Below are 115343 nucleotides of genomic sequence, written 5' to 3'. Positions count from 1 at the left end.
CTGGAACGCTTCGAAGATGAGTTTCTGCTTGCCGGCAGAGACTCCAATGCCGGTGTCGGTGACCACGAAGGCGACCACCGCTTCGGCGTGATTCAGTTCGCTGTGATCCACGCTCCACCCGGACACAGCGGGTGCGATGCTGATCTTGACGCTGCCTTGCTCAGTGAACTTGAAGGCGTTGGACAGCAGGTTCTTGACCACCTGCAGCAGGCGCTTTTCGTCGGTCCAGATGACGGGGGGCAGGGTAGGCGCCAGTTCAATCGTGAAGGTGAGGCCCCGGCTTTCGGCGACCGGCCGGAAGGTGCGCTCGATCTGGTCGTGCAGATCGGCGAACAGCGCTTCATTCAGATCCAGTGTGACCGTACCCGACTCGATCTTCGACAGATAGAGAATCTCGTCGATCAGCTCCAGCAGGTCTTTGCCGGCGCTACGGATGGTCCTGGCATATTCGACCTGCCTGGGGGTGAGATTGTGTTCGGCGTTGTCGCTGAGCTGCTGGGCCAGGATCAGCAAGCTGTTCAATGGCGTCCTGAGCTCATGGGACATGCTGGAGAGGAATTCGGACTTGTACTTCGAAGTCAGCGTCAACTGCTCCGCCTTCTCCTCCAGCGACAGCTTGGTGATTTCGACTTCGCGGTTCTTGCGCTCGACTTCGGCTTTCTGCTCCGCCAGCATTCCAGCCTTGTCCTCCAGTTCCTCGTTGGTCTGGCGCAATTCTTCCTGTTGCCTTTGCAACTCCTGCGCCAGCGATTGCGACTGCTTGAGCAGTTCTTCGGTACGCATATTGGCTTCGATTGTGTTGAGCACGATGCCAATCGATTCAGCAAGCTGATCAAGGAAGGTTTGATGAATGACGCTGTAGCGCGTGAATGAAGCCATTTCGACGACGGCCTTGACCTTGTTCTCGAACAGGATCGGCAACACGATGATATTCAGCGGGGCGGCCGCACCCAGTCCCGATGAAATCGCGACGTAATTGCCGGGGACATCGGTCAAAAGGATGCGCCGCTTCTCGTAAGCGCATTGCCCGACCAGGCCCTCGCCGAGCCGCCACTCATCGTTGACATTGATGTTGCCCTTGTACGCATACGCCGACAGCAGTTTGAGTTTCGCAGGATCGGGCGGGCTCTCGTTCATCATGTAGAACACACCGTGCTGGGCGTTGATCAGCGGAGCCAGTTCCGACAGCACCATCTTGGAGACAGCCGCCAGATCGCGCTGGCCCTGCAGCAGGCGGGTAAATTTCGCGAGATTGGTCTTGAGCCAGTCCTGTTCCGCGTTCTGCCGCGTGGTTTCCCGCAGGTTGCGGATCATCTCGTTGACGTTGTCCTTCAATTCCGCCACTTCACCCTTTGCTTCCACCTCCACGTAACGGGTCAGATCGCCCTTGGTCACGGCCGTCGCCACGTCGGCAATTGCACGCACCTGATTGGTCAGGTTGGCCGCCAGGCCGTTCACGTTGTCGGTCAGGTCGCGCCAGGTGCCGGCAGCGCCCGGCACGTTGGCCTGGCCGCCCAGCTTGCCCTCGACGCCCACTTCACGCGCCACCGAGGTCACCTGGTCGGAGAACAGCGCCAGCGTATCGGTCATGCCGTTAATGGTGTCGGCCAGTTCGGCGATCTCGCCCTTGGCTTGCAGTGTCAGTTTCTTCTTCATGTCGCCGTTGGCTACCGCGGTCACCACTTTTGCGATGCCTCGCACCTGGCTGGTCAGGTTGGCCGCCATGAAGTTCACGTTTTCGGTCAAATCCTTCCAGGTGCCGGACACGCCTTGCACCTGTGCCTGTCCGCCGAGCTTTCCTTCGGTGCCGACTTCGCGTGCTACCCGCGTCACTTCGGCGGCAAAGCTGTTGAGCTGGTCCACCATTGTGTTGATGGTGTTCTTCAACTCCATGATTTCGCCTTTGGCTTCCACGGTAATCGTGCGCCCCAGGTCGCCCTTTGCCACCGCCGTCGTCACGTCGGCGATGTTGCGCACCTGATTGGTCAGGTTGGCCGCCATGCTGTTGACCGAGTCGGTCAAGTCTTTCCAGGTTCCGCCAACGCCCGCCACCTTGGCCTGTCCACCAAGCTTGCCGTCAGTCCCCACTTCGCGGGCCATGCGCGTCACTTCGTCGGCAAAGGTCGAGAGCTGGTCCACCATGGTGTTGATGGTTTCCTTGAGCTGGAGAATTTCACCTTTCGCTTCGGCTGTGATCTTGCGCGACAGGTCGCCGTTGGCCACCGCCGTCGTCACGTCGGCAATGTTGCGCACCTGGGTGGTCAGGTTGGCCGCCATGCCATTGACCGAATTGGTCAGGTCCTTCCAGGTACCGGATACGCCGGTCACTTCGGCTTGTCCGCCCAACTTGCCTTCGGTGCCGACTTCCAGCGCCACGCGGGTCACCTCTGCGGCGAAGCTGGAGAGCTGGTCGACCATCGTGTTGATGGTGTTTTTCAGTTCGAGAATCTCGCCCTTGGCTTCAACGGTAATTTTCTTGCCGAGGTCGCCACGCGCCACCGCCGTCGTCACCTGGGCGAGGTTGCGCACCTGGGTGGTCAGGTTGGCCGCCATGCCGTTGACCGATTCGGTCAGGTCGCGCCAGGTGCCTGATACGTCGCGCACTTCCGCCTGACCGCCCAACTTGCCTTCGGTACCGACTTCCAGCGCCACGCGGGTCACCTCCGCAGCGAAGCTCGAGAGCTGGCCGACCATGGTGTTGATGGTGTTTTTCAGCTCGAGAATCTCACCCTTGGCTTCGACGGTAATCGTCTTGCCCAGATCGCCTTTGGCCACCGCGGTCGTCACGTAAGCGATGTTGCGCATCTGGGTGGTCAGGTTGGCGGCCATGTCGTTGACGGAATCGGTCAGATCCCTCCAGGTGCCGGACACTCCTTTGACATTGGCCTGCCCACCGAGAATCCCTTCGGTGCCGACTTCGCGGGCTACGCGGGTCACTTCGGAAGCGAAGGAGCCCAGTCGCGTCACCATGGTGTTCACGATCCCGGCGGACTTGAGGAACTGGCCCCGCAGTTTCAGGCCGTTGAGTACCGGTGGTACCTGTTGGCTCAGATTACCCTCGGCCACCGAACCGACAACGCGAATGATCTCGTTCATCGGGCTGATGAGGTCGCTGGTAAGCGCATTGCTCGAGTTGACGATCTTTTGCCATGAGCCTTTCATCATCGGCAATTCGATGCGCTCATCGACCTTGCCCTGCTTGCCGATCAGTCGCGCCACGCGTTCGAATTCGGTGGTGGTGTCGGCTGCCATGTCGATGATTTCGTTGAGCGTGTCGGCGATCTTGCCCGGCATGCCGGTCCAGTCTTCCGGCATGCGCGTAGTGAAGTCACCTTTGCGCAACGCCTGCAGCGCTGCCAGCAACGTCTTCATGTCGAAAACTTCGATCGGTGTCGTTACTGTGGCCATGTCTGTGTCCAGTCAAAGTTGATGCCACGCAGTGTTTCCCATGGTGAAAACCGAGCGTCAGCTTAGGGAATACTAGCAAGGTTGGCGCAATGCCCCGGATCCAGGGGAAATTGTCATCTTGCAATGCAATCGCGGCCTGCTAACGTCAAGCTCTGCAGCCGATTCCGTGGCTTGCCGGTCACTGGCCGCAGGGTTAGTGCGGGTACGAATGGAAAATACAGATGCCTGAGCAAAAAATCAGAGTCTTGCTGGTGGATGATCACAGCATCGTGCGCAACGGCGTGCGACGCATGCTGGAGACTGCCGGCGAGATCGAAGTAACAGGTGAAGCAGAGACGGCACAGGACGCAATGCTGCTGATCCGGGAGCAGGATTTCGACGTGGCGCTGGTCGATATCCAGCTGCCCGACAAAACCGGTCTCCAACTCCTCAAACTCATGCGTGCGGAGAAGCCCAGGCTCGCCGTTCTGATGTTGAGCATGCATTCGGTCGAGGCCTATGCATTACGCGCCATGAAGCACGGCGCTGCGGGATACCTCACCAAGGATATTTCCGCAGCCACCCTGGTTGCGGCAGTTCGCAAGGTGGCCTCAGGCGGCAAGCACGTCAGTCCTGAGCTGGCGGAAAAACTGGTCAACGCTATCGGCAGAGGCGACGCGGCACCCCACGAAGCACTATCCGACCGGGAACTTGAAGTACTCAAGCTGCTCGCAGCAGGCGAGAGAATTGTCCGCATCGCCCAGATACTGCACTTGAGCCCGAGTACCGTCACGACGTACCGGGCACGCATCCTGGAAAAAACCGGGATGGACAGCAATGCCAAACTGGCCCGCTATGCACTGGAAAACGGCCTGTTGACCTAGAACGCCTTGCCATCCGACGCAGCCGATCCAGCCTGCCTGTAGTGGAACCACTACAAACGCTTGGCCGATATCTCCACAAGGATGTCCAGCTAACGTCGATAGTGGGATCCGTTCAACTCAAGCATATTGACCTCTCTGCAAAATTTGTAGGTTGAGCGCGGAATACGCGCTGCATTCATGTTGAATCAAAGTTCCAACTGGAGGACTACATGATGATTGGCTACTGGTTGTGCGCGTTGCTGTGGGGTGTGGTGGTGCTGGAGGAAATCCAGTGCATGCCCCGGCAAGAGTGGAAAGACGAGGGTCTGAAAAAGGTTCTGTTGCTGCGCCGGACGAGAACCCGGACCAACTACTTTATGGCGTTGATCGCTGGCGTCTTGTGCCTTTACAGCGAAATCCGGGTGGCGCCGGTCGATCAGAACATTTTCAATCCGGAGCTGATACTTGCCGTGTGTGGTCTGCTTTGGGGTGCTTATCTTTGCGTAGTCTCCTTGAAGGGGAAACGATAATTGCCTGGCTGCCTGACGACTGATGGTAATTGTTATTTCGCTATCGTCGGCCGGCAGGGAAATCCCCCCGGTCAGGCGCTCATCTGAGCATTTGAAGAGCCGCGGCCTCCCTGGTTGCGGCTTGTGCTGTGCGGGTTGTTTCCAGGGCTTGATGGCCCTGCCTGAGAGACCGCTTCTGGCCGGTTTCTGCCGGCCACCACCGGCAGCTATGGAATGAAAGCCAGCTCTTACGACTCGACTGCGTCAACCAAGACCCATTGCTTGCGGCACGGAACCTCCCATCTTTGGCATGACGCACACGTCTACATTTTCAAATGTTTAGCTTCGAGGCAGGAAAGGCGTCGCCCTCGCTGATCGACACGGCGAGACGTGTGAACTGCTGCAAGCGGCGTTCCAGCAGGCCATTCGTCTCTCCAGGGTCTGTTGACGTTTCGCTCCGAACCGCCGCGATCAGGGAAACATGACCGCCGCCGCGAGATACAGCAGCAACGCCAGCAGCAACACCACGGTGAAACCCAGGTGGATCGCCAGCAGGGTCGCCAGCACGGCCGCCACCACCGATACGCTGGCGTTGACGCCCCAGGCGATCGGCACCAGTGCTTCGGCGCACGCGGAGACGCGCCCGAGTCCAAGCGGGAACGGCATGCCCATGGCGAACGCCAGCGGCGCTACCAGCGTGGCGCAGATGCCGAACCTGGCGAGGGTCTGCACCGGCGCCAGCAACTGGAACAACGGGGGCAGGGCGATCAGGTAGAGCAGGGCGATCGCGCAGATCGCCAGGACTGGCCGCGCGAGCGGATGACGGGGCCCCACACCCGTTCCAATGCCCCCCCGTCGCCGGCCGGAGTAATGGCTGCCGAGGCCAGCGAAGATCAGGAACGCGCTGAGCGTTACCGCCACCGAATACAACGGGTGGCTGAGGAACAGGGTGAACTTCTGGATGAAGGCGATTTCCACGAACATGAAGGCGAAGCCGATGGCTGCGAAGTAGGACACGACTCGAAGTTCGAACCTGGCCAAAGCCGCATCTCGAGAGCGCCGCTGGCGCCGCCGCGCCACCCATAGCGGCGCCAGGATCAGCAGCACGGCGGCCACGCCGGACTGCAGCAGCGTGGCGATCAGCACCGGATAGCCCCACTCCAGCATTGACAGGCCGCCCTGCGCCTTCAGCGCCAGCAGTTCCGGCAGCGAGCGCCACTTGAAGAAGTGGAAGAAATACGGCCGATCATCCGTGGTCGGACGCACGTCGAACTTGTAGCGCGCCAGGAACTCCGCGCGCTCGCCGGACAGCAAGGCCTGCGCCGCGTCGAAGAACCAGGGCCGGTCGAGCAGGTTGTAGCGGTTCGCCTCGGTCACGTTCATCCCGGGGTAGTAGGCCAGGTCGAAGGAGCGCGCCCGGCAAAACTCCCGCAGCACGGCGATGCCGGCGTCGTCGAAATCCCTGTTGCTGACCAGCAGCGTCGCGGTCTTCCAGCCGCGGATCATGACGATGCGACGCGCCGCGCTGGTCTGCCCGTCGCGCTCGATGGCCGCGGCCGCGGTGGCCAGCAGCCTGGGAACATCGCGGGGCGGCAGGGTGACCCAGCGGGTGATGGCCAACAGGCCGCCAGGCGCGAGATGGCGCAGGTACTCGGCGAAGGCATCCACCGTGTACAGGTAGTTTTCGGACAGCGCATGCAGGCCGCCCGAGGCGGTGCCGAAGGAGTCCAGCAGGGCGATCTGGACCAGGTCGTAAGGCTCGCTGCGCGAAGCCACCAGGCCGCGCGCCTCGCCGATCAGCACACGGACGTTGGGCGCGCTGTACGGTTTGCCGGAGAAGTCGGCGAAGCGGCGCTGGACCAGATCGATCACCTGCGGGTTCAGTTCGATGGCATCCACCGCGCTGGCGCCGTGGTAGATCGCCTGCAGCACATCGGCGCCGGCGCCGCTGCCCAGCACCAGCACGCGGGGTTGCCGCAGCAGGTGATAGGGCAGAGCCGAGGTCAGGTAGTCCAGGTAGGCGAGCGGCTCGCGGCGCCCGTCATAGCGGTTCAGCACGGAAAGGCCGTCGCCGTCGGTGAAGATGGCCAGTTGTGCGGGCGGTTCCTGTGTCGCATTGAGGCTTAGGCCCGGCGCGTAGCGTAGGGGAATGGTCGGGCTGTCGACGACCGTGAGCAGGCCCAGCGGACTCCAGGTCTGGGCGATTGCGCGCGCATCCTTGATACGCAGCGTCTGGCTCAGTTCCTTGTACTCGGAGGGCGACAGGGCGATCCAGCGCCCGGGGACGCCGGCCGGCACCGCGACTGCCGCCGCCAGCAGTAACGGCGCGAGCCAGTGCCTATACCCCGTGCAAGCCATGCCGGCCAGCGCCCCGGCGGCGATGCCGGTGCCGCCCAGCAGCCGCAGCGCATCGACGGGCGTCAGGGCGAACAGTGCGACGACGATCAACAGGCTGCCCATGCCGGCGCCGAGTATGTCGAAGGCGTAGATCCGATGAATCTGTTCCTGAAAGCAGGTGACTGTCAGGCAGATGCACACCGCCGCGCAGAAGAACGGCACGAACAGCAGCAGGTAAATCAGCAGCAGGCGCGCCGACTGCCGCGCGTCCCAGAGAATCTCGAGGGGATTGAACGGAACCTGCTGGGCCAGGCTGAAGCAGGCGATGGCGCTCAGCCCGAACAGCACCGCGCCGCCGATGAACACGCCGTGGAAGCGCGGCGCCAGCACAGGCCGCGCCAGCGCCACGGCGGTGCCGGCGGCGCCGTAGCCGAGCAGCGCGACGCTGATCATCATGTAGGCGAAATGGTGCCACTGGATGATCGAAAGCAGTCGCAGCAGCAGCACCTCATAGCCGAGCGCGGACGCAGACAACAGCGCCAGGGCGAGCAATGGCGGCGAGTGCATGCTCAACCGCTTCCGACCAGCGGCACGAAACGCACAGGCAGCACCTGCCGGGTGGACACACTGCCATCGCCGGCCTTCTCGATCAACAGCAGGTACTGGATCATGAACGGCGCGCCGACCGGGATTACCATCCGTCCGCCGGCCTTGAGCTGGGCGATCAGTGGCGGCGGCACATGGCTGGCGGCGGCGGTGACGAGGATGGCGTCGTAAGGCCCGTGTTCGGGCCAGCCGTGGTAGCCATCGCCCAACCGGGCCTGCACCTTCGCATATCCCAGACGGCCCAAGCGCTCCCCGGCCTGCACTGCCAGCGGCTCAATGATCTCCATCGTGTAGACCGCCTGCGCCAGTTCGGCGAGGATCGCCGCCTGGTAGCCCGAGCCAGTGCCGATCTCGAGTACCACGTCGCCGGGCCCGACCTGCGTCAGGTCGGTCATCAGGGCGACGATGTAGGGTTGGGAGATGGTCTGGCCGTAGCCGATCGGCAGCGGGCGATTCTCGTAGGCGTAGGGCACCTCGTCGGGCGGGACGAACTTATGGCGTGGCACCTTGGCCATCGCGGCCATCACCGGCGCGGCAAACTCGACCCTGCCGGTTTCCTCGCGGGTGACGGACGACATGTCGGCGATCTCCCGCACCATGGCGTCGCGCAACGACGCGAACGGGTCATCGGCATGCAGGCCGGCAGATGCCAGCGCCAGAGCGATGGCAGGCGCCAGGATGCGCGTCAGGAGCATCACCGGCTTCACAATGACTTCTCCGCCTGGGCAATAGTCGAATCGTATGGCCGGCGGGCTGACTCGGCAAGCCGGGGGGCCGCGACCAAACCAGGTTGCGGCGACTGCCCGAGAAAAAATCGCGACCCGTAACTGCACTGATAGCACCCAGCCAGTTCAAGCGCTGATACAAAAGTGAATGCGATATTTTTGGTGAGTGCGGCATTGAGTTGAGAAGTGGCAGCGCAGATTTGTTTCAACTAGCCAGGATTGGATATCTATTGGTTACCCAGTACAAAGAAAATGACGAAGCTACATGGATTCCAGTGGCGAAAGGGAAAAGTAATGGGTCTGCCAGAGCCTTTCTTCCTTTTAACGGACTCCATGGGAGATATCGTTTTGGATACAAAGCAACCTCATCCAATGGCCCCTATACTGGCGTTCTCCGTGCCTCCTTGCCAATTTCGCCGGCGGGCATCTAGTCGGCTTCGCCGCGGCGGATATCGCCCTGCACGAATTCGATCAACTGCTCATCCGTTGCCTGCTACACATGAAGAACGAGGCATTCCTCATCAACGGCGAAGGCCGGATCGTCGCGGCCAATTCGGCGATAGCGCTGGCGACCTCGCTCGCTTCGCCCATACGCCCCAGCGGTTGGAGGGCAGCCAGCATTCGTAGTATTCCTCGGTATGCAAAGGCGTCCTGGTGACGCCCGGTGCAATGGCATTGACGCGAATGCCTTGCTTCGCGCACTCAATCGCCAGCGACCTGGTCACGGCGCTCAAGCCACCTTTGGTCAGCGCCGCCAATGCCGCATATGCGCCGCTGATGCCGTTTTCTATGCTGCCGGTAACGGTAACCACATGGCCGCTCCCATGCTTTTCCATTTCGGCGATGGCCAGTTGGGTGATGTGAAAAAAACCAGACATGTTTACGTTCATGACGGCGTTGTAGTCTTCGATAGTGTGCTCGGTGAAAGGTTTGCCGATGTAGATGCCGGCGTTATTCACCAACGTGTCGATTCGACCAAATCGCGCGACAGCTTCGCTAATAACACGCTGCGCAGTCGCCGTCTCCCGCTACCGTCAGGATGTTCGGGTCGTCCGACGGCTTGATCTTGCGGGACGTCGCGACTATCCGATAGTTGAACCCCCGGAATGCCTTGACTACTTCAGCACCAATGCCTTGTGACGCGCCGGTAACGATGACAACCTTTTGTGGTGTACTCATGGTTTTTGCTCCAGAAATGTACTTGTTTGGCTTTGATGCCGATCAGGCCGACAACTCTGTGCTATCGATCGCGCGGGCAACTGTGAGCGATACAGAACCAGTGACAAAGTGCGCCATGGCGCAAGTTTAAAGATCTGGTCGTTGGTGTCTGTCATGCACTGGTATTGGCTGTAGATACGTGTGTATGAGCGATTGGTACCCAAGTGCGTGCGGTGCTGTTCAAGCAGGCGTTCGAGCACGAATTGATTGGCCGTGGCGTCAGTTGCTGCACGCGTCGATGCAGGTGGAAGACATCATCATTTTTAATGGCGGGGAATCAGACGGGGCGTCATTTATCGTGGCTCCACAGGAACGATGTTTCGTTTGAATTGACAGTCCGCTCGTTCTGAGTTGCTCCAGCTTTCGAGTACGGTTCGAATGACCTCTCTGGCCGTTATTTCCCCGTCACGACCGCAGGCGACTGCTGTTGGATGCGCAAGGGCCGCACGAGTTTGCATTAATCCGAGATTGTTTATTAGCAATGTGCCCGTGAGAGGTCGACTGGCTCACCGGCATTGTCCCTCAAGTCCTCAAATCCTCAAGCCTGAAATGGCTTTGAGATTTCTGTGCCTGGCTCTCATTTCAAAAGTCATCGATTTTTTGAAATCGCACCACCCATGTACTGATTTATATCGCGCAGATCTTCAATCCTCCATGAGTACGGCGATAGCTTTACACCATTCTCTCGCAAAGTTTTTGGAATCAAGTTTCCATTTGGACGAAGTATTATTGAAGATACAATCACGCCCGGATATTCATTTAATCGTTTTTTGAAGGCGGATGTTGTCAGGTCAGGTGTAGGAGGATTGCTTTTATTAGCCAATGGTCCTGTTGCTTTGAGATCCATTCCGTGGCACATGGCGCATCGCTGTAAATAGAGATTTTTTCCATTAACACTATCCGCGAAGGATATTGATGTTTGAATTAGCGATAAAATTCCTAGCGAAGCGACGAATAATACTTTCATTGTTGTTATCTTCCTTGATGGGATCAGCGTCGATTGGTCGAGATTTTGGTGTGCGGGAAAGATTCTACTCATCATCCCTGCGTATGTTAATCAGGCATCCTTTTAGGCGGTAGCAGCTCGGCAATGCCAGTTGCCTGGCGACGTTTGTTTTTGCTCGAAAGCAGCTTTGGATCGGACTTGCGCTTCGGGTTGTGAATTCAACCGGTGGACGCAACAGATTGGCTGAATCGTTCAGCGGACGTTCCTCGGCAGTCTTGTGGATGCACGCCAATGAAAAACTGCAAACAGGCTCAACAACCACTTGCGCTGCTTCGGATTTCCCCAAGAATCCGGGCCGCATCTCTCGAAGGCGGCAATCCAAACACGCGTGCGTAGTCGCGGCTGAATTGGGTCGCGCTTTCATAACCGACTTCGAACGCCGCGCCAGTGACGCTTCTGGCATTGGCCACCATCAGTGTCCGGGCCTGTAGCAGGCGAACGCGCTTTTGATACTGCAATGGACTCAGCGCCGTGACGGCTTTGAAGTGTCGGTGGAAGGCTGAGACGCTCATTGACGCGAGCTGTGCCAATGCGTCCACCCGGATGGGTTCGGCAAAGTCGCGGCGAATGTGCGCAATGGCCAGGTTGACGCGCGCCATGGCGCTGTCGGGTGCCACGATATCGCGCAGCATCCAGCCATGGGGGCCTTGCAGGACACGGTACAGAATCTCTCGCTCGTAGACCGGCGCAAGGGCGGCGATTTCTTCGGGCTTGTTCATCAAGCGCAGCAGGCGCACCCAGGCATCCATCAGTTCGGGCGTGACGGCGGCCACCGAAAAACCGGTTTCCTGTTCATGCTGTCCGAGCGGTTTGGGCAAGTCGGCGAGTAGCGTCGTCAAGACAATCGGATCGAGCGTCAGGCTGACCGCCAGATAAGGTTCGCCGCCTGCAGAGGGGTGAACCTGACCGACCGCTGGCAGGTCGATGGACATGACGAAGTAAGTCGCCGGGTCATATCGAAGCGTATGGTCGGCGATGGTCATGGATTTACTGCCTTGCAGAATCAGGTTGATCATCGGTTCGTAGACAGCGGCCAGCAGGTGCTCAGGGATTTCACCCTGAATCATGGCGACACGCGGGATACCCGTTTCCGTGCGGCGGTTTTCGGCTCGGCACGCCAGGGCGCGAAGTTCTGTCAGTTGGGTTTTCATGGCATTCATCTGAACGCACGCGGATACGGGCACGCAAGCAAAAAGCAGAAACAGGCAGGTTTCGAGCAGGAACGGCTGCGCTCGCCGCGAGGCGGATGGCTACTGTGGTGACTCTGGATCAACGCCCAATCCATCGAAGTGGCGGGCGGCTGTTTCATTTGAATCAGTATCTGAGTGCGAGGCTTCCCCATGCTTGATCACATTTTTCTGTCGGTCAGTGACATCGATCGTTCCGTTCGTTTCTACACAGTGGCATTGACCCCGCTGGGCATCACCGCAAGGCTTGATTACGACGGCAAGGACGGACCGCCAGGGCATCCTGACCTGAAAGGTTTCGGTGCCAATGGACGCATGTTTTTCTGGTTGCGCGAAGGCGTGGTGGAGGGGCGAGCGGTGCATGTCGGCTTTGTGGCGGGCAGCAAGAGCGAGGTAGACGCGGCTTATGCGGCTGCCCTGCGAAGTGGCGCTGTCGACAACGGCGCCCCGGGCGCTCGTCTGCATTATGACCCCGATTATTACGCCGCCAATGTTCTCGACCCGGACGGTTACAGTCTCGAATTCGTCTACAAGAACTGGCAGCACATCCCATGAGCACATTAATGATCTACGGGGCGACGGGGTACACCGGTCGCATGGCGGCAGAGCATGCCAAGGGGCGGGGAATGGACGTTGTAATCGCCGGGCGCAATGGCGAAAAACTGCAGTCGCTCGCCGCGCAGCTGGATGTTCCTTATCGAGAGTTCAACCCCGATGCCCAGGCAGCGAAGTCCCTGGAGGGCATCGCGGTGCTGCTGAACTTCGCAGGGCCGTTCGCGCAGACGGCGGCCGCTTTGATGCAGGCTTGTATCAAGGCTGGGGTCGACTATCTGGACATCACGGCGGAGATCAACGTCTATCGGCAGGCTGAGCAACTTGGCGCTCAGGCCAGCAGCGCGGGCGTCATGCTACTGCCCGGTGTCGGTTGGGATGTGGTGCCGACAGATTGCCTGGCGATGCATGTCGCCCGCCGTGTGCAGGAGCCGCATTCACTGAGGATCGCACTGCAGGTTGCAGGTTCCATGTCACGGGGATCGGCCCTGAGTGTCCGCGAGATCATTGGCGCAGGCCTGCTGGCGCGGGTCGATGGACTGCTGGTTGCAACACCCGAAGCGCAACCGCGGCACTTCGATTTTGGTGACGGCCCGGTGTTGTGCGCGCCGCTGTCGTTTGGTGACCTGGTGACCGGCTGGCACTCCACCGGCATTCCCGACATTGCCATGTTCGTGCACGTCAGTGGCGATGCGTTTCCGCAGGGCGATCTGTCGAAGCTGCCTGAGGGCCCAAGCGTTGTACAGCGCGAAGCTCATCGTGCCCGAGCGGTGGTAGAAGTCACGGGCGCCAACAGCAGCGTGGCACGCTCGATGATTGAAACCGTCAACGGCTACTCCTACACACCGTTGGTGGCGGTTGAAGCCGCGCGGCGAGTGTTGGACGGCGATCGGCGGCCGGGGTTTGAAACGCCTGCCCGGGTATTCGGAAGCGGATTCGCCGAGACCATCGACGGAACAACCATCACCGATTTCTAAAGCGCTACAGCGCTTCGGTTTCGCCTGCATCGAATGCTCATCCAGGGGTCCGGGCAGCGCTGCGCCCCCGTCCAGGCCCAGGCAGGTCACGCATTTGGGCTGGTGGCAGAGGGGCGGGGGACGCGCGATGTGATTGCTGTCGAGATCAAGTCTCCAGCACCGGGGACCTCATTTGTTGAACGGGCTGTACACCGGCTGTTGCCGAAGGCTGCAGCAACGAGAACAGGTTCTTGGGATCTTGCAGCTCTGGCACCAGCTGGATGTCGCTGCCAATGTCGAGCGTTGTTGCTACATCCAGCACATAGCGCAGGGCGGAGTAGTCCTCGAGGGCAAAGCCGACCGAGTCGAACAGGGTGACTTCCCCGGCATGCTGGCGACCTTGAGTCTGGCCATTGATGACTTTCCAGAACTCGATAATCGGTGAGTCGGCCGGCATCTGCTGTATTTCGCCTTCAATGCGGCTTTGCGGTTCGTACTCGACCATGACCCGCGCACGCTCCACGATGTCCCGGTGCAATTCGGTCTTGCCGGGACAGTCGCCGCCCACGGCGTTGAGGTGCATCCCGGGCTCGATCATCTCAGGCGTCAGAATGGTTGCGTAGGCCTTGTCGGCCGTGACCGTGGTCACGATATCGGCACCCCGTACCGCTTCGGCGACGGTTTTGGCAGCGGTCACCTGGATGGCGGGATAGGCCCGCAGGTTGGCTACCAGCTTCGCGGTCGCGGCAGGGTCGATGTCGTAGAGGCTGATTTGAGTAATACCCAGTAAGGTATGAAACGCCAGGGCCTGGAATTCGCTCTGTGAGCCATTACCGATGAGTGCCATTCGGCGGCTGTCCGGTCGGGCGAGGTAGCGGGCCGCGAGCGCAGAAGTGGCAGCGGTGCGAATGGCGGTAGTCAGGGTCATTTCACTCAGAAGCACAGGTTTGCCGGTATCGACATCTCCCAGTGCACCAAACGCCATGACCGTCAGCATGCCATTGTGCGTGTTCTTCGGATGTCCATTGACATATTTGAAGGCGTAGAGCGTTGCATCAGACACGGGCATCAGCTCGATCACGCCCTCGGGTGAGTGGTTCGCCAGGCGCGCGCATTTTTCGAATTCCGGCCAGCGTACGTAATCCTGACGGATGTACTCGGCCATTTCGGTCAGGCATCGAGGCAAGCCTTTTTCCTGGACGAGACGGCTCAGATCATTGACGTCGATGTAACGGGTCATATCGGGTTCCTTTTGGCGCTTTTTTCTGGGGGGGATGCCGGCCTGGTCTGCCGTTCGCTTGGGCAGCTGAGACTCAGGAGGTGGTCCATGTATTTGCGACGGACCCATTGTCGAGGCAATGGCGAGAAGATTTCGGCCAATACTGACCCCGGATACAGCGAGAGAAGTCGAAAAACAGAGGGTGCACAGCGGAATCGGCTTGGTGCTTCACGATGCATCGTCATGCAGATAAAGAAGGCCGCAAAGAGCCTCACATGTTCTGTGCCGCTCCCGCCAAGTGGAGAAACAGTGATTTACAGCAGACAACAGAATCGGCTGTGAAAGCCCTTCGTTCAGCACAGGCACGCTGTTTTAACGAGGGCTTACGACACCAGCTCCTTCCCCGCAATTGGCATTCTGGCGGTCCGTTTCAAGCGCTTGTCGATCGCCGCTTGAGATGGAATGCGACTCCGACGACCGGCTGCTTGCGGTCGAAAACAACAACAAAAACGGCTGCGGTGAACACCGCATCGATTCTCTGCCCCTGTCAGAAAAGTGTGGTCCGACGCAGGCGCCGGATCGCGATAAATCCAAATAATCCGGGACTCAAGAAGATGAACATCAAATGGCTGACTTTGCCGGCACTCGCGTTGTTGTGCTGCACCACGGGCGCCAGCGCCAAGGAATGGAAGGAGCTGCGATTTGGCGTCAACCCAAGCTACCCACCCTTTGAATCCACCACGGCCGATGGCGGGGTCCAGGGCTTCGGCGTGGATCTGGGCAATGCGATATGTGCCGAGCTGAAGCTGACTTGCGTGTGGGTCAGCAATGACTTCGACGGACTGATTCCGGGGCTCAAGGCCGGCAAGTTCGATGCCATCGAATCTTCGATGACCGTGACCGACACGCGCAAAAAACAGATCGACTTTACCGATCGCCTTTATGCCGGACCGACCGCCATCGTCACCCGCAAAGACTCCGGACTGCTGCCCACCGCCGAGTCGCTGCGCGGTAAAACCATCGGCTACATGCAAGGCACGATTCAGGAAACCTACGCCAAGGCCAAGCTGGGGCCGGGCGGGGTGAAGCTGCGGGCTTATCAGAATCAGGATCAGGTCTATGCCGACCTGGTGTATGGCCGTCTCGATGCGTCGATCCAGGACAAGCTGCAAGCGCAGATGAGTTTCCTGACCTCGCCGCAAGGCGCGGACTTCCAGAACAGCGAAGGCATCAGCGACCCGTTGGTGCCTTCGGAAATCGCCATCGGGGTGCGCAAGGACAACGAAGAGCTCAAAGGCATGCTCAATGCCGCCATCAAGGCCCTGCACGACAAGGGCATCTACGCGCAGATCCAGCAGAAGCACTTCGGCGATCTGGACCTCTACAACAACTGATCCTCGTGTCCCGGCCGCTGTGTCGCAGCGACCGGGGCGCATCAAGACAGGTGACTGGCGTGAATTCCTTCCTGAATATCCCTGGGCTCGACCTTTCGGCCCTGCAAGGCTATGGCCCTTTGTTGCTGCACGGTACCTGGGTCACCCTCAAACTGTCGGCGCTCGCGCTTGTGGTGAGCATGGCGCTGGGGCTGCTCGGCGCGGCGGCAAAGCTGTCGCCGCTGAAGCTGTTCAATCTGCCGGCGACCTTTTACACGACACTGATCCGTGGCGTGCCTGACCTGGTGTTGATGCTGCTGATTTTCTACAGCCTGCAAGGCTGGCTCAGCGCCCTGACCGAGGCCATGGGTTGGGCGTACATGGAAATCGATCCGTTTGTGGCCGGCATCGTCACCCTTGGCTTCATATACGGTGCGTATTTCACCGAGACCTTTCGCGGGGCGATTCTGAGTGTGCCACGCGGGCAACAGGAGGCCGCGGCGTGCTTTGGCCTGAACCGTTGGCAGCGCTTTCGTTTCGTGGTGTTCCCGCAAATGATGCGTTTCGCCTTGCCGAGCCTTGGCAACAACTGGCTGGTGCTGCTCAAGGCCACGGCGCTGGTATCGATCATCGGTTTGTCGGACCTGGTCAAGGTCGCGCAAGAGGCGGGTAAAAGTACGTTCAACATGCTCGATTTTCTGCTGCTGGCCGCAGCGCTTTACCTGCTGATCACCAGCGCTTCGAACTACGTATTGCGCGTGCTGGAACGGCGCTACAACCAGGGTGTGCGGGGGATGGCACGATGATCGAATTGATTGCCGAATACTGGAGACCCTTCCTGTTCAGCGACGGCGAAAGCTTCACCGGACTGGCGATGACCCTGTGGTTACTGGTGGCGAGCATTGCCATGGGCTTCGTGCTGTCGCTGCCCCTGGCGATCTTGCGCGTGTCGCGCTGGGGTGTTTTGCGTTGGCCGGTCCAGCTGTTTACCTATGTGTTTCGCGGCACGCCGCTGTATATCCAGTTGCTGATTTGCTACAGCGGGATCTACGGCATTGCCGTGGTCCGTTCGCAGCCATTGCTCGAAGCGTTTTTCCGCGACGCAATGAATTGCACCTTGCTGGCGTTCACCCTCAACACCTGCGCTTACACCGTGGAGATTTTCGCCGGGGCGATCCGCAGTATTCCCTACGGCGAAATCGAAGCGGCCCATGCCTATGGCCTGAGTGGCTGGCGCCTGTATCTGCAACTGATCCTGCCTTCGGCGCTGCGCCGCGCGCTGCCGTACTACAGCAACGAAGTGATCCTGATGCTGCACGCAACTTCGGTGGCATTTACCGCAACGATTCCGGACATCCTGAAAATCGCCCGGGACGCCAATGCGGCGACCTTCATGACGTTCCAGGCATTCGGCATCGCCGGTCTGCTGTACCTCGCGCTGTCGTTCGGGCTGGTCGGGGCATTCAGGCTGGCGGAGAAACGCTGGCTGAGCTTTCTCGGCCCGACTCACTGACTTCCATTTTTAATCCAGAGCGGCGCCGATCAACGTGCCGTTCCAGGAGTATTCGCATGTACAAACTCACGGTTGAAAATCTGTATAAACGTTTTGGTGACAACGAAGTGCTCAAGGGCGTCTCGTTGAACGCACGGGCAGGGGACGTGGTGAGCATGATCGGCGCCAGCGGTTCGGGTAAGAGCACCATGTTGCGCTGCATCAACTTCCTGGAACGGGCGGACGAAGGTGCCATTGCCCTGGATGGCGAGCGAGTCCTCACCCGTCAGGGCGTCGGTGGCATGCGCGTGGCCAACCCGAAACAGTTGCAGCGTTTGCGCACGCGACTGGCGATGGTGTTCCAGCATTTCAACCTGTGGAGTCACCTGACCGTGCTGGAGAACATCGTGCTGGCGCCGTGTCGAGTCCTGGGCATGAGCCGCAAGGCCGCTGAAGACAGCGCACGAGCGTATCTGGACAAGGTCGGGCTGCCGCAACGGGTGGCCGATCAGTACCCGGCGTTTCTGTCGGGCGGGCAGCAACAGCGGGTGGCGATTGCCCGTGCCCTGGCGGTGGAACCGGAAATCCTGTTGTTCGACGAGCCCACCTCGGCGCTTGACCCGGAACTGGTGGGTGAAGTCTTGAAGGTGATCCAGGCACTGGCCGAAGAAGGCCGGACCATGCTGATGGTGACCCACGAAATGGGCTTTGCCCGGCAGGTTTCCAGCCAGGTGTTGTTCCTGCATCAGGGGCGGGTCGAGGAGCAGGGTGATGCTACGATACTCGACCGGCCAAACAGTGAACGTTTGCAGCAATTTCTATCGGGTCGTTTGAAGTGAGGCAACGCGTACATGGCGGATATCCGCGATCTGTCGATTGTGCTTGATCGTATCGATCAGGCAATCATTGAAGTGTTGCGCCACGAAGGGCGCATCACTTATCAAAAGCTTTCCGAGCGCGTGCACCTGACGCCCAGGCCTTGTCTGGAGCGGGTACGCAAGCTGGAGCAGCTCGGGGTCATTCGCGGCTATGGCGCGATTCTCGACGAGAAGAAACTGACGCCGGGTTTGTCGTTGCTGGTGCTGGTGGCGTTGTCGAACCAGAGTGGACGCGCGGCGCAAAAGGCCTTCGAGGCCAAGGTCCGCGCCTGCCCGCAGGTGCTGGAATGTCGCCTGATCAGTGGCGCGTTCGACTACAGCCTGCGCATGCGCTGCCGAGACATGGAGCATTACCGGGTGTTGACCGAAGTCTGGTTTGACGACCCGGATCTGCACATCGACAAACTGGTCAGCCACCCGGAGCTGGCGATGGTCAAGACCACGATGGAGTAAGATCAGAAATCGCTGCCTGCGACACGCCGCCATCGCAAGCAGGCTTGCTCGCGAAGGCGGCCTGATGGCCAGCCTGTCTTTTGTTGTCGGTGTACATATCCGATTTTTCGGTAACGGCGGCTTATGGTTCCGCCCTTACGGCGGGTCCCTTTTGGCAAACGCCCCAAAAGGAACCAAAAGGTCTCGCCCCTTACGTACGGCCCCTCGCCAGGGCTCGGGGTTCCTTCGCTCCGGCATTCATCCGGGGGCATTGCTCTACGGTTTGCTTCGCTGCACCTCCCTGCAATGTGTGCGGCTTCGCCGCACGGCGCTGCGCGCCTATCCCCGGATGAACACCTCCGCTCAGCCTGCCGAGGGGGCGGGTGGATCAAAAGCTGCAGGCGAGCTAACGCTCGGCCTGTTGAGTGGTGAGGAGCAGAGCCGGTGTTCGCCGATCTGCTTTTGCTCTGCTCTTCTGTGGGAGCGGGCTTGCTCGCGAATGCGGTGGTTCAGAGAAGAAGATGTCGATTGTCACACCGCTTTCGCGAGCAAGCCCGCTCCCACAGTTGATTGGTGGCGGGTGCAAAGTCTGTGTACACCCCTGAACCACGGTGGGCGCGAGCCTGCTCGCGATCAGGCCGGCGAGCAGGCCGCCTTGCTTTTGCTTTTGCTTTTGATCTGCTTGCCCCCTCGAGAGGCCGAGCGCAGGTTCTGCGCAGTGGGCAACCCGGCATGGATGCCGGGTTAGCCGCGTACGGCCAGGGATGGCCGATCGCGGCGGGCCCACGGAGCAGGACCGGAGCGAGGGAATGCCGAGCCTTGGCGAGGCACCGAACGTCAGGGGCAAGAGCCCTTTGGTTACTTTGGGGCTTTTCCAAAGTGACCCGCCGTAAGGGCGGAACCGTTAACGGCCGTTACCGCAGCAATGGATATGTACACCTGAAAGGGCTGCCTCCGCAGCCTCACCGAATCGGCTGGACAGCCCGAAATCTTCAGCCGTTTTCATCACCCCGACAGCCATTATCAACCGGGATTTTCCCGCCTCGAAACAGACAATGAGCCCCTCTCGACCCTCATGAGTCTGTGCCCATGCAAACCACCAACACGGTATTAATGATTCGCCCGACACGTTTCTCCTTCAATCAGGACACGGCGGCGAACAACCGTTTCCAGCGTCCGGCAGCCATAGCCGAAGACGTACAACTCAAGGCCCTTGCCGAGTTCGATGGCTATGTCGCCACGTTGCGTCGGCACGGCGTCGAGGTCCTGGTGCATAACGATCGCGAAGCGCCGCATACCCCGGACTCGATCTTCCCCAACAACTGGTGGAGCACCCACCCGGACGGCACCTTGGTGTTGTACCCGATGCAGGGCCACAACCGGCGCCTGGAGCGGGACAAAGGTGTACTCGACGGGTTGCTGGGCGAATACCGGGTCGAGCAGGTGCTGGACCTGTCCAGCCTCGAAGAGCAGGAGATTTTCCTCGAGGGCACCGGCAGCATGGTGCTGGATCGGCAACAACGGATTTGCTACGCCGGGTATTCCACGCGCACCCACGCCCAGGCCCTGGATCAGTTGGTCAGCCATTTGGGCTATGAGCTGTGTGCGTTCAACGCGGTGGACCGCCAGGGCGTGGCGATTTATCACACCAATGTGATGATGAGTGTCGGCACCCGCCTGGCGGTGGCGTGCCTGGCATCCGTGCCTCAACCAGGTGAACGTGCGGCGCTGCGTGAACGGCTCGAATCCAGTGGCAAACAGGTCGTGGCCCTGAACTGGGCACAGCTGGAGTCCTTTGCCGGCAACATGCTGCAAGTGCACAACGCAGCGGGCGAGCCGCTGCTGGTGATGTCGCGCACCGCCTGGCAATCGCTGGACGCCGGTCAGCGTCGCTTGATCGAAACTCACACCACGCCGTTGCCGGTGAACATCGACACCATCGAGCGCATTGGCGGCGGCAGTGCACGCTGCATGCTGGCCGAGGTATTCCTGCCCAAACGATCTCCGGCTAGGAGCGGGTGTGATGACGCAGTTGCGCCGGACTCACGCCAAGGCGTTGCCTGAAGGTGGTCGCCATGTGCGCCTGGGAGTTGAAACCGCAGGCGTAGGCGATTTCCGTCAGCGTAGCCGTTGAGTCGAGCATCAGGGCTCGGGCCTTGGCCAGGCGTCGGTCGATCAGGTAAGCGTGCGGGCTTTTGCCTGTGGCGTTTTTGAATGCCCGCATGAAATAGCCTTCGGACAATCCAAGCAGGCCCGCCATTGTCGATACGCTCAACGGGCCATCGAGGCCGGCATCGATGAACTCATCGAGCAAGCGCATCCGCTGGCCGGTTATCGAGCCATGGGGCGCTGTCGACAGGGCTTCGCTACCCGTCGCCCGCTCGGACAAGGCGAGTGCCCAGGCCTCCCAATCGTCGTCCACGGAGGCCTGCAACAGCGCGGCGCGCATTCGCCGCGCGAGGACAGTGGCTTGCGGATCGATGCGATTGTTGAAGGCTCGATCCCCCACCAACGCAATGCCGTCGGTGCGTATCACCCGCAGATATTCACCGCCCTTGGCTGATTCGGACAGCACGTCGCATCCGGCGGGGATGAACGCCAGGCCGTTGGGCATGGCAGCGAAGGGTTGTACCCGGTCGCTGCCGATAGCGTGCAGGCCGCGCTGGCTGTCGAAGGCAAAACCGATGCCCGCCTGGGTCGCTACATACCGGGTGGCGTAGGCGCGCCCAGGCAGCAATTCGATCGCCCAGGGGCCTGCCTCGATACGGCGGATCGGTTCGGACGGGAGCGGTGACGGCAGACGGTTTCGATGACTCATGAACACCATAGTAGTGAAGGTGAGGCGTAAAAGTCAGGTCAGTTTTCTGAAAGCCGCAAGACGGTGCCCATGTGCAGACTGGGCAAAATCTCAGGGGGACAACTCATGCACAAATTGACTCGCGACGATATCGAACAGGCTGCCCGCAACGTCTACCAGGTAATGCCTGCCACCGCCCAGTACCCTTGGCCCTTGCTGGCCCGACGGTTGGGTTGCACGGTGTGGGTCAAGCACGAAAATCATACGCCTACCGGCGCTTTCAAAGTGCGCGGCGGCATCACCTTCATGCACTGGCTCAAGCGCGAACACCCGGAAGCGAAGGGGATTGTCAGCGCTACCCGCGGCAACCATGGCCAGAGCCTGGCGCTGGCGGCGGGCGCACTGGGCTTGCAGGCATTGATCGTGGTGCCGGAAGGTAACTCGGTAGAAAAGAACAACGCCATGCGCGGCTTTGGCGCTGAAGTGGTCGAGTATGGCCGCGACTTCGATGAAGCCCGTGAGGAAGCTGCACGCCTTGCGCGCGCGCATGGCCTGTTCCTGGTTCCGCCGTTTCACCCGGAGTTGGTCAAAGGCGTCGCCACTTATGCGCTGGAGTTGTTCAATGCTGCGCCTGACCTGGATACCGTGTATGTACCGATTGGCTGTGGATCGGGGATCAGTGGGGTGATCGCCGCCCGCGATGCGCTGGGCCTGCAAACCCGGGTGGTGGGCGTGGTGTCCACAGAAGCGGCGGCCGCACAGTTATCGTTTAATAGCGGAGTCATATGCGAAACCGCCTCGGCAACCACCTTTGCCGACGGTCTGGCCGTACGCAAGCCAGTGCCAGAAGCTTTTGCCGTGTATGCGGCAGGTGCGGCGCGGATTGTAGCGGTCAGTGATGCGCAGATTGCCGAGGCCATGCGCGTGTATTACACCGATACCCACAACCTGGCCGAAGGGGCCGGTGCGGCGGCGCTGGCAGCGCTCATTGCCGAGCGTGAAGACATGGCGGGGAAAAGGGTGGGGGTGATCCTGTCCGGCGGAAACGTCGACAGATCGGTGTATGCGCGAGTGATTGCGTGACAGAATCGCGCCCCGATCCGGCCAGAGGCGCCGGACGTTGCTGGTGAAGAGGGGTCGCAGTTGAACGAACAGACATTGTCCATGCGCCTGGAACGCGTGGCGGCACATGTGCCAGCCGGTGCGCGTCTGGCCGATATCGGCTCGGATCATGGCTACCTGCCGGTGGCGTTGATGCGCCGTGGCGCTATCACCTCGGCGGTGGCCGGCGAGGTGGCGTTGACGCCATTCCGTTCGGCCGAACGCACCGTGCGCGAGAATGACCTGGACCTGCAGATCACCGTGCGCCTGGCCAACGGCCTGGCGGCTATCGAGCCGGGAGACGGGATTACGGCGATCAGCATCTGCGGTATGGGCGGCGAAACGATCCGCGACATCCTCGACAGCGGCAAGGTTTGCCTGAGCGGTCAGGAGCGCCTGATCCTGCAACCCAACGGCGGCGAGCAGCCACTGCGCCAATGGCTGATGGAAAATGGCTATCGCATCCTCTGCGAAGAAGTGCTGCGGGAAAATCGTTTCGACTACGAAATCATCGTCGCCGAGCGCGCCGCGCCAGTGATGTATACCGCCGAGGAGCTGTACTTCGGCCCGTTGCAGATGCAGGCCCGCAGTCCCGCGTTCCTGATCAAGTGGCAACGCAAGCTGCGCCAGAAGCAGAAGACCCTGGCCCACTTTGCCCGGGCGCGTCAGGCCGTGCCCGAGGACAAGGTGCAGGACATCGCGCGCCAGGCCCGGTGGATCTCCCGATTGCTGGCTTGAGCCCGTTCCGGGATTGCTACGAGTCTTCGCTTGCACGGAAGCCGAATCCCGCTTTTTCCGGGCGACGACCTGTCGACAATTTTCACCATCGGTCGGGTCAGGCGATATAAATGTGACTCGATGGCGGTTTTTTTCAGGAGTGGTTTCGGAAACGATTCAGCCGCATAGCTACGCGGGTTTCAGCGAAGGTGAGAGGTACTTCCGGGCGCTGGATTCAGTACCGTTTGTCGAGCGTTTTGCTCGAAAAATGAACGATCGGGAAATGCAACGCTCCTATGCTCCAGCAGGCGGATCCTTCGAGATTTCGCGTTGCACTCACTAGAAAAATAATGGACGAATACCTCATCTGCATCGAATGGAATGCACATGGGGATTTTTTTTACCTGAGACCTGGAGTGATATTATGCCGTCATCACTGACTCGCTGGGCGAGTCGCTCTCTCTTGTAATCCCAAATTATTCAGTTGCTTTAATCATTGCAAACTTGATCCTGTCGGCGCGATTAATTAATTAACTCGCGAGCCTGGAACATGGTCAATTTGCACTGCCGCAATAAGTGGAGATGTAATCGTGGATATTAATACAATTATCGGCCTGTTCGGCCAGAAAGAATCCATGGAGTTTTTACGTTTAGGAGTTGTTTACGTTCACCTGTTGGCTTGCTGCGTAGCCATTGGTCTGGTGTTTGCCAGCGATGCCGCAATGGTCAAGGACTTATTGAACGGTCGCGTGTCGTCGGGGCACGACAATGATCATATGGCCAGTCTTCAGAAGTCTGTTTCCAATGCGCTGATATTCTTGTGGGTGACCGGCGCTGCGATTATTGGCATTGATTATCTTGATAAAGGAATGACCTATTTCGCCAATCCGAAACTTCAAGCCAAAGTCATTATAGTTTTGCTGCTGACATTCAACGGCATGTTGTTGCACCGCTATGTATTGCCGGCAATGCTGAAGGCCGGATCGTTGCTTGATCTGCAGATCAATGTACGAATGTTTGCCTTGTTCTCTGGTGCACTGTCGGGCGTGTCCTGGCTGTATGCCGCCATGCTCGGTGTCGGACGACCGCTGGCCTGGAAATATTCGCTCACCGAACTGCTGATGGCTTATCCGGTGTTGATCGTGCTCGGCTTTGCGATGATGGTGGCGTTGACTCAGTGGGCCCGTAAACGCAATGCGGCAGCGCCTGTTGAAGAGACCATCTGGATGTTCGCTGGAATTCCTGCGCGGTGAGCTGATCGGGTAAAACCCTTTGCACCTTACGAACATCAGACCCCCCTCCTGTGGGAGCGAGCTTGCTCGCGATGGACTAAAGAGCGCTGTGTTTAGCCAGTAAACACGCGGCATCGTTAACGACCATCGCGAGCAAGCTCGCTCCTACAGCATTACCCCCTTGCGAGGGGGTTTTTTGTGCGTGTGGGTATTGGGAGGTCAAAGAAAACCGGCTCGATTGGCCGGTTTTTTTATGTCTGTCAGCGTGCTCTGGGACGAGCTCAGTTCCTGTGCCGCCGAACGAAAGCTGGCAATCAACCGTTCGGCGAGGGGAGGGTAGCAAGGTCGGCCTTGAACCTACCGCTCATCGCCAAGCAAAAAAATAAGCTTTGACATCATTGGGACTTTGGTTGAGTATTCATCCATCGCATGCGATCTAGTCGAATGCGATTACAATCAACGACAGTCCTTGCCGTTTGGAGATTCAGCCATGAACACCGGAAGCAGCCGCAAAATGATCAGCTCCACCGCTCAAGCTTCCCATGGCCACAACGGCAACAACTGGATCATTGCACACGCGAATTGATGGACGTTGTGTTTTTTAATATCACATACATCGCACACGATAAAATCGTACGAAACATTAAGCCCTGAGGAAATCCCCATGAGCAAAATCGAAAAAGTACTGGCTACCGGCAAAACCCACACCACTCACAGCCGTGTCGGTGGTCACAACGGCAACCTGGATATCGAGCTGTCGTCGCCCGGTTCCGCCCAGCCGGCCCACGTCTTTACCGCCGTCCAGCCACACCCGAAAGCCGAGCAACTGTTTGCCGGGGCCTGGTCGGCCTGCTACACCGCGGCAGTGGGGCTGGTGGCCCAGGAACGCAATATCGTGTTGCCGTCGGACATGGCCGTCGACATTGAAGTGGACCTGGGCCAGACTGGTCCGGCGTATTTCCTTCAGGCCCGACTGACACTGCGCGTGCCAGGTCTGGCACACGAGGTCGCGACCGAACTGGCGCATATCGCCGACTCCATCTGCCCTTACTCCAAAGCCACACGCGGCAATATCGACGTTGCCCTGAACGTTATTACGGAGTGATGCTTGGGTGCATCGCTAATATCGCATACGATACAAGCGTATACGAATATAACTGACTGTAATTCTGAGGAAACCATCATGAGCAAGATCGAAAAAGTACTGGCCAGCGGCAAAACCCACACCACTCACAACAGCGCAGGCAACACGTCGCGCGGCCATAACGGCAACCTCGACATCGTACTGTCGTCCCCAGGCAGCGACACACCGGCACACGTGCTTACCGCCGTCCAGCCGCACCCGAAAGCCGAGCAACTGTTCGCCGGAGCGTGGTCGGCCTGCTACATCGCAGCGGTGGGGTTGGCTGCCCAGCAATTGAAGGTGGCACTGCCGGCCGACACGGCCGTCGACATTGAGGTCGATCTGGGCCAGACCGGCGCGGCGTACTTTCTCCAGGCGCGGCTGACGTTGCGCGTACCGGGGCTGGATCACGGGGTGGCGACTGAACTGGCCCACAAAGCCGATGCAATCTGCCCGTACTCCAAGGCCACACGCGGCAACATTGATGTCGACATCAATGTCCTGACGGCATGACCCACGCGAAGGCTGGCTCACCGGGGATTTCCCCGGTGAACCGGCCTTCGGTGTTTATACGCATTTCCGATACCATCGCGTACGATGTATAGTCTCGGTCTCGCAAGATTGACCCAAGGGAACCCCCCATGAAAAACACCGGCAAGCTATCCGCCCTGGATCTCAAACTCTCCGACTTCCTGTGTTTTGCGGTCTATTCCACCAACCTGGCGTTCGGCAAGGCCTACAAGCCGATGCTTGAGCGGCTCGGCCTGACCTATACGCAATACATCACCCTGGTTGCATTGTGGGAGGAAGATAACCAGACCGTTGGCAGTCTCGGCGAAAAGCTGTTTCTTGAATCCAATACCCTCACGCCGATTCTGAAGAAGCTGGAAGCGATGGGTTATCTGCTACGCCAGCGCGACCCGGAAGATGAACGCCAAGTGCGGATCAATCTCACAAAAGAGGGGCGAAAACTGCGTGAAGACCTCTCCGAAGACGGCTTCCCGCAAACCGGTCTTGATCCCGACGATTTCGTGCAAATGCAGAAGGCAATTGTGAAGTTGCGGGGTAATCTCATCCGGACGACGAAAGACAGAGAGTAAGTTGTATCAAGTAAAGCGAGTGGTCCCCCCGATTTCGGAGTGAACTCCCCCCACTAATGGGTGCTATTGCTCAGCAGTATTCGCGCCTTCATTCGCACAATATTTCAATATCCGGCCAATGTTTGCTGGGTACTCAGGTCATCGCACATATATTGCTGCAAGGGTGGCAGAGTAATTGCTGAGTGAGCCTATCCCATTCATGAAAGGTGCAAAGTCGGGAAGCTGTGGAGCTGTCAGTACTCCATTGAGTGATCGCATGTAACCATCGGTTTGCATCACGAAATACCCCTGGCTACTCAATAGAAGTGCTGCAGTCATCCTCTGCGACCGTCCAGGGGAAATGCCAATGAGCCACTCCAGATATACGTGTGCGCAGGTAGCGCTGCACGGGTTTTCGGTACTGATCATTCTATGGACGATCTGCGCCGGCGCTTACACGGCGCTGTTCAATGTACCGACAGCCGTCAAGCTGGCCATTGTCGATTTGAATATTTCCCTGGCGACATTGTTCATACCGTTTTTCCTGCTGTTCGGACCTTTCGCTCGCCGACTTTTGTGTTTTCTGGTTTGCCTGCTGATGGTAACGCTGGTGGCAGCCGACGAACCTCAGGGCAATGACAATCAAGCTAATGAGAAGTGGCTGGAGCCGGCACGCTCCAGGCTCATGCATGTGACTGGCGGGATGCCGTTCTTTCCGCATCGGGCCAACACCCCCGGCAACCTGGTCTTGAATGTGAAGGACTTCGACAATGCCCAGGTCTGTGGCGCTTGCCATACGGAGATCTACAGGCAGTGGCGCTCGTCGATGATGTCCCAGGCCTGGGATGAGCCTGTTTATCGGGCCTTGCTCAAGCGCGCGAGTTCGGCCACCGAGGGCAAGGTCGACAACTTCTGCACCGGCTGCCATACCCCGATCGGTCTCACGACCGGGCAGATCAATTCGGAAGTCAATCGCTCCTCGATTGAAGACAGCGCGAAGAATCACCCGATGCCCGGGGTCGATTGCGAGACCTGCCACAACATCAGCGCCCGTACGGGCCTCGATAACGGCGCCTATGTGCTGAGCCCTCGAGCGCACGGTAAACCGACCAAGTTCGGCCCGCGTAAAGATGCCGTTTCGCCTTATCACGACACCGTGTATTCCGCTCTGCACACGCGCTCGGATTTTTGCGGCACTTGCCACAACGTTACGCACCCGTTCAGCAGTGTGGCGGTCGAGCGCACCTATGACGAGTGGCAGGAGAGCGCCTACAGCCTTAACGATGTCACCTGCCAGAGCTGCCACATGCCGGTTTTTGCGGGCAAGGCCGCGATCATGGGGCCAGACCGCGAGGAGGTTTCCTCGCATTGGTTCAGCGGAGCCAACGCGATGATGCTCAAGCATCTCGGTCAGGAAGAGGGCGCGCAACGCGCACGCAACATGCTCGGGCGCGCGGCGGAAATAAAGTTCGAGCAACTGCCGGCAACCATCATTCCCGGGCAATACACCTCGGTCGCAGTCAAGGTTTCCAATGTCGGCGCCGGACACAAGCTGCCGACTGGCTTTCCGGAGGGACGGGAGATGTGGATCGATTTCCGGGTGCAGGATGCCGGTGGTCGCGAGCTCTATCGACTGGGTTCGATCAAGGATGGCAAGACCGAGAACGACACACGAAATTTCAAAGTGCACATAGGCGACAAGGACGGCAATCCGTTGGACGTCGAGGTCTGGAATGCCACGCAAATTCTATCGGACAACCGCATTCTGCCCAAAGGCTACGATATCCGGGAATTCTCCTTCCTGGTGCCGGCCGACGCCGTCGGGCCGCTGACCCTGACTGCCAACCTGAACTACTGGCCGTTTTCGCAGAAGCTGGCCGACTACCTGCTCGGCAAGGATAAGTTGAAGGTGGAAATCACCGAGATGGCCAAAGTCACGCAGAGCGTCCCCTTGTCCCCGATCACTGCGTCCCGCCGATAGCGGCATATCCGTGTGATCTGTAGCCGGGCCCTTGGCTGGATTATCCTGCCTGAATTCGCAAAAGCGGAAAAGCGGAGGGATTTACTTTTTGGCGCTGTGCCAGGTGCAGTTGGTAGTGCCTAAAAGCTTGCTCCAGAAACATCAGTACCACGACGGCGGACGAGTTCCTGCGACAGGAGCGAGTCGGGGTTCAGGCCTGTGCCGCGCTGGCGAGGGCCAGAACCCATTCGACGAGCGGATCAGGCCACAGTCGTGTGACTGGCCGGGCTACCACCCCATTCGAGGAAACGGATCTTGTGAACCTCACCCTCGCTGTCTTCGTAGACCAGGGTCACCGGTACCATGCCGGTCTTGTCGGATGTGTCGGTGCGCTGCAGAACCCGCTTCACATCGATTTCCATTCCGTAGTGGTATTCGACGGCCGAAACATGCGCGCCGGGTTCTTGCAGGCCGTTCTGGTCAAAGACACTTGGGGCGAGACTGGAAATCACGGCACTGACAATTGTGGCCATATTCATAACGCTGTACCTCTGTTTTTGTTCGCTTGACAAGGACTTCATGTGACACGCCTTGAAAGTGAAGTTCACTAAACCGCGACGAACGCACCGGCCCGGCTCGCCTGTAGTGGCTTCAGGCTCCCGGCTATTCCTCGGGCTTGACGCCTTGCGACCGTTCGTCCTTTAAACGCCGTATTTGTTGGGCCAAACGCCTTTTTGGGATGAGGTCATAACATGTCATGATGGATTTTTGCGCAAGGTTTCACGCGGCGGCTGTGACGTTTCATGGTGCGAAAACGGCGGAGAAATGTTCAGTGCTCTGGCTGTATGTACCCGGGCGCGGGAGAGCGGCTGTTGGTCGGATGAATGATGGATCCGGGTTTTATGGACCCCTCCGTTCAATGGCGTTTTCAAAGGTCTTTCAAAACAATGGGTTGGGGTGTGAATCTCAGAGCCTTGTCATGATGAATGCTTGTTGAAGCTCGAATTTTCATCCGACCTAAGTCTTATTTCCCAACGCCTGGAGCCTGGGACATACAACGGGTGACCGGCGTTATCCCGGCTTCCCTGCTATTAATCAATGAGTACTCCAGTGCTGATCCTTTTGGGAGCGCGTCATGAATCCAGTCATCCGCATCTGCATTGCCGACGATCATCCGATGTTGCGTGAGGGTGTTGCCAATACATTGAGGAAACGGGCGGATCTTCAGGTCGTGGAGCAGGGCGCCAATGCAGACGATGCCAGGGATATTGCCCAGAGGGTGCGGCCGGATGTGATGCTGATGGACGTCAATATGCCGGGCGATGTTTTCGCCACGGTGCGCTTCATTTCCACCCGGCTGTCAAATGTGAAGGTGCTGATGCTGACGGTTTCGGAATCCGAAGATGACGCCTTCATGGCACTGGAGGCCGGCGCTAGCGGGTATGTGTTGAAAGGTGTCAGCGGACCGGAACTGGTCCTGGCGATCAGATCGGTTGCCAAGGGTGAGACGTATATCACCCCCGAGTTTGCCAACAAACTGCGCAGTAACAGCAAGCAACACGAAGCGGAAATTCACAAGGGTGATCTGACCCATCGCGAGGAGCAGGTCATTCGTGAAGTATCAAAAGGCCTGACCAACAGGGAAGTTGCGTCAAAGCTGTTGATCAGCGAAAAAACCGTCAAGCACCACATGGGCTGCGTGATGCAGAAACTGCACGCCCGAAATCGTGTCGAAGCGGTCGCGGCCCTGCGGCGTTATACCGAACACGAAGCCGTCGGGCGCCTGCACATCGGCGCAGGGGAAACACCAATGGATTCCCGGAGCGGCTCCTGACTAGAGTTTGAACTGTGCATTGACCGACGTACCCGTGGCGCCGGAGTCGATGCTGAACAACCCGCCCAGAGACTCGACGCGATAACGCAAACCGGCGAGCCCCAATCGGGTTCTGCCGGATGTCTCTTGCAGCATGGCGTCCGCCGCCATGCCTGGACCACTGTCCCTGACGCTGATGTTCAATACTTCATCAAGATATTGTGCCTGGATGACCTGCCCCTCGCCGTCGGCATGACGGTAAGCGTTGTTGAGAGCTTCTTGTACAAAACGGTACAAACAGAGTTTGAGTGGCAGTGGCGCGGCCTTCGGTAGCGGCCCCAGGGTTAATGTGACTTTGGTGCCGGTACGTTGCTCGTGCCGTTGCGCCACCAGTTGCAACTCTTCCACCAGGCTCACGTCATTGATTTCCGGAAGTGCCAGGCCCCGTGATAAATCGCGGACCTCCCGCAACGCGTCGGTGGCGGCGCCACGAATGGTTTCCATCGACTCCTGATCGACTGCGGAGCAGTTTTCGGCCAGGTCGTCGAGCCGGATCAGAATCAAGGTCAATAACTGCGCCGGCCCATCGTGCAGGTCTGCACCAATGCGCCGCAAGGTGAGTTCGTTGACCCGGGAAAATTCCTGGGTAGCCGTCGCTATCTTGCGTTGGAGTTCGGCATTGCTGATGTGCAAACGGGTTTGCTCCTGCAGCCGCAAGTGCAGTGCCACTTGTTGTTGCTGGATAATCCTGTCACCGCGTCGCACGATGAAGAAAAGCAGCGACAGCATGGCCAATGTCGCGGCGCCAACGACCTCCCATACCTCCTGTCGGACCCGATTGACCTCGCGCTTGAGGCTATCGGCCTTTTCATAAAACTCGCCCACCGCAATGATATTCCCGGAGCTGGAATCCCGCAGGGGTGCGTAGATCTCATAGAGCGGCACGTTGAGTTCGCGCTCGAACTCGTTCTCATCCTCGTCCAGGTCTTTAAGGTCGGTGACTACTTTGCCCTTGAGTGCCTCGGCGATCTCATCCAATGGAAACTTGCGGTTGGTGATGGCTTTATTCGTGCCGTAGATGACCGTGCCATCCGCACGCCAGATCTTGACCGAGACAATGTGATGTTTAAGCGAACGGCTTTCGGTGAGGCGGTCAAGGGACTGGGCACTTGCAGCCGAAAGGCCGTTGTCCCGGCTCATCTCCTGCACATAGGGCTCCAGAAAGGTATCCATGTACTGGGCGCCTGCTTCTGCTGCACTTTGTACCGCGGCATTTTCTATTCGTTCGGTAACCAGATTGCCGACGAAGAACATGGTCAGTCCCAGGATCACCGCAGCGGCAATCACAAACTGGGTCGAGTGACTCAGCTTGCGCGCCCGGCCCCAGATCCGTGTGTGCCAGACGCCATTGCGAACCACGCCGGAAACAGGGGGCGGTTCGACCAACACCTCAGTCTCCTGTGCGATCAGAGTCTCGTTTTCCGATTCGGCTTTCGCATTTTTTGCCATCGCCCTGGTTCCCTGATCATCGTGACAAGTCGGCTGGAAACCCTGCAGCCCGACGGATATCCGGAGATTGGCTGTCGGCGCCATGCCCATGACTGACAGTAGTTCACTGCATAGCGATCCGACAGCTTCACTGATGGACTACACACCACGGATGATAGTCAGGTTGATTGTCCTGGCGAAGTTCAAGCTTGCGCTGTGCTGACCTTGCCAGTGGCCGTGGAGTTTTTCCGGACGGCCTGATACAGCAGGCTGGATACCATGAACCCGAGAATGGCCAGCAGACTCATCAACGAGAAGACGTAGTTGTAGCCCTGTTGACCCGGGAAGTGGTCGAGTATTGCGCCATAGATGACGTAGGCAAACATGCCGGGCGCATAGCCGATCAGGCAACCTATGCCAAAGGCCGAGCCAGTGATGTGCGGGGCAATGCCGACTTCACCCATGGGTGCCCAGAACACGCCGCGCATGGAAAAAACGATCAGCGCGAAGGAGAGGGTGGCGGCCATGCCGGCGTAGATGAAATCCGGGCTTTTCGGGATGAGCATGATGGCGCCCATCAGCGGCAGTAACGCCAGGAATGCCCATTTCAGATAGCGGCTGGAACTTTTGAACTGCTTGTCGGCAATGAAACCGCCGGCGGGGCCACCGAGGATCTTGAGGAAGTACTGGTTGATGATGCCATAGGCGCCCACCAGGGCCACGGGCAGTTCGTACATGTCCTTGAGGTAGGGAATGAAATAGGTCAGGCCGCAGTACACGATGTAGACCATGAATACGTTGAGGCTGACCAGCCAGATACCCGGCACCTTGATGGCCTCGAACAGGTTCGCCAAACCGTTCTTCGGCTTGGAGGTCGACTGGGCACTGCCGCCCTTGAGCAGCAGCCAGGTCAGGGCGCCGGCAAGAATGTCGATGACCGAGTAGAAGAGGATTGCCGATTTCAGGCCGTTTTCACCGGATCCCATGGCGACGAAGACGCCCAGCGCGGCGAACGCGATCAAGGTATCGATGACGCCACGTCCGCCTTCGAGAAGGCCGAACAGACGCCCCTGTTCCTGATCGTCACCCAGATTGCGGATGGCCTTGAGCAGCGAAGGCCAGAAAATGCAGTCGGCACATACGGCCAGCAGGCAGAACACGATCAGCAGATTATTGAAGGGCGGAAAGGTCGCCAGGTAGAGCCCGAGGCTGCCAGTACCGATCAGGCCGATGGGGATCAGCCTGCGCGTGTCGTACCGGTCGGCGAGCATGCCGCCCACTACAAACAGCGCGGTGGCGATGATGGCGTTGGCGCTCAGCAGCAGGCCGATTTCAGTGTGGGTCAAGCCCATGAATTCCTGCATGGGGATATAGAAGGCGTCTTTGAGATTCGCCAGCTTGTAGATGGTGCCGCCACCGAGGATGAGAATCAGGAATCTGAGCCATTTGGCCTTGTCGTGGGATGTCATTATTGTTCTCCAGGCGTAATTGGATAGGCAGTGCCGGTCGGCACAGCAGGTTCAGGCGTCAGGGCAATGGGCCAGGGTCAACTCGGCCAGTGTCCGGAACTCGGCCAACAGGTTTCGTACGTAGGCGACCTGGTTGTTTGCCCACCGGTGTTCATCGGCCAGCATTCGCTCCAGCGAGTAGCCTTGCGGCAACGCTGTTTCACTCATTTCCCGGTACGCGATGAACGGGTCGGCGGCTTCGTCAAGCTGGCGGAACGCCGGGGCGACGTAGTGGTTTTCCTGCTCGAGAATGAAGGCGATCACTTGCGGGGTTGATTCGCCGAGCATCAGCAGTTCGAACAACATGCGAGCGTTGGGCAGGTCGTCTTCGGCACAGCCCTGCAGCACGCCGTAATGCCCGAAGCCGTTTTGCTCGGGGACGATGCGCACACCCTTGAGGTGGGTCTGGCGTATGTGCGGCGCCAGGGTGCGCAGTGCCGCCATTGGCTGTTCGCAGGCATTGATCATGTTGCCGAAATCGAACAGGGCATGCAGCCGTGGGTGGTTCAGCCGGTTCAGCAGTTGCGCGATTTCAGCGCTCTTGAGTTCCTCGTGCTGCTCGAAGTCGAAGAACAGGTCGTGCTCTTCTGCCTGTTGCGCGAGGTAGCCGAGGTCTGTCTCGATCAGGTCCATGACCCCGGACAGTGCCCCTTCGTAGCGTGAGTAGACACGGATGTTGCGGGTGCCCAGCGCCTTGGCGATGGCGATCACCTGATCGACATCTTTTTTCAAGGTGCTGCTGATTTCCAGATGCACATCCAGCCCGAGTGCACTGGCCTTGGCCGCGAATGCCTGAAGCTGTGCGGGCGTCATTTGACTCAGGCTGTTTACCTCACCGTCGAGCAAGTGCAGGCTCAGCCCCTGCAGTTCGTGGCGATAGGCAAAGTCCAGCAGGTCGCCAGGGGTGACACGGCCGTGGGTCAGGTTGGTCAGCAAGGGGTAGGCGTGTGCAAACAGGCGCAGTTGCCCGAGTCGGTCGAGCAACCGGCGGGCCAGTGCCTCGGTCAGTACGGGTGGAGCACCGGCCTCGACAGCCTTGTGGCTGAGCAAGGCGTTGAATCGTTCCTGGATCTTATTGTTCATTCGAGTCGTTCCTGGTTCAGACGCCGGGTCTGCCGGCGCAGCCTTTATCGCGCCAGTCAGGAACTCTCGATAGATCCATTATCAGTTAAATCATAAGACCACTTGCCTTGGGTCAAGTGGCCTGCTGCAGGTAGCCCAACTTGCTCAAGGCCTCGGCAAACGCCTCGACGCGCGCTTGGGCCTGGTCCTCAGGGGTGCTGGCAAATCCGATCAGTAGCGCCGGCGGCAAGACATGCCCGACGCAGTAGTCACTCAGGGCATAGGTATGAATGTCATGCTGGCCGAGTTCCTTGGCCAGGGTGTCGTCATTGAGATGCGCCGGTAACCAGGCGATCAGGTGCATGCCGGCTTCCACAGGCGTGATCCTGAAGAAAGTGCCCAACCGTTGCTGCAGTTGTTCGACCAGTGCCTGTTGGCGAGTCTGGTACAACGCCCGCATTCGCCGAATATGACCGAGAAAGTGGCCTTCGCGCATGAAGTCTGCCGTGACGGCCTGCAGCAGTGTGGGCGGGCTGCGATCCATGACCGCGCGCAGGGTGCAGAAGGGTTCGATCAAGGCGTTCGGCAGTATCACGTAACCCAGTCGCAGCGAGGGGAAGAGCACTTTGCTGAACGTTCCGGCGTAGATGACCCGGGCCCATTGGTCCATGGCATAGAGTGCCGGCAGGGGACGGCCGTTGTAGCGAAACTCACTGTCACAGTCGTCCTCGATGATCCAGCTTTGATTGCGCGCGGCCCAGTCGATGAGTTCCTGGCGCCGGGCGTAACTCATGGTGATGCCCAAGGGGTGCTGACGTGAAGGGGTGGTAAACACCAGGCGGGCGTCAGGACACTGAGCCAGGCCTTGCTGGATATCGATCCCCTGTTCGTCGATACGCAACGGCACGACCACCCCCCCTTGGGCCTGGAGCGCAATTCGCGCCGCGATATGCCCGGGATCCTCCATCCAGAAGCTGTCCTGCGGATTGAGCAAAAGCATGCCCAGCAGGTTGAAGGCTTGCTGGGCGCCGGAAACGATGACCACCTGTTCGGCACTGCAGTCGATGCCCCGGGCATCGAAGACGTATTCGGCAATCGCCTCGCGCAGGGCCAGCAATCCTTGCAGTTCGCCATAGCCGAGCATGGCCTTGGTCGGTTTGTGCAGGTGGCGGTTCAACAGCCGCTTCCAGACGGTTTGCGGGAACGCATCGTAAGCAGTGTGACTGGGCAGGAACGAGGTCGGGCTCCCGGTCGCCCAGTCAGCATAGGAAACGCCGCGGAAATGATCGCTGCGCAACGACAGCATGGACTGGCTCAGATCGGACAGGCGAGGAGGCTGGCGCTGGTGCTTGTCGTCATCGATATCGCGGCCTTCCCATTCATGGCCGACATAGGTCCCGGCCCCGGTCCGCGACGTCAGAAAACCTTCGGCAATCAGTTGATCGAACGCATTGAGAATGCTGATTCGCGAAAGCTGCAGTTCTTTGCTCAAGGTCCGGGTGGACGGCAGGCGTACGCCGCCCTGAATTCTGCCACTGAGAATCTGTTTGCGAATCTGCAAGTAGAGCTGGCGGTACAAGGGGATGGAACTGGCACGGTCCAGCTCGATACCTGACAACAGCAAACCGACGGAGGATTTCATTATTTGTTCGTCTGGATGGAATGTGGTCTGGCCTGAATGCCGTCAGGCAACTGGATGCGAAAGGGTATCGAGCGGTGCTGGATAAGTCATCCACCACAGGCATCGATGCGGCGCCCGGGGACGGCATTTTCCATGGCAATGAAAGGCCAGTACCATGACGGCCACCTCTTTACCGACACCGACAATCAAGCCGGCAAATAACCCGGTGAAGCGTTTTTCAATGGAGCGACACATGACATCAGGACAATGTCTTTGCGGGGCTGTACGTTTTTCCCTGGCGGTTGAACCACGATTTTTTTATCGCTGCCATTGCACCCTGTGCCGCAAGCAAACCGGGGTTGGCCATAATCTCGCCACGCTGGTCAAGGCTGGCGACTTTCGCTGGGACGAAGGCCAAGGTGCGATCACCAGTTGGCGCAAACCCAGCGGCTACAGGAATGACTTTTGCTCGCAATGTGGCTCGACCGTGCCCAATCCTCTTCGCGAGACGCCTTACTACTGGATTCCGCTTGGACTTCTCGATGTCGGGTTGAACATGGAGTGTGTTGGCGATTTCTGTACCGATGACGCGATGCCCTGGGATGAACAGCGCTCGGAAAAAAGTCATTGCGCAGCCCCGGATTCACTTGGGTTTATTCTGCGTGAGCTCCAGGTCGACACTGACGAATAGAATTCCGGGCACTGCCCAGCACTAACCTGTGCTGGCATGGTCAATAAACCGCGTTCGACCCTCGGCGGACGAACTGCCCGGAACCGACCGGCCCCGCATCGGCAATTTGATCAAGGACAGTGAAAGCATGCTCGCCGCCACATAACCAGCAACAGCCTCTACCTGGTTCCGTGAATCGGGACTCGCCATACGGTTACCCCTCAACTCCATTCGAAGATTTAACCCATGTACCTACGCAAAATTGCAGTTGGGCTGTCGGCCCTTGTTTTGCTCTCTTCCGGGGCAGAAGCCCGCAGTCTGCTGGATCTGCTCAAGCCGCCCGCTGCGCATCATGAACAAACGTCCCGCTCGGGCTCGATCAGCCAGAGCGCGGCCCTGGACCTCTACTCGAACAAACAGAGACAGGCGTCGTTTGACGGCTGCGCAGATCTGTTCCCGGCAGCGAAACCGATCAACACCGCGACTGTGCCGGCAACCATGAAACCCATGGCTTTGTGTTCCGACAATTTCGCAGTGCTGTACTCGCAGACCAGCAAGACCCCGCTGGTCGTGGTCGAACGCCTGAATGCAGCCCAGTTGCAGGACGCCAAAGGGGAGGAGCGCACCAACCAGTTCTACCCGGACCCACGCATCCCCAAGAGTGGGCGCGCTGAGTTGAGCGACTACCGCAGCCAGCATCCAGCCGTGGACCGTGGCCATCAATCCCCGGCCGCCGATGCACCGAACCCCAATGCCATGGCCCAGTCCTTTGCGCTGTCGAACATGGTGCCGCAAGACCCGACCAACAACCGCAAGATCTGGAGCAAGATCGAATCGGATGTCAGGAAATTTGCCAAGCGAGCCGATGGCAACGTGTTTGTCTTTACCGGTCCGCTGTTTGACCCTGGCCATTCCACCATCGGCGACAACCAGGTCTGGGTGCCGACGCGCCTGTTCAAGCTGGTGTACGACGCATCGTCGCAACGTGCCTGGGCCTACGTGCTGCCTAATGGTGAAGCCCGTATCGAGAGGCCGATGGACTATCAGACTTTCGTGAAGAGCACCGGCCTCAAGCTGCTGGGGAATCTACCGGTCACGGGTTCCGCAGGGCGCACCTGACGGCGGGATGAGCAGCACCCCAGAGGTTGGAGGCAACCGATGGGGTGTTTCATCGCCATGAACCAAGCAAAAAGGTCCGGAAAATAATCCGGCAAGAAGTAACAGTTTGTAAATTTGAACTATACCCAATAGGGCAATCGCTCCTGACCCCGGGACATGATGCCTCCTCAGATACACGTCCCAGGAACTTCAACGTCAAGCAGACCGAGAGATTCTGGTTATGAACGCTTTGAAAACCGCGGCCAGCGATAGGGTCCGGGATTCCTTTCGTGATACCCGTGCAATTTTCCTGTCTGGCGCAGCGCTTCTTCGTCCTGATCGTGACCATGATTCGGGAACACGACGACAGCTGCATTCTGCGCAGCACCCGACCCGCAAGGTTTACGTAATCAAGCAGTGAGCATTAGCCCCTGTCCGGCTGCGTGCTGCACGTCGCCAGGCCAGGTTCAAGACTCTGAACAAGGCAAGGAGTTTGCGATGGCTGATTCAAGCAAGAAAATGAGCCTGATGGGGCTCACGACGCTGGTCACGGTTAACATGATGGGCTCGGGTATCATCATGTTGCCCACCAATATGGCGCAATTGGGGGCCGTCTCGCTGCTGTCATGGATCTTCACCGCGATCGGCTCGATGGCCATCGCCTACTGCTTTGCCCAATGCGGGGTGTTCTGTCCGCGCTCCGGCGGCTTGTCCGCCTACACCGAAGAAGCCCATTCAAAGTCGGGCTTTTTCCTCTGCTCGTACCTGTACTTCCTGTCACTGGCCATCGCCAACGTGGCCGTGGCCATTTCGGCGGTGGGCTACATGACTGCCTTCGTGCCGTGGCTGGGCACGGGCGCCATTCCGCTGTGCGTCGGCACGATCGCGCTGATCTGGCTGACCACCTTCGCCAACTTCGGTGGCCCGGGCATCACCGGCAAGATCGGCGCATTCACCGTGTGGGGCGTGATCATCCCGGTAGCGGGCCTGAGCATCATCGGCTGGTTCTGGTTCAAGCCCGATGTGTTGGCCGCCGCCTGGAACCCGAACAGCCTGCCGACTTCCGAAGCCATCGCCAAAGCCATTCCCTTGACCCTGTGGGCCTTCCTGGGCATGGAGTCGGCGGCCCAGGCCACCGATGCCGTGGAAAACCCCAAGCGCAATGTGCCGTTGGCCTGCCTGTTCGGTACCCTGGGTGCCGCCGTAGTCTATGTGCTGTCGACCACCGTCATCCAGGGCATCATTCCCAACGCCGAGCTGGCCAAGTCCTCGGCGCCGTTTGCGCTGGTCTACGCCACGATATTCAGTCCGATGGTCGGCCATATCGTCATGGCCCTGGCGGTCATGGCTTGTGTCGGTTCGCTGCTGGGCTGGCAATTCACCCTGGCGCAAACCGCGAAGATGACGGCTGACCAGAACCTGTTCCTCAAGCTGTTCAGCAAGGTCAATTCGATGAATGCGCCCGTCGTCGGCATGATCGTCTGCGGCGTGCTGCAGACCCTCATGGCCCTGTCGACCATCTCGCCCGACGCCGCCGCCCAGTTCAGCAAGCTGGTCAGCCTGGCAGCGGTCACCAACCTGATCCCCTATATCACTGCGCTCACGGGCCTGCTGGTGATCATGCACAAGGCCGGGGTCTCGCAAGCGATCTACTCGCGCAACGTGGTGGTACTGATCATTGCGATAACGTACTCCTTGTACGCCCTGTATGCCTGCGGCAAGGACGCAGTGATGGGCGGCACCCTGGTGCTCGCTGTCGGCTACCTGCTTTATGGATTCCTCGCCAAGCGCTTTACCGAAGCGACACCGGCCAATCAGGCCAGGGCCGGCAATCCTTAGGCGTGGCCATCAGGACTGCACAGACATCTGCATACGGGGAAACCGGACATGAACGTACCATTTGCCACAACCACCAGACTGTTGCTGGCCTTCGCACTCTTGACGCTGCCGCTAGTGGCCGGCGCCAACACCCTTGAACGCGTGCGCAGCAGCCACACTTTTACCCTGGGTTACTTGCCTGACCTGGCCCCCTTCAGCAAGCAGGAAGGCGATAAAGCCAGCGGTTATGCCATCGACCTGTGCCTGAAAGTCGCTGACAAGCTCAAGAGCGAACTGGGCCTGCCCGACCTGCAAGTGCACTACCAGCCTGTAAAGATTTCGGACGAGGTCAGTGCCGTGAGCCAGGGCAAGGTCGATATCCTATGCACACCGACTCCGCCGACCCTGGAGCGGCGCAAGATGATCAGCTACTCCATACCGATCTACACCGCCGGCCTTTCGGTGGTGGTGCGCAACGATGCTGCCGAACCCTTGCTCAATGTGCTCAATGGCAAGGTCGCCAATACCGGCCCGACCTGGCGTGCCAGCATCAACAATGGGCTGGCCAACCACACCTACGCGACCCTTGAAGGGGGCGTGACCGAAGACTGGATTCGCGAGCAGATGCGCCTGCTCAACGTGATCGCCTCGCTGGTGACCGTGGCCAACATCGACGAGGGCATCAAGCTGGTTGCGCAGGGCAAGGCCGATGCCTTCTTCTCCGAACGCATGCTGCTGCGAAACGAAATCGCGAAGGAAGGCGCGGCCAGCAACCTGATGATCCTGGACCGCATCTTCGAGTATTCGCCGGTGGCGATGATCGTGGATCGCAACGACGAAGACTTCCGCTTGCTGGTCGATACGGCCCTGAGTGAAGCCTATTACTCGGGCTTCGTGGAAAAGGCCTACGACCAGTATCTGGGCGGGACCAACGCGACCGTGAAGAAACTGTTCAGGGTGTATGCATTGCCTTGATGGATTCTGTAGGAGCGAGCTCGCTCGCGATGGACGTTAACGAAAACGCGTGTTCATTGAATGAACGCAGCGTTCTTGAGTCCATCGCGAGCGGGCTCGCTCCTACAGGTGAGCAGCGTCAATTGGCGGGGACCATGGTGAAAGAAGGCGCGCCAGCAACCGACCGTGAAGAAACTGTTCAGGGTGTATGCGTTGCCCTGATGGGTTCTGTGTAGGAGCGAGCCTGCTCGCGATGGACGTTAACGAAAACGCGTGTTCATTGAATGAACGCAGCGTTCTTGAGTCCATCGCGAGCGAGCTCGCTCCTACAGGTGAGCAGCGTCAATTGGCGGGGACCATGGTGAAAGAAGGCGCGCCAGCAACCGACCGTGAAGAAACTGCTCAGGGTGTATGCGTTGCCCTGATGGGTTCTGTGTAGGAGCGAGCCTGCTCGCGATGGACGTTAACGAAAACGCGTGTTCATTGAATGAACGCAGCGTTCTTGAGTCCATCGCGAGCGGGCTCGCTCCTACAGGTGAGCAGCGTCAATTGGCGGGGACCATGGTGAAAGAAGGCGCGCCAGCAACCGACCGTGAAGAAACTGCTCAGGGTGTATGCGTTGCCCTGATGGGTTCTGTGTAGGAGCGAGCCTGCTCGCGATGGACGTTAACGAAAACGCGTGTTCATTGAATGAACGCAGCGCTCTTGAGTCCATCGCGAGCGAGCTCGCTCCTACAGGTGAGCAGCTTCAATTCGCGAAGACCATGGTGAAAGAAGGCGCGCCAGCAACCGACCGTGAAGAAACTGCTCAGGGTGTATGCGTTGCCCTGATGGGTTCTGTGTAGGAGCGAGCCTGCTCGCGATGGACGTTAACGAAAACGCGTGTTCATTGAATGAACGCAGCGTTCTTGAGTCCATCGCGAGCGGGCTCGCTCCTACAGGTGAGCAGCGTCAATTGGCGGGGACCATGGTGAAAGAAGGCGCGCCAGCAACCGACCGTGAAGAAACTGTTCAGGGTGTATGCGTTGCCCTGATGGGTTCTGTGTAGGAGCGAGCCTGCTCGCGATGGACGTTAACGAAAACGCGTGTTCATTGAATGAACGCAGCGCTCTTGAGTCCATCGCGAGCGAGCTCGCTCCTACAGGTGAGCAGCTTCAATTCGCGAAGACCATGGTGAAAGAAGGCGCGCCAGCAACCGACCGTAAAGAAACTGTTCAGGGTGTATGCATTGCCCTGATGGATTCAGTGTAGGAGCGAGCTTGCTCGCGATGGTCGTGAACGAAAACGCGTGTTCATTGGATGGACGCAGCGCTCTTGAGTCCATCGCGAGCTGGCTCCTACAGGTGAGCTGCGTCAATTGGCGAAGACCATGGCGAAGTAGCCGAGGACCGTAAGCAGGATTCCCGAGACTGCAAACGCCACGGGAAAACCGACCCACGGCACGTTGCTGCCGATCTCTGTCGCGGCCTCTTGGCACGGGCCGGAATGACTGCGGGCGCCGGCCATACCGCCCATCAGTACCGCCGGATTGATTTTCATCAAGTGAAAGCCAACCACCCAGACGGCGAACGGCGGCAGCATGCAGGCGACGAAGCCCACGAGGAATATCTGCACGGCAAGCGTTCCCGTCAGTTGAGCGAGCAGGGTGGCGCCGGCATTGATCCCGACAATGGCAACGAACACCAGCAGGCCCATGTCCTCAAGGATGTTACGCGCTGCGTTTGGCGTATTGCCGAAGAAGCGCAGGCGCGAGGACAGTGACGAGACGATGATTCCCGATACCATCAGGCCACCGGCGCTACCCAGGCCGACCGAAGCGCCAAAGGCGGGGAACTGGATCAAACCGATCAGCAGCCCCAGGGTCATTCCGGCAAACAGCGTCAACAAATCAGTCAGGCTGCTGGGCCGGGCGATGACGCCGAACAACTCGCCCGCGCGTTGCACCGCGCCGGACAGGCCGGTGACGAAAAGCACGTCGCGGCGTTCCAACGTGGTCTCCGGCCCGGCGGGCAGTGGTACACCGCCGCGCTGGATGCGAGTCAGCTGAACCTGTCCGGCCAGGTCCAGTCCGCGAAACTCCTTGAGCTTCTTGCCGATGACGGCTTTCTCGGTCACCAGGATCTCCGCATGATCCAGTGTTACCGCGAGCGCCCTGGCGTCATCGACTTCCGGGCCGATCAGGCCGATGTTGGCGGTGAGTCCCGTACGCGTGCCTCCAAGGGTAATCACATCCCCCAACTGCAACCGGATATCAGCATCTGCCCCGATCGACTCATTGCCGCGATGCACATTGACGACACGATATTCAGGGAATCGAGCGAGCAGCTGGCGGATGGTGAAGCCGGCAGTCGTGCGGTTATCCAGGCGATAGGCACGCAATCCGAAGGCCTTGTCAGCGGTGAGGCCGTCGTCCTCGAGATCATGCATCCCATGCTGTTCCTCATAACGACGGGCTGCCGCCTTGGCATCGACACCCCACCAGCGCGGCATGTATTTGCACATCAGTACGATGCCGACGGTGCCCCAGATGTAAGTAATGCCATAGGACAGGGTAATCATCGCGGACACCCCCTCGACCGTGTCACCCGGTGCGAGGTGGACGGCACCTGAGGCCACCGCCTGTTCGGCCGAGCCGATGGCGGAGGACATGGTCGTGGCCCCGGCGAGTATTCCGCCGGCCGCGCCTGTCGGCAAGTTCAAGAGACGAGTGCCCACAACCACCACGGCCAGGCTGAACACACTGCAAATGACCGCCAGGAGGGTGAACTTCAGCCCGTCATCCTTCAGGCTATTGAAGAAGGAGGGACCGACGCGCAAGCCGACTCCATACATGAACAGGTAGTAGAAGAGGTTCATGGTGAACGTGTCGAGCTTGAACGTGATGCCATAGAGGGATGCGGCAATGGCGATGCCACAGCCAACCACGATGGCGCCGCCGACTGTACCCAACCCATAACCCTTGATGGTGAAGCGGCCAATCAACACCGCCAGGCTCACCACCAGGAACAGCAGCATGTAGGGGTTGGCATTGAGAAACGCAAAGAGTGCCTGCACGGGCTGATTCCCCCTTTTTCGCTACGTTAATGCCTGATGTCCGGAAACCTCAGGCAGTAGCGTAGCGTGTGAATCCGGGGCGGTTGACCCGCAACGCCATTTTCAGGCCGCAGCGCACACGCTTGCGCCTTTCTCCTGCGACGCAACGTCATGCAGGGAAATCCTTGAAGTCTCCGGTAATGCCAGCCCGCCCGCCAGCGCGAGCAATGCGACCGCGATCAGGTAGAACGCCGGCGACAGGTTGCTGCCGGTGGTGCTGATCAGCCATGTCGCCACCAGCGGAGCGGTGCCGCCGAAAATGGTATAGGCCATGTTGTAGGTAATCGCCGAGGCGGTGTAGCGGGTACGGGTAGGGAAGGTTTCCGAGAGCAGGGCCGCAGTCACCACGCCACACAACACCGCGCCGATCGCCAGCAGCATGACGCCGACGATGGAGGCTGCGAACGAGCCCGAACTGGCCATCAGGAACGATGGATACACGACCACGATCAACAGTGCGCAAGCCGTCACCACTGTCATTCGACGTCCGACCCGGTCCGAATACAGCCCGGCCAACGGGCAGATCGCCGCAGCGAACAGCAATGCAATCAGTGACACCAGCAACGCCGTGGCGCGACTCAGGCCACCGGCGACTTGCAGGTAGGTCGCGAAATAGGTGGTGAACATATAAAACGACAGGGCCGTCAGTGACACAAAGGCGCCCAGGCAGCAGATGGCCGCACCATGGTTGCGCAAGGTTTCCTTGAGAGGGGAGTGTGCGACCGCATGTTCCTGGGTCACCGCCTGGAATGCCGGCGTCTCATCGAGCTTCCAGCGCAAGTAAAGACCTACCAGGCCAAGGGGCGCGGCAATCAGGAACGGCAGACGCCACCCCCAACTGCCCATCGCCTCGGCCGACAACGACGCCTCGAGCGCGTAGGCCACCACGGCTGCCGCGGCAAAGGCGGAAAATGTCGACACCGGGATGAAGCTGCCGTACCAGGCGCGTTTGTCACTCGGTGCGTGCTCCATCAGGTAGGCGCAGGCACCGGCGTACTCGCCACCGGCGGAAAAGCCCTGGGCGCAACGGATCAGGGACAGAAGAATCGGCGCCATGACTCCGATCGCCGCATAAGTGGGCAGCAGACCGATCAAGGTCGTCGCCCCGGCCATCAGCAGTATGGTCATCGCCAGGGTTCGTTTGCGGCCGATCCGGTCGCCGAGCATGCCGAAGAAAATCCCGCCCAGGGGCCGAAACGCAAAGGCCACGGCGAATACCGCAAAGGTCTTGAGCAGCGCGGCACTGGCATCGCCGCTGGGGAAAAATTGCTGGGCAATGGTCGTGGCCAGAAAGCCATAGACGGCGAAGTCGAACCACTCGACGAAATTGCCGATGCCGGCGGCCACAATCACTCTTCTCAGCGTTTGCGGGCTGACTTGTTCCATCGTTGCGTTCGTCATGCTTGACCTCGACAATTCGTCAGTAAGCTATCGATTATCGGGGCAGACACTGAGGTGGCTCACTTCAAAAGTGTCATCCACATAGTCAGCACCGACTTCATGCCACTGAATGACGCATGATTCGCGCCAGATTGGCCGAAGGAGAGCAAAGGGCAATGTCTTCTCGAATTTGAAAAGCACCGAGGGTATTGTCGGTCGCCGGGACCCGTTCGATTTTTAAGGAATGAAAATGACATTGACTGTCGAAAGCCTCGTCAGGATCGCAATGACCAACCCGGTAAACGCAGAAATTTCCGCTCGCTTGCCTGAGCTCGGTTTGAGCCAATGCATGCTCACTGCCGGTTGCCTGTTCCAGGCCGTGTGGAATCATCAGTCTCAGCGACCGCCAGAGTGGGGCGTGAAAGACTACGATGTCTTTTACTTCGATGACGACCTGTCGTGGGAAGCCGAAAATGAGGTCATCCAGTCAGGTCAGCATCTGTTCCGGGACCTCGACGTGAACATTGAGATCAAGAATCAGTCTCGCGTTCACCTGTGGTATGGCCAGCGGTTTGGTGGGGATTATCCAAAGCTTGAGTCGGCCAGGGACGGGATTGATCGCTACCTGATTGCCGGCACCTGCATCGGTCTGGATGTTGAAACGGGCGAGGTCTATGCGCCCAACGGCCTGGCCGACACAGAGCACGGGCTGCTGCGTATCAATCCAGGGAACCCCAAGCCAGTCCTGTTCGATCAGAAGGCGAAAAGTTATCAGGCTCGCTGGCCCTGGCTCAGGATCATCGAGCCGCAAAGTTGAATCGGTTGAATGTCTCAAGCTGATATCATTCAAGAATTACAGGCTGAGTAGAACAACATGAACCGTCAAAAGAAACTGAAGCAGCTGTTCAAGGAGAAGGCCAAAAAGGCCAGTGCCAAACTGGCACCGAAGAACAAGCCTAAATACATTTGTAAAGCCGACCGATTGAAACTGGCGGCTGAAGCCAGTCACGAGCCAGTCAATTCCTCTGAGAGCTGATCCTTGTAGCTCGCGCACCACTCGAACACTCAAGCCCCTGGTTCTCGCGAGCCGGGGGCTTTTTTATGCATCATCGATGCGTTGCATCACCGCAGACCTAGCGAATACCGGTACCCGCCATCGACTCTGGCACCCACTGCGCCGTCGATAGCGGCTCGATGTAGCGGATGCCACCATGGGGACCGACCACGCCGTTGATGTTATAGGTGCCACGCGACAGGTCGTAGGTCATGAACGGGGTGGCATCCGGGACTTGCTGGTCATAGCTCTGGCTGAAGAACGCGAAGGAACCACGGTATAGCTGGCCACTGGTGTCGTACTGATCGGAGGCCAACGCGGCCCAGGTATCTTCATCCAGGTAAAAGCGGCGCTTCTGGTAGATGTGCGTCGCACCGGGCTTGAGGTTGCCCTCCACGACGTAGACCCGGTGTTTTTCCCAGCGTACGAAATCCGGGGAAACGAAATTGGGGGTGGTCAGCGATTTGGCGCTGCGCGCGTAAGTGAGTTTGTAGGTGTTGTAAGGCACGATCATTTCCTGCTTGCCGACCAGCGTCCAGTCATACAGTTCGAGCGCACGGGCGGTGCCGGGGTTGGGCGTGTCGTAGGCCAGGATCGAAATCTGTTTGACCCGGCGCTGGGCAGGCATGTACTGCCAGGCGCGGCCAGGAAACTCTGTGGCATTGGTGGCGTTCTTGAGCATGATCGACTCGCCGGCTCGGCGCGCAGGCCCGGTGTAGGACAGTTTCAACTGATAATAAATGTCCGAGCTGCTGAACGGCTTCGACAGGTTCTCGTAAATCGGGAAGGACACGTATGCCTCGCCGGTGACAGCCAGGCTCGGCACACCCGCCGTGTCGACGCTCCAGGAGTCGTACTTGGAGTGGATGTTGACGCCCTGGTAGCGCAGCAGGAAATTCCACATCGCTTCGGCGCCGGATTGCGGGATCGGGAAGGGCACTCCCGGCATCACATTGTCGATGGCGATCCCGCCGTTCAGGGACCTGGCGTTGGTGGCATTTGTGCGGCTGTTGTCCAGGATCGCCTGTGGTAGCGATGCGGTGCGGTGGGTCGGGTACACGTCGATGCGAAAGCCGGGGTAGCGCCTGGCCAACGCTACGGTGGTGGCGGTCAGCAGGCCTTTGTACGAATCGACGTTCCTGCCGTTGATCACCAGCAGTGGTTTTTCGTCCGCAAAGGGGTCCGGGCGCATGCTGTCGCCGGTCTTGAAACTGGATGGGGCCGTGGTCAGGCCACCGTTGTAGGGCGGGATGGAGCCATCGGCATTGCCGGCCTTTTCGGCACCCACCCAGGTCAGGCTGGTGCCCAGTCGCTCGGCTTCATGACCTGATACGTAGGCATGAGCATCGATGGCCAGCGCCATCAGGGGGAGGCCAGCCAGAAGACTTTTCACGAATTTCATATTGTTATTCTCCTGCCTGGCGTACCAGGCAACTCGTGACTCAGGCGCCGCGGATAAATCCGTCGGCTCAATCGCCAGAGGCTTTTTTCAGAACCTCCATTAAAGAGCCCACGATTAGGGGGCGCTTTTCATTTGACGACAGTCCCTTGGCTATTCATGACAGCCCCGGACGTTTGTCGAGGGGGGCGAGCAGAAACGGTTGTACCGGGCAGCCGGTAGCGAATAACTTGTGGTCCGTCTCAAAGTTGGCTTTAAAGTGAACAAAATCATTAAAAAACCCTTTATAAGTTATTGACGGGAGGCTCATGGCACATTGCTATCTATCAGCAAGTGAGTTTCGGCAGTTTTGGCTCAGGGAGCGCTGATGAGTTTTCGTACATTGACCGATTACCCGCAGCAAACGAGCCATTGCAACGTTGCCGCACTGCAGCCACCAGGGAACCCGGATACTGTCGGCATGGCTTACGCCGGCAACGACGACACGATCGAACACTTGCTGGATTCAGCACGCAATTGGGCCCATACCACCGCCTGGGCGTTTTATCGCGCCGGTGAACAAATGCATTGGGTCGGGCAGGGCGACCCGCGGGCGCAATGGCCTTCAAGCGTTGCGAATGAAGAGTTTGAAGCCTTTTGCCTGACCTCGAACCTGCACCGTTGGCCGACCGGCAGAGGCGAAAGTGTGCTGGGTTGGCTGCTCGCGCCAGTCAAAGATGCTGCGGAGCCTGCGTTCGCCGAGTTTGCCCAGCGCCTGGGCATTGAGCTGCAGACCAATACCCTTGCCCGCGCGCAGATCACTCAGCGAGTGCTGTATGAAATTACCTATCTGGCCAGTTCGACCCGTGACCGGTCGGTGTTTCTGGTGGGGGTTCACCGGCTGCTGGCCAGCCTGATCGACGCCGAAAACTTCTATCTGGCGCTGTATAACCCGCACACGGGCAAGATCGACTACCCGTATTACGTGGACATCATCGACGTTGATGCCCTGGAATCCGAAAACTACGAATACCTTGACCGTTCGCGCCTGTCGCTGACCGGGCAGGTGTTGACCACTGGCCAGCCGTTGTTGATCGACGCTGCCGGCATTCTCGCGGCCCAGGCCGAAAAGCGATTCTACTGCGTGGGCGATCGTCCCGAGTTCTGGATGGGCGCACCGCTGAAAAATGCCTCGGATGAGGTGTTTGGCATGCTGGCGATGCAGGTCTATGACGTTTCCCGTATCTACAGCGCTGAAGACCGCGCGCTGTTTCTGGTGGTAGCCCGCCACGTGGCCATGGCGCTGGACCGGATTCTGCACCGAGAGGACCTGGAAGAAACGGTGATGCGTCGTACCCTGGAACTTTCGGCACTCAACGACGCATTGCGCCAGGAAGTGGCAGACCGGGAGCGTGCCGAACATCTGCAGGGCGCGTTGTTCCAGATTGCAGAACTGTCCAGCCAGCCTGGCGATATGGCTGAGTTGTTTCAAACCTTGCATGGCATCGTCGGTGATCTGCTGTTCGCGCAGAACTTCTACATTGCACTGTTCGACGACGCGACCGGTGAAGTGACCTTTCCCTATTACGTGGATGAACGGCAGACGACCATCCCGGCGGCACGGCGTGGGCGCAGGGGCTTGACTGAATATGTGATTCGTCAGCGTCGACCTTGCCTGATTGATGCCGGCGAGGCCGAGCGGCTGTCCGCGCAGGGTGAAATCGAAATTGCCCACGAGTCTGTACGCTCCTACTCCTGGCTGGGCATCCCGTTGTTCGAAGACGACGTGGTGCGTGGCGTGCTGGCGGTGCAAAGCTATACCTCGCAGGTGCGCTATACCCTGCGTGACCAGGAACTGCTGACTTTCGTATCGCGGCACATTGACACTGCGTTGTCCCGACGCACCGCGGCCGAAGCGATCCATGCCGCCAACCTCCAGCTGGAAGCCCGGGTGCAGAGCCGCACCCGCGAGCTCGATCACGCCAATGCCAAGTTGCAGCACGAAAACGCTCACGATGCGCTGACCGGGTTGCCGAATCGCACCTATCTGCAACAGCGCCTCAATCTGGCCTGGTCACGGTTCGGCAGCGAAGGCGGGCACCTGGCGGTGATGTTCATCGATCTCGACCGCTTCAAGATGGTCAACGACAGCCTCGGCCACCATTTTGGCGACCTGCTGTTGATGCAGGCGGCCCAGCGTCTGCGCGGTTGCCTGCGTGACACCGACATGCTGGCGCGCCTGGGGGGCGACGAGTTTTCGGTGCTGGCCCCGAGGCCCCGCTGGAGGTGATGATCGAAATCGCCGAGCGGATCCTGGTGGCGTTCGACCTGCCGTTTTTCATCAACGGCCATGAAGTTTTCTCCTCGTGCAGCATCGGTATTGTCAGCGCCGACAGTCAGTTCCACCACGAGCCCGCCGACTTGTTGCGCGATGCCGATGCAGCGATGTACCGGGTCAAGAGTGCGGGGCGCGACAGCTACGCGGTGTTCAACCAGGAAGTGCGCCGTGAAGTCTCGGACCAGGTCGAGCGTGAAGGCGCCTTGCGCAACGCGCTCAAGCGTACTGACGAACTGCTGCCGTATTTCCAGCCGATAGTCAGCGTCGAAACGGGTGAGCTGTTGGCCCTTGAAGCGCTGATCCGCTGGCATCAGCCGGGTGGCCGGGTGATCGCGCCGGGCGAGTTCTTGCCGGATGTCGAGGGTTTGCGCCTGATCGGTCGACTGGACCTGTACATGCTGGGCAGCATTGCAGCGATTCTCGCACAGCCCGAACATGCCAATTGGCCTGCGGTGCACGTCAATTGCTCCAGCTACAGCATGACGCGTCCCGACTTTGCCAGTGAGGTGCTGGCACTGTTGGCGCAGCACCAGGTCTCGCCATCGCGAATCTGCCTGGAATTGACCGAAGGGGCACTGGTCGCCGAGCCGGCGATTGCCCGCCAGACCATGCAGCAACTGGCTGACAATGGCATGTCGGTGGTGCTCGATGACTTCGGTGCAGGGTTTTCCTCCCTGAGCTATGTGCATCAATACCGTTTCAGCGGCTTGAAAATCGACAAGTCGTTCATCCTCGAACTGACCACCAGTTCCCGCAGTCGCGCGATCGTCCGGGCGATTGTGCGGATGGCCGAATCGCTGGACCTGAGTGTGGTGGCCGAAGGTGTCGAGGATGAAGCGACGCTGGATCTGCTGCGTGAGATCGGGGCAGGGCAGGCCCAGGGTTATCATTTCGCCAGGCCGATGGCGTTGAAGGCACTGTTGGCGAGTTCACTGCTCGATCGCCAGGATTGTTGATGTTTCGAGGCACAGGCATTGACGCCATGCCATGGTATGAACAACGCTCGGAAAAATCTGGAGCGCCCAATGCCGCCCATCACCACGCGCCTGTTGGCATTGTCTGTTCTTTGCCTGGCACTTGAAGTCCCGGCCCAGAGCAACGGCTGCCCGGCTGGCGAGAAACAAGTGTGCCTGGACGGCTGCATCTGCCTGCCGGACCTGGTGCCTGATGACGTCTACCAGATCGCGGCACCTGCCCTGGCCCTGTGGCTGACCCAGGCCCGCGCCGAAGCCGCCAGCGCCGACCTCCAACCCATACCTGCGCACATCCGCGAGCAGCTACTGCACTGGTACGACCCCGGCGTCCTCGATACCGCGCGCTATAAAATCAGCGACAACGGCCAACTCACCGCCGCCAATGCCATGCTGCAAAACCCCGATGTCGGTGCCGTGACGCTGATCGATATCATCCTCTTCCGGGACGCTCAATCCGCCGAACAGGACATCGCACTCTGGGCTCACGAACTGAAACATGTGCAGCAGTATCAGGAGTGGGGAGTGCAGGGATTTGCCCAACGCTATACCCAGGATTTCAATGCCGTGGAGGCGCCGGCTTATGCCATACAGGCTGAGGTCAGGCGCTCGCTGCGCAAAGAAACTTACTGAAGGGCAGCGTATTTCCCCGTCATTTCCGTGTACTACCCCTTTGGGAGTACTCACTCCGCGTGATAGGAAGTTTTTCCACGATACGCATACTTGTCGGGCCTTTGACAAAGTCATCCGCTTCCTGGCCAGGACGCTTTTTACCCGAAAGGTCTGACAATGAAACTTGAACTCTTACAGTTGGCGGGTCGCGATGGCGATGTCGCTTACAACCTGGAACGCATTCTACGGGCGATTGCCGAAAGTGTGCCTGGCACCGATATCCTGATGTTCCCCGAGTCGTTTATCACCGGCTTTCTCGACCACGGTAATATTGCCCGGCTCGCCGAACCCGTTTCCGGTCCCAGCGTCCAGGCAATCTGCGCTGCTGCCCGGCAGAGAGATGTCGCGGTAGTTGTGGGTTTGATCGAGCGCGATGGCGAGCGCTTTTACAACACCACGTTGTTCATTACCCCGGAAGGCGTGGCGCTCAGTTATCGCAAGACTCATCTGTGGGTCGGTGAACCTGGCCTCGTGCTGCCTGGCGACCGTTTTTCCACCGTGCAATGGCGCGGGGTGCGTATCGGTTTGTTGGTCTGCTACGACATTGAGTTCCCGGAAGGCGCGTGCGCATTGGCGGCACTCGGCGCGGAGCTGATTCTGATCACTGACGGCAACATGGAACCTTACGGCCACGTTCACCATACCGCCGTTGCCGCCAGAGCCCAGGAAAATCAGGTCTTCGCCGCCATGGTGAACCGCGTCGGCGAGGGTGCAGGCGAAGTCTTCGCAGGGGGCAGCAGCGTAGTCGATCCGTTCGGCAAGCGACTGTTTGAAGCCGGATCCCAGGAGTGCCGGCATGTCGTCGAACTGGACATGACGCAGATCGCACCGGCACGCGCGCTCTATGACTATCGCGCGCAGAAGCGCTTGCAATTGCACGGTGCGCTCAATGAGCAGGCGGACGGTCGCCGTGAGTTATTGATCCCCTGAGCGACGAACCCTGTTTCGCTTCCCAACAAGAACAATATCGCGGCGGACCGCCAATCGATGGCCGATTCGCCAGGAGCACCCCATGAAAGCAATGCGATTGCTGCACCTTGGCTTGTTCACTTTTTGCGGGCTGGGCACAGCCGCCAGTTGGGCGCAGGCCCCCAGCGTGAACTTGTACAACTGGTATGACTTCATTGCCCCGCAGGCGCCGAAGGAATTCGAGCAGGAGACCGGCACACCTATGGTGCTGGATACTTTTGATAGCTCTGAAGTCATGCAGAGCAAGTTGATGGTCGGACGTAGCGGATACGACGTAGTGGTGGTGACCAACAGTGCGCTGCCCAACCTGATCAAGGCCGGCGTACTCCAGGAGCTCGATGGCAGCCAATTGAGCAACCGCTCGAACCTTGATCCCGAGATTCTCGCCAAGGTCGCGCAGAACGATCCCGGTAATCGCTATGCAATCCCCTACATGTGGGGCACCACGGGTATCGGCTATGACGTGGATCAGGTGACCAAGGTACTGGGGGCGGCTGCCCCGGTGGACTCCTGGGATCTGATCTTCAAGGAAGAAAATATCGCCAGGCTCAGCCAATGCGGCGTCGCGATGCTCGACTCCCCCAGCGAGATCATTCCGATCGCCTTGCACTATCTCGGCTTGCCGCCCGACAGTAAAAATCCCGATGACTATGCAAAAGCCGAAGCGTTACTGCTGAAAATTCGTCCCTACATCACCTATTTTGATTCGTCACGGTTCATCACTGACCTGGCCAACGGCAATATTTGCGCTGTAGTGGCCTGGTCAGGTGGGGTGTACGACGCAAAGATCAACGCCGAACGCGCCAATAACGGTCGCCACCTGGCCTATCGGATTCCGCGCGAGGGCTCGTCGGTCTGGATGGAAACGCTGGTGTTGCTCAAGGATGCCCCTCATCCGCAGCAAGGCTTGAGCTTTATCAACTACATGATGCGCCCCGACATCATCGCTAAAAGCTCCAACTACCTGGGTTATCCCAACGGCAACAAGAGCGCCATGGCGTATGTCGATGAAGGGTTGAAGAACAATCCTGACGTCTATCCCCCGGCGGCAACACTGGCCACGCTGTTTCCCGACCAGCCACTGCCGCTCAAAATCGAACGCATTCGGACCCGGGTCTGGAGCAAGGTTAAAAGCGGGACCTGAATCCGTACATCAAGGGTGAACCGCAGCCGCGGTCCGGAAAAGAAACCGCGGCGACGGATCAATCAGGCGGCAGGGAGCAGGCCTTTCTGTCTGGCGACATGAGTCGCCATTGCGTCCATCAAATCCGGGGACAGGCAGTCATAGGGTTCCAGGCCGATCGAGCGCAGGCGCTCGCGAATAGCCTTCATTTGCGCTGGCGGTGTGCCGGTTTCGATGATGGAGGACACGAACGCCGCGAATCCCGGCGCAGCCCATCCGCTCTGTGGCGAAAGCTCGGTGTGGACGAAGTCCAGACCATAGAACGCATGGTTCTTGTTCTCGATGCGCCCAAAGAGATGGGCGTGACACTGCTTGCAGGCGTGGCGCTGGATGGTGGCGGTTTCGTCGACAATCGCCAGTTTTTCGCCGTGGGCAATGACGCTGACCTTATCCCGAGGCACTACGGCGATGACGGCGAATATCGCGTTTTTCGGTTTCCAGCATTTGCTGCAACCGCAGGCGTGGTTATACAGGGTTTGCGCGTCGATCCTGACCTCGACCTTGTCGGTCGCACACAGGCATTGCAGGGTGCCACCGGTGAAATTCGCGGCGGCGGGCTGGATGCCATTGTCCAGTACAGGGTGAAGTTGCAAGGTGCTCATGCTGGCTTCTCCGTTTCAGGGTGTCAGACAAAAGTGCCCGGGGCCGTGCCCCAGACTGGTAGTTCATCGGATTTCGAAAAGGACACAGTGCATAAACGGGTGACCTCCTTCGGTGCGACCGGTCGGTTCTCAATGCTCATGGGCATGTGAATGGATGGTAAGGGCCCCCGGTACCTTGGTGCGTTCGAGCCCTCCGCGTTCCAGCCACCGCAGGGTCTGCGCATAGGCGCGCTGCAGCAAGGACTCGGTCTGGTCAAAGTTGAACACCGAGACATCCACGGGGCACAAGGGCGGGACGATGTGCAGGCTGGTGAGCGTGCGGAAGTGTTCGATGTCGTTCACCAGTTGGCGCATGCTCATCAGATTGACGGTGTGCAGGGCCAAGGCGACCAGGCCTCGGGGCGGTTGTGTCAGGGCGCAACTTATGCCGGTGGGGATGACCACGACGTTGGTGGCTCCCAAGGCGACGGCAGTCGAAATGGGTGTATTGCTTGCCACACCGCCGTCAACCAGGAACCGGTCGGCGATTTGTACGCAGGGGAACACCAGCGGGATGGCTGCGCTGGCCAGTAACGCCTGCTCGAGTTCGCCACTGGACAGAACGGTCTCGGCACCACTGAGCAGGTCGGTGGTGACGATGTGCAGGGGCAGCGCCGCCTCCTCAATGCGATGAATCGGCAGTGCCTGACCCAGCAATCGGTTCAAGGCCGCCGGTTGCAACAGAAAGCCGCGCCGCTTGATCAGTCCTCGACAGGTATCGAGCCAGGAGAGGGGAAAGATGTCGGTTTTACTCAGCCCCCGCCAGAATCCGGCGAGCGCCTCAACGCCATCGGAATCGGGCCTTGCGGCAAAGTAGGCACCGTTGATGGCGCCTACCGAAGCGCCAACCACCATGTCGAATCGAACATTGGCCTCGACCAGGGCCCGCAACATGCCGACCTGCACCGCACCCAGGCTGCCGCCACCAGCGAATACGATTGCGGTTTTGGTCGCCATGGCCGAAGTCTCGGTGCAGAAATGTATCGAGTCAGTGTAGCTGAGGGATAACTGTTACTTGCAGTGCTCGCCGTTGAGGCGGTTTTCAGCGCTTGCTTATGGCCAACCGAGCTGCGAACAGCACAAAGACCAGGCCTGTTGTGCGATCCATCCAGGTGATGACCTTCTCACGCCGCAGAACGCCGGCGAGTTGTTGAGTTGCGCCAATCAACGTCGACGACCACAACAAGCCGAGCACTACGTGAATGCTCACCAAACCGAATGTCCAGGCAATCAGGTTGTGCCCTTGGGGAATGAACTGAGGGAGAAAGGAAACGTAGAAAATCCCGATCTTGGGATTGAGGACGTTGCCCATCATGCCCTTCAGGAACCAGTTTGCATTCGGCCTTGCGTCCGCTTCGACGGGCGATAATGAGTTGCGCGGGCGCAGCAACATGTTCAGTCCGAGCCACGCCAGGTAAGCGGCGCCGCAGTACTTCAACAGGCTGTACGCCAGCCCCGATACTGCAATCAGAGCACCCAGGCCAAAGGCGACGGCAGCGCCCCACAACAAGCAGCCGGCATTGATACCCAGGGCTGCGCGAAACGCCTGCTGTTTGCCTTCCACCGTTGCGGTTCGCAAGACCAGGGCGGTATCGAGGCCCGGTGTCAGCGTCAGCAGGGTGGCGGCAAAGGTAAAGGCAAGGAGGTTGTCGGCAATGGACATCGGCGTATGACTTTAAAGTGATGAAGCCCGAACGTTAGCACATGGCTGGCAGGCTTCAGATTTCGTTGAGTGCTCTAAACGCCGCTCTTGCGTCCAGAGTCAAGAGCGTGCTGACGCGGCCAGACCTGTCCCGCTGGCTCAACCGGGTGGTGGGATCGATCTTCATCTGCTTCGGCGCCGCCATCCTGACCATGCGTCGACAGGCTGTATAAGAGGAGGGCGGCTACCAGCACAGTGCAGCCGATCAGCAGAAACTGAACCGGGTGCACTCCAATGTGTTTTTCCGCTTGTCAGCCGACGTGGCCGGTCACCTGAGCGCATAGCCTTGTCAACTGTTCGGCCAGATCGATCACTCGGCGTGGTGCGTCGGGGCGCAGGTGGAGCGCGATTTCCAGTGGCGCCAGTTCGGCGAAGGACTCGGCCACGCCCAACCGTCGGTGGCCGGGCAGTGCAAGTCGCGAGGGGAGCACGCTGACGCCGAGACCATCGGCGACTGCCGAGCGGACGCTCGCGAGGCTCGCACTGCTGTAGCCAATGCGCCAGCGTCGGCCGGCGCTCTCCAGTGCGTGGATCATTTCATCGCGATACAAGCCGCCGACCGGAAACACCACCAGTGGCAGCGGGTCGCGCTCGTATGTTGGTTCCTTGAGGCTGTCGAACCAGGCGAGCGGTTCGGGCCAGGCGGCATGTCCCACAACCTGTCCAGGGCGCTGCTTGATCAGCACCAGGTCGTAGTCGCCGGCACAAAACTGTTGCCATAGCGTGTTGCTCAGCCCACTGCTGATCTCAAGCCTTATCGACGGGTGCGCGCGTGCGAAGGCGCCAAGCGTTGGCGTCAGCAAGTCCGAGGCGAAGTCTTCTGGCACGCCGATGTGCACCTCGCCCTGTGCGTGGCCCTTGCGTAACTCCTCCACTACCTCTTCCATCAGCCCCAGAACCCGGCGCGCATAGCCGAGCAAGCGCTCGCCGTCCTCGGTGGTGACGACGTAGCGCCCGCTGCGGTTGAGCAACTCACAGCCGAGTTGCTCCTCGAGGCGCTTCAACTGTTGGCTGATGGTCGACTGGCTCAAGTGCACGCGTTCACCGGCGCGCGTGAAACTGCCGCTCTCTACCACCGCGACGAAACTCTTGAGCAGCAACGGATCGATCAGCGTCGAAGTCATTACATTCCCCACTAATTGCCATTCGAACATTTAATTTCCGAATGATAGCACCTGCTCTTAATCTTGCAGCACAGCCTCTGACGCGGCCTGTTGACCAGAATCTCCAAGGTAAATGTGATGACAAGTGACGTGACGCTGATGCAAGGGATGCTGCCGAACCGGCATTCGCACCGGCCGCAAAGAAGTGCCCGCCATGACTGACCATGAATCGGCTTGCATCGCTACGAGCGTGTCGCGCGCAGGTGAAGTATCACTGACGGCACTGGTGCTCATGGTGCTGCTGGGCTTGAATTTGCGGCCATTCCTGACTTCGGTGGGCCCGGTGCTCGATCTGGTGCGCGCTGATATTGGCCTCGATTTTCGCGCCGCCGCGATGTTGACCACCTTGCCGTTCGTGCTGATGGGCCTGATTGCCTTCATTGGCATCGGTGTCGCACGCCGCTTCGGCGAAAGGCGGGCGCTGGCCGGCGCATTGGTGCTCTTGATGCTCGGGTGCGCGTCACGTGCCGTGGTCAAGGACGGCGCGCAGTTGATTATCGGCGCCGGTATCGCCGGCACCGGTGTGGCGGTGATCCAGGCCTTGATACCGGGTGTCGTCAAACGCTGGTTTCCTGAACGGATAGCGATGGCGATGGGGCTCTACTCGGCGGCATTGGTCGGTGGCGGGGCGCTGGGCTCGCTGGCCAGCACGTGGCTGAATACGTATGGCGGCTGGAGGCTGGGGCTTTCCATGTGGGCGTTGCCAGCGCTTGCCGTGCTCTTGCTTTGGCTGGTGTGCGCGCCACGCACGCCGCCGATAGAAGCTCGCGGACCTGTACCGGCCTTGACCGGCAGCTTTTTCAAGAATCGGCGTGCCTGGCAGTTGGCCGCCTACTTTGGGCTTACCAACAGCGGTTACTCGAGTCTGGTGGCATGGCTGCCTTCCTTCTACCAGCAGCAGAGCATGGGCCTGCAGGCCTCGGGCAACTTGCTCGCGTGGCTGGCGATGTTCCAGGCGACGGCGGCGTTCGCCATGCCGATGCTCGCCCGTCGCAGCGCTGACCGGCGCGGAGCCTTATGGCTGACGATCGCGCTGCAGGCCGTAGGCTTCGCCGGTTTCGCGCTTGCCCCCAACGCAGCGCCGTGGTTGTGGGTTGCACTGGCCGGTTTCGGCCTTGGAGGGTTCTTCTCGCTCAGTCTGATTGTCAGCCTCGACCACTTGCCCAATGCACAAGCGGCCGGGACCTTGGCGGCCTTCGTTCAGGGCATCGGTTTCCTGCTCGCATCGAGTGCTCCCTGGTTGATCGGCTGGCTACGCGACTCCGGCGGCAGCTTCATCACCGGTTGGTGGTTGCACATTGGGGTGCTCGCGGCGATGGCGGTGCTGACGATCAAGTTCTCTCCGGCGAGCTACCGACGCAGCATGCAAGCGGTGTGATGAATACTTGTAGGAGCGAGCTCTGCTCGCGATGGTCGTTAACGATTACGCGTGTTTACTGATTAAACGCGGCGCTCTCAAGTACATCGTGAGCGAGCTCGCTCCTACAGGGAGCGGTATTACATACAGGATCAGCCATTTTTTATAACCGCAATACCCATGTGCTTACGGAGAATAATATGAAGAAGTTCGCAGTTTCAGTTGTTCTGGCCTTGGCCGCCAGCGGCGTCTACGCGAAAGACTTGCAAGTCATTCGCTTCGGTGTTGACCCCACTTACGCCCCGTTCGAGTCGAAGGCGCCCGATGGCAGCCTTGTGGGCTTCGATATCGATCTTGGCAACGCGATCTGCGAACAGCTGAAGGTCAAGTGCGTATGGGTCGAGAACTCCTTCGACGGCATCATCCCGGCGCTCAAAGCCAAGAAGTTCGATGGCATTCTTTCCTCCATGAGCGTGACCGAGAAACGTCAGGCGCAGATAGCCTTCTCCGACAAGATCAGTAATGTCCTGCCTCGTCTCATCGCAAAAAAAGGCTCCGTTCTGCTGCCAACGGCCGAATCCCTCCAAGGCAAGCGTGTCGGAATCGAGCAGGGCTCCACGCAGGAAACCTATGCCAGGACTTACTGGGCGCCGAAAGGCGTCACCGTAACGACCTACCAGAACCAGGATCTTGTTTACCAGGACTTGATCGCCGGCCGCCTGGATGCAGCGCTGCAGTCTTCAGTCCAGGCCGACCTGGGTTTTTTGAAAACCGAGAGCGGACGTGATTTCGCTTTTGCCGGCCCGGAATTGCGCGACCCGAAAACGCTCGGTGTGGGAGCGGGAATCGGCTTGCGCAAGGAAGACAATGAACTACGCGAACAGATCAATGGGGCGCTTGCCGAGATTATCAAGGACGGCACTTACCAGAAAATCTCCGATAAATATTTCTCCTTTGATATCTACAACTAATCGATTGCAACGTCAGCCCGCGATGGAGTCATTCGGCCTGAATGTATTCGAATCAATTACGAATCCATATTTTTTGCGGCATTCAAAAACAAGAAAAACACGATTGAACAAGACAGGCAGCATCGGCTGACCTTTCGAGTTCAAGGAGAATGTAATGTCCTTGGCAGACTATGGGCCGCTGATCGCGAGTGGCACCTGGATGACACTGAAGCTGGCCACATTATCGCTGCTGGCCTCGGTACTGATTGGATTGGCGGGCGCCAGTTCCAAGTTGTCGGGTAATCGGTGGCTGCGCAATATCGCCACCCTCTATACCACGATGATACGCAGTGTCCCCGACCTGGTGACCATGCTGTTGCTGTTCTACAGCATTCAGATCCTCCTCAACCAGATCACCGAAGGGCTTGGAATGGATCAGATTGATATTGATCCTTTTCTCGCGGGAGTAGCGACGCTTGCGTTTATCTACGGTGCTTATTTTACCGAGACGTTCCGCGGTGCTTTCCAGGCAGTCCCACGCGGTCAGACAGAGGCGGCCATGGCCTATGGCCTCAGTCGATGGCAGGCGTTCTATCGGGTCCTGTTCCCGCAAATGATGCGTTTTGCCTTGCCCGGTATTGCCAACAACTGGCAGGTCATGATCAAGGCAACCGCACTGGTGTCCATCATTGGCCTGTCCGATATCGTCAGGGCCACCCAGGACGCCGGCAAGAGTTCCATGCAGCTGTTTTACTTTACCGTGATCGGTGCACTGATTTATCTCGTCATTACCACGGTCTCAAACGGCGTCTTGATATGGCTCAAGCATCATTACTCCGTCGGTGTTCGGGAGGCTGAACTGTGATCGCGATTATCCAGGAATATTGGCAAGCGTATTTGTGGTCGGACGGCGCCAACTTTTCCGGCCTGGCAATCACCTTGTGGCTGCTGGTGCTGTCGATCGCGATCGGATTCGTGCTGTCGGTGCCGCTGGCCGTGGCTCGGGTTTCAAAAAACAAGTTCGTCCGACTTCCCGTCTGGTTCTACACCTATGTGTTTCGTGGCACGCCGCTCTATATACAACTGTTGATCATCTACACCGGTGTCTACAGCCTGAGCGTGGTGCGCGAGCATGAATTCCTCGACATGTTCTTTCGCGAAGGCTTCAACTGCACGGTGCTGGCGTTCGCGCTCAATACCTGCGCTTACACCACGGAAGTCTTCGCTGGCGCGATCAAGTCGGTGCCGTACGGCGAGGTAGAAGCGGCCCGGGCCTTCGGCATGTCGAAGTTCAACCTGTACCGCCGCATCATCCTGCCCTCGGCGCTGCGTCGCGCACTGCCGTACTACAGCAACGAGGTGATCATGATGCTGCATTCGACCTCGGTGGCGTTCACCGCCACGGTGCCCGACATCCTGAAGGTCGCCCGCGACGTCAACTCGGCCACCTATGCAGCGTTCGAGGCTTTCTTCATCGCCGCACTGTTGTACGCAGTGATTGCGCTGTCACTTGTCTGGCTATTTCGTCGCGGTGAAACCCGCTGGCTGGCCTTCCTGAAACCCCAGGCCGCCTGAAGGCCGCATACGCAGGGTCAACACCATGTACAAACTGACCGTAGACGATCTGTACAAGAAATATGGCAATCACGAGGTGCTCAAGGGCGTGTCGATCAAGGCCAAGGCAGGCGACGTGATCAGCATCATCGGCTCCTCAGGTTCAGGCAAGAGTACCTTCTTGCGCTGCATCAACTTCCTCGAACAACCGTGCGCCGGCCGAATCACGGTGAACGCCGAGGAAATCCGCACCGAGAAGGACCGGAACGGCGGGCTGCGCGTGGCCAGCCAGAAGCAGCTGCAAAGCATGCGCACCAAGCTGTCCATGGTGTTTCAGCACTTCAACCTGTGGGCGCACATGTCTGTGCTGGAAAACGTGATCGAGGCGCCGATGCATGCGCTTGGCCTCAGCCGCGATGAGGCGGTGGCCCGCGCACGCAAGTACCTGGCCAAGGTCGGCCTGCCGGCCAGCATGGAGGCAAAGTACCCGTCGCATTTGTCCGGCGGTCAGCAGCAGCGAGTGGCGATCGCCCGGGCCCTGGCGATGGAGCCGCAAGTGATGCTGTTCGACGAGCCGACCTCGGCGCTCGACCCCGAGCTGGTCGGTGAGGTGCTGAAGGTGATGCAGGCCCTGGCCGAAGAGGGCAGGACCATGGTGGTGGTCACGCACGAGATGGCCTTTGCCCGCGAGGTGTCCAACCACGTGATCTTCCTGCACCAGGGCAAAATCGAGGAAGAAGGCAGCCCGGAGCAACTGTTCAGGCACACCAGGAGTGAGCGACTCAAGCAGTTCCTTGCCGGCAACTTGAAGTAGCCCTTTGGGTAACCCCTTAAAGAGTGCCCCGTTGGCCATCTGGCGGCGGGGGCACGCTCAAACCGTGATGAGGTTCAAATGACGTTCTGGTTGCGTAATGTCCGCCCCTATGGCGGCGAAATCGAAGATGTACAGATTGTCGAGGGGCGTATCGGCGATCGTCGGCCAGCCAGTGGCAATCCAGTCGCCGGCCCTGACCTTGACGGACAGGGTCAACTACTCGTTCCGTCACTGGTAGAAAGCCATATCCATCTGGACAAGACCCTGTGGGGACAGCCATGGCGGCCACACAGTGCAGGCCCAAACCTCAAGGCGCGCATAGCGAACGAACGGCAAATCCTGCGCGAGCTCACATCACCCATTGCCGAGCGCGCGGGTGCCCTGCTGGAACAATGCATCGCTCGCGGCTCGCTGTTGTTGCGCTGTCATGTCGACGCCGATCCGGAGTTGGGTATCGAGCATGTGGAGGCCATGCTGGAGCTGCGCGAACGCTACGCCGACCTGGTGGATATCGAGTTCGTCACCTTTCCTCAGGTTGGCCTGGTCAACCGCCCCGGGGTTGAAGCATTGATGCGAGAAGCCCTGGGTCTGGGGGTTGAGGTAGTAGGGGGGCTGGACCCCTGCGGCATAGACAATGATCCGATCGCGCACCTGTCGATCCTGTTCGAGCTCGCAGACAGGTTTGATCGCGGTATCGATATCCACCTGCATGACGGTGGGGAGCTGGGGCTTTGGCAGATTGCTCGCATCATTGATTTCACAGAGCGTTATCAACGGCAGGGGCGAGTCATGATCAGCCATGCCTTTTGCCTGGGCATGAAAGACTGGGCTCAAGTGCTGCCGTTGGCTGAACGCTTGGCTGCCAACAAAATTTCCCTGATGACCACGGCGCCATCTGATATTGCCATCCCGCCCTTTGCCGAGCTGCGCTCAGTGGGGGTAAACGTCTGCCTCGGTTCAGATGGCATTCGCGACGCATGGACTCCAATGGGCAATGGCGACATGCTCGAACGCGCGATGCTGCTCGCGTTGCGCTGCGGCATGCGAACGGACCCTGAAATCTGCGCAGCGTTCGAAGCCGCTGCCGGCAATGGGGCCCAGGCACTGGGGCGAAGTGATCATGGATTGGCGACAGGGCAAACAGCCAACTTGTTACTGTTGCCCGCAGAGACACTGAGTGAAGCCGTTGTCGCTCGGCCGCTGGCGCGGACGGTGATCAGCCGCGGCATCGTCGTGGCGAAAAATGGCAGCCTGCTGCAGAGCCGCCTGTGACCCAAAACACTTTGCCCCCAGCCTCAACCGGATGCCCTGTATGACACATCGTGACGCCCCCCTCAACAAAGCAGACCTGCTGATCGAGCATGGCGTGGTCATCACCGTGGACGACCAACGGCGCGTCATTGAGGACGGCGCAGTGGCCGTGCTCGGCAACCGCATCGTAGCGGTGGGGCGCACGGATGAACTGCGGGCTCGCTTCACTGCTGAAAAAGTCATCGATGCACGCAACAAGGCGGTGCTCCCGGGCTTGATCGACAGCCACGCCCATGCCGGCCACGCGATGCTGAAAACCATCGGCGGCGGGGAGGGCGATGCCTGGATGAAGGCTTGCGAGACCATTTACACCTCGGCCTCCGGAGTCGGGTTCTGGGAGGTCGACGCCAGGTTGTCAGCGCTGGAACGGCTGAAATGCGGCACCACCACCGGCGTGTCGCTACTGGGCGGAGGCGATTCGATCATGCGGGTCGACGACCCGGTCTACGCGCAACGCCACGCCCAGGCCATTGCCGAAATCGGTACCCGCTCGGTGGTAGCCGTCGGGCCGTCGCGGCCGCCAGCGCCGCGCACCTACCTGGACTGGTCGACCGAATCGCCCACTCGGCGCGAAGTCAATTTCGAGACCATGTTCGAGGTCTGCGAAGAAATCGCCAGGAGCTGCGACGGTATGGGTGATGGCCGGGTACGCATTGCCATTACGCTGCCGGTGTACGCGCCACAATACGAGCCCGGCCATCGGGAGTTGGCACCTCTGTTCCGCCAGCAAGCACAGGATTACCTGGCCCTGGCCCACCGCCATGGTCTTACGTTCACCCAGGATGGCCACCGCGCCGGTACGCTGGCGCTGGCCCACCGCGAACTGGGCCTGCTCGGCCCGACATCCTTCATGTCGCACTGCATTGACCTGACAGAGGAAGACATCGCCCTGTGCCGCGAGACACAGACCAGAATCGTGCACAACCCGAGCGCCATCATGTCGATCCTGGGCCGCTGCCCGGTGCCGGAACTGATCGAGGCCAATGTAACCGTCGCCCTCGGCTCCGACGGCGCCGCCCCGGACCGTGGTTACGACATGTTCCGCCACATGTTCCAGTGCATGCACTACCACCGCCGCCATTTCCGCGACCCGGACATCCTGCCCCAGGGCAAGGTGCTGGAAATGGTCACTATCGATGCCGCCAAAGCACTGTCGATGGAACATGAGATCGGCTCGCTGGAAGTCGGCAAGAAAGCCGACATCATTCTGATCGACCTGTTCAAACCGCACCTGATGCCGATGAACATGCCGGTCCACCGTGTCACTTGCTTCGCCAACGGCGCTGACGTGTGTACCACTATCGTCGATGGCAGGATCCTGATGGAAGACTACGTCGTACGCGCCGTCGACGAGGCTGCTGTGCTGGTCGCGGTGCAAGAGGAGTCGGAACGCATGCTGGATCGTAGTGGCTTGCGCCATCTGACAGACGAATCGAATAACCTCTGGCGGATGGCTCGGTATCATGCGGCAGGTTGAGTAACGCGGCTGCAAATGCCGGCACAGCCTCAGGGCAATCAACCCCTGCCAAAAGCGGTCAATGAAACAGGGGCGCTTCTACCTCCAAAAATGGGGCATTTCACCCACCCAACCGGGCGTTTACCACCTGATTTGAGGAATATTCCCCGCCTCACCCATTCTCTCGCTCGAAACACCCGGAAACATCCTGTTAATTGATTTGAGCTTTTTCTTCGCTCGATTGAAATGGCTCATTAGTTGCAGCCCCCAGTTACCCGCAACAACTTTCGTCCCGCACATCATGGAGACAACGGGGCTTGCCAGGTTCGGCATGACGCGAGGGGTGAAAAATGAAAAACGCGACACCACCAAGCAGCTCCGTCGCTTCAAATGAGGAGCTTCTTATGAGTTCCATGATCAGGATTGGCATCGTTGATGATCACCCGCTGTTAAGGGATGGGGTCACGATGGCGCTGAAGAAAATAGCTGATTTTCAGGTAGTCGAGCAGGGTGGGTCTGCCGACGATGCCCTGGAAATTGCCGCCCGTTTTGCTCCGAATGTGTTGCTGATGGATGTAAATATGCCGGGCGACAGCTTTGCTGCCGTGCGAGCGATCTCGGCTTCTTCGCCGGCAGTCAAGGTTTTGATGCTGACGGTATCCGAGTCCATCGAGGACGCCTATTCCGCCCTCGAAGCGGGCGCGCAGGGATATGCGTTGAAAGGCATAAGCGGTCGTGAGCTTGTACAGATCATCAGAAACGTTGCCGCTGGTGAAACCTTCATTACACCCAGGCTTGCCAGCAAGCTGTTGAGCAATTTCAGAAAGCACGCGGATGACAAGCAAAAGGTCGAGCTGACCCATCGCGAAGAACAGGTTATCCGGGAAGTATCGAAGGGCCTGACCAACCGCGAGGTTGCCATCAAGCTCGAGCTCTGCGAGAAGACCATCAAGCACTACATGACGAATGTCATGTACAAGCTGCGCGTTCGCAACCGGACGCAGGCAGTCGCAGCAGTGAGACGGCATTGGGAGAGTGACCATATACCTGGCTTGTGTGGGGCTCTTCAACGCCGCGACTTGAATGACAATGGTTAGCCGGATAACGAGTCATAAGCGCTTGCGGTGACTTGAATGCAACGATCATGTTGGCACGGGTGATCAGATTCTGAACTGCGCCCTGACTTTGGTTCCGGCATGGGGCGCCGATTCAATGGTGAATATTCCGCCGAGGGATTCGACGCGATAGCGCATGCCGACAAGGCCCAGATGAGTTCTGCCTCGCCCCGGCACACTCGGTTTCTCGGTTGGAATACCCACTCCCGCATCCTCGACTTGCACTTGCAGCAGGCCTTCAGAGTGCGAGGCGCTGAGCTTTTGGCCTTTTCCTCCGGCGTGGATATAGGCATTGTTCAATGCTTCCTGGGCGAACCGGTAAATACAGATTTTATGCGCTATCGGTACATCGTCCGGAAGCGTATCAAGCTGCAGATCGACTCGTGTCTCGGTTCGCTCTTCGTGCCGCTGAACAAGCAATACCAGCGCATCGTGCAGGGGCAGGTCATTGACTTCGGGAACCGCCAGGCCAAGTGATATTTCCCGCACTTCGTTTAAAGCATCCTCGCCGGCACGTCTGATCATTTCGAGGGCTTCCCCATCCGAGGTGCCTGCCGAATCTTCGAGCTCTTCAAGGCGAAGGAGAATAAGTGACAACAGCTGGGCAGGACCGTCATGAAGATCGGCCCCGATCCGGCGAAGGGTGAGTTCATTGATTCTGGAGAATTCGCGATTGGCTGTAGTGACCTTGTGCTGAAGGGCGGCATTATTGGAGTGCAACCTGGCTTGCTCTTCCATTCGCCATTCAAGTGCTGTTTCCTGCAGCTTTATTATCTTGTCGCCACGCCGAACGATAAAAAACAAAAGCAAAATCATCGCCATCGTTGCTGTACCAACAACCGCCCATACTTTTTTGCGAACGTTATTGATTTCGCGCTGTAACGCTTGCGCGGTTTCGTAGAACTCACCAACCGCAATAATCTTTCCAGTACCCGCTTCGCGCAGTGGAGCAAAAATTTCATAGAACGGAATATTCAGGCTTCGCTCAAAAGCGTCCTCGGTATCATCATCAAGATCATCGTTCAGTTCTGTATAGATCTTGCCCGCCAGCGCCTGTGAGATCTCCTCTGTCGGAAAATTTTTATTGAACGTGGATTTGTCGGTGCTGTAGACAATCGTGCCGTCCGGGAGCCAGATCTTCACCGAGACAACATGTGTACTGAACGAGGTGCTGGACAGCAGGTTATCAATGGTCTGGATAGTTCCATCGGGGAGTTCCCTGGCAGTGGTCAGACCCTGGACGAAAGGTTCGAGAAAGTTCTCCATATACCGCGCCCCGGTCTCTGCCGCAGTTTGAACCGTTGCATCTTCGATACTCTGGCTTACGAGGTTTCCAACGAACGTCATGGTCAAACCCAGAATTACTGTGGCGCAGATCACGAACTGGGTTGAGCGGCTTAAATGGCGCAGTTTCGCAAGGGGGCCCTGTCTCCCGGGCACTCCACCACTGGACGTTTGGCCGACGTCTGATTCGACCAAGGTCTGATCCGATTCACTGACCAAGGTCTCAGAATTTGATTGGCCTTTCGTCTCTGTACACATCCGGGTAGCACCTCAATACTCATTTTCAATGGAGTGTAAAGCTGGCGGTAGAGGATGAAGGCGGGAGGCGCGATGAATAGTTTAAAAAGATTCTCGACCACTCTGGATAATCGCTATTTCCGGCAACAACAGCCGGGGGTCATTACCAATAGCGTGGTCGTCCATTCGCGCCTTGTACTGTCACCTTATGGCCATACAGACCAGGATGGAAACGTCAGCACGCTTGGTACTCAAGTCAAACCCGGTTCACCACCAGGCGTGTGGGAGCAGTCTCCAATACATACTAGTCAATTCGTGGTCGATGCCAGTTTTCTCCTGGATAAAAGGCTTGTTGACGAAGCCGCATGGACGCAGAACCGTGCCATCACCCCTCAGGAAGTCCCGGACTATGGCGATCTTCGCCAGCATTTTCCGGCCAATGACTCCGGTCGCTGGATGTGTGGCATCTGTGACAAGCCCACTATGCCTGAGAGAGCTCCATGGACAAATGCATAGAGCCCCGATACGTGACGGGGCGTTTAGCAAGTTGCACCTTCTATTCAACCTGCGTTCACGGGCCGTCGCCTCCTTGAGGCGCAATACCAGCCTGTAGGTACGGTTACCACGGGGAATTGACCCTTAGTTGAGCACTGCTGATTGCACGCCATTCAGCAAGGGCTCGGTGCGCCCGTACGACCAGGTCCCGTCGTTCAATTTTCGATTTTCATTTATGGGGTCCAACACTAAACCATGCGCTTGCAGCCGTGTTTCATGCGTGTGGTTTCCTGATTAGTCGAGCATCGAGGAATCAACCATGGCCAGCTTCATCAAGTCCGATCTCGAGTTCATTCTCGAACAAATTTTCATCGCCGAACGGCATGCGGCAGGCGTGAGTCTGGCTGACATGCTGCCGAACGTAGAAGTACCTTTCGGCCTGCGCACCGTCTCCGGCATCTACAACAATCTGGCCAATCCCCAGTTCGGTGCCGCCGACAACATCTTCCCGCGCATGACGCCGCCGGTGTTCAATACCGCGCAGGTACAGCCGGCCGGCTTCTTCGGCCCCACCGATCCTGGCGGAACCACGCCGACTTCCTACCAGCAGACCAGCGGTTTCGTCTTTGACTCGCAGCCGCGCACCATCAGCAACCTGATCGTCGACCAGACCGCCAACAACCCGGCGGCGGTCGCGGCCGCAGCGTTCAATCCGGATTCACAGACTGTCACCAGCCCCGGTCTGGACGGGCTGTTCGGCACCGCCGACGACGTTTCCGTCTTCAAGATCCCCAATATCACGCCGGACGCGGGCCTGACCGTGCCCTTCAACGCCTGGATGACCTTCTTCGGCCAGTTCTTCGACCATGGCCTGGACCTGGTCACCAAGGGTGGCAGCGGCACAGTGTTCATTCCGCTGCAGCCCGACGATCCACTGTTCGTGCCTGGTAGCCCGACCAACTTCATGGTGTTGACCCGGGCCACCAATCTGCCCGGTCCCGATGGCATCCTCGGCACGGCCGACGACATCCACGAACAGCAAAACACCACCTCGCCGTTTGTCGACCAGAACCAGACCTACAGCTCGCATCCCTCGCACCAGGTATTCCTGCGCGCCTATGAGATCAACGCCGCCGGCGATCCGGTCGCCACCGGCAAGCTGATCACCAATCGTGACCTGGGTGCCGATGGTGTGTTCGGCACGGCCGACGATGTCGAAACCGGTGGCATGGCCACCTGGAAGGTGGTCAAGGCCCAGGCCCATGATCTGCTCGGCATCAACCTGACCGATGCCGATGTGTTCAATCTGCCGCTGCTGGCGACCGACGCCTATGGCAACTTCATCAAGGGGCCCAACGGTCTTCCGCAAGTGGTGATGTTGGGCGCGGATGGCATTGCCGGCACCGCCGACGACATACTCGTCGAGGGTAACCGCGCCGCTCCCATCGACCTGACGAACGCCGTGCGCACCGGCCACCAGTTCCTCATCGACATTGCGCACAGCGCCGATCCGACTGGCGGCCTGACGCCCGACGCGGACAACGTCATTGGCGGCCCGCAAGCGCCCGGCACCTATGACAACGAGTTGCTGGATGCGCACTACATCGCCGGCGATGGCCGCGTCAACGAGAACATCGGCCTGACCACCGTTCACTCCGTTTTCCACCACGAACACAACCGGCTGGTTGATCAGACCAAGCAGACAGTGCTGGCTTCCGCCGACCTCGATTTCCTGAACAAGTGGCTGATGCCCGATGCCCAACTGACAGCGTTGCCAGTGACGCCGGCCGACATCGCGGCCCTGCACTGGAACGGCGAGCGGTTGTTCCAGGCCGCCAAGTTCGGCACCGAGATGCAATACCAGCACCTGGTGTTCGAGGAGTTCGCGCGCACCATCCAGCCGCAAGTGGACGTCTTCCTGGCACCCATGGGTAACGACACCACGATCGACCCGTCGATCGTCGCCGAGTTCGCGCACACGGTCTTTCGCTTCGGTCACTCGATGCTGGTGGAGACGGTCGATCGTTTCGATGCCAACTTCAACGTCGTCGGCGACGGCAATCCGACTGACCCGGGCAATCAACAGACCGGCCTGATCGCGGCCTTCCTCAACCCGCTGGCATTTGCTGCGAGCGGCCCGACCGCTGAGCAGGCGACAGGCGCCATCGTACGCGGCCTGACCCGCCAGGTCGGCAACGAGATCGACGAGTTCGTGACCGACGCGGTGCGCAACAACCTGGTCGGTCTGCCCCTGGACCTGGCCGCCCTCAACCTGGCGCGCGGCCGCGACACCGGCATCCCGTCGCTGAACGCGGCGCGGCGCGAGTTCTACCACATGACCGGCGACAGCCAGTTGACCCCCTACACCAGCTGGGCCGATTTCGTGCAGCACATGAAACACCCGGAATCGCTGATCAATTTCATCGCCGCCTACGGTACGCATTCAACCATCACTGGCGCTACGACGCTGGCGGCCAAGCGCGCCGCGGCTGCGGATCTCGTGCTCGGTAGCGCCACGGCACCGGCTGATCGCCTGGACTTCCTGCACAGTACCGGCGCCTGGGCCAGCACCGCCGGTGCGGACGGCATTCTGCACACTGCAGACGACGTGACCACCACCGGCCTGGACAACGTCGACTACTGGATCGGCGGCCTGGCTGAGGAGAAGATGCCCTTTGGCGGCCTGCTGGGTTCGTCCTTCAACTTCGTCTTCGAAACCCAGTTGGAAAACCTGCAGAACGGTGACCGCTTCTACTATCTGGCCCGCACCGCGGGACTCAACTTCGGCACTGAGCTTGAGAACAATTCGTTCGCCAACCTGGTGATGCTCAACAGCGACGCAACACACCTGCCGGCCAACATATTCCAGACGCCGGCCTTCATCCTCGAGACCGACCCGTTGCACCAGTTCAACCAGAGCGTGGTGGCCGGGCCGGACGGCATCGTCGGCACGGCCGACGATCTGCCAGCCAACGCCGATCCGTTCGGCCCGTCGGACCACCCGATAGGCTCACCTCGGATTGACCATTTCACGCCACTGGTGATCCGCGACAATCCCGACACAGTGGGCCCGGATACCAACTACCTGCACTACACCGGCGGTGATACGGTCGTGCTCGGCGGCACAGCCGGCAACGACATCCTCATTGCCGGCGACTCGGACGACGACACCGTCTATGGCGACGCCGGCAACGACCGGCTCGACGGCGGTTACGGCAACGACAACCTCTTTGGCGGCGCCGGTGACGACATCATCACTGACATCGGCGGCGCCGACGTCATCCACGGCGACGACGGCAACGACGTCATCCAGGCCGGCAACTCGATCCTCGCCGGCAACAATCTGGTCCTCGGCGGTGCGGGTAAAGACTTCATCATCACCACCGAAGACATCACGATGACCTTCGGCGGCGCGGGCGACGATTTCATCCTCGGCGCCAAGGTCAACCTGGCGCCCACCGGCAACGAAGGCGATGACTGGATCGAGGGCGGCACCCAGGACGGTGCACCCGGCGATAACATGAGCCCGACATTGACCGACGATGTGCCCGGCAACGACATCTTCATCGGAAAGGGTGGATTCGATGAAATGATCGGCGAGGGCGGCGATGACGTCTTTGTCGCCAGCGACGCGCAAGACAAGATGGACGGCATGTCCGGGTACGACTGGACCACCTACAAGAATGACCTGTACGGCGTGACCGTCGACATGGTCGTTCCCTTCTTCAGTCCCTATCACCCGGTGCCCGATGCCGCGGGCAATATCGTGGGTGCATTCGCGCAATCGCCCGATGCGGTCTATGACCGGTTCGCGGAAGTGGAGGGCCTGTCGGGGTCGGCCTTCTCCGACTTCCTGCGCGGCGACGAACAGAACGCAGCCATCATCGCCAACATCACGGCCAGGGGCAGCATCCTCACCAACTTCGATCTCGTCAGTGGCCTGCGGGCCTTCGTCGGCAGCGCCGGTTTCGGTGCCGACGGTATCGGCGGGACGGCTGATGATCAGTTCGGCGCGGGCAACATCATCCTCGGCGGCGATGGCAGCGACATCATCGAAGGCCGTGGCGGCAGTGACCTCATCGACGGCGACAGTTGGCTCAACGTGCGCATCAGCGTGCGGCAGAACATCGATGGCACCGGGCCGGAAATCGCCAGCTTCGACAGCATGACGCAGATGATCCCGCTTATGCTGAACGGCACCTTCAATCCTGGCCAGCTCGTCGCCGTGCGTGAGATCCTGCCCGGTACATCCACAGGCGGGGCTGCGTTCGACACGGTTAACTTCCTGGGCCCTCTGGCGAACTACACGATCGCCGTCAACGGCATCGTCGTTGATCCCGCCGCTCCCCTCAATATCGTCGGCACCGACGTCGTCACCGTGACCGACAATGTCGGCAAGGAAGAAACCGACCGTCTCACCAACATCGAGCGGCTGCAGTTCTCCGATCAGGCAGTGGTCCTCGTGCAGGGGGTCAACGCCGAGCCTGTGGGGGCGCTGACGGTGAGCAACACCGCGCCGACCGTAGGCCAGACGCTGACCGTGTCGGCGGCAGGCATCACCGATGGCGACAACGCGGGCGGGGCGATCAACAATGCCATCAGTTACATCTGGCAGTTTGAAGCGGCGCCGGGCTCGGGCGTCTTCGAGGACATCATCCTCGGTCCAGGCCGCATCGGTATCGGATTTACCAGAGCGGACCAGCCCACTTTCACGGTGACGCCGGATCTTGCCGGCCTGGCAATCCGCGTCAAAGCCTTCTATGCGGACGATCATGGTGTGACCGAGCAGGTATTCTCGGCACCCACTACCGCAGTAGTGGCTGCGGCGCCGGCCCCGGTAGTGGCGCCTTCGCTGATCGATCCGCAGACCACTGCCCCCAGCAACGGTGTGCGTTACACGCAATCGGACCTGGCGTTCATCCTTGACCAGATCAAGATAGCGGAACACAACGCGGCCGGTGAGAACCTCAGCTCGCTGCTCGACAACGTACGGATGCCGTTCGGTTTACGCACGGTCGAAGGGACGGACAACAACCTGCTCCATCCCGAGTTCGGTGCCGCCGATAATGCATTCCCGCGCCTGACCACGCCGAACTTCCGCCCGGCCGATGCCGGCACGAGTTACACCCAGACCAGCGGTCTGGTGATCGACTCGCAGCCGCGCACCATCAGCAACCTGATCGTCGACCAGACCGCGCACAACCCGGCGGCGGTCGCGGCCACCTTTGATCCCGGTGTGGATGGCATCCTCGGCACGCCTGACGATGTCCTCAAGGCCGGTGCTCAGGTGGTTACCGGAACCCGTACGGACGGCACGACGTTCCAGACCTTCTTCGACCCGAACGTGAGCCCCGACGCGGGCCTGACCGCGCCCTTCAACCAATGGATGACCTTCTTCGGCCAGTTTTTCGACCATGGCCTGGACCTCGTCACCAAGGGCGGCTCGGGCACCGTGTTCATTCCGCTGCAGCCGGATGACCCGCTGTTCGTGCCAGGTAGCCCGACCAACTTCATGGTGCTGACGCGCGCCACCAATCTGCCCGGCCCCGATGGCGTTCTGGGCACGGCCGACGACATCCACGAGAACACCAACACCACCTCGCCGTTTGTCGACCAGAACCAGACCTACAGCTCGCATCCCTCGCACCAGGTGTTCCTGCGTGCCTACGAGCTCAACGCAGCTGGTGATCCGGTGGCCACCGGCAAGTTGATCGAAAATCGTGATCTGGGCGCCGATGGCGTGTTCGGTACGGCCGATGACGTCGGGATCGGTGGCATGGCCACCTGGAAGGTGGTCAAGGCGCAAGCCCATGATCTGCTCGGCATCAATCTCACGGATGCCGATTTCAACAACGTGCCATTGCTGGCGACCGACGCCTACGGCAATTTCATCAAGGGTCCGAACGGTTTTCCACAGGTAGTGATGTTGGGCCCGGACGGCATCGCCGGTACGGCCGACGATGTGCTCGTTGAAGGCAATCCGGCGGCGCCCATCAGCCTGGTCAATGCCGCGCGCACCGGCCATGCCTTCCTCAACGACATCGCGCACACCGCCGTTCCGGTGGACGACCAGACCGGCGCAGCACTGCTGCCCGATGCGGACAATATCGTTGGCGGTACACCTGCGCCTGGCTTCTACGACAACGAACTGCTGGACGCGCACTACATTGCCGGCGATGGCCGGGTCAACGAGAACATCGGCCTGACCACCGTCCATTCCATCTTCCACCATGAACACAACCGCTTGGTCGATCACACCAAGGACGTGGTCCTGGCGACAGCCGCAAGCGGCGATGTATCGTTCCTGAACGAATGGCTGCTGACGCCTGTCACTGCCGTTCCCGCCGACACCTCGACCCTCGACTGGAACGGCGAGCGCCTGTTCCAGACCGCGAAGTTCGGCACCGAGATGCAGTACCAGCACCTGGTGTTCGAGGAGTTCGCGCGTACGATCCAGCCGATGGTCGATCCGTTCTTCGCCCCGGGGCAGGTGTACGACACGGCGATCGATCCAAGCATCGTTGCCGAGTTCGCGCACACCGTCTATCGCTTCGGGCACTCGATGCTGCTGGAGCAGGTCGACAGGCTTGATCCGAACTTCGCCTCGAGCGACATCGGGCTGATTCAGGCCTTCCTCAACCCACTGGAGTTCGCAGGCAGCGGTCCCACTCCGGAACAGGCGGCCGGTGCCATCGTGCGCGGCGTGACCCGTCAGGTGGGCAACGAGATCGACGAGTTCGTCACCGAAGCCCTGCGCAACAACCTGCTGGGTCTGCCGCTCGATCTGCCCGCCATCAACCTGGCGCGCGGTCGCGATACCGGCATTCCGTCCCTGAACGCGGCGCGGCGGGAGTTCTATCTGCCCACTGGCGACGCAGAGCTCAAGCCCTACACGAGCTGGGCCGATTTCGTGCAGCACATGAAGCATCCGGAATCGCTGATCAACTTCATCGCCGCCTACGGCACGCACCCGACCATCACCGCCGCCACCACGCTGGCGGACAAGCGTGCCGCGGCTGCGGACCTGGTGTTGGGCGGCGCGACCGCACCGGCCGATCGTGTCGACTTCCTCAACAGCACCGGCGCCTGGACCAGCACCGCTGGTGCGGACGGTGTTTTGCACACGGCAGACGATGTGACCATCACCGGCCTGGATAACGTCGATTTCTGGGTTGGCGGGCTGGCCGAGGAGAAGATGCCCTTTGGCGGCATGCTCGGCTCGACCTTCAACTTCGTCTTCGAGAACCAGATGGAGAAACTCCAGGACGGTGACCGCTTCTACTATCTGGAGCGCACCGCCTCGATGGACTTTGGCGCCGAGCTTGAGAACAACACGTTCTCCGCGCTGGTCATGGCCAATACCGACGCAACACACCTCCCGGGCAGGGTTTTCCTGACGCCGGCCTACACTCTGGAGGTCAACCAGGCGAACCAGTACAACCCGAGTGTGATTGCCGGGCCGGATGGCATACTGGTCGACAATCCATTGACGCCAGTCAATGAGGCCGCCGACAACCTGCCGGCCAATGCCGATCCGTTTGGCCCGTCGAACCACCCGATTGGCTCACCACGCAGTGACTTCCTCACGCCACTGGTGATCCGCGACAATCCTGCCACACCTGGCCCGGATACCAACTACCTGCACTACACCGGCGCCGATACGGTCGTGCTGGGCGGTACGCCCGGCAATGACATCCTCATTGCAGGCGACTCGGACGACGACACGGTCTATGGCGATGCCGGTAACGACCGGATCGATGGCGGCTACGGCAACGACCAACTCTTCGGCGGTACCGGTGACGACATCATCACCGACATCGGCGGCGACGACGTCATCCACGGCGAGGACGGCAACGACGTCATCCAGGGCGGCAACGGCCTCAACCTGATCCTCGGCCAGGCCGGTCAGGACTTCATCGTCACCGGCGAGGACGCGGCCGATACCAGCGGCGGCCTGGGCAACGACTTCATCCTCGGCAGCAAGGCGAACGAATTCGCGCGCGGCGGCGAAGGTGACGACTGGATCCAGGGCGGATCCGCCGATGGTGTTGCCGGCGACAACTTCGACGCATTCGGCAACGATCCGATCAATGGCAACGATGTGTTCATGGGCGATGGCGGACCGGACAACTTCGACGGGGAGGGCGGTGATGACATCATGATCGGCAGCCCCAGCGAGGCGGACCGTTTCATCGGCTTCTCCGGTTACGACTGGGCGACCTACAAGGACGACCCGGCCGGCGTGACCATCGGCCTCAACTCCAGGCTGCGCTTCTTCGATCAACCGGCGGTACCCGGTTCCACCGCGTCGATCCTTGCCCGGCTGGACCTGGTGGAAGGGCTGTCGGGATCGTCACACGCCGATTTCCTCAGCGGCGACGATTCCACCGCGGCATTGCTCGCTGTGGCAGGCGCCAAGGGCAGCGTGCTCACCAACTTCGACCTCATCAGCGGTCTGCGGGCGTTCGTCGGCGCTGCCGGCAACGGGGTGGATGGCATCGCCGGTACGGCCGACGATAAGTTCGACGCGGGCAACATCGTCCTGGGCGGCGCTGGCAGCGATGTCATCGAAGGCCGTGGCGGCGATGACCTCATCGACGGCGACAAGTGGCTCAACGTACGCATCAGCGTGCGGCAGAACATCGATGGCACCGGCCCGGAAATCGCCACCTTCGACAGCATGACGCCGCTGGTCCCGCTGATGTTGAACGGCACCTATAACCCCGGCCAGCTCCAGATCGTCCGCGAAATCCTGACGGCGACCGGTCCCGACTTCGACACGGCGTTGTTCTCCGGCAATCTGGCGGATTACACCGTGGTCAATAACGCCAACGGCACCTTTACGGTCACCGACAGCGTCGCTGGCAGGGACGGGACTGACACCCTCAGCAATATCGAGCGGTTGCAGTTCGCCGATCAGTCGGTTGTTCTCGGCGGTGTGAACTCGGAGCCAGTCGGTTCGCTGAGGATCGATGATCCCACGCCCTCCGTCGGCCAGACGCTGACCGTCTCGGCGGCCGATATCACCGATGCCGACAACACCGCGACTGGCGGCGCGATCACCAGCCCCATCAGTTACTTCTGGCAGTTCGAAGCACGCCCGGGCTCGGGAGTCTTCGAAGACATCACCTTCTTTGCCGCCGGTGAGGTCGCGCGTGCGGAGGGTACGACTGTCACAGTGGGCACGGAACTCAGAGTCGCACCACCGGCGACCCTTATTGGCGCCGTCCCGGCTGTTCCGCAACTTGTCGTGGCAACCGGACTGGCTCTGCGCGTCAGGGCGGTCTACCAGGACGCCAATGGCGTGCTGGAGGAGGTATTCTCGGCGCCGACCGCACCGATCGCGCCGGCCGGTACCGGCACCGTCAATGTCCTGCCGGTCGGAACGGTGCTGATCAGCGATACGACTCCGACGCCAGGCTCGGCCTTGACCGCCACGGATGCGTTCACCGACGCCAACGGAACCACGACCTCGGTGATTAACCATCAGTGGCAGGCGGGGAGCGGTGCGATCTTTACCGACATCGCCGGTGCTACGGGCACGACCTTCACGCCCGACACGACGCTGTCCGGTCAACAACTGCGGGTCGTCGCGAGTTATACCGATGACCTCGGCACACTTGAGCGAGTCACCTCTGCGGCAACGACAGTGGTCGGTGATGTGTTTGTCGGTACCGCCGGTGCCGACATATGGACCGGCACCGCAGGCGACGATGTGGCCAGCGGAGGTGTTGGCAACGACCTCCTGAACGGCTTGGGCGGCAACGACATCCTCAATGGTGACGCGGGCAATGATGTGCTCATCGGGGGTACAGGTGCCGATACCATGGCTGGCGGTCTTGGCGACGACATCTACGAAGTCACCGACACTGGGGATGTGGTGACCGAGCTCGCCGGTGCTGGCAATGACTCGGTCTGGACCTCGCTCGCGAGCTACACCCTGGGGGCCAACGTCGAGAATCTGTATTTCGGCGGCAGCGGCCACTTTGCGGGCACCGGCAACGCGCTCGACAACACGCTCGTGGGTGGTGCGGGTAACGATGTCCTCATCGGTGGCGCAGGTGCCGACACGATGGCCGGCGGTGTCGGCAGCGACATCTACGAAGTCACCGACCTTGGGGACGTGGTGAACGAGCTCGCCGATGCCGGCAACGACTCGGTGTGGACCTCGCTGGCGAGCTACACCCTGGGTGCCAACGTCGAAAATCTGTATTTCGGCGGCAGCGGCAACTTTGCGGGCACCGGCAACGCGCTCAACAACACGATCGTGGGCGGTGCGGGTAACGACGTCCTCATCGGCAGTGGAGGTAACGACGTCATCATCGGTGGCGCAGGTGCCGACACGATGGCCGGCGGTGTCGACAACGATGTCTACGAAGTCACCGACCTTGGGGACGTGGTGACGGAGCTCGCCGATGGCGGCAGCGACGCGGTCTGGACCTCGCTCGCCAGCTACACCCTGGGTGCCAGCGTCGAGAATCTGTATTTCGGCGGCAGCGGCAACTTTGCGGGCAGCGGCAACGAGCTCAACAACACGATCATGGGCGGTACGGGTAACGACGTCCTCAGTGGTGACGCAGGTAACGATGTCATCATCGGTCACGCAGGTGCCGATACGATGGCCGGCGGTGTTGGCAGCGATATCTACGAAGTCACCGACCCTGGGGACGTGGTGAACGAGCTTGCCGGTGCCGGCAACGACTCGGTGTGGACCTCGCTCGCGAGCTACACCCTGGGTGCCGATGTCGAGAATCTGTTTTTCGGCGGCAGCGGCAATTTCGTGGGCTCCGGCAACGCGTTCTCCAACATGCTCGTGGGTGGTGCGGGTAACGACATTCTCATCGGCGGTGGCGGTAACGACCTGATGAGTGGCGGCGTCGCCGGCAACGATATTTTCGAGTTTGCTGCCGCGGGTTTCGGCAACGATACGATCCTGAACTTCGGCGCCAATGCGGCCGCAGGGCAGGACTTGCTCAATATCGCGGCACTGGGGATCACCAGCGCGACGTTCGCTGCCAACGTGACCATAACGGCTAACGGGGCGGACACGGTGGTCGGGATCGGGGCGGACACGATTCATCTTGTTGGTGTCAGCAGTACGACCGTTGATCAGACGGACTTCATTCTGGCCACTTGAGGTCCTGGTCAGTACCGTCGCAGGAGGGCGGAACAGTAGAGGGGAGGGCAATGGATGCCCTCCCTTTTTCCTTCCATTCAATTGCCCATCAGTTTCGCTTTCAAGAACAGGGGTAGTGATATTTCAGCAGTGCGCTGGTTGATCAAAGACCGCCGAGCGAGGAGGTATCGAGTGTCAGCCGGGGAACTGATCTCCAAACATGGGGTACCCGCCGGCGGAACCCGAGCGCGTTGCCTCGTCCTGAATCACATCCCAGTGTTCGACCATCACGCCATCCTCCAGCCGCAGGATGTCGACCACGACCCAATTCGCAGGCTGACCGATTCCAGTGAAGCGACCGTGCAACATGACGAAGTCGCCTTCAGCTACTGCCAACTGGCATTCGTAACGCATTTCGGGCGATCCTGCGGCGACCAGTTCGAACAGACCCTCGCGACCTGCGGGCACGTGTGCACTGTGCTGGATATAAGAGGGTGACCAGAAGCGCTCGGCTGCAGCCAGATCCTTGCGATTGAACAGGGTTGCGAAGCCTTCGAGGACAATGGCCTTGTTCTCGGCGGGGGTACGTGAAGTCATAGTCTGATCCTGCTTGCAATGTAAAAGATGCGGTCGCAATCAACCGAAAGCCGGTCCTTTTGCAATCATGTCGTTGAACCCATTGACCCAGGCATGCTCGTTCGGGCCAGGATTGGCGCGCATGGCTTCGGCCGGAGCGACGAGGATTTCGTCGGCACCGCTCTCGAACTGTTTCATCGCTTCTGTAATGAACTGGTCGAGGGGAATGGCACGCTCTTCCTCGCTGCTGTCGAGCAACTCGGTGCGTACCCACGGTGGTGCGATCTCGACCAGCCGGACGCCGTGTTCACGCAGCAGGTAGCGCTGTGACAGGGTGTAGGAGTGCAGCGCCGCCTTGGTCGCCGAATACACCGCCGTCACGGCCATTGGCACGAAGCCGAGCACCGAGGAGACGTTGACGATGACCGCATCCGGCCTGGCCTTCAGATGCTCGACCAGCGCCGAGGTCATGCGGATCGGCCCCAGCAGGTTTGTGGTGACGGTCGACAGGGCAAGCTCATCGTCCACCGGACCTTCTGCATGATCGAGCAGCATGATGCCGGCATTGTTGATCAGCACGTTGAGCTCAGGGTAATGGGCGATGAGGTGCTGCGCTGCAGCCTTGATGCTGGCCGTGTCGTTGATGTCGAGCTCGATGGCCGCCATGCCGGGGTTGGCGTCGAGCGTCTGCTGCAGTCGCTCCTTGCGCCGTCCGGAGATGATCACTTGATTGCCGAGCTTGTGGAAAGCTTCGGCCAGCCCTTGGCCGATGCCGGAGCCGCCGCCAGTGATGAAAATGGTATTGCCGGTCATACGCATCACGCTTCTCCTGGGGAGATGAAGTAAGGAAATGCCGCCACGAACGAACCAGTCGAGCGATGTGTCGTGCAGGCAGTGACGCTAAGTTGGCAGCTTCGGCGTGAACGGAGTAGCCACTCTTTTTCGCTATCATTTATGTAAGGTATGCATAGACATTGCTGTGCTGTGCTGTGCTGTGCTGTGCCGACCTGATGCTAGCTTGAAACGCCGCTTCCCTCGCCAACCAGGCTGGCTACGAGATGCTCGATGAGGGCGCGGCCGGCACTGCGGGTTCGCGAGCCGTGGGGGAAGTAGGCATGAACAGGCACGGACTCGGTCTCCCAATCGGTGAGCAGCGCGACCAGTTCACCGCTTTCCAGTTCGCGCCGACACGCCCATGCCGTTGTCGAGGTGATACCCAATCCGGCCGTGGCCGCCGCGACCGCCCCTTCGTTTTCGTCGGTCGAGAAGTGTGCCTCAAGCTGAATCGTCCTGGTCTCGCCATCGCGTTTGAACATCCACCCGCTCGGTACCGTCGAGGCTGGACCTGCGATGATTCGGTGGCATTGCAGGTCCTCAGGTGTAGTCGGCTCCCCAGCGGCGCGCAGGTAGGACGGTGAGGCAAGAATGAACCGGGAGATCGTCATGATTTGACGGCTCGTTGCACGGGAATCCACCAGCCGTCCCAGCCTTATCGCTACATCGATATTTTCCCGCACCAGATCCTGCCAATGGTCGGCGAGCAGGACCTGGATATGCAGGTTGGGATGTATCGCCGCGAACGGCGCCATGCGCGGAATGATTTCCCTTACACCGATGCTCGTAGGCATGCTGATCCGCACGACGCCACGCAGCTCCGCGCCGCCGCGAACGCTTTGCTCTGCTTCTTCCACCGCGGCGAGAATCGGCTCCATTCTCGAGAGAAAATCCGCCCCTGCCTCAGTCGGTACGACGGCACGTGTCGATCTCGCCAGCAACAGGGTGCCGAGATCGGTTTCGAGTTCGGCCACAATCCTGGAAACCTGGGATTGAGAAAGGCCCACTTCGCGTGCCGCCGCCGAAAAGCTGCCCAGTCGTGCCACCCTTGTGAAAAGCCTGTAGGAGAAAAGGTCCTTCATGCGTCAGCTCCATCCGACAGCCAGCATGTACCTTGAGTCCGTTGGCAGAAGCTACGGTGAAACGGGCAGCAGGCTGGCGGATCGCTACTTGGGTGAGTGTTTTTTTGGAGGAGGGGTAGGTAACCGGGGCACTATGACCCCGGTTACCCGTGGTGCAAATCATCATGCAACTTCAGTATGGAAAGGATAGTCCGTGTAACCCGCTTGCGTGCCGCCGAAGAACGACTCGCGGTCGTATGGGTTCAGTGGCCAGCCGTTGCGCAGGCGCTCCGGCAGGTCAGGGTTGGCGATGAAATGGCGGCCGAAAGCGACCAGGTCTGCATCGCCGGCCTCGAGGATCGCGTTGGCCGATTCACCGGAGAAACCGCCTGCCGCGATAAGGGTGCCCTTGTAATGCTGACGGATGAGTTGGGACGCCACCGGATTCTGGTCGCGGCGCTCGTCTTCGATGAGACCCAGGATGCGCGGCTCGATCAGGTGCAGATAGGCAAGGTCCAGCTTGTTCAGTTCGCGTGCGACATAGGTGAACAGGCCAACGGGGTCGCTGTCGGACATATCGCCGAAATTGCCGCTCGGGCCCAGGCGCACCGCCACCCGATTGCTGCCCCAGACGGAAATCACCGCCGCTACCGCTTCCAGCAGGAACCGGCTGCGGTTCTCGAACGAACCGCCGTAGATATCCGTACGTTTGTTGCTGCCGTCCTGGAGGAATTGGTCGAACAGGTAGCCGTTGGCCGAGTGCAGCTCCACGCCGTCGAATCCGGCGGCGATACCGCGTTCGGCCGCGGCGCGGAAGCTTTCCACCAGCCCGTGGATTTCCGCGATGGTCAATTCGCGCGGCGGGCTGCCGGGGGTCCAGCCGGTCTCGGTGAAGGCGAGGCCACCGTGTTCGACGACGGAAGGTGCCACCGGCTGGGCGCCGTTCGGCTGCAAGAGGCTATTGGACTGGCGCCCCGCATGATAGAGCTGCAGAAAGATTTTGCCGCCCTTGGCATGCACAGCGTCGGTCACGAGTTTCCAACCGGCGATCTGGCTGTCGTCATACAAACCGGGAGCGCCGAGGTAGCCATTACCATTGGCTGCGGCGATAGTCGCTTCGCCGATGAGCAGGCCACCGGCGCTGGTACGCTGGGCATAGTACTCGGCCATCAATGGGCCAGGGATGGCACCCGGCTCGGCACGCATACGGGTCAGTGGCGCCAGAACGACGCGATGGGAAATCCGGTATGGGCCGATCTGGATGCTGGTGTGCAGTTTGGACATGACAACGATACCTATCAATGTTGGGATGGGTGCAATCTAGGCGTAAAGTCCGTGGAGAAAAACATCCCGCGATGCCGAACATTTCGGATGGTTTTTCCGTAATCCCGCCCTGTCGGTGGGGCTCTGCCGGAGCAAGCAGAAAAGTGATGGAAAATCTGAGTGGCATCTCGATGTTCGTGCAGGTTGCCGAAACGCGCAGCTTTAGCGAGTCCGCCCGCCAGTTGGGGGTGTCGTCCTCGACCGTGGGCAAAACCATCGCCCGGATGGAGGAGCGCTTGCATGTAAGGCTGTTTCATCGCAGCACACGCAGTATCACGCTGACGGCCGAGGGGACCCTGTTCCTTGAGCGATGCCGCCGTATCCTCAGTGAGGTCACCGCTGCCGAGACCGAGCTGTCAGGCCTGGCTGGCAGTCCACGTGGGCGGCTTCGGGTGGGCTCGCCGCTACTGGGCGACCTGATGATGCCGGCCTTTGAAGGGTTCATGGAGCGGTATCCGGAAGTCGAACTGGATATCGATTTTTGCGACCGCATGGTCGATGTGATCGAGGAGGGGTTCGACGCGGTGATTCGGACCGGCGAGCAAACCGATTCTCGCTTGACTGCGCGCCGTCTCGGTTCCTGCGCACATGTGCTGGTGGCGTCGCCGACTTACCTCAAGCGGCATGGTGTACCCGCTTATCCGCGTGAACTGGAGCGCCATGCATGCCTGCAGCACAAATTCCCCGCAACGGGAAAGCTGGAGCGTTGGCCTCTGCGGCTCGAAGCCTCCGAGGCGGAATTGGTGCTGCCCGCCACGATGACTTCGAACACGATCGAACCTCTTGCCTATGCCGCAGTCCGTGGCAGGGGCATCGCCTTTCTACCAACCTTCCTGGTGCGCGACGCGCTGGAAAGCGGCCAGCTGGTCACCGTGCTGGACGATTACATTGACCGCCAGGTCGTCTTCTGGATGCTGTGGCCAGCCAGCCGATATGCCTCGCCCAAGTTGCGAGTTTTCATTGACTACATGAGTGCGCACTTGCGCATCTGATTGCTCACGCCGGCAGCGACCGGCGCACGCCGTCGCGGATTGAGCCTGATATCGCTTACGCCCTTTCGAGCAAGTGCTCCAGGAACAATCCCGCCGCGACCGACAACGCCTCTCGCGACCTTACGCACACGCTGAGTTCGCGGGAGGCCCACGGCTCATCCAGCCTGATTGCCTTCGCACCGTCCATTTTGTAAATCGCCGCGCTCCCCTCGGGCATGATGCCAATGCCCAGGCCGGCCTGAACCATCAGGCATAGCGCGTCGTAGCTGGAGACTTCCATGCGGATTTTCAGCGAACGCCCCAGGTCGTTGGCTGCCTTGATCAACTGAAAGTTGAGATGAGTGCCACTGCGCAATGCAATGTATTCGTGATCCAGGGTTTCGCTGAATTTGACCGAGCGGCGTGTCGCCAGCGGATGCCCAAGGGGCACAAGCAACACCAGGCGATCGGTACGAAACGGGAAAACCTCGATATCGGCACCGTGCGGAAGACGGGTGAAGATGCCAATGTCGGTGCGATTTTCCGACACCGCCTTGGTGATGGCCAGGCTTTGCCTTTCTTCGAGGCTGATGTTGATCAGTGGGTACAGTTCCATGAACGACTTGATCAGGCCCGGGAGGAATTGGGTGATGGCGGAAATATTGGCCAGGACATGCACCGAGCCACGGCGGCCATGGGAGTAGTCACGCATCTGCACGACGATTTCATTGAGGTTGTTCAATGCACTGCGAGCCATGAACAGCAGCGACAGACCGGCGTCGGTCGGGGTGATGCCTTTGTTGGTGCGGTTGAGCAGTTTCGAGTCGAGCAGTTCTTCCAGCTCGCTGAGCCGTTTGCTGACCGCCGCCGCGGCGATGTGTTCGCGTTTGGCGGCGGCAGCAATGGTGCCTTCTTCAACGACGCTGACAAAGAGTCGCAACGAGACCGGATCGAGTTTCATGGGAGGTACCGGTTAGGCCTGAATGGCCAGCATAGTACCTCCTTGGGCATCGGCTCAAAACGCCCCGGACAACAGATGGCCGGCGTTGGGTACTTGCGCCTTGAGGCCAAGGGTTTTCAACATCTGGTAAACGGTGGCGACCGATGCCGACAGCACCGGTTTGTCGAGGCGATCCTGGACAAGCTGGATCGCAGGTAGCGACGGCATTTGCACGCAGCAGGACAACACCACGCCATCGGCCTGGCCGATGCTCAGCCGGTTGGCGTGGGCCAGCAGATTCATCGGGTCCAGACGCCCGACTTCGAGGTTGTCGCAAACCTCCAGGCTGATGGAGTCGACCACTTCGATGCCGGCCGCTTCGATGTAGTCGATGACCTGTTGGGTCAGCGGCTTCATGTACGGCGTGATGATCGAGACTTTCTTGTAGTCGAGCATCTGCAGGCTATCGATCAACGCACCGGCGGAGCTGAGTACCGGGGCGGTCGATTGATTGGAGGCCACGGTTTTACTCAGGCGCTCCTGCGAGACTTTGTGATAGCCCGCGCCTTGGCACATGATCGCCACCAGGCAGGCATAGGCCATGACATCCACTCGCGCATCGCTCAGCTCCAGCGCGCAACGGTCGCTGTCGATGTCCATCTTCTTCAGCTCTTCGGGGCTGACGTGCATCATGCGCATGCGTGATGAGTGAAAGGTAAAGTGCTCTTCGGGAAACAGTTCGTAGCGCGACGTCAGCATGGCCGGGATTTCGGTTTCCATCGTCGTGTTGGAGCTGGGGACGATTTGGCCGATGCGAAAATTTTTCATGGTTTTTTTCCTTTGAACGGTCGGTTCAGTTGCCGCTGGTGAGTTGAACGCCTTTGGTTTCCTGCAGCGTGAACACCATGACGGCGGCGATGACGTAGGAAACGGAGGCAAGGGAAATGGTGGCGGTAAAGCCGATGAGCGGGATCAGTACCGGGACCAGCTTGATGCCGGCGATGGCGCCGACCCGGCCGAAGTTGAAACAGAAACCCGAGGCGGTTGAACGAATGCTGGTCGGGAACAACTCCGAGTACCAGGCGCCGAACCCGCTGAAATAACCGGTGAAGAAGCCCAGCAGTGCCGCCAGCGAACCGAGGGCGATGACGTTCTGGGTGGTGAACAGCAGTTTGCCGTCCGTCAATGGCATCAAGGTCGCCGAGTAGGCAAATACCGGCACCATGATCGCCATGCCGCCAAAAAACACCGCGAACGACAAGCGACGACCGATGCTTTCCGCCAGGTAGCCGTAGGCCAGGTAACCGATGGTGGCGCCGATGCCGATCCAGATGACAAACACCGGGGCCTGATCGATGCGCACGTTCAGAATGCTCTGCAGGTAAGCCGGCATGAACGTGGTGATGATCCAGTAGCCGTACATGCCCAGGACCGAAATGCTCAGGCCCAGCAGGGTCACTTTCAGATACTGCGGACGGAAGATTTCCATCAGCCGGCCCTTGTCGGTGTTAAGGCGCATGAACTCGCGGTTGGCCAGCCACACCGGCGACTCCTTGACGAACAGCCAGATGAACACCAGGGTGAAATAGGCCGGGATCGAGGCGTAGATGAACAAGCTGCGCCAGGATTCAGGGTTGCCGCCATCAAGGAACGTCCAGGCGAAAATCGCTGCCAGCAGACCACCACCCGACCAGCCGGTCTGCATCACCGCAAAGGCCTTGGCGCGACCGGCCGCCGGCCAGATCTCGGACACCAGCGCCGCCGCGGCGGACCACAAGCCACCGACGGCGATACCGACACAGAAGCGGAACACATTGAGCTGCCACAGGCTGTCGGCAAAAGCACAGAGCAAGGTGCCGGTGCCATAGACGAATACCGACAGCATCATGGTTTTCTTGCGGCCGATCTTGTCGGAAATATTGCCGAGGAAGAAACCACCGATACCGGTGGCCAGCAGAAACCAGGCAACCGTGGAGACCACGTCGCCCAGGCCGACGGCGAAGGTCTTGGCAACCGCCAGCAGGACAAAACCGAAGACGGTGGCATCCAGCGCATCAAACAGCCAGGCGGCCCAGGAGCCTCCCAGCGTCACGTAGCGCTGGTTGGCGGTCAGTTGACCGACTCTGTCGACGACAGGAGCTTGCGCCGTGGAAGTGGCAGCCAGGGTTTTCATGGTTCAACCTCGCAGGTTTGCGTTTTTATTCTTGGAGCTCGTGTGCCGAATGGAGATCGGCACACGAGTGGTCATGTGCGACCGATGTTAGGAGAGGTAAAAGCCGTTCGTACATCAGCCATTCACGAGCCTGCCATCGCGGCTGACGATGGCAGTGGGGGAGGAGAAGATCGTTGTGAATAGGGGGAGGGCTGGTTGATTAGAGTGGTCGGTACATTTGGAATAGCTCGCCCAGCTCAAAATAATCGACCGGGCCACCATCCGGACGCCCGTGAGGTCATGGCGACATGTTGCTCCTGCAGGTCCGCCTCGAATTATTCCATGGATGCTGTGAAAGTTCTGAACGTGGCTGCGGCAGAGGTTGGTAGACAAACGACACCGGCCCGGGATCTGGAAACCATCATCACTCACTGAATCAAAGCAGGTATAGGATAACAATGGTAATCAACCAGCCGGCACTGAGGGTGATAGTCAGGTAGGCAACCGCGAGCATCAGAGGGTGAGTCCACATGACACCAAACTCCCATAATCGTTGTTTTTATATTGGTGCCTGGTAAGTTGAGAGCTGCGAAATTCATGAGCTCGTATGAGTAGTGAGGCAATAATTAAGCCATTTGAGTGAAGGGCACTTGGGTGCAAGCCTTGGGCCTGTAATGCTGCGTTCCAGGCTACTTCTTTCAGACGAAAACTGTCCCTGAATCCACCCCCAAAAAATGAGATTCCCCACATACGGGGGTACATTCGTCCGGATGCCACCCAGCGGGATTGAAGTCCCAGGCTGACGTTTTGCCACTGGGGCGGGAGGCGCATGGCAGAACAGGGTCGATAGGAAACCCGGGGCCGATTTAGCAGACGGACAATGTTAAATGGCTGCTATTGTCAACGGCGCTTCATGACAGGCCGCTATCAGCTGAAAGCAGTCTGGCTTTAACTTCAACGGTTGAGCTGCGTTTGGTGAAGCGGGGAATCAAACCTCCATTCATCGACTGCGGTTTTACCACTGTCAAGCCTTGGCGGCGCGTCCTGTGCCTTACATCCGCAGACGCAACGTTTCGAAGAGTTGCCGATCTTCCTTTCTGGCCGAACGGGCATGACGCCGAATGACCTGCAACAGGCAATCGGTAAAGCAGAGTGCCGGGTTGCTCAACGACCCGTTGCGTCGGGTGACGATGCTCAGTTGTCGGGGCTCGAATTGCTCGGTCAGCCCCAGGGACACCACGCGCCCCAGGAATGGCGGGGCTGTGCTCACAATGGACGGCCCCCAGGTGCACATGTCGGCCCGCTCGACCATCATCTGCAAAATGGCCAGCGAATGGGCGCGCACGATTCGGTTCTCATCAATTTGCGCGCCGTGTTTCCAGAACAGTTCCTGCATCAGCCCATCGTGCCCGTCCGGCGCGTAGTTCAGGGTCCAGTTTTCCTCCAGTAACTCGTGGATCGATCGTGCGTGCTGTCGGGCGTGACCCTCGCGGACCAGCACCGAAGTCTGGTAATCGAGCAGGGTTTCGCAAGCGAATTCCTGGGTCGATTGTGCTGGATGCAGCTGGCCGATCGCGAAATCCATGCTGCCGTCGCGCAGCAGCGGCTGGGCAACGGCCATCAGGCTTTCAAACAGCTCCAGCTTGATTTGCGGCATGCGCTCGCGAAAAGCCAACACCACTTCGGGCAGGAAGGTCAGGGCGATCCATGGGGTGATCCCGACGCAGAGCCGGCCCTGGGCCTTGCCACGCATATGGTCGAGCTCGGTCTGCGCATGTTCGAGCTGCTTGATCACCAGCCGCGCGTGGGTCAGCAGGACTTTTCCGTATTCGGTGAAGTGCAGGCCGTTGGGGGTTCGGGTGAACAACGGCAGCTGTTGACTGGTTTCCAGTTCGCGCAACGCTTTGGTCACGGCAGCCTGGGAAATCTCCAGCGAGCGCGCGGCTGCGCGGATGCTGCCGGTTTCGGCGCTGGCAATCAGCGCCTGTAATTGATGCAGTTTCATCTGACCACCTTTGCGACAACCATTGGTTGTCATCATAACCAAACTGCGCCTCCCCAGCCCAGCGCCTGTTCCCTAAGATCGACCCCAACAGCGCTTTCGCTGCTGCTCAGACCCTGTCCAAGGAGAACACCCATGAATGCCGGCCTGGTCCTGCCTGGTATTGCCGCGATGCAAGATGAAATGATCGCGATACGTCACAGCATTCACGCGCACCCTGAACTGGGTTTTGAAGAGTTCGCCACCAGCGAGCGGGTTGCGCAGTGTTTGACCCGATGGGGTTATGAGGTCAGCACCGGCGTGGGCAAGACCGGGGTCGTTGCCACCCTGAAAAATGGCGAGGGGCGATCCATCGGTTTGCGCGCCGACATGGATGCGTTGCCGATACAGGAAGCCACCGGCTTGCCCTATGCCAGCGGGATCGACGGTGTCATGCATGCCTGCGGTCACGACGGTCATACGGCAATCCTGCTGGCAGCAGGTCAGTATCTGGCCCGGACACGGGCGTTCAAGGGCACGCTGCACCTGATTTTCCAACCGGCGGAAGAAGGGCTGGGCGGTGCCAGGAAAATGCTCGAGGAAGGGTTGCTCGAACGGTTCCCGTGTGACGCGATCTTCGCCATGCATAACGTGCCGGGCTATCCCGTCGGGCATTTGGGCTTTTACAGCGGGCCGTTCATGGCGTCTGCCGACACGGTGAACATCAGAATCATCGGCAATGGTGGTCATGGTGCGGTGCCGCACAAAGCCGTCGACCCCGTGGTGGTTTGTGCCTCGATCGTGATGGCCCTGCAAAGCATCGTTTCGCGCAATGTCAATCCGCAGGAGATGGCAATTATCACGGTGGGCTCCCTGCATGCCGGAAGCGCCTCGAATGTCATCCCGTCCTGTGCCGACATGAGCCTGAGCGTGCGCGCCCTGACCCCCGAGATTCGCCACTTGCTGGAGGTTCGAATCACTGAGCTGGTCAAGGGCCAGGCCGCGAGTTTTGGTGCCCAGGCCCACATCGATTATCAGCATTGCCATCCGGTGTTGATCAACGATCCCGAACACACTGCATTTGCCCGTGAAGTCGCCCGTGACTGGCTGGGGGAGGAGCACCTGATTGATGACTTGCGGCCGTTCACGGCCAGTGAGGACTTTGCCTTTGTCCTGGAAAAATGCCCCGGCAGTTATCTGGTGATCGGCAACGGTGAGGGAGAGGGCGGGTGCCTGTTGCACAATCCCGGCTACGACTTCAACGATGGCTGCCTGCCGGTGGGCGCGAGCTACTGGGTCAAGTTGGTCGAGCGTTTTCTGTGTTGATACGGCGCTTTTTTGCGCGTCATTCTGGTAAAAAATCTGCGGCCTGAAGAGGAATAAAAATGAACAAGATGATTGCAGCCGTTTCCCTGGTGTTCCTGACAGCATCGAGCCTGGCCGGTGCAGCTGACTGGTCTGGCAAAGTGTTGAAGCTGGGGGTGGACCCGACGTACCCACCACTGGAATACAAGAATCAGGATGGCACGCTGACCGGCTTCGGGGTCGACATCGCCGAGGCGCTCTGCGCCGAACTGAAAGCGCGATGCGTCTGGGTGGAAAGCAGCTGGGACGGGATGATCCCGGCGCTGCTGGCGCGCAAGTTCGATGCGGTGGCGTCTTCAATGACCATCACCCCCAAACGTCTGGAGCAGATTGCATTCACCGACAAGGTGTCCAATGCACCGGCACGGTTAGTGGCTAAACGCGGATCGGGATTACAGCCGACCCTCGAATCGCTCAAGGGCAAGCGCATTGGTGTGGAGCAGGGCTCGACCCAGGAGTCCTACGCCAAAGCGGTATGGGGTTCCAAAGGTGTAGACGTTCTTTCCTATCAAAATCAGGATCAGGTGTACGCCGATCTGGTAGTGGGGCGACTGGATGCTTCGTTGCAGGGTTCCATTCAAGCCAGCTACGGCTTCTTGAAAACAGCGGAGGGCCAAGACTATGAGTTTGCCGGTGCCACCCTGGATGATCCGGGCTTCTTCGGCGTGGGTGATGGCCTCGGTCTGCGCAAGAACGATGTCGCCTTGCGCGAAGACTTGAACAAAGCCCTGGCAACCATTCTCGCCAACGGGACCTACGCACGGATCAACAACAAGTACTTCGATTTTGACGTCTATGGCGCCAAGTAACCCACGGCTGATTCGTTGAGCAGGGCGCTCGATCGAGCGCTCTATTGCCCCCTTCACATCACCCTGGGGAGGAAAAGGGAGGGGCCTGCTTGCCGGAAGTCGATGTATGGCAACCGCCGGCAAGCTGGTTTCAGCAGATCTACCGGTTACATGCCGAGCAGCCGCTCGACGATCCGCTCGGCCGCCGCTTCCGGCGACTCGCGCTGTGTGTCGATATGGATGTCCGGCGCCACCGGTGGCTCGTAGGGTGAGTCGATGCCGGTGAAATTCTTCAGCTCGCCGCGCCGGGCCTTCTGGTAGAGGCCCTTCGGATCGCGCTGTTCGGCCACCGCCAGCGGCGCGTCGATGAAGATCTCCAGAAAGTTGTCTTCTCCGGCCAAGCCGCGCGCCATGTCGCGCTCGGCGCGGAATGGCGAGATAAACGAGACGAGGGTGACAAGCCCTGCATCCAGCATCAGCTTCGCGACCTCGGCGACGCGGCGGATATTTTCCACCCGGTCGGCCTCGGTGAAGCCCAGGTCGCGGTTCAGGCCGTGGCGCACGTTGTCGCCGTCGAGCAGGTAGGTGTGCCGGCCAAGGGTGTGCAGCTTGCGTTCCACCAGGTTGGCGATGGTCGACTTGCCGGCTCCGGACAGCCCGGTGAACCAAAGCACACGGGGTGTCTGGCCCTTGAGTGCGGCGTGCGCCTCGCGGTTCACATCGATGGCCTGCCAGTGCACGTTCTGCGCACGGCGCAGGGCGAAGTGCAACATGCCGGCGCCTACCGTACGGTTGTTCAGCCGGTCGATGATGATGAAGCCACCGGTGTCGCGGTTATCCGCATAGGCATCGAAGGCGATGGAGCGGTCCAGGTTGAGGTTGCACACGCCGATTTCATTCAGGTCCAGGGTGCGTGCCGCCAGGTGCTCGAGGCTGTTCACGTCGACCCGATGCTTGAGGTTGGCGCAGCTCATGCCAACCGTACGGCTGCCGATCTTCATCAGGTACGGGCGGCCGGGGAGCATGGCTTCCTCGTCCATCCACACCAGGGTCGCCTCGAATTGGTCGGCCACCGCTGGTGGTGCGTCGGCGAGGGCGATCAAGTCGCCGCGGCTGATGTCGATCTCGTCTTCCAGGGTCAAGGTCACCGCCTGGCCGCAGAAGGCTTGTTCCTGCTCGCCGCCGGCGCCGAGGATGCCGGTCACGACGCTCTGCTGGCCGGACGGCAGCACGCGGATGCGCTCGCCTACACGAACGCTGCCGGCAGCGATGTTGCCGCTGTAGCCGCGGAAGTCGAGGTTCGGCCGGTTGACCCATTGCACCGGCAGGCGGAACGCCGCCTTGCTCTGTTGCGAAGCTTGCAGTGGTACGTTTTCCAGGTACTGCAGCAGGGTCGGTCCCTTGTACCACGGGGTATTCGGGCTGGCTTCGAGCATGTTGTCGCCGCGCAGGGCAGACAACGGGATGCACTGGATGTCGGTGAGGCCGATCTGTTCGGCGAAAGCGCGATAGTCGGCCTCGATGCGCTCGAAGACTTCCTGCGAGTAGTGCATCAGGTCGAGCTTGTTCACCGCCAGCACCACCTTGCGGATGCCCAGCAGGGACACCAGGTAGCTGTGCCGGCGGGTCTGCACCAGCATGCCTTGGCGCGCGTCGATGAGGATCACCGCGAGGTCGGCGGTGGAGGCGCCGGTCACCATGTTGCGGGTGTACTGCTCATGGCCGGGGGTGTCGGCGACGATGAACTTGCGCTTATCGGTGGCGAAGAAACGGTAGGCCACGTCGATGGTGATGCCCTGTTCGCGTTCGGCGGCGAGGCCGTCCACCAGCAGGGCGAAGTCGAGCTCGTCGCCCTGTGTGCCGAGCTTCTTCGAGTCAGCTTCGAGCTGGCCAAGCTGGTCCTCGAACAACACCTTGGATTCATAGAGCAGACGGCCGATCAGCGTGCTCTTGCCGTCGTCGACGCTACCGCAGGTGATAAAGCGCAGCAGTTGTTTGTTCTGCTGTTGCTCCAGATAAGGCTTCAGGTCGTCGGTTAGCGGTTCACAAATGACGTTCATCAGAAATACCCCTCTTGCTTCTTCTTCTCCATGGAACCGGCCGAGTCGCTGTCGATCAGCCGACCCTGGCGTTCCGAGGTTCGACTCGCGAGCATCTCGCGGATGATCGCCGGCAGGCTGTCGGCGTCGCTTTCGATTGCGCCAGTAAGCGGGTAGCAGCCGAGTGTGCGAAAGCGCACCTTGCGCATCTCTGGCGTTTCACCCGCCAGCAGCGGCATGCGCTCGTCGTCGACCATGATCAGCGTGCCGTCGCGGCGCACCACCGGGCGCTCCTGGGCCAAATACAGCGGCACGATGGGAATCTGTTCGAGGTAGATGTATTGCCAGATGTCCAGCTCGGTCCAGTTCGACAGCGGGAACACCCGCAGGCTCTCGCCTTTGCGTTTGCGCGTGTTGTACAGCCGCCAAAGTTCCGGGCGCTGCTGCTTGGGATCCCAGCGGTGTTGCTCGGAGCGGATCGAAAACACCCGCTCCTTGGCCCGCGACTTCTCCTCGTCGCGGCGGGCGCCACCGAAGGCGGCATCGAAGCCAAAGTGGTCGAGTGCCTGTTTCAGGCCTTGGGTTTTCCACACATCGGTGTGCAGTGCCGAGCCGTGATCGAACGGGTTGATGTTCTTTTCCACGCCTTCGGGATTGACGTGTACCAACAGATCCAGGCCCAGGCGTTGAACGGTCTGGTCACGGAAGTCGATCATCTCGCGGAACTTCCAGGTGGTGTCCACGTGCAGCAGGGGAAAGGGCGGCTTTCCGGGGGCGAAGGCCTTCATCGCCAAGTGCAGCATGACCGCACTGTCCTTGCCGATGGAGTAGAGCATCACCGGGTTCTCACACTCGGCAACCACCTCACGGATGATCTGGATGCTTTCCGCTTCCAGCCATTGCAAATGAGTCAACATCGAATACCTCCTCGTGTTCTGCCGGGTTCCTCCCCGGCGTGGCATCACGGTAGGTAATGCGCCATCGCCGATTCTTCGTCTGACTGGACGAGAAGACTGCCGGGCGATTCATGCGCTGGCCGCCGCATGAGCCGGGGCATGGCGTCGATGCGGCGACCTTAGTCCGCTCGGACGAAGAATCGGAATCGGTGTTCTCTCTAAGGTCTGCGCAGGCCCACAGAGGAGACCGACATGGCCACAGAAAAAATCGAACAGGAGGTGATCAGCGGCGAGAGCTGGAACCTCTTCTGCGAACAGCTGCGCCGCAGCGGCGAGCAGATTCTGCGCCCGGAAGCCCCGGCCGACGCGCAGACCCGCGCCGAAGGCTTCCGCTATCTGACCCGACTGCTGCGCATCGCCCTGGAGATGCACCTGGAGTTCGCCGACCCGGACTTCCCCGGCTTCATCACTCCGTCCCACGAAACGGCGAAGATCGGTGCGGACAACCCGGACAACCTGTACCGCTACGCGCGCCTCAACGGCGAACACCGCTATCGCGTCAGCGGCAATCGTGGCAGCGTCTTCTACCTCAGCTTCGGCACCCAGAAGGGCGGCTACGAGAGTGACGGCAAGATGATCCAGACTGGCTTCGTCGATGCCCCACAGCTGCAACTGGATGCCGACGGCAATTTCGAGATCATCCTCAGTCAGCACCCGCCGGCTTCCGGCAACTGGCTGCGCATGGAGCCGCAGAGCAACGCACTGATCGTTCGCCAGACGTTCCTCGACCGTGCCAGCGAACAGCCGGCACCGCTGCGCATTGAACGCCTGGATGCCGGCGAGACTCCCGAGCCGCTTGACCCGCTGCGCCTGCAGCAGGGCCTGCAACGCGCCGCCGGCTTTGTCGAGGGCACTGCGCGGCTGTTCGCCGACTGGGCGCAGGGCTACCAGCAACATGCCAATCAGCTGCCGCCGGCGGACCAGGCGGTGTGCCAGGCGGTGGGCGGTGATCCGAACATCTTCTACTACCACTCCTACTGGGCGCTGGCAGACGACGAAGCGCTTCTGATCGAGGTCGATCAGGTGCCGCAGTGCGATTTCTGGAACCTGCAGATCAACAACTACTGGATGGAGTCGCTGGACTACCGCTTCCACCGCATCTGTCTGAACAAGCACTCGGCGCGCCTCGACGAGCGGGGCGGAGTGCGAATGGTGCTTAGTGCCCGCGACCCTGACCTGCCGAACTGGCTGGAAACCGCCGGCCACCCCCACGGCACCCTCTGCCTGCGCTGGGTCGGCGCGAAGCAACCGGTGCACCCGACGACCCGCGTGGTCAAGCTGACCGACCTGAAGGAACTCACCCGATGAACGAATTCGCACCTGACAGCCTGCTGGCCGAAGCCAGTGCCCGTACCGGCGGCCTCGACGACTTCGGCCCCGGCGATTTTCGCGAAGCCCTGGCCGTGCTGGCCGACGCGCTGCGCGATGAAGCTCGCCTGTCCGGACAGGGCCGTGCCGTGCTGCGCGAAAAACTGCTGGCACAGCTGGCCAACCGGTTGGTGATCGAGGATTACTGCAGGCGCCATCCGGAAATCCTCGAACAGGAAATCGACGACCCGCTGGTCATCGTCGGCCTGCCGCGCACCGGCACCACGCTGTTGCAGCGCACGCTGGCGGTGGACCCGCAGTTCAGCAAGGCGCAGTGGTGGGAGACCCGCTATCCGGCACCGCTGCCTGGCGAGGCAGTGGAACAGCCGGGCCTGCGCATCGAGCGCGCGCGCGCCGAAGTCGCCGGGATGATCGGGTTCCTGCCGCAACTGCTCGCCATCCACCCGCTGGACGCGGAGCAGCCGGACGAGGAATTCATGCTGATGGAGCATTCCTTCCTCTGTGCGATGGATTCCTACGTCGACGTGCCGACCTATACCGACTGGCTCGACCGCCAGGACCAGACCCAGGTCTACCGGTACCTGAAAAAGACCCTGCAGTTTCTCCAGTGGCAGCAGGCCCGCCGCGGCATCGCCCCCGGCCGCCGTTGGCTGCTCAAGAGCCCGCAGCACCTGCACACCCTGGAGCTGCTGTTCGAGGTGTTCCCCCGTGCGCAGGTGGTCCTCACCCACCGCGAACCGGGCAAGACCATCCCCTCGCTGGCGAGTTTCATCCATACCCTCTGGCAGCTCTACAGCGACCACGCCGATCCGGCCCGTGTCGGCGAACAGTGGAACAGCCGCATGGCCCGTGCGCTGAAGCACTCCATGACGGTGCGAGAAGGTTTGCCTGCCGGGCGCTTCCTCGACGTGCGTTTCGAGGACACGGTGGCCGATCCGTTTGGCGTGGTGGAACGCATCTACCGCTTCACCGCAATGGAGCTGAGCGACGAGGTACGCGATTCGATGCGTCGCTGGCTCGCCGACAACGGCCGCGAGAAGCGCGCCCGGCACAGCTACAACGCGGAACTCTTCGGCCTCGACGCTGCACGCCTGGAGCGCGACTACGCCGAATACCGCGCGCGGCATATCCAGGCATAACCGTTGCCACCGCCGTCATTTACAGGGGCCTGCAAGCTGGCTCCTGCATAAAACAAGCCCTGATAACAACAAGAGGATTTTCCCATGCTGCTCAAAGACAAGGTCGTGATGGTTTCCGGAATCGGACCGGGTATGGGTATCAAGCTCGCCCTGGAAGCCGCCCGCGAAGGTGCGCGTGCCGTGGCCATTTGCGCGCGCAGCGAGGCGCGGCTGGTAGAGGCCGAGCAACGCATCCGTGCCTTCGCCCCTGGCTGCGAGGTCCTGCGCATGCCCACCGACGTCACCGAACCCGCCGCCTGTGCGGAATTCGCCCAAGCCACCGCCGAGCGCTTCGGCCGTATCGACGCGCTGATCAACAGCGCGTTTTCCCACGGCGGATTCCAGGCCGTGGAGGCGGGTGACAACGACCCGCTGCGCGAGGCGCTGGAGGTCAATCTGATCGGCTCGCTGAACATGAGCCGTGCGGTGCTGCCGCAGATGAAGGAGCAGGGGGCCGGTGCCATTGTCATGGTCAGTACCCTTGGTGTTCGCAAGCCCTATTTGGGTGGCGCTGCCTATTGCGCATCGAAAAGCGCATTGGCTGCGTCCGTGCGCTATCTCGCCACGGAGCAGGCTGTCCACGGCATACGTGTCAACGCTGTGGCCTGTGGCTGGATGTGGGGTGAGCCGGTGCAGGCAGTGGTACGCCAGACCGCTGACGCGCGCGGTGTCGGCGAAGAGCAGGTGCGCGCCGAGTTCAGCGCCGGCATCCCGGGTGGGCGCATGCCCGGTGACGAGGAATGCGCCCGCGCCGCACTTTTTCTCGCCTCGGACTACGCCAGCGCGGTGAATGGCGCACAACTCGACGCGAACGGCGGCGAAATCATGTACTGAACCTCCACTGGCGCTAAAGGGTGTGATCGCGGACCCGCTGGAGGGCCCGCGATCGCATGCACCTAACCGCGTGCCGCAAACAACGCCTCAGCCTGCACCTTGACTGCCAGCGCGACGGCGTCGAAGCCCTGCTTCACCCAGGGGCCGTGCATCTCCATTACCTGGTCGGCGGTGGGGCCGAGGAACTGATCGGTGGTGTGATAGCGGCAACTCGCCGGGCCAGTGCTCTCGATGATCTGTTCGCGGCGGGCAGCATCGGGATTGTCGACGCTGGAATGCATTTCCCAGGCGAGCAGGCGCGGCGGATCGAACTCGGCCAGGTGCTCGACCACATGCAGCAGTTCACCGGGCCGGGCCGGGTTGGGCAGGAACAGGTTCACCGGTTCGCCGAGGCGCAGGCTCGACTCGACTTTGACGGTATAGGGGTTCCACTGCGGATAGCTGGCCAGATCGACCAGCACCGACCACACCCATTCGGCGGGGGCGGCGATTTCCACGGTCAGCGAGCGGACCAGATTCTTTTCTGCGGACATGGGATTGCTCCGGGATGGCTCCGCGCCGCACCGTGCGGCGGGATCATCCGGATACTCGACGCATTTGCCACTGCGCTCCTCGTCCAGTCGGACGAAGAACCGGAGATTGCGCACTCCCTAAGGTAGCCGACAGGTAAATAGAGGAGACCGACATGGCCACAGACTGGATCGATCATTGCGCCTTCAACGGCGACGCGGATGGCCTTTGTGCCCTACAGCAACTGCGCTTGGCCGGGGAACTGAGCGACTGTGTACGGCTGATCAGCGGGGTCAAGCGCGACATCGACCTGCTGCGCCGCGTACTGGCCGGCCGTGGCGAGAGGGTCACGGTACTGGATATCTCCCACAGCCAGAACCGGGACGATACCCAGCGGCTGCTCGAAGGGGGCGCCCGGTTGCGCTACTTCGATCACCATCATGCCGGCGAGGTGCCGCAGCACCCGGCGTTCGAGTCGTACATCGATACCGCCGCCAACGTCTGTACCAGCATCCTGGTCGACCGCTACCTGCAAGGCCGCCATTACCGCTGGGCGGTGGCGGCGGCCTTCGGCGACGGCATGGCTGGCCCGGCGCGGGCCCTGGCCGAACGTCACGGCCTGGCTGCCGGTGAGGTGGCGGCGCTCGAGGAACTGGGCCTGCTGCTCAATTACAACGCCTATGGCGACAGCCTGGCCGACCTGCATTTCGACCCCGTGGCGCTGGCTGCCGAGCTGTTGCCCTACAGTGATCCGCTGGAGTTCGCGCTGCACAGTCCCAGCTTCATCAGGCTGCGTGCCGGCTACGCAGAAGACATGGTCGCGGCTCAGGGGCAGCAACCCTGGCGCGAAGGTCCTGGGGCACTGCTTTACCGCTTGCCCGCCGAAGCCTGGTCGCGGCGGGTCAGCGGCGTACTGGCCAACCAGTTGGCCGTCGCAGAGCCGTCCAGAGTGATCGGGCTGCTCAGCCCCAAGGCTGGCGGCTGGAGTTTCAGCTTGCGGGTTCCGGCCGGAACCGGGATCCCGGCTGACGAATTCTGTCGCGGCTTCGCGACAGGCGGCGGACGTGCTCGCGCGGCCGGAATCAATCACCTCGACGACGACGGGCTGGATCAGCTGGCCGACAGGCTGTTGTCGGGATACCCCAGGGCGGTTGCCCAACAGGAAACGCAACGATGAAGCGACTGGATGGAAAAGTGGCATTGATCACCGGCGGCGCACGAGGACAAGGTGCGGTGGAAGCGCGTTTATTTGTCGAGCAGGGCGCGCGCGTGGTGATCGCCGACCTGCTGGAAGAGGATGGCCAGCGGCTGGCCGACGAACTGGGCGAGGCGGCGTCGTTCCAGCGGCTGGACGTCACCTGCGCCGAACAGTGGGACTTGGCGGTGCGTGCGGTGCAGGAGCGTTTCGGCAAGCTGGACGTGCTGGTCAACAATGCCGGCATTCTGGTGCTGTCGCCGCTGGAGGAGTGTTCCCTCGACACTTATCGCCAAGTCATCGAAGTGAACCAGGTGGGCTGCTGGCTGGGCATGAAGTCGGTGCTTCCCGCGCTGAAGCGTGCCGGTGGCGGCTCGATCGTGAATGTATCTTCGACCGCCGGGATGGAGGGCGTTGCCGGTGGCACCGCTTATGTCGCCAGCAAGTTCGCCGTACGCGGCATGACCAAGGCCGCCGCGCTGGAGCTGGGTCGCCATGGCATCCGGGTCAACTCGGTGCACCCGGGCGGCATTGACACCGCCATGGCCCGGCCTCCGGAGCTGGCCGACTTCGACGCCTCGTCGACCTATGGCGGCCTGCCGATCCCGCGCATTGGCAGGCCGGACGAGGTTGCCCGGTTGGTGCTGTTCCTCGCCTCTGACGAATCCAGCTACTGCACCGGATCGGAGTTCATTGTGGACGGCGGCATGCTGGCGGGCTCCACTTTCGGCACCGATAGCGATACTCCCGGGCTATGCCAGTGACGCCACGCTGTTGAGCAGGGTCTTGATCAGATGTGCCTGGCGCGTGACCCCCGTCTTGGCGAACACACCACGCAGGTGCGCGCGCACGGTGTTGCGCGAGACGCCGAGGGCCTCGGCGGTTTCGTCGAGCGTCAGGCCGTCCATTATCAGCATCGCCACCTCGGTTTCCGTGCGGGTCATCTGGAACAGGCTGCGCAACAGCTTGCGCGAAGCCTGCGGCGAATCGGCGGGGTCGCGGATGAATACCGCCACGGCCGGCCGCTGAGCGCCGCCCTGGCACTCGTGGTTGAGGGCGATGGGGCGCAGCAGGACGTTCAGCGGCAGGTTCCCGCTGGGCCGCGAAAGGGTCAGGACCTCGATCTCATCGTCGAGGCCGTGCTGGTGGAGCTGCAACATCTTCTGGATGGTTTGCTGCAAGCTACGGCTTTCGTGATTGGCGAACGCGCAGAGTTTCTCCTGCCGGCATTCCAGGCCGTCACGCGCGTCGAACAGGCGTTGCGCCGCGGGGTTGCAGCGCATCATTCGTCCGGTTTCGTCGAGAATCGCCGTGCCCACCAGCAGCCGGTCGATGATCGTGGCGTAAAGCCGGCGCTCCGACTCGAGTTGGTCCACGGCGGAATGCAGGTCCACGGCCTGCTGCAGGTGCGGGAGCAGCAGGTGTATCAGCGCGATCAAGCTGTCATCGAAATCCTCCCCGGCATGGTTGCGGCAGGCGAAAAGCGCGCAGTGCATACCGGCGGTGGTGCGCATGTTGGACACCAGTACATAGCGCAGGTCGAGCGGTTGCAGGTAGTTGCGATAGAAGTCGTGCGCCAGCCAGTCGGTGGTGCCCATTACCTGGTCGGCGCTGGCGACCTGTTCGACCGGCCAGTTGAGGAACGGGCAGATCGAGTAGTACTGCTCGCTGTAGGAGGGTTCGCCCGGCAGCAGGGGACCATGCACCGAGGCGTTGACTATCAGCCCGGGCCGCTCATGGGCGGGGTTGCGCAGCACCAGGGTGAAGAAGCTGGCGGCGAAGCGCTGGCGCAGGGCTTCCAGCAGGCTGGCCCAGGGCGTGCTTTCCAGAGGGCCGCGATAGACCTGGTCGAGCAGTTCGCTCAACTCGGCGGCATTGATTCCGGCGCGGGCGCAAAGGTCTTGGCCGGGGGGCATGGAAGAGGTCATGCACAAGTCACTCTTTATTGTTGTTGCACGAAAGTAGAGGCAACAAAGGGGAGGCGAATCGTCCATTCGGCTTAGGTGAAGTCGGGGCTATGCCAAGATCAGAGGACTCACTCGCCTACAAGGTAATGCTTTGTTTTTAATGGATTTATTATGTGATTCGGTCAAGGTGACTCACTTGATGACATCGAGGAGGAGCACGAAAGGCTGTTCAAGCGACCGCAGACTGAAGAACTCTCGGTGTTCTACATAAAAACTCCCGTCGAGATGTGTACATGCACTTTTTTAAAGCGCCATGCATAGCAACGCGCACCAGACGGAAGCGGCACAAAGGACTTTCGCCTCCATTAGCTCAATCGTCCCGATTTGCACCCTTGGCAATTGGCTTTCTTGGGAAGTCTGCTTACCCCCACTGAAACTCGTCTGGATCGCAGTCGCGGTGACAGTCATCTCCAGCTCGGGAGCCTGGACTTGCACAGTGAATGAAGTCTCTCTGCTGTCGACTGGCACAAAGGCTGCAAGGCTCACATCAGATTCACCTGTAACGAACTCCTCAGGGCAGCCCCCTCGGTCAACGACGATCGATTGGCCGGACAGGACATGGGGGACATTGGTGCATCAGGCAGGGAAGTCTGGTTTTATCGCTGCAAAAGAACAGGCAAAGGCGCCTGGAACCGAAGGGTTTCAGGCGTTTTTTTTTGCTTTTTTAACCGTAATGGGTTTCGGGGGCGTGTATGAAAACAGCCGCACAATTGCTGAAACTGAAGGTCAAGCAAAACCAGCAGGTGCATAGCATTGCACCTGATCAGATGGTGTTTGAAGCGCTGAAGATGATGGCTGAAAAGAATGTGGGGGCTCTACCCGTGATAGAAGAAGGGCGGGTGGTTGGCGTTATCAGCGAACGCGACTATGCGCGCAAGGTCGTTCTGCAGGGTCGTTCTTCGGTCGGTACGCCGGTCAGGGCCATCATGAGCGCGCCCGTCGTGACGGCAGACAGTCGGCAGAGCATCGAGCGTTGCACGGTGGTCATGACCGACAGTCATCTGCGCCACTTACCGGTGGTGGAAGGTGATCAACTGATCGGCCTCTTGTCGATTGGTGATCTGGTGAAAGAAGCCATCGTCGAGCAGGCCGACCTGATCCGGCAACTGGAACACTATATCCGTGGGCATTGAAGCGACCAGGGGTAGGGCGGATGCAGGGTTCACAGGCACATCAAGTTTTCCAATGTGCTGCCCGATACCGTGCACCCTGTTAACGCCATGCAAAGCAGCGCCGTTTGATCGTCCCTTGGCAATACGAACGATCTGTTCTGCCTGTCGGCCGCCCCATGCCGCAGTCAGAAATACTTGAGCCAGCCGATATCGCGACGACGGGCCTTCAGTGCGGCGAACCAGCGCACGGGTAGATACAGCGATGTGGCCAGGATCAACGCCGTCAGCCACACGGCCCAAATGCCGTCGAAACCGAAATGGTTACCCTGGTTCAAACCGAACAGTGCAACGCCGATCAGATACAGCACTTTCAGCACGTAAAGGTGAAGCAGATAGAAGAACATTGGTGCCGCTCCAAATACCGCCAGGGTGCTGATCCCCTTGCGTTGCGGAGCGCGCTCAAAGCCGAGAAGCAGTAGCAGCCCCACCCCCAGAGTCAGGGCAAGGAACAGCAGGGAGGGCGGATATTTTGTGATGTTGAAAAAGCTCATCAAGCTTTGAATGGTGCTTTCGTAGGCCACCCAAGGGGCTTCGCCATAACCATTGGCCAGGCGCAATGCCAGGAAGCCTGCCAATGCTGCAATGCCTGCCAGTAACAGGTTGCGTTGACGCGCGGTGACGCAGGCCGAGCGAGCAAACCAGGGGCCGATGCAGTAACCCAGGGCGATCACCCCGATCCAGGGCAGAACCGGGTAGGAGGTTCGCAACCTGAGCCCTTCGGATACGTCGATCCAGCCGCGATCATGGAGAACCGCCCAAGGCACGTGCATCGTTGTACCGACCGGGAAGTGCAGACCATCGAGCAGGTTGTGCCCGGCGACGATGAGCACGCCCAGGGCGAACAGGATTGGCCTTGGCAACCAGACCAGTATGGCAAGGGCAATCATGCTGACGCCGATGGCCCAGATCACCTGCATGTAAATCACAGTGGGCGGGAACTGGAATGTCCAGGCGAAATTCACCAAGGTGAACTCCAGCAGTACCAGGAACAGGCCGCGCTTGAACAGGAAGGCGGAAATGCCGCTCTTGCCCTGGTGTTTTTCGCCGTACAGGTAAGCAGACAGTCCAGTGAGAAGGACGAACACGGGGGCACACAGATGAGCGAGTGTCCGGCTGAAAAACAATGCCGGTTCGGTTGTCTCGATCCCCATCGGGTCAGCTACCTGGCGATGCAGGAAGAACGTCTCTCGCACGTGGTCCAGGAGCATGAATATGATCACGAGTCCCCTGAGGGCATCGATGGACAACAGACGTTGGTTCAGGCGCGTAGCGGGCGGAATGTGAACAGATATCGTCATCGGAAATCGCAGGCTGGGAGTGAATTGCTCTGCCAGACAACGCTGACAGCTATATATTGTAATCATATAACGTAACTACATGGTCTGTCCCGTTGCCTTTCGAATGTCGTTCCTTCGGGCCAATGAGGCCCGGCTGAACCTTGTGTTCTGATGCAGCAAGCCGGTCAAAAAACTACCTGTTTGAAAAGCCCCAGGTATTCGAGCGCGGGCGTGCATTGTGGCTGCTGTGTTGCAAGTGAAGAGGCACTGACTCCGTTCGTCCCGGGTCGTCGTGCCCATTGAATGCCTCCAGGCCCCGGGCGCAGGGAGGCGATGGCCTTATTCTTGAGCGTTCGGCTTCGCGCTTCAGCTTCATCGATCTGCATCCATGTGCTGACGAAGAACAGCGGGAAAAACCAGCGCCAACCCCTGCGAATCCAGGGTTTTCAACAAGTTCGTGGTTCGGTTGTCTCCCATAGGGAGGCAGCATCTTTTCGTTCAGCGTGACGAAGGCGATGTTAAATTATGTGAATTGGAAAAAATACTTCACATAATCCGTTCATTGGTGGATTATCTCCCCAGCCGGTATGACAACCTGATAACACGACAACAACAGGACTGCCTTGATGCTCGATGAGATTGCGACTCACGTCCTGTACGACAGCGCCACAGGTGCTGATCCTGTCTGCCGACGCCCTATCTACAACGCGGCCAACGTCTGCGCCTTGCAGGTATTGAAGCAGTCGCTGCTTTTCCTCTGGAGTACCCCATGAATAACAAGAATGTCGGTGTAGTCGGTCTGGGCGCGATGGGGCTGGGCATTGCCCGCTCGTTGTTGCGCAACGGTTTCAATGTGCATGCCTGTGATGTACGCACTGCCGTAACAGAGCAGTTCGCCGGGGAGGGCGGTGTGGCTTGCCTGTCACCGTCGCACATGGCCGCCGAGTGTGACGTGATCATTACCGTGGTGGTCAATGCCGAGCAGACCGAGACCGTTTTGTTTGGTGAGGGCGGGGCCGTGGCCTGCCTGCGGCCGGGCAGCCTGGTGATCGGCTGCGCCACAGTCGCTCCGACCTACGCCGTGGACCTGGGCCAGCGCCTGGCCGCGCTGGGTTTGCTCTATCTGGATGCACCGATTTCCGGTGGCGCCGCCAAGGCTGCCGCTGGCGAGATGACCATGATGACCTCGGGCCCGGCCGACGCCTATGCCAAGGCCGAGTCGATCCTGGCGGGTATGGCCGGCAAGGTGTATCGCCTGGGCGACGTCCATGGCCTGGGTTCGAAGGTCAAGATCATCAACCAGCTTCTGGCCGGGGTGCATATTGCCGCGTCTGCCGAAGCCATGGCGCTGGGCCTGCGTGAAGGGGTCGATGCCGATGCGCTGTACGAGGTGATCACCCACAGCGCCGGTAACTCCTGGATGTTCGAAAACCGCGTGCCGCACATTCTCAAGGCTGACTACACGCCGTTGTCCGCAGTGGATATTTTCGTCAAGGACCTGGGGCTGGTGCTGGATACCGCCCGCGCCAGCAAATTCCCGCTGCCGCTGTCGGCCACCGCTCACCAGATGTTCATGCAGGCGTCCAGTGCCGGCTTTGGCCGTGAGGACGATTCGGCGGTGATCAAGATTTTCCCGGGCATCGAATTGCCGACTGCCAAGCCCCAGTCCGTTTGAAGCCTGAGCCCGTTTGAGGAACACCCCATGACTACATCCACTGCACGCCCGCTGCTGGGCTGCATCGCCGACGACTTCACCGGTGCCACGGACCTGGCCAACATGCTGGTGCGCGGCGGTATGCGCACCGTGCAAAGCATCGGTATCCCGAGCGCGGAAATTGCCGCCGGGCTTGATGCCGATGCCATCGTCATTGCCCTGAAATCGCGTACCACGCCGGTCGCCGAAGCGGTCGAGCAGTCTCTCGCCGCGCTGGCCTGGCTGCGCGAGCAAGGCTGCGAGCAGATCTTTTTCAAATATTGCTCGACGTTCGACTCCACCGCGGCCGGCAATATCGGCCAGGTCAGCGAAGCGCTGCTGGCCGCACTGGGTAGCGACTTTACCCTGGCCTGCCCGGCGTTCCCGGAAAATGGCCGGACGATCTTTCGCGGCCACTTGTTTGTGCAGGATCAGTTGCTCAGCGAGTCGGGCATGCAACATCATCCGCTGACGCCGATGAGCGATGCCAATCTGGTTCGGGTCCTGCAATCGCAGACCCGTCTGAACGTCGGTCTGTTGCGCTACGACACCATTGCCCGTGGCGCTGAGCAGGTGAGGGCACGCATCGCAGAGCTAAGGGCGCAGGGTGTCGGCATGGTCATCGCTGATGCGTTGTCGGACAGCGATCTGTACACCCTCGGTACCGCCTGCGCCGATTTGCCGTTGTTGACGGGCGGTTCGGGGCTGGCCTTGGGCTTGCCGGAAAACTTCCGTCGGGCCGGCAAGCTGCGCGACCTCGATGCCGCGAAACTCCCGGCGGTGTCAGGCCTGGAAGTGGTGTTGGCCGGCAGTGCTTCGATCGCTACCAATGGACAGGTAGCGGCCTGGCTCGAAGCGGGTCGACCGGCCTTGCGCATTGATCCGTTGGCCTTGGCTGCTGGTGAGCCGGTGGTGGCGCAAGCATTGGCTTTTGCTCGCGATAATGAACAAACCGTATTGATCTACGCTACCTGCTCGCCCGAAGAGGTCAAGTTGGTGCAACAGCAACTGGGCGTCGAGCAAGCCGGAAGCCTGGTGGAAAACGCCTTTGGCGAAATTGCCCGGGGTCTGCGCCAGAGCGGCGTGCGCCGCTTCGTGATCGCCGGCGGAGAAACCTCGGGCGCTGTGGTTCAGGCACTGGGTGTACAACTGTTGCAGATCGGCGCACAGATCGATCCGGGTGTGCCGGCGACCGTCAGCAACACTGACGAGCCCCTGGCGCTGGCACTCAAGTCGGGTAACTTCGGTGGTCGGGACTTCTTCAGCAAAGCCTTGAGCCAGCTTGCCCCGACCGGGGGTGCGCAATGAGCCGCGCAGTGAGTGACGAAAACGCCCGGCGCGAAGAAATCTGTGAAGTGGGCCGCAGTCTTTACCAGCGCGGTTACACCGTCGGCAGCGCCGGCAATATCAGCGCGCGCCTGGACGACGGCTGGTTGATCACCCCGACTGACGTCTGCCTCGGACGCCTCGATCCGGCGACCATCGCCAAGGTCAATCTGGCGGGTGAATGGGTGTCCGGTGACAAGCCGTCAAAAACCCTGGTGCTGCATCGCCAGGTCTACGACCGCAACCCGGGCGTCGGTGGCGTGGTGCATACCCACTCCACCCATCTGGTGGCGTTGACCCTGGCCGGTGTCTGGCAGGCGGGCGACATTCTGCCGCCGTTGACGCCGTATCAGGTCATGAAAGTCGGGCATATCCCGTTGATTGGCTATCAGCGGCCGGGTTCGCCAAAAGTTGCCGAACAGGTCGCCCAACTGGCCAACAGCGTTCGCGGCGTGATGCTTGAACGCCTCGGCCCGGTGGTCTGGGAGAGTTCGGTGTCCAGGGCCAGCTATGCCCTGGAAGAACTCGAGGAAACCGCGCGACTCTGGCTGATGAGCAATCCCAAGCCAGAGCCGCTCGACCGGGCAGCACTGGACGAGCTGCGAGAAACCTTTGGTGCGCACTGGTAAGGCGTTGGCTTAACACGACAGATCGATACCGCAAGCCCTGCCCGGGAGACGCGCAGCGACTCTCGACGGACTCGGCTTGCCAAAAAATACAATAACAAGAGGAAAACCAGGCATGACTCATCTTCATTGCGGCATGTTCAGATCCAGTGGCGGGACCGTTTCACTTACCCGGCGTGGAGGGTTGCTGAAATGAGCCCATTACTCTTGATGATGACCGCCGGGGTCGGCATCGCGCTGTTGTTGTTCCTGGTGCTCAAGTACAAGTTTCAGCCCTTCGTGGCCTTGATGCTGGTGAGCATTCTGGTGGCGCTGGTGGCCGGGGTGAAGCCGGCCGATCTGGTCGCTACCATCGAAGGCGGCATGGGTAAGACCCTGGGCCACATTGCTATCATCATTGCCCTGGGCGCGATGATCGGGCGGATCATCGAGCTCTCCGGTGGTGCCGAGGCGCTGGCCAAGACGCTGATTACCCGTTTCGGTAATCGGCGTACGCCATTGGCCTTGACGATTGCCGGCTTCATGGTCGGGGTGCCGGTGTTCTTCGAGGTGGGTGTGATCATTCTGATGCCACTGGCCTACGGTATTGCCCGCAGTGCGCGTAAGCCGTTGTTAGTGTTTGCACTGCCGATGTGCGCCGCCTTGTTGACCGTCCATGCCTTCCTGCCGCCACACCCGGGCGCAGTGGCCGCTGCCAGCCAATTGGGCGCGGACCTTGGCCGTGTACTGATGTTCGGTCTGCCAATGACCGCGTTCCTTTGCTATGTCGGCTACCGCGTGGCCGGACGCATGACCCGTCGGGTGTTCCCGATGACCGATGATATTCGCGCCGAGGTCTATGGTCCGCATGTCACCAACGAGGATCTGGCCGCCTGGTCCAATGGCAACGACAAGAGCGCTGAGCGAGCGGCCGTGGCCGTGTCACACATGGGCCTGGAAGAGTCCACCAGCAGCATCGTTTCCAAATTGCCAGCGGCACCGGCGCCGGGTTTTGGCCTGATCGTCAGCCTGATCCTGCTGCCCATCATTCTGATTCTGTTGGGGACTCTGTCCACCTCGTTGCTGCCTGCGGAATCGACCCTGCGCGGCATCATGACGGTGCTGGGTGCACCGCTGGTGGCGCTGCTGATCGACACCTTGCTGTGTGCCTGGCTGCTGGGTTCGCGTCGGGGCTGGAGCCGCACTCAGGTGTCCGACGTGATCGGTTCGGCCTTGCCCGGTGTGGCCATGGTGATCCTGATTGCCGGTGCCGGCGGAGTGTTCGGCAAGGTGCTGGTGGATACCGGAATCGGTGCCGTGGTCTCCGACATGCTGCGCACCACCGGTCTGCCAGTACTGGCGCTGGGCTTTCTGCTGACCATGCTGTTACGCGCGGTGCAAGGCTCGACCACCGTGGCGCTGGTGACCACTGCCGGCATCATCAGCCCGCTGATTGCAACGCTCAACCTCACTCCGAACCACATGGCCTTGCTGTGCCTGGCCATGGGCGGCGGGGGCTTGGCCATGTCCCACATCAATGATGCCGGTTACTGGATCTTCACCAAGCTGTCCGGACTGAACGTGGCCGACGGTTTGCGCACCTGGACGGTGCTGACCACATTGCTCGGCACTTTGGGTTTCTGTATTACCCTGTTGATCTGGCCCTTTGTCTAACCCGTTATCTCAGGAGCTACCATGCCTCGTTTTGCTGCCAACCTCAGCATGCTTTACCCGGAACATGAGTTTCTGGATCGCTTCGCCGCCGCGGCGGCCGATGGTTTCGAAGCGGTGGAGTATCTGTTCCCCTACGATTACAGCGCTGTAGAACTCAAGCAACGCTTGAGCGACAACGGCCTGGTGCAGGCATTGTTCAATGCGCCGCCCGGTGATTGGGCGGCGGGTGAGCGGGGCACGGTGTCGTTGCCGGGGCGCGAGAGTGAGTTTCGTAGCGGTTTTGATCGCGCCCTGGAATACGCCGGCGTGCTGGGCAATTCACGCATCCATGTCATGGCCGGCCTGCTGCCCTCCGAGAACGAACGGGCACGGCATCACGGCATTTACCTGGAAAACCTCGCCTATGCCACCGCTCAGGCAGCCAAGGCAGGCGTCACGGTATTGCTTGAGCCGATCAATACGCGGGACATGCCGGGCTTTTTCCTCAATCGGCAGGATCAGGCCCAGGCCATCTGCAAGGAAGTGGGCGCCAGTAACCTGAAGGTCCAGTTCGACTGCTACCACTGCCAGATCGTCGAGGGCGACCTGGCCACTAAACTGCGTCGGGACTTCGACGGTATCGGTCACATCCAGATCGCGGGCGTGCCTGACCGGCACGAGCCGGACCTGGGAGAAGTCAACTATCCCTATCTGTTCGAGTTGATCGACCAGTTGGGTTATGACGGGTGGGTAGGGTGCGAATACCGGCCTCGAGGCAACACGTCTGCCGGCTTGCAATGGTTGCGGGACTGGAAGGCGCGTCAAGCGTAATACAAAGCTGGACCATGGGCTCCGCTGGACGCAGGAGCCCGTCGTTTCAGGCCACGGTATTGCCCGATGGAAGTAACAGTTCGACGCCCTGCTTGCGGATGCCATCGGCCGCGGCAGGGGTCAACGCGTCATCGCTGAGGATAATGTCGAACTGCTCGAGACCGGCGATCCTGTACATGCTGAAGGTCCCGTATTTCGAACTGCTGGCCACCAGCACCACTTGCGAGGCCGATTGCATTGCCGCTTGCTTGACCTCCACCTTCAACGCCGAAGGCGTGGTCAGTCCGCGACGCAAATCCCATGAGCTGGTCGATATGAACGCGATATCGGTGACGACCTGACGCAAGGTGGCAACCGCCAGGCTGCCCACGCACGATTGATTGGAGTGATCCAGTTGCCCGCCGGTATGGATCACCGTGACATGAGGCGCATCGATCAGGGCCTGGACAATCCCGAAATCGTTGGTCACCACGGTCATGCCGGACAGCGCCTTGATGTAGGGAACAATTTCCAGGGTGCTGGTTCCCGCATCCAGGTAAATCGCCATATCGGCATGCAGTAGCCGGGCGGCGAGTTTGGCCATGGCCTGTTTCTGCGGCAACTCCACCACCGCCTTGAACTGATGGCTGGGCTCGCTGTGCAGCTGACTGGCGATTCGCACCCCACCCGTTACCGAGTAGGCACGACCTTCCTGCTCCAGCAACGCGATGTCGCGGCGTATGGTCATGTGCGAACAGTCGAACATTTCCATCAATTGATGAACGCTCAGCACTTGATGCTTGCGCAACTGTCGCAGCATCAATTCACGGCGTTGTTCAGGGATCATCGGTGCGCCGCTTTCGGCGGCCATGTCCTTTTGACTAGGCATTCAGGCTCCAGTAATGAAGAAATCCGCGGACAAGGAAGGCAGGCAAACATAGTAGCGAATCTGCAACTGGATCAGTAGCGAGATGAGGCGCCGAGCCCATTTCCCCCTGCGTAAATCAACTGTTTCTACCTGTTCGTAGCCAGAGCTATTTACTCCCAAGCCCGGCGACATCATGCCTTGCGAGAGTCGATCCAGCAGTTATCGATATTGCCATGAACAATCCGGCAACCTTTGTGGCTGCTTGTGCATCGCCTGAAGGTCGCTGACGTCAGGGCAGTCTGAGCCCGTAACCCGGATATAGCCTGAAGCTAGCCTGTTATTCCATAAAACAAGTACAAACGCATTTTATAGTGCGTTTTAATCTAATCAGGTTTTTTCAACTGACAGGAGCTTCGTACTTGAAAACCACGGCATTGTTGTCCTTGGGCCTGGCGTTAGCCGCCAGTTGCTCTGCGGCTTTTGCAGGCCCGATCCTGGATCGTGTGACGAAAAAAGGCGAGTTGACCGGCGTCCTGATGGAAAGTTATCCGCCGTTTTCCTTTCTCAATGAGCAGAACCAGCTGGACGGGTTTGACGTGGATGTCGCCAAGGCGGTTGCCCAGCGCCTTGGCGTCAAGCTCAAACTGGAGACCCCGTCCTGGGACGTGATCGCTGCTGGCCACTGGAGCGGGCGTTATGACATCTGCGTCTGCTCGATGACCCCGAGTAAAGCCCGCGCCGAAGTGTTCGATTTCCCGGTCGAGTATTACCAGTCACCCGCAGTGATCGTAGTGAATGCCAAGGATAAGGACATCACTGCGGGCAAAGACTTGTCCGGCAAAAAAGTCGGTGTGATCAGCGCGTCGACTTACGAAGCCTACTTGAACAAGGATCTGGTGATCGAAGGTGCCGAGGACAAACCTTTGAGCTATCCATTCGATAATGTTCAGGTCGCGCCCTACGACAACGAGACAGTGGCGTTCCAGGATCTGGCACTGGGCACGGGCGTGCGTCTGGATGCCATGGTCACCAACCTGATCACCGCGCGCGAGCGTATTACCCAGGATCCTCGCTTCAAGATTGCCGGCGATACGCTCTACGCCGAACCGAACGTCGTGGCGATCGAGAAGGGTGATCCGCAATGGAGTGCCAAAGTCACCGAGGTCATCACCCAACTCAAGGCTGACGGTACGCTGAGCAAGATTTCGCAGAAGTGGATCGGTGCCGATATCAGCCAATGACAGCCCTCAATCCACATCCGGCCAAGGCGACTGTCGCACCCGAAGCCGAGCCACGCCCCTTGAGCCAGCTCTTTGGCTTTCGCACTCGCCTGTACTTGACGTGGGCGGCGCTGTTCGGCTTGTGCGTCATGTTTTTCATGAGCTTCGATCTGAAGTTCTCGATCATTCTGGAAAAGTGGCCGAATCTGGTCGGCCTGCATCTGGGGCCCAACGGTTTCCTGCAGGGTGCCGCACTGACGTTGTTTCTGTGCTTCTGCTCGATCTGGCTGTCCCTGCTCCTGGGGTTCGTGACGGCGCTGGCGCGTCTGTCACGCAGTGCCGTGGCGTTCGGTATCGCGAGCTTCTACGCATCTTTTTTTCGCGGTACTCCGCTGCTGATTCAGATCCTCCTGATCTATCTGGGTTTACCGCAGCTGGGCGTTGTTCCCGGCGCCATCAGTGCCGGCATCATTGCGCTCTCGCTCAACTATGGGGCCTACCTCAGCGAGATCTTTCGCGCCGGCATCCTGGCCGTAGCACCCGGGCAGCGCGAAGCGGCGATGGCCCTGGGACTCAGGCCAACGGCGACGTTTGTGCAGATCGTCCTGCCGCAAGCCATGCGCACGATCATTCCTCCGACGACCAGCCAGTTCATTTCAATGCTCAAGGACTCCTCGCTGATCTCGGTGATGGGCGTCTGGGAGGTGATGTTCCTGGCGCAGTCCTATGGGCGGTCTTCCTATCGCTACATCGAAATGCTCACCACCGCGGCCGTCATCTATTGGCTGCTGTCCATCGGGCTCGAGTTGATACAGCACCGCCTCGAACGCCACTACGGCAAAGGCTTCAAGAATCAGCGGTGATCCGCCCGGTTTAATCATTTTTTTCAGGAACCACTATGTCCGATCCCAAACCTCTGTTGTTTGCACTCTACGAACAGGCCAGTGTCGGTTGCGGCGGTGCGCCAAGCCTGTGGACACACCCGGCCGACGAGCGACTGACCATCAACTCTCTTGGCTACTGGTCGAACCTGGCACGCATTGCCGACCAGGCTCACCTCGACATGCTGTTTTTTGGTGATGTGCTGGGTTTCTACGATGTATTTGGCGGCAATGCCGATGCGGCCATGAAATGGGCGGTAGAAGCACCGGCGAACGATCCCTTGATGATCATCCCGGCTTTGGCTGCCGTGACGCAAAACCTGGCCTTTGGCGTCACCGTCACCACCAGCTACGAACATCCGTTTACCCATGCCCGGCGCTTCAGCACGCTGGATCACCTCACCAATGGCCGGGTCGGCTGGAACATCGTCACGTCTTACCTGTCCAGTGCCGCCCGCAACTTCGGTCTGGAGCAGATGATCAGGCACGATGACCGCTATGAGCGCGCCGAAGAGTTTCTCGATGTGGTCTACAAGCTCTGGGAAGGCAGTTGGGCCGACGACGCCGTGGTTGCGGACAGATCGCGACAACTCTACGCCCGGGGTGATCGAGTGCGGCCGATCAACCACGTCGGTGAGCATTACCGGGTGGCCGGGCCGCACTTGACCTCGCCATCGCCACAGCGCACACCGTTGTTGATTCAGGCCGGCTGGTCAGGGCGCGGACGTGAGTTTGCGGCCAAGCACGCCGAGCTGATCTTCATTGCCAAGTCCAACCCGCAGGAAATTCGTCAGGGGCTGGAAGAAATATGGGCCAAGGCTCAGGCACGTGGCCGTCAGCGTGACGATGTGAAGTCCCTGACGGTGCTGCGTATCGTCACGGCCAAGACCGAGATCGAAGCCCAGCGCAAATATGACGAGCTGCAAAGCAACTATCACTTGCAGGCCCAACTGGTCAGTTACGCGGGTGACACCGGCATCGATATCAGCCGCTATGCCGACAGTGATGCGCTTTCCACCCACACCGAAGGCATGACCTCCTACGTGATGCGTCCCGATGGCACTGGCAAACCCTTGACCGCTGGCGACGTCAAGCAACGGTTTGCCAACGTCACCCGAGGCAGCGATCTGATCCTGGTGGGCACCCCTCGACAGGTGGCCGAGCGCATTGAGGAGCATGCGCGAATCTCCGGCACCAGTGGCTACATGCTCAATCCGCTGATCAGCCCCGGAAGCCTTGAGGACTTCGTCGAACTGATCATCCCCGAACTGCAGAAACGTGGGCTGTACCGTACTCAACCGCAAAGCGGTACCTTCCGTTCGCGGTTACGGGCCGATGGTTCAAGTCTGTTGCCGGCGTCGGCCTATGGGGCCTCGTTCCGTTTCGACAAGGCTTTTTAGAGGGGATGGGGCGATTCGCCCCATACACCGCGTGCACCTTCGGCATTCAATGCCCGCGGTTGCTGCGAATCAACTCATAAGCCCGACGCACCAGAGGATTAAGCGTATTGGGTCGAATCCACAGGTGATAGGTGACGTCCGGCAGACGGGGCAAGCCATCGCTTTCACCCAGCACCCGCATATCCGGGCCCAACATTTCCATGCTTCTGGCAGTGACGCCAAGGCCTGCACGCGTCGCCGCCTTGATGCCAATCAGGTTCGACGCCAGATAAGCCTGGCGCCAGGGAATGTTGGCGCGCTCGAGGGCCTCAAGGGCATATCGTCGATAGATGCTGGGCTCATCGACCAGGATCAACGGCAAAGGCTCGCCGGGGTTATGAAGAAACTGCGCAGAGCAAATCCACCATACCGGCGAGGTGCGCAAGGCAAAACCTTCCAGGCTGGGGTCTTCGCGAGTGGAAATCACCATGTCGACCTTGCCGCGATGCAGGTCGTCCATGAGAAACGGGCTGCGGCCGACGTCGATTTCCAGGCGCAAGCGCGGAGCCGAGCGCGCGATATGACTGAGAATCGGTGGCAGGATGGTGTCGGCGATGTCATGGGGTGAGCCGATTCGCAGCACGCCGCTCAAGCTGCTTTCGCGCAAGGAATTCAGCGCGTCATCGTTGAGCGAAAGCATTTGTCGGGCATGGCGCAGTAACTGCTGCCCGGCTTCCGTGAGCTGCTTTTGCCGCCCGCGTTTTTCGAACAGGCTGACCCCGACCTGTTGCTCCAGGCGTTGCATGTGCTGAGTGACCGACGATTGTGTGCGGGCCAGTTGCACGCCGGCCTCGGCAAAGCTGTGGTGATCGACCACGGCAATGAAGGTGCGCAGTAATTCGAGATCGAGGGTCGACATGGCGGCTGCTTTTTACATCAAGGGTGCGAACATAAACATTACATTTTTTTATGTATTTGGAGAAATTGATTTTTCTGGAATCTCGCAGATGCCAATAAACGCTGGCTTATAAGCGTTTATCTAAAAAATGACAGCACCAGAGTTATAACGATATTAGATATTTGTATTTCCGTTACCTCGACGCTGTACGCAGGATGCCACTCATCGGATCGGGGTTTTGCCGATCATTCATGAGGGGAAATCCATGTCGTTCAAGCGCGCGTCTGTAAAACGTTTATTGCCCGTGATGTTGGGGGCCTTCATCTCACTGGCCGCCAGCACCGCGGCCCATGCTGACGCGACGCTGGACAGGATCGAGCAGCGTCATGTGCTGGTGGTTGGCGTGCTGTTGTCAGGCGGCCCCTTTGGCGGCATTGATCCGGCCACACAGAAACCCCGCGGTTTGAACGTCGAACTCGCACAGGAACTGGGTCGGCAGTTGGGCGCTGAAGTGCAACTGGTGCCGGTATTGCCGGCCAACCGCGTGC

Annotated in this window: 93 protein-coding genes and 3 pseudogenes (2 of these 96 only partly in view); 59 read left to right on the top strand and 37 right to left on the bottom strand. The window is 59.9% G+C overall.

Annotation, left to right across the window (positions count from 1 at the left end):
* Positions 1 to 3408: the 5' portion of a HAMP domain-containing protein gene (locus AC06G5_RS15965; protein ID WP_413704730.1), read on the bottom strand. The gene continues 1461 nt to the left of window position 1, outside the view; the window shows 3408 of its 4869 coding nt (coding positions 1-3408); the start codon lies at positions 3406 to 3408; its stop codon lies beyond the left edge, outside the window.
* 221 nt (positions 3409 to 3629) lie between these two features.
* On the opposite strand from AC06G5_RS15965, the gene AC06G5_RS15960 reads away from it, so the two are divergent.
* Both AC06G5_RS15960 and AC06G5_RS15955 read left to right on the top strand, forming a co-directional pair.
* The gene (locus AC06G5_RS15960; protein ID WP_413428214.1) at positions 3630 to 4271 is read left to right on the top strand and encodes a response regulator; all 642 of its coding nucleotides are present in this window, start codon (positions 3630 to 3632) and stop codon (positions 4269 to 4271) included.
* A gap of 209 nt (positions 4272 to 4480) precedes the next feature.
* Entirely contained in the window at positions 4481 to 4780 is a 300-nt protein-coding gene (locus AC06G5_RS15955) for a hypothetical protein (protein ID WP_480457470.1), read from the top strand.
* 450 nt (positions 4781 to 5230) lie between these two features.
* Here the strand turns inward: AC06G5_RS15955 and AC06G5_RS15950 are convergent, their stop codons facing one another.
* From AC06G5_RS15950 to AC06G5_RS15930, 5 genes and pseudogenes are all read right to left on the bottom strand, one after another.
* Positions 5231 to 7663: an SAM-dependent methyltransferase gene (locus AC06G5_RS15950; protein ID WP_480457468.1), complete on the bottom strand. Its 2433-nt coding sequence runs from the start codon at positions 7661 to 7663 to the stop codon at positions 5231 to 5233.
* 2 nt (positions 7664 to 7665) lie between these two features.
* A complete protein-coding gene (locus tag AC06G5_RS15945; protein WP_480457466.1) occupies positions 7666 to 8409 on the bottom strand; it encodes a protein-L-isoaspartate(D-aspartate) O-methyltransferase in 744 nt (247 codons plus the stop codon).
* Positions 8410 to 8976: 567 nt separating this feature from the next.
* Positions 8977 to 9606: pseudogene (locus AC06G5_RS15940) on the bottom strand (SDR family NAD(P)-dependent oxidoreductase); the annotation flags it as partial.
* A 628-nt stretch (positions 9607 to 10234) separates the two neighbouring features.
* Positions 10235 to 10612 carry a c-type cytochrome gene (locus AC06G5_RS15935; RefSeq protein ID WP_413428531.1) on the bottom strand — a complete coding sequence of 126 codons (378 nt, stop codon included), beginning with the start codon at positions 10610 to 10612 and terminating at the stop codon, positions 10235 to 10237.
* A gap of 290 nt (positions 10613 to 10902) precedes the next feature.
* Positions 10903 to 11802 carry an AraC family transcriptional regulator gene (locus tag AC06G5_RS15930; RefSeq protein ID WP_480457464.1) on the bottom strand — a complete coding sequence of 300 codons (900 nt, stop codon included), beginning with the start codon at positions 11800 to 11802 and terminating at the stop codon, positions 10903 to 10905.
* A gap of 189 nt (positions 11803 to 11991) precedes the next feature.
* Here AC06G5_RS15930 and AC06G5_RS15925 point away from each other — a divergent pair, with 189 nt between their 5' ends.
* Both AC06G5_RS15925 and AC06G5_RS15920 read left to right on the top strand, forming a co-directional pair.
* Positions 11992 to 12393: a VOC family protein gene (locus AC06G5_RS15925; protein ID WP_413428533.1), complete on the top strand. Its 402-nt coding sequence runs from the start codon at positions 11992 to 11994 to the stop codon at positions 12391 to 12393.
* A complete protein-coding gene (locus AC06G5_RS15920; RefSeq protein WP_413428534.1) occupies positions 12390 to 13367 on the top strand; it encodes a saccharopine dehydrogenase family protein in 978 nt (325 codons plus the stop codon). The genes AC06G5_RS15925 and AC06G5_RS15920 overlap by 4 nt, the downstream gene beginning before the upstream one ends.
* 145 nt (positions 13368 to 13512) lie before the next feature.
* Here the strand turns inward: AC06G5_RS15920 and AC06G5_RS15915 are convergent, their stop codons facing one another.
* Positions 13513 to 14586, bottom strand: a complete 1074-nt coding sequence (locus AC06G5_RS15915; protein ID WP_480457462.1) for an ornithine cyclodeaminase — start codon at positions 14584 to 14586, stop codon at positions 13513 to 13515.
* A 593-nt stretch (positions 14587 to 15179) separates the two neighbouring features.
* On the opposite strand from AC06G5_RS15915, the gene AC06G5_RS15910 reads away from it, so the two are divergent.
* The 6 genes from AC06G5_RS15910 (at position 15180) to ctlX (ending at position 20804) form a co-directional block, all read left to right on the top strand.
* Positions 15180 to 15959, top strand: coding sequence for a transporter substrate-binding domain-containing protein (locus tag AC06G5_RS15910; RefSeq protein ID WP_322617977.1), 780 nt, complete (start codon positions 15180 to 15182; stop codon positions 15957 to 15959).
* A 59-nt stretch (positions 15960 to 16018) separates the two neighbouring features.
* Entirely contained in the window at positions 16019 to 16744 is a 726-nt protein-coding gene (locus AC06G5_RS15905) for an ABC transporter permease (RefSeq protein ID WP_413428537.1), read from the top strand.
* Complete coding sequence (locus AC06G5_RS15900) at positions 16741 to 17451, top strand: ABC transporter permease (protein ID WP_057399569.1); 711 nt, start codon at positions 16741 to 16743, stop codon at positions 17449 to 17451. The genes AC06G5_RS15905 and AC06G5_RS15900 overlap by 4 nt, the downstream gene beginning before the upstream one ends.
* Positions 17452 to 17507: 56 nt before the next feature.
* Positions 17508 to 18269 carry an ABC transporter ATP-binding protein gene (locus AC06G5_RS15895; protein WP_085715083.1) on the top strand — a complete coding sequence of 254 codons (762 nt, stop codon included), beginning with the start codon at positions 17508 to 17510 and terminating at the stop codon, positions 18267 to 18269.
* 12 nt (positions 18270 to 18281) lie between these two features.
* Positions 18282 to 18761 (top strand): Lrp/AsnC family transcriptional regulator, encoded by a 480-nt coding sequence (locus tag AC06G5_RS15890; protein ID WP_007974731.1) that lies wholly within the window; start codon positions 18282 to 18284, stop codon positions 18759 to 18761.
* A 1068-nt stretch (positions 18762 to 19829) separates the two neighbouring features.
* A complete protein-coding gene (gene ctlX, locus AC06G5_RS15885; RefSeq protein ID WP_413428004.1) occupies positions 19830 to 20804 on the top strand; it encodes a citrulline utilization hydrolase CtlX in 975 nt (324 codons plus the stop codon).
* On the opposite strand, the gene AC06G5_RS15880 is transcribed toward ctlX, so the two are convergent.
* Entirely contained in the window at positions 20749 to 21567 is an 819-nt protein-coding gene (locus AC06G5_RS15880; RefSeq protein ID WP_480457458.1) for a helix-turn-helix transcriptional regulator, read from the bottom strand. The two genes, ctlX and AC06G5_RS15880, sit on opposite strands and share 56 nt — an antisense overlap.
* Before the next feature lie 96 nt (positions 21568 to 21663).
* On the opposite strand from AC06G5_RS15880, the gene AC06G5_RS15875 reads away from it, so the two are divergent.
* The 7 genes from AC06G5_RS15875 (at position 21664) to AC06G5_RS15845 (ending at position 28770) form a co-directional block, all read left to right on the top strand.
* On the top strand, positions 21664 to 22620 hold the full coding sequence (locus tag AC06G5_RS15875) for a threonine dehydratase (RefSeq protein WP_413428006.1): 957 nt from the start codon (positions 21664 to 21666) through the stop codon (positions 22618 to 22620).
* A 60-nt stretch (positions 22621 to 22680) separates the two neighbouring features.
* Positions 22681 to 23376, top strand: coding sequence for a tRNA (adenine(22)-N(1))-methyltransferase (locus tag AC06G5_RS15870; RefSeq protein ID WP_413428007.1), 696 nt, complete (start codon positions 22681 to 22683; stop codon positions 23374 to 23376).
* Between the two features lie 614 nt (positions 23377 to 23990).
* Positions 23991 to 24608 carry a hypothetical protein gene (locus AC06G5_RS15865; RefSeq protein WP_480459894.1) on the top strand — a complete coding sequence of 206 codons (618 nt, stop codon included), beginning with the start codon at positions 23991 to 23993 and terminating at the stop codon, positions 24606 to 24608.
* 643 nt (positions 24609 to 25251) lie between these two features.
* Complete coding sequence (locus AC06G5_RS15860) at positions 25252 to 25692, top strand: Ohr family peroxiredoxin (RefSeq protein WP_413428008.1); 441 nt, start codon at positions 25252 to 25254, stop codon at positions 25690 to 25692.
* Positions 25693 to 25770: 78 nt separating this feature from the next.
* Positions 25771 to 26223, top strand: coding sequence for an Ohr family peroxiredoxin (locus AC06G5_RS15855; RefSeq protein WP_413428009.1), 453 nt, complete (start codon positions 25771 to 25773; stop codon positions 26221 to 26223).
* 128 nt (positions 26224 to 26351) lie between these two features.
* Positions 26352 to 26810: a MarR family winged helix-turn-helix transcriptional regulator gene (locus AC06G5_RS15850; protein WP_413428010.1), complete on the top strand. Its 459-nt coding sequence runs from the start codon at positions 26352 to 26354 to the stop codon at positions 26808 to 26810.
* A 346-nt stretch (positions 26811 to 27156) separates the two neighbouring features.
* On the top strand, positions 27157 to 28770 hold the full coding sequence (locus AC06G5_RS15845; RefSeq protein WP_413428011.1) for a multiheme c-type cytochrome: 1614 nt from the start codon (positions 27157 to 27159) through the stop codon (positions 28768 to 28770).
* Between the two features lie 239 nt (positions 28771 to 29009).
* Here the strand turns inward: AC06G5_RS15845 and AC06G5_RS15840 are convergent, their stop codons facing one another.
* Positions 29010 to 29288, bottom strand: coding sequence for a DUF2790 domain-containing protein (locus AC06G5_RS15840; protein WP_413428012.1), 279 nt, complete (start codon positions 29286 to 29288; stop codon positions 29010 to 29012).
* A 596-nt stretch (positions 29289 to 29884) separates the two neighbouring features.
* Between AC06G5_RS15840 and AC06G5_RS15835 the strand changes: the two genes are divergently transcribed.
* A complete protein-coding gene (locus AC06G5_RS15835) occupies positions 29885 to 30583 on the top strand; it encodes a response regulator (RefSeq protein WP_413428013.1) in 699 nt (232 codons plus the stop codon).
* Here AC06G5_RS15835 and AC06G5_RS15830 read toward each other — a convergent pair whose 3' ends face one another.
* From AC06G5_RS15830 to pdxR, 4 genes are all read right to left on the bottom strand, one after another.
* Positions 30584 to 32071 carry a sensor histidine kinase gene (locus AC06G5_RS15830; protein ID WP_480459893.1) on the bottom strand — a complete coding sequence of 496 codons (1488 nt, stop codon included), beginning with the start codon at positions 32069 to 32071 and terminating at the stop codon, positions 30584 to 30586.
* A 182-nt stretch (positions 32072 to 32253) separates the two neighbouring features.
* The gene (locus AC06G5_RS15825; RefSeq protein WP_480457454.1) at positions 32254 to 33519 is read right to left on the bottom strand and encodes an MFS transporter; all 1266 of its coding nucleotides are present in this window, start codon (positions 33517 to 33519) and stop codon (positions 32254 to 32256) included.
* A gap of 51 nt (positions 33520 to 33570) precedes the next feature.
* Complete coding sequence (locus AC06G5_RS15820; RefSeq protein ID WP_480457452.1) at positions 33571 to 34641, bottom strand: sugar phosphate isomerase/epimerase family protein; 1071 nt, start codon at positions 34639 to 34641, stop codon at positions 33571 to 33573.
* A 112-nt stretch (positions 34642 to 34753) separates the two neighbouring features.
* A complete protein-coding gene (gene pdxR, locus AC06G5_RS15815; protein ID WP_480457450.1) occupies positions 34754 to 36262 on the bottom strand; it encodes a MocR-like pyridoxine biosynthesis transcription factor PdxR in 1509 nt (502 codons plus the stop codon).
* A gap of 232 nt (positions 36263 to 36494) precedes the next feature.
* On the opposite strand from pdxR, the gene AC06G5_RS15810 reads away from it, so the two are divergent.
* The 5 genes from AC06G5_RS15810 (at position 36495) to AC06G5_RS15790 (ending at position 42032) form a co-directional block, all read left to right on the top strand.
* On the top strand, positions 36495 to 36932 hold the full coding sequence (locus tag AC06G5_RS15810; RefSeq protein WP_413428022.1) for a GFA family protein: 438 nt from the start codon (positions 36495 to 36497) through the stop codon (positions 36930 to 36932).
* Positions 36933 to 37157: 225 nt separating this feature from the next.
* Positions 37158 to 38030, top strand: coding sequence for a DNA/RNA non-specific endonuclease (locus AC06G5_RS15805; protein WP_480457448.1), 873 nt, complete (start codon positions 37158 to 37160; stop codon positions 38028 to 38030).
* Positions 38031 to 38507: 477 nt separating this feature from the next.
* Positions 38508 to 39848, top strand: coding sequence for a putrescine-ornithine antiporter (gene potE, locus AC06G5_RS15800; RefSeq protein WP_413428019.1), 1341 nt, complete (start codon positions 38508 to 38510; stop codon positions 39846 to 39848).
* A gap of 48 nt (positions 39849 to 39896) precedes the next feature.
* On the top strand, positions 39897 to 40802 hold the full coding sequence (locus tag AC06G5_RS15795; protein ID WP_413428020.1) for an amino acid ABC transporter substrate-binding protein: 906 nt from the start codon (positions 39897 to 39899) through the stop codon (positions 40800 to 40802).
* A gap of 1044 nt (positions 40803 to 41846) precedes the next feature.
* On the top strand, positions 41847 to 42032 hold the full coding sequence (locus AC06G5_RS15790; RefSeq protein WP_480457444.1) for a hypothetical protein: 186 nt from the start codon (positions 41847 to 41849) through the stop codon (positions 42030 to 42032).
* A gap of 102 nt (positions 42033 to 42134) precedes the next feature.
* Here the strand turns inward: AC06G5_RS15790 and AC06G5_RS15785 are convergent, their stop codons facing one another.
* The 3 genes from AC06G5_RS15785 to AC06G5_RS15775 form a co-directional block, all read right to left on the bottom strand.
* Positions 42135 to 43835, bottom strand: a complete 1701-nt coding sequence (locus AC06G5_RS15785; RefSeq protein WP_480457441.1) for an aspartate:alanine exchanger family transporter — start codon at positions 43833 to 43835, stop codon at positions 42135 to 42137.
* 102 nt (positions 43836 to 43937) lie between these two features.
* The gene (locus AC06G5_RS15780; protein ID WP_480457439.1) at positions 43938 to 45275 is read right to left on the bottom strand and encodes an MFS transporter; all 1338 of its coding nucleotides are present in this window, start codon (positions 45273 to 45275) and stop codon (positions 43938 to 43940) included.
* A 97-nt stretch (positions 45276 to 45372) separates the two neighbouring features.
* Positions 45373 to 45645, bottom strand: a complete 273-nt coding sequence (locus AC06G5_RS15775; RefSeq protein ID WP_413425943.1) for a hypothetical protein — start codon at positions 45643 to 45645, stop codon at positions 45373 to 45375.
* Here AC06G5_RS15775 and AC06G5_RS15770 point away from each other — a divergent pair.
* Both AC06G5_RS15770 and AC06G5_RS15765 read left to right on the top strand, forming a co-directional pair.
* Complete coding sequence (locus tag AC06G5_RS15770; protein ID WP_413425939.1) at positions 45541 to 46071, top strand: nucleotidyltransferase family protein; 531 nt, start codon at positions 45541 to 45543, stop codon at positions 46069 to 46071. The two genes, AC06G5_RS15775 and AC06G5_RS15770, sit on opposite strands and share 105 nt — an antisense overlap.
* A gap of 57 nt (positions 46072 to 46128) precedes the next feature.
* Positions 46129 to 46290: a DUF2986 domain-containing protein gene (locus AC06G5_RS15765; RefSeq protein WP_413425864.1), complete on the top strand. Its 162-nt coding sequence runs from the start codon at positions 46129 to 46131 to the stop codon at positions 46288 to 46290.
* 97 nt (positions 46291 to 46387) lie between these two features.
* Here AC06G5_RS15765 and AC06G5_RS15760 read toward each other — a convergent pair whose 3' ends face one another.
* Entirely contained in the window at positions 46388 to 47710 is a 1323-nt protein-coding gene (locus AC06G5_RS15760) for a DUF1329 domain-containing protein (protein ID WP_413425866.1), read from the bottom strand.
* A gap of 364 nt (positions 47711 to 48074) precedes the next feature.
* On the opposite strand from AC06G5_RS15760, the pseudogene AC06G5_RS15755 reads away from it, so the two are divergent.
* The 4 genes and pseudogenes from AC06G5_RS15755 to AC06G5_RS15740 all read left to right on the top strand — a co-directional run bounded on the left by AC06G5_RS15755 (position 48075) and on the right by AC06G5_RS15740 (position 53780).
* Positions 48075 to 50980 (top strand): annotated as a pseudogene (locus AC06G5_RS15755) (sensor domain-containing phosphodiesterase).
* Positions 50981 to 51049: 69 nt separating this feature from the next.
* Positions 51050 to 51628, top strand: a complete 579-nt coding sequence (locus AC06G5_RS15750) for an eCIS core domain-containing protein (protein ID WP_480457437.1) — start codon at positions 51050 to 51052, stop codon at positions 51626 to 51628.
* Positions 51629 to 51784: 156 nt separating this feature from the next.
* A complete protein-coding gene (locus tag AC06G5_RS15745; RefSeq protein WP_413425872.1) occupies positions 51785 to 52597 on the top strand; it encodes a carbon-nitrogen hydrolase family protein in 813 nt (270 codons plus the stop codon).
* 82 nt (positions 52598 to 52679) lie between these two features.
* On the top strand, positions 52680 to 53780 hold the full coding sequence (locus tag AC06G5_RS15740) for a polyamine ABC transporter substrate-binding protein (RefSeq protein ID WP_413704744.1): 1101 nt from the start codon (positions 52680 to 52682) through the stop codon (positions 53778 to 53780).
* A 62-nt stretch (positions 53781 to 53842) separates the two neighbouring features.
* Here AC06G5_RS15740 and gfa read toward each other — a convergent pair whose 3' ends face one another.
* The 3 genes from gfa to AC06G5_RS15725 all read right to left on the bottom strand — a co-directional run bounded on the left by gfa (position 53843) and on the right by AC06G5_RS15725 (position 56123).
* Positions 53843 to 54421, bottom strand: a complete 579-nt coding sequence (gene gfa, locus AC06G5_RS15735; RefSeq protein WP_413425876.1) for an S-(hydroxymethyl)glutathione synthase — start codon at positions 54419 to 54421, stop codon at positions 53843 to 53845.
* Between the two features lie 129 nt (positions 54422 to 54550).
* A complete protein-coding gene (locus AC06G5_RS15730) occupies positions 54551 to 55417 on the bottom strand; it encodes a patatin-like phospholipase family protein (RefSeq protein ID WP_480457434.1) in 867 nt (288 codons plus the stop codon).
* Between the two features lie 85 nt (positions 55418 to 55502).
* On the bottom strand, positions 55503 to 56123 hold the full coding sequence (locus AC06G5_RS15725) for a LysE family translocator (protein WP_413425880.1): 621 nt from the start codon (positions 56121 to 56123) through the stop codon (positions 55503 to 55505).
* Positions 56124 to 56203: 80 nt separating this feature from the next.
* On the opposite strand from AC06G5_RS15725, the pseudogene AC06G5_RS15720 reads away from it, so the two are divergent.
* Positions 56204 to 56335: pseudogene (locus AC06G5_RS15720) on the top strand (LysE family translocator); the annotation flags it as partial.
* 78 nt (positions 56336 to 56413) lie between these two features.
* On the opposite strand, the gene AC06G5_RS15715 reads toward AC06G5_RS15720, so the two are convergent.
* Complete coding sequence (locus AC06G5_RS15715; RefSeq protein WP_480457432.1) at positions 56414 to 57286, bottom strand: LysR family transcriptional regulator; 873 nt, start codon at positions 57284 to 57286, stop codon at positions 56414 to 56416.
* A 193-nt stretch (positions 57287 to 57479) separates the two neighbouring features.
* Between AC06G5_RS15715 and AC06G5_RS15710 the strand changes: the two genes are divergently transcribed.
* The 8 genes from AC06G5_RS15710 to AC06G5_RS15675 all read left to right on the top strand — a co-directional run bounded on the left by AC06G5_RS15710 (position 57480) and on the right by AC06G5_RS15675 (position 65864).
* Complete coding sequence (locus AC06G5_RS15710; protein ID WP_480457430.1) at positions 57480 to 58703, top strand: cyanate transporter; 1224 nt, start codon at positions 57480 to 57482, stop codon at positions 58701 to 58703.
* 179 nt (positions 58704 to 58882) lie between these two features.
* Positions 58883 to 59653 carry an ABC transporter substrate-binding protein gene (locus AC06G5_RS15705; RefSeq protein ID WP_413425886.1) on the top strand — a complete coding sequence of 257 codons (771 nt, stop codon included), beginning with the start codon at positions 58883 to 58885 and terminating at the stop codon, positions 59651 to 59653.
* 154 nt (positions 59654 to 59807) lie between these two features.
* The gene (locus tag AC06G5_RS15700) at positions 59808 to 60497 is read left to right on the top strand and encodes an ABC transporter permease (protein WP_413425888.1); all 690 of its coding nucleotides are present in this window, start codon (positions 59808 to 59810) and stop codon (positions 60495 to 60497) included.
* On the top strand, positions 60494 to 61207 hold the full coding sequence (locus AC06G5_RS15695) for an ABC transporter permease (RefSeq protein WP_413425890.1): 714 nt from the start codon (positions 60494 to 60496) through the stop codon (positions 61205 to 61207). The genes AC06G5_RS15700 and AC06G5_RS15695 overlap by 4 nt, the downstream gene beginning before the upstream one ends.
* A 25-nt stretch (positions 61208 to 61232) precedes the next feature.
* Positions 61233 to 62000, top strand: a complete 768-nt coding sequence (locus AC06G5_RS15690) for an ABC transporter ATP-binding protein (protein ID WP_413425892.1) — start codon at positions 61233 to 61235, stop codon at positions 61998 to 62000.
* Positions 62001 to 62078: 78 nt separating this feature from the next.
* Positions 62079 to 63272: an amidohydrolase family protein gene (locus AC06G5_RS15685; protein ID WP_413425894.1), complete on the top strand. Its 1194-nt coding sequence runs from the start codon at positions 62079 to 62081 to the stop codon at positions 63270 to 63272.
* 40 nt (positions 63273 to 63312) lie between these two features.
* Complete coding sequence (locus tag AC06G5_RS15680) at positions 63313 to 64788, top strand: amidohydrolase family protein (protein ID WP_413425896.1); 1476 nt, start codon at positions 63313 to 63315, stop codon at positions 64786 to 64788.
* A gap of 383 nt (positions 64789 to 65171) precedes the next feature.
* Complete coding sequence (locus AC06G5_RS15675) at positions 65172 to 65864, top strand: response regulator (protein WP_413425898.1); 693 nt, start codon at positions 65172 to 65174, stop codon at positions 65862 to 65864.
* 63 nt (positions 65865 to 65927) lie between these two features.
* Here AC06G5_RS15675 and AC06G5_RS15670 read toward each other — a convergent pair whose 3' ends face one another.
* Positions 65928 to 67424 (bottom strand): sensor histidine kinase, encoded by a 1497-nt coding sequence (locus tag AC06G5_RS15670; RefSeq protein WP_480457425.1) that lies wholly within the window; start codon positions 67422 to 67424, stop codon positions 65928 to 65930.
* A 72-nt stretch (positions 67425 to 67496) separates the two neighbouring features.
* Between AC06G5_RS15670 and AC06G5_RS15665 the strand changes: the two genes are divergently transcribed.
* Together AC06G5_RS15665 and AC06G5_RS15660 are read left to right on the top strand one after the other, a co-directional pair.
* Entirely contained in the window at positions 67497 to 67919 is a 423-nt protein-coding gene (locus AC06G5_RS15665) for a hypothetical protein (protein ID WP_413425902.1), read from the top strand.
* Positions 67920 to 68217: 298 nt separating this feature from the next.
* Positions 68218 to 79035 carry a peroxidase family protein gene (locus AC06G5_RS15660; protein ID WP_480457423.1) on the top strand — a complete coding sequence of 3606 codons (10818 nt, stop codon included), beginning with the start codon at positions 68218 to 68220 and terminating at the stop codon, positions 79033 to 79035.
* A 174-nt stretch (positions 79036 to 79209) separates the two neighbouring features.
* Here AC06G5_RS15660 and AC06G5_RS15655 read toward each other — a convergent pair whose 3' ends face one another.
* The 4 genes from AC06G5_RS15655 to AC06G5_RS15640 form a co-directional block, all read right to left on the bottom strand.
* Positions 79210 to 79611: a nuclear transport factor 2 family protein gene (locus AC06G5_RS15655; protein ID WP_413425906.1), complete on the bottom strand. Its 402-nt coding sequence runs from the start codon at positions 79609 to 79611 to the stop codon at positions 79210 to 79212.
* 39 nt (positions 79612 to 79650) lie between these two features.
* Positions 79651 to 80409, bottom strand: coding sequence for an SDR family oxidoreductase (locus AC06G5_RS15650; protein WP_413425908.1), 759 nt, complete (start codon positions 80407 to 80409; stop codon positions 79651 to 79653).
* A 194-nt stretch (positions 80410 to 80603) separates the two neighbouring features.
* Positions 80604 to 81506 carry a LysR family transcriptional regulator gene (locus AC06G5_RS15645; RefSeq protein WP_413425911.1) on the bottom strand — a complete coding sequence of 301 codons (903 nt, stop codon included), beginning with the start codon at positions 81504 to 81506 and terminating at the stop codon, positions 80604 to 80606.
* 162 nt (positions 81507 to 81668) lie between these two features.
* Positions 81669 to 82769, bottom strand: a complete 1101-nt coding sequence (locus AC06G5_RS15640; protein WP_413425913.1) for an alkene reductase — start codon at positions 82767 to 82769, stop codon at positions 81669 to 81671.
* Between the two features lie 146 nt (positions 82770 to 82915).
* On the opposite strand from AC06G5_RS15640, the gene AC06G5_RS15635 reads away from it, so the two are divergent.
* Positions 82916 to 83800 (top strand): LysR family transcriptional regulator, encoded by an 885-nt coding sequence (locus AC06G5_RS15635; protein ID WP_413425915.1) that lies wholly within the window; start codon positions 82916 to 82918, stop codon positions 83798 to 83800.
* Positions 83801 to 83855: 55 nt separating this feature from the next.
* Here the strand turns inward: AC06G5_RS15635 and AC06G5_RS15630 are convergent, their stop codons facing one another.
* The 4 genes from AC06G5_RS15630 to AC06G5_RS15615 form a co-directional block, all read right to left on the bottom strand.
* On the bottom strand, positions 83856 to 84740 hold the full coding sequence (locus AC06G5_RS15630) for a LysR family transcriptional regulator (RefSeq protein ID WP_413425917.1): 885 nt from the start codon (positions 84738 to 84740) through the stop codon (positions 83856 to 83858).
* 54 nt (positions 84741 to 84794) lie between these two features.
* On the bottom strand, positions 84795 to 85547 hold the full coding sequence (locus tag AC06G5_RS15625) for a maleate cis-trans isomerase family protein (protein WP_480457418.1): 753 nt from the start codon (positions 85545 to 85547) through the stop codon (positions 84795 to 84797).
* A gap of 25 nt (positions 85548 to 85572) precedes the next feature.
* Complete coding sequence (locus AC06G5_RS15620) at positions 85573 to 86892, bottom strand: MFS transporter (RefSeq protein WP_413425921.1); 1320 nt, start codon at positions 86890 to 86892, stop codon at positions 85573 to 85575.
* A 1030-nt stretch (positions 86893 to 87922) separates the two neighbouring features.
* Positions 87923 to 88876 (bottom strand): LysR substrate-binding domain-containing protein, encoded by a 954-nt coding sequence (locus AC06G5_RS15615; protein ID WP_413425923.1) that lies wholly within the window; start codon positions 88874 to 88876, stop codon positions 87923 to 87925.
* Positions 88877 to 89008: 132 nt separating this feature from the next.
* Here AC06G5_RS15615 and AC06G5_RS15610 point away from each other — a divergent pair, with 132 nt between their 5' ends.
* Both AC06G5_RS15610 and AC06G5_RS15605 read left to right on the top strand, forming a co-directional pair.
* Positions 89009 to 90178: a M20 aminoacylase family protein gene (locus AC06G5_RS15610; RefSeq protein ID WP_413425925.1), complete on the top strand. Its 1170-nt coding sequence runs from the start codon at positions 89009 to 89011 to the stop codon at positions 90176 to 90178.
* A 59-nt stretch (positions 90179 to 90237) separates the two neighbouring features.
* Positions 90238 to 91026: an ABC transporter substrate-binding protein gene (locus AC06G5_RS15605; RefSeq protein ID WP_480457414.1), complete on the top strand. Its 789-nt coding sequence runs from the start codon at positions 90238 to 90240 to the stop codon at positions 91024 to 91026.
* Between the two features lie 146 nt (positions 91027 to 91172).
* On the opposite strand, the gene cysN is transcribed toward AC06G5_RS15605, so the two are convergent.
* On the bottom strand, positions 91173 to 93065 hold the full coding sequence (gene cysN, locus AC06G5_RS15600; RefSeq protein ID WP_480457412.1) for a sulfate adenylyltransferase subunit CysN: 1893 nt from the start codon (positions 93063 to 93065) through the stop codon (positions 91173 to 91175).
* Complete coding sequence (gene cysD, locus AC06G5_RS15595) at positions 93065 to 94006, bottom strand: sulfate adenylyltransferase subunit CysD (protein ID WP_413425941.1); 942 nt, start codon at positions 94004 to 94006, stop codon at positions 93065 to 93067. The genes cysN and cysD overlap by 1 nt, the downstream gene beginning before the upstream one ends.
* A 186-nt stretch (positions 94007 to 94192) precedes the next feature.
* On the opposite strand from cysD, the gene AC06G5_RS15590 reads away from it, so the two are divergent.
* From AC06G5_RS15590 to AC06G5_RS15580, 3 genes are all read left to right on the top strand, one after another.
* Positions 94193 to 95308 (top strand): DUF1214 domain-containing protein, encoded by a 1116-nt coding sequence (locus AC06G5_RS15590; protein ID WP_413425931.1) that lies wholly within the window; start codon positions 94193 to 94195, stop codon positions 95306 to 95308.
* The gene (locus AC06G5_RS15585) at positions 95305 to 96468 is read left to right on the top strand and encodes a sulfotransferase family protein (protein ID WP_480457409.1); all 1164 of its coding nucleotides are present in this window, start codon (positions 95305 to 95307) and stop codon (positions 96466 to 96468) included. The genes AC06G5_RS15590 and AC06G5_RS15585 overlap by 4 nt, the downstream gene beginning before the upstream one ends.
* 84 nt (positions 96469 to 96552) lie before the next feature.
* Positions 96553 to 97341 (top strand): SDR family oxidoreductase, encoded by a 789-nt coding sequence (locus tag AC06G5_RS15580; RefSeq protein ID WP_413425935.1) that lies wholly within the window; start codon positions 96553 to 96555, stop codon positions 97339 to 97341.
* A gap of 62 nt (positions 97342 to 97403) precedes the next feature.
* On the opposite strand, the gene AC06G5_RS15575 is transcribed toward AC06G5_RS15580, so the two are convergent.
* Positions 97404 to 97874 (bottom strand): SRPBCC domain-containing protein, encoded by a 471-nt coding sequence (locus AC06G5_RS15575; protein ID WP_413704753.1) that lies wholly within the window; start codon positions 97872 to 97874, stop codon positions 97404 to 97406.
* A gap of 152 nt (positions 97875 to 98026) precedes the next feature.
* Between AC06G5_RS15575 and AC06G5_RS15570 the strand changes: the two genes are divergently transcribed.
* Both AC06G5_RS15570 and AC06G5_RS15565 read left to right on the top strand, forming a co-directional pair.
* The gene (locus tag AC06G5_RS15570) at positions 98027 to 99028 is read left to right on the top strand and encodes a DHH family phosphoesterase (protein WP_480457406.1); all 1002 of its coding nucleotides are present in this window, start codon (positions 98027 to 98029) and stop codon (positions 99026 to 99028) included.
* Complete coding sequence (locus AC06G5_RS15565) at positions 99025 to 99810, top strand: glucose 1-dehydrogenase (protein ID WP_480457404.1); 786 nt, start codon at positions 99025 to 99027, stop codon at positions 99808 to 99810. The genes AC06G5_RS15570 and AC06G5_RS15565 overlap by 4 nt, the downstream gene beginning before the upstream one ends.
* On the opposite strand, the gene AC06G5_RS15560 is transcribed toward AC06G5_RS15565, so the two are convergent.
* Positions 99799 to 100962, bottom strand: a complete 1164-nt coding sequence (locus AC06G5_RS15560) for a helix-turn-helix transcriptional regulator (RefSeq protein WP_480457402.1) — start codon at positions 100960 to 100962, stop codon at positions 99799 to 99801. The genes AC06G5_RS15565 and AC06G5_RS15560 overlap by 12 nt on opposite strands.
* A gap of 487 nt (positions 100963 to 101449) precedes the next feature.
* On the opposite strand from AC06G5_RS15560, the gene AC06G5_RS15555 reads away from it, so the two are divergent.
* Positions 101450 to 101764 (top strand): hypothetical protein, encoded by a 315-nt coding sequence (locus AC06G5_RS15555; RefSeq protein WP_413704757.1) that lies wholly within the window; start codon positions 101450 to 101452, stop codon positions 101762 to 101764.
* The gene (locus AC06G5_RS15550) at positions 101706 to 102146 is read left to right on the top strand and encodes a CBS domain-containing protein (RefSeq protein ID WP_480457400.1); all 441 of its coding nucleotides are present in this window, start codon (positions 101706 to 101708) and stop codon (positions 102144 to 102146) included. The genes AC06G5_RS15555 and AC06G5_RS15550 overlap by 59 nt, the downstream gene beginning before the upstream one ends.
* A gap of 164 nt (positions 102147 to 102310) precedes the next feature.
* On the opposite strand, the gene AC06G5_RS15545 is transcribed toward AC06G5_RS15550, so the two are convergent.
* Positions 102311 to 103483, bottom strand: coding sequence for an acetyltransferase domain-containing protein (locus tag AC06G5_RS15545; protein ID WP_480457398.1), 1173 nt, complete (start codon positions 103481 to 103483; stop codon positions 102311 to 102313).
* Positions 103484 to 104231: 748 nt separating this feature from the next.
* On the opposite strand from AC06G5_RS15545, the gene ltnD reads away from it, so the two are divergent.
* From ltnD to otnI, 5 genes are all read left to right on the top strand, one after another.
* Entirely contained in the window at positions 104232 to 105137 is a 906-nt protein-coding gene (gene ltnD / locus AC06G5_RS15540) for an L-threonate dehydrogenase (protein WP_413427442.1), read from the top strand.
* A gap of 27 nt (positions 105138 to 105164) precedes the next feature.
* Positions 105165 to 106463 (top strand): 3-oxo-tetronate kinase, encoded by a 1299-nt coding sequence (gene otnK / locus AC06G5_RS15535; RefSeq protein WP_480457395.1) that lies wholly within the window; start codon positions 105165 to 105167, stop codon positions 106461 to 106463.
* 8 nt (positions 106464 to 106471) lie between these two features.
* Positions 106472 to 107110 carry a 3-oxo-tetronate 4-phosphate decarboxylase gene (otnC, locus tag AC06G5_RS15530; protein ID WP_480459892.1) on the top strand — a complete coding sequence of 213 codons (639 nt, stop codon included), beginning with the start codon at positions 106472 to 106474 and terminating at the stop codon, positions 107108 to 107110.
* Positions 107111 to 107299: 189 nt separating this feature from the next.
* Complete coding sequence (locus tag AC06G5_RS15525) at positions 107300 to 108760, top strand: GntT/GntP/DsdX family permease (RefSeq protein WP_480457393.1); 1461 nt, start codon at positions 107300 to 107302, stop codon at positions 108758 to 108760.
* A 21-nt stretch (positions 108761 to 108781) separates the two neighbouring features.
* Positions 108782 to 109570: a 2-oxo-tetronate isomerase gene (gene otnI, locus AC06G5_RS15520; RefSeq protein WP_480457391.1), complete on the top strand. Its 789-nt coding sequence runs from the start codon at positions 108782 to 108784 to the stop codon at positions 109568 to 109570.
* A gap of 46 nt (positions 109571 to 109616) precedes the next feature.
* Here otnI and AC06G5_RS15515 read toward each other — a convergent pair whose 3' ends face one another.
* Entirely contained in the window at positions 109617 to 110438 is an 822-nt protein-coding gene (locus AC06G5_RS15515; RefSeq protein WP_413427446.1) for a DeoR/GlpR family DNA-binding transcription regulator, read from the bottom strand.
* A 398-nt stretch (positions 110439 to 110836) separates the two neighbouring features.
* Here AC06G5_RS15515 and AC06G5_RS15510 point away from each other — a divergent pair, with 398 nt between their 5' ends.
* Genes AC06G5_RS15510 through AC06G5_RS15500 form a run of 3 tightly spaced genes read left to right on the top strand, consistent with a single transcriptional unit; the run spans position 110837 to position 113918 of the window.
* The gene (locus AC06G5_RS15510) at positions 110837 to 111658 is read left to right on the top strand and encodes an ABC transporter substrate-binding protein (protein WP_413704759.1); all 822 of its coding nucleotides are present in this window, start codon (positions 110837 to 110839) and stop codon (positions 111656 to 111658) included.
* A complete protein-coding gene (locus AC06G5_RS15505; protein ID WP_413704760.1) occupies positions 111655 to 112500 on the top strand; it encodes an amino acid ABC transporter permease in 846 nt (281 codons plus the stop codon). The genes AC06G5_RS15510 and AC06G5_RS15505 overlap by 4 nt, the downstream gene beginning before the upstream one ends.
* Positions 112501 to 112535: 35 nt before the next feature.
* On the top strand, positions 112536 to 113918 hold the full coding sequence (locus tag AC06G5_RS15500) for an LLM class flavin-dependent oxidoreductase (RefSeq protein WP_413704761.1): 1383 nt from the start codon (positions 112536 to 112538) through the stop codon (positions 113916 to 113918).
* Positions 113919 to 113964: 46 nt separating this feature from the next.
* Here the strand turns inward: AC06G5_RS15500 and AC06G5_RS15495 are convergent, their stop codons facing one another.
* Positions 113965 to 114816 carry a LysR substrate-binding domain-containing protein gene (locus AC06G5_RS15495; RefSeq protein WP_413427449.1) on the bottom strand — a complete coding sequence of 284 codons (852 nt, stop codon included), beginning with the start codon at positions 114814 to 114816 and terminating at the stop codon, positions 113965 to 113967.
* A gap of 244 nt (positions 114817 to 115060) precedes the next feature.
* Here AC06G5_RS15495 and AC06G5_RS15490 point away from each other — a divergent pair, with 244 nt between their 5' ends.
* On the top strand, positions 115061 to 115343 hold the 5' portion of the coding sequence (locus tag AC06G5_RS15490) for a transporter substrate-binding domain-containing protein (protein WP_413427450.1). 560 nt of this gene lie beyond the right edge of the window; only the first 283 of its 843 coding nucleotides appear in the window; its start codon is at positions 115061 to 115063; the stop codon falls past the right edge of the window.

The organism is Pseudomonas sp. WT-JTC (assembly GCF_056711565.1).
Note: the sequence above shows the minus strand (reverse complement) of the source record. Positions and strands in the feature narration are given on the sequence as shown.

Excerpts from the sequence above, each read along its gene's own strand:
- AC06G5_RS15825 (WP_480457454.1), bottom strand. The coding sequence starts at position 33,519 with ATGACATCCCACGACAAGGCCAAATGGCTCAGATTCCTGATTCTCATC.
- AC06G5_RS15550 (WP_480457400.1), top strand. The coding sequence starts at position 101,706 with ATGAAAACAGCCGCACAATTGCTGAAACTGAAGGTCAAGCAAAACCAG.
- AC06G5_RS15915 (WP_480457462.1), bottom strand. The coding sequence starts at position 14,586 with ATGACCCGTTACATCGACGTCAATGATCTGAGCCGTCTCGTCCAGGAA.
- AC06G5_RS15640 (WP_413425913.1), bottom strand. The coding sequence starts at position 82,769 with ATGTCCAAACTGCACACCAGCATCCAGATCGGCCCATACCGGATTTCC.
- AC06G5_RS15880 (WP_480457458.1), bottom strand. The coding sequence starts at position 21,567 with ATGGTGTTCATGAGTCATCGAAACCGTCTGCCGTCACCGCTCCCGTCC.
- AC06G5_RS15565 (WP_480457404.1), top strand. The coding sequence starts at position 99,025 with ATGAAGCGACTGGATGGAAAAGTGGCATTGATCACCGGCGGCGCACGA.
- AC06G5_RS15925 (WP_413428533.1), top strand. The coding sequence starts at position 11,992 with ATGCTTGATCACATTTTTCTGTCGGTCAGTGACATCGATCGTTCCGTT.
- AC06G5_RS15675 (WP_413425898.1), top strand. The coding sequence starts at position 65,172 with ATGAGTTCCATGATCAGGATTGGCATCGTTGATGATCACCCGCTGTTA.
- AC06G5_RS15495 (WP_413427449.1), bottom strand. The coding sequence starts at position 114,816 with ATGTCGACCCTCGATCTCGAATTACTGCGCACCTTCATTGCCGTGGTC.
- AC06G5_RS15820 (WP_480457452.1), bottom strand. The coding sequence starts at position 34,641 with ATGAACAATAAGATCCAGGAACGATTCAACGCCTTGCTCAGCCACAAG.
- ltnD (WP_413427442.1), top strand. The coding sequence starts at position 104,232 with ATGAATAACAAGAATGTCGGTGTAGTCGGTCTGGGCGCGATGGGGCTG.
- potE (WP_413428019.1), top strand. The coding sequence starts at position 38,508 with ATGGCTGATTCAAGCAAGAAAATGAGCCTGATGGGGCTCACGACGCTG.
- AC06G5_RS15760 (WP_413425866.1), bottom strand. The coding sequence starts at position 47,710 with ATGAAATTCGTGAAAAGTCTTCTGGCTGGCCTCCCCCTGATGGCGCTG.
- AC06G5_RS15515 (WP_413427446.1), bottom strand. The coding sequence starts at position 110,438 with ATGCCTAGTCAAAAGGACATGGCCGCCGAAAGCGGCGCACCGATGATC.
- AC06G5_RS15740 (WP_413704744.1), top strand. The coding sequence starts at position 52,680 with ATGAAAGCAATGCGATTGCTGCACCTTGGCTTGTTCACTTTTTGCGGG.
- AC06G5_RS15775 (WP_413425943.1), bottom strand. The coding sequence starts at position 45,645 with ATGATTCCACACGGCCTGGAACAGGCAACCGGCAGTGAGCATGCATTG.
- AC06G5_RS15705 (WP_413425886.1), top strand. The coding sequence starts at position 58,883 with ATGAAGAAGTTCGCAGTTTCAGTTGTTCTGGCCTTGGCCGCCAGCGGC.
- AC06G5_RS15795 (WP_413428020.1), top strand. The coding sequence starts at position 39,897 with ATGAACGTACCATTTGCCACAACCACCAGACTGTTGCTGGCCTTCGCA.
- AC06G5_RS15660 (WP_480457423.1), top strand. The coding sequence starts at position 68,218 with ATGGCCAGCTTCATCAAGTCCGATCTCGAGTTCATTCTCGAACAAATT.
- AC06G5_RS15680 (WP_413425896.1), top strand. The coding sequence starts at position 63,313 with ATGACACATCGTGACGCCCCCCTCAACAAAGCAGACCTGCTGATCGAG.
- AC06G5_RS15625 (WP_480457418.1), bottom strand. The coding sequence starts at position 85,547 with ATGAAAAATTTTCGCATCGGCCAAATCGTCCCCAGCTCCAACACGACG.
- AC06G5_RS15770 (WP_413425939.1), top strand. The coding sequence starts at position 45,541 with ATGACCAACCCGGTAAACGCAGAAATTTCCGCTCGCTTGCCTGAGCTC.
- AC06G5_RS15780 (WP_480457439.1), bottom strand. The coding sequence starts at position 45,275 with ATGACGAACGCAACGATGGAACAAGTCAGCCCGCAAACGCTGAGAAGA.
- AC06G5_RS15805 (WP_480457448.1), top strand. The coding sequence starts at position 37,158 with ATGTACCTACGCAAAATTGCAGTTGGGCTGTCGGCCCTTGTTTTGCTC.
- AC06G5_RS15620 (WP_413425921.1), bottom strand. The coding sequence starts at position 86,892 with ATGAAAACCCTGGCTGCCACTTCCACGGCGCAAGCTCCTGTCGTCGAC.
- AC06G5_RS15955 (WP_480457470.1), top strand. The coding sequence starts at position 4,481 with ATGATGATTGGCTACTGGTTGTGCGCGTTGCTGTGGGGTGTGGTGGTG.
- AC06G5_RS15670 (WP_480457425.1), bottom strand. The coding sequence starts at position 67,424 with ATGTGTACAGAGACGAAAGGCCAATCAAATTCTGAGACCTTGGTCAGT.
- AC06G5_RS15790 (WP_480457444.1), top strand. The coding sequence starts at position 41,847 with ATGGACGTTAACGAAAACGCGTGTTCATTGAATGAACGCAGCGCTCTT.
- cysN (WP_480457412.1), bottom strand. The coding sequence starts at position 93,065 with ATGAACGTCATTTGTGAACCGCTAACCGACGACCTGAAGCCTTATCTG.
- AC06G5_RS15960 (WP_413428214.1), top strand. The coding sequence starts at position 3,630 with ATGCCTGAGCAAAAAATCAGAGTCTTGCTGGTGGATGATCACAGCATC.
- AC06G5_RS15850 (WP_413428010.1), top strand. The coding sequence starts at position 26,352 with ATGAAAAACACCGGCAAGCTATCCGCCCTGGATCTCAAACTCTCCGAC.
- AC06G5_RS15730 (WP_480457434.1), bottom strand. The coding sequence starts at position 55,417 with ATGGCGACCAAAACCGCAATCGTATTCGCTGGTGGCGGCAGCCTGGGT.
- AC06G5_RS15500 (WP_413704761.1), top strand. The coding sequence starts at position 112,536 with ATGTCCGATCCCAAACCTCTGTTGTTTGCACTCTACGAACAGGCCAGT.
- pdxR (WP_480457450.1), bottom strand. The coding sequence starts at position 36,262 with ATGAAATCCTCCGTCGGTTTGCTGTTGTCAGGTATCGAGCTGGACCGT.
- AC06G5_RS15605 (WP_480457414.1), top strand. The coding sequence starts at position 90,238 with ATGAACAAGATGATTGCAGCCGTTTCCCTGGTGTTCCTGACAGCATCG.
- gfa (WP_413425876.1), bottom strand. The coding sequence starts at position 54,421 with ATGAGCACCTTGCAACTTCACCCTGTACTGGACAATGGCATCCAGCCC.
- AC06G5_RS15830 (WP_480459893.1), bottom strand. The coding sequence starts at position 32,071 with ATGGCAAAAAATGCGAAAGCCGAATCGGAAAACGAGACTCTGATCGCA.
- AC06G5_RS15750 (WP_480457437.1), top strand. The coding sequence starts at position 51,050 with ATGCCGCCCATCACCACGCGCCTGTTGGCATTGTCTGTTCTTTGCCTG.
- AC06G5_RS15645 (WP_413425911.1), bottom strand. The coding sequence starts at position 81,506 with ATGAAGGACCTTTTCTCCTACAGGCTTTTCACAAGGGTGGCACGACTG.
- AC06G5_RS15715 (WP_480457432.1), bottom strand. The coding sequence starts at position 57,286 with ATGACTTCGACGCTGATCGATCCGTTGCTGCTCAAGAGTTTCGTCGCG.
- AC06G5_RS15665 (WP_413425902.1), top strand. The coding sequence starts at position 67,497 with ATGAATAGTTTAAAAAGATTCTCGACCACTCTGGATAATCGCTATTTC.
- AC06G5_RS15765 (WP_413425864.1), top strand. The coding sequence starts at position 46,129 with ATGAACCGTCAAAAGAAACTGAAGCAGCTGTTCAAGGAGAAGGCCAAA.
- AC06G5_RS15575 (WP_413704753.1), bottom strand. The coding sequence starts at position 97,874 with ATGTCCGCAGAAAAGAATCTGGTCCGCTCGCTGACCGTGGAAATCGCC.
- AC06G5_RS15615 (WP_413425923.1), bottom strand. The coding sequence starts at position 88,876 with ATGAAACTGCATCAATTACAGGCGCTGATTGCCAGCGCCGAAACCGGC.
- AC06G5_RS15890 (WP_007974731.1), top strand. The coding sequence starts at position 18,282 with ATGGCGGATATCCGCGATCTGTCGATTGTGCTTGATCGTATCGATCAG.
- AC06G5_RS15585 (WP_480457409.1), top strand. The coding sequence starts at position 95,305 with ATGAACGAATTCGCACCTGACAGCCTGCTGGCCGAAGCCAGTGCCCGT.
- AC06G5_RS15855 (WP_413428009.1), top strand. The coding sequence starts at position 25,771 with ATGAGCAAGATCGAAAAAGTACTGGCCAGCGGCAAAACCCACACCACT.
- AC06G5_RS15635 (WP_413425915.1), top strand. The coding sequence starts at position 82,916 with ATGGAAAATCTGAGTGGCATCTCGATGTTCGTGCAGGTTGCCGAAACG.
- AC06G5_RS15860 (WP_413428008.1), top strand. The coding sequence starts at position 25,252 with ATGAGCAAAATCGAAAAAGTACTGGCTACCGGCAAAACCCACACCACT.
- AC06G5_RS15810 (WP_413428022.1), top strand. The coding sequence starts at position 36,495 with ATGACATCAGGACAATGTCTTTGCGGGGCTGTACGTTTTTCCCTGGCG.
- AC06G5_RS15840 (WP_413428012.1), bottom strand. The coding sequence starts at position 29,288 with ATGAATATGGCCACAATTGTCAGTGCCGTGATTTCCAGTCTCGCCCCA.
- AC06G5_RS15525 (WP_480457393.1), top strand. The coding sequence starts at position 107,300 with ATGAGCCCATTACTCTTGATGATGACCGCCGGGGTCGGCATCGCGCTG.
- AC06G5_RS15505 (WP_413704760.1), top strand. The coding sequence starts at position 111,655 with ATGACAGCCCTCAATCCACATCCGGCCAAGGCGACTGTCGCACCCGAA.
- otnK (WP_480457395.1), top strand. The coding sequence starts at position 105,165 with ATGACTACATCCACTGCACGCCCGCTGCTGGGCTGCATCGCCGACGAC.
- AC06G5_RS15930 (WP_480457464.1), bottom strand. The coding sequence starts at position 11,802 with ATGAAAACCCAACTGACAGAACTTCGCGCCCTGGCGTGCCGAGCCGAA.
- AC06G5_RS15650 (WP_413425908.1), bottom strand. The coding sequence starts at position 80,409 with ATGCGTATGACCGGCAATACCATTTTCATCACTGGCGGCGGCTCCGGC.
- AC06G5_RS15910 (WP_322617977.1), top strand. The coding sequence starts at position 15,180 with ATGAACATCAAATGGCTGACTTTGCCGGCACTCGCGTTGTTGTGCTGC.
- AC06G5_RS15935 (WP_413428531.1), bottom strand. The coding sequence starts at position 10,612 with ATGAAAGTATTATTCGTCGCTTCGCTAGGAATTTTATCGCTAATTCAA.
- AC06G5_RS15865 (WP_480459894.1), top strand. The coding sequence starts at position 23,991 with ATGGAGTTTTTACGTTTAGGAGTTGTTTACGTTCACCTGTTGGCTTGC.
- AC06G5_RS15835 (WP_413428013.1), top strand. The coding sequence starts at position 29,885 with ATGAATCCAGTCATCCGCATCTGCATTGCCGACGATCATCCGATGTTG.
- AC06G5_RS15725 (WP_413425880.1), bottom strand. The coding sequence starts at position 56,123 with ATGTCCATTGCCGACAACCTCCTTGCCTTTACCTTTGCCGCCACCCTG.
- AC06G5_RS15900 (WP_057399569.1), top strand. The coding sequence starts at position 16,741 with ATGATCGAATTGATTGCCGAATACTGGAGACCCTTCCTGTTCAGCGAC.
- AC06G5_RS15845 (WP_413428011.1), top strand. The coding sequence starts at position 27,157 with ATGAGCCACTCCAGATATACGTGTGCGCAGGTAGCGCTGCACGGGTTT.
- AC06G5_RS15700 (WP_413425888.1), top strand. The coding sequence starts at position 59,808 with ATGTCCTTGGCAGACTATGGGCCGCTGATCGCGAGTGGCACCTGGATG.
- AC06G5_RS15710 (WP_480457430.1), top strand. The coding sequence starts at position 57,480 with ATGACTGACCATGAATCGGCTTGCATCGCTACGAGCGTGTCGCGCGCA.
- otnI (WP_480457391.1), top strand. The coding sequence starts at position 108,782 with ATGCCTCGTTTTGCTGCCAACCTCAGCATGCTTTACCCGGAACATGAG.
- cysD (WP_413425941.1), bottom strand. The coding sequence starts at position 94,006 with ATGCCACGCCGGGGAGGAACCCGGCAGAACACGAGGAGGTATTCGATG.
- AC06G5_RS15545 (WP_480457398.1), bottom strand. The coding sequence starts at position 103,483 with ATGACGATATCTGTTCACATTCCGCCCGCTACGCGCCTGAACCAACGT.
- AC06G5_RS15630 (WP_413425917.1), bottom strand. The coding sequence starts at position 84,740 with ATGAAACTCGATCCGGTCTCGTTGCGACTCTTTGTCAGCGTCGTTGAA.
- AC06G5_RS15875 (WP_413428006.1), top strand. The coding sequence starts at position 21,664 with ATGCACAAATTGACTCGCGACGATATCGAACAGGCTGCCCGCAACGTC.
- ctlX (WP_413428004.1), top strand. The coding sequence starts at position 19,830 with ATGCAAACCACCAACACGGTATTAATGATTCGCCCGACACGTTTCTCC.
- AC06G5_RS15580 (WP_413425935.1), top strand. The coding sequence starts at position 96,553 with ATGCTGCTCAAAGACAAGGTCGTGATGGTTTCCGGAATCGGACCGGGT.
- AC06G5_RS15590 (WP_413425931.1), top strand. The coding sequence starts at position 94,193 with ATGGCCACAGAAAAAATCGAACAGGAGGTGATCAGCGGCGAGAGCTGG.
- AC06G5_RS15685 (WP_413425894.1), top strand. The coding sequence starts at position 62,079 with ATGACGTTCTGGTTGCGTAATGTCCGCCCCTATGGCGGCGAAATCGAA.
- AC06G5_RS15655 (WP_413425906.1), bottom strand. The coding sequence starts at position 79,611 with ATGACTTCACGTACCCCCGCCGAGAACAAGGCCATTGTCCTCGAAGGC.
- AC06G5_RS15920 (WP_413428534.1), top strand. The coding sequence starts at position 12,390 with ATGAGCACATTAATGATCTACGGGGCGACGGGGTACACCGGTCGCATG.
- AC06G5_RS15560 (WP_480457402.1), bottom strand. The coding sequence starts at position 100,962 with ATGCCCCCCGGCCAAGACCTTTGCGCCCGCGCCGGAATCAATGCCGCC.
- AC06G5_RS15690 (WP_413425892.1), top strand. The coding sequence starts at position 61,233 with ATGTACAAACTGACCGTAGACGATCTGTACAAGAAATATGGCAATCAC.
- AC06G5_RS15570 (WP_480457406.1), top strand. The coding sequence starts at position 98,027 with ATGGCCACAGACTGGATCGATCATTGCGCCTTCAACGGCGACGCGGAT.
- AC06G5_RS15895 (WP_085715083.1), top strand. The coding sequence starts at position 17,508 with ATGTACAAACTCACGGTTGAAAATCTGTATAAACGTTTTGGTGACAAC.
- AC06G5_RS15745 (WP_413425872.1), top strand. The coding sequence starts at position 51,785 with ATGAAACTTGAACTCTTACAGTTGGCGGGTCGCGATGGCGATGTCGCT.
- AC06G5_RS15950 (WP_480457468.1), bottom strand. The coding sequence starts at position 7,663 with ATGCACTCGCCGCCATTGCTCGCCCTGGCGCTGTTGTCTGCGTCCGCG.
- AC06G5_RS15610 (WP_413425925.1), top strand. The coding sequence starts at position 89,009 with ATGAATGCCGGCCTGGTCCTGCCTGGTATTGCCGCGATGCAAGATGAA.